General features: G+C 63.5%; 114 protein-coding genes, 3 tRNA genes and 1 pseudogene (1 of these 118 only partly in view). 55 read left to right on the top strand and 63 right to left on the bottom strand.

Annotated features, from left to right (window positions below):
• From FXV83_RS06745 to FXV83_RS06735, 3 genes are all read right to left on the bottom strand, one after another.
• Window positions 1-624 carry the start of an ArnT family glycosyltransferase gene (locus FXV83_RS06745; protein WP_148738420.1) on the bottom strand. 1,119 nt of this gene lie to the left of the window's left edge, so the window shows 624 of its 1,743 coding nt (coding positions 1-624); the start codon lies at window positions 622-624; its stop codon lies beyond the left edge, outside the window.
• 50 nt (window positions 625-674) lie between these two features.
• Entirely contained in the window at window positions 675-2,828 is a 2,154-nt protein-coding gene (gene pbpC, locus FXV83_RS06740) for a penicillin-binding protein 1C (protein WP_235939325.1), read from the bottom strand.
• A 79-nt stretch (window positions 2,829-2,907) separates the two neighbouring features.
• On the bottom strand, window positions 2,908-8,112 hold the full coding sequence (locus tag FXV83_RS06735) for an alpha-2-macroglobulin family protein (protein ID WP_148738419.1): 5,205 nt from the start codon (window positions 8,110-8,112) through the stop codon (window positions 2,908-2,910).
• Between the two features lie 389 nt (window positions 8,113-8,501).
• On the opposite strand from FXV83_RS06735, the gene FXV83_RS06730 reads away from it, so the two are divergent.
• Window positions 8,502-8,578 (top strand) — tRNA-Arg (locus FXV83_RS06730).
• A 76-nt stretch (window positions 8,579-8,654) separates the two neighbouring features.
• On the opposite strand, the gene FXV83_RS06725 is transcribed toward FXV83_RS06730, so the two are convergent.
• Complete coding sequence (locus FXV83_RS06725) at window positions 8,655-9,941, bottom strand: hypothetical protein (protein WP_148738503.1); 1,287 nt, start codon at window positions 9,939-9,941, stop codon at window positions 8,655-8,657.
• Between the two features lie 124 nt (window positions 9,942-10,065).
• On the opposite strand from FXV83_RS06725, the gene FXV83_RS06720 reads away from it, so the two are divergent.
• Window positions 10,066-10,293, top strand: coding sequence for a DUF2171 domain-containing protein (locus tag FXV83_RS06720; protein WP_148738418.1), 228 nt, complete (start codon window positions 10,066-10,068; stop codon window positions 10,291-10,293).
• Window positions 10,294-10,421: 128 nt separating this feature from the next.
• On the opposite strand, the gene FXV83_RS06715 is transcribed toward FXV83_RS06720, so the two are convergent.
• Window positions 10,422-10,640 (bottom strand): hypothetical protein, encoded by a 219-nt coding sequence (locus FXV83_RS06715; RefSeq protein WP_148738417.1) that lies wholly within the window; start codon window positions 10,638-10,640, stop codon window positions 10,422-10,424.
• Window positions 10,641-10,774: 134 nt separating this feature from the next.
• Between FXV83_RS06715 and FXV83_RS06710 the strand changes: the two genes are divergently transcribed.
• Together FXV83_RS06710 and FXV83_RS42485 are read left to right on the top strand one after the other, a co-directional pair.
• Window positions 10,775-10,999 carry a hypothetical protein gene (locus FXV83_RS06710; protein WP_148738416.1) on the top strand — a complete coding sequence of 75 codons (225 nt, stop codon included), beginning with the start codon at window positions 10,775-10,777 and terminating at the stop codon, window positions 10,997-10,999.
• 20 nt (window positions 11,000-11,019) lie between these two features.
• Entirely contained in the window at window positions 11,020-11,178 is a 159-nt protein-coding gene (locus tag FXV83_RS42485; RefSeq protein ID WP_187435714.1) for a hypothetical protein, read from the top strand.
• Window positions 11,179-11,423: 245 nt separating this feature from the next.
• Here FXV83_RS42485 and FXV83_RS42480 read toward each other — a convergent pair whose 3' ends face one another.
• Window positions 11,424-11,573 carry a hypothetical protein gene (locus FXV83_RS42480; RefSeq protein ID WP_187435713.1) on the bottom strand — a complete coding sequence of 50 codons (150 nt, stop codon included), beginning with the start codon at window positions 11,571-11,573 and terminating at the stop codon, window positions 11,424-11,426.
• A 236-nt stretch (window positions 11,574-11,809) separates the two neighbouring features.
• On the opposite strand from FXV83_RS42480, the gene FXV83_RS42475 reads away from it, so the two are divergent.
• On the top strand, window positions 11,810-11,971 hold the full coding sequence (locus tag FXV83_RS42475; protein WP_187435712.1) for a hypothetical protein: 162 nt from the start codon (window positions 11,810-11,812) through the stop codon (window positions 11,969-11,971).
• 373 nt (window positions 11,972-12,344) lie between these two features.
• Here FXV83_RS42475 and FXV83_RS06705 read toward each other — a convergent pair whose 3' ends face one another.
• The 3 genes from FXV83_RS06705 to FXV83_RS06695 form a co-directional block, all read right to left on the bottom strand.
• Complete coding sequence (locus FXV83_RS06705) at window positions 12,345-13,109, bottom strand: hypothetical protein (RefSeq protein ID WP_187435711.1); 765 nt, start codon at window positions 13,107-13,109, stop codon at window positions 12,345-12,347.
• 167 nt (window positions 13,110-13,276) lie between these two features.
• Window positions 13,277-13,501 (bottom strand): hypothetical protein, encoded by a 225-nt coding sequence (locus tag FXV83_RS06700; protein ID WP_148738414.1) that lies wholly within the window; start codon window positions 13,499-13,501, stop codon window positions 13,277-13,279.
• Window positions 13,502-13,591: 90 nt separating this feature from the next.
• A complete protein-coding gene (locus FXV83_RS06695; RefSeq protein ID WP_148738413.1) occupies window positions 13,592-13,828 on the bottom strand; it encodes a hypothetical protein in 237 nt (78 codons plus the stop codon).
• A 265-nt stretch (window positions 13,829-14,093) separates the two neighbouring features.
• Between FXV83_RS06695 and FXV83_RS06690 the strand changes: the two genes are divergently transcribed.
• The gene (locus tag FXV83_RS06690) at window positions 14,094-14,441 is read left to right on the top strand and encodes a DUF6481 family protein (RefSeq protein WP_148738412.1); all 348 of its coding nucleotides are present in this window, start codon (window positions 14,094-14,096) and stop codon (window positions 14,439-14,441) included.
• A gap of 149 nt (window positions 14,442-14,590) precedes the next feature.
• Here the strand turns inward: FXV83_RS06690 and FXV83_RS06685 are convergent, their stop codons facing one another.
• Window positions 14,591-14,836, bottom strand: a complete 246-nt coding sequence (locus FXV83_RS06685; RefSeq protein ID WP_148738411.1) for a pentapeptide MXKDX repeat protein — start codon at window positions 14,834-14,836, stop codon at window positions 14,591-14,593.
• Window positions 14,837-15,166: 330 nt separating this feature from the next.
• Between FXV83_RS06685 and FXV83_RS06680 the strand changes: the two genes are divergently transcribed.
• From FXV83_RS06680 to FXV83_RS06670, 3 genes are read left to right on the top strand one after another with little or no spacing between them, the layout of a single operon-like run.
• Window positions 15,167-16,189: a TRAP transporter substrate-binding protein gene (locus FXV83_RS06680; protein WP_148738410.1), complete on the top strand. Its 1,023-nt coding sequence runs from the start codon at window positions 15,167-15,169 to the stop codon at window positions 16,187-16,189.
• Window positions 16,186-16,740, top strand: a complete 555-nt coding sequence (locus FXV83_RS06675) for a TRAP transporter small permease (RefSeq protein ID WP_148738409.1) — start codon at window positions 16,186-16,188, stop codon at window positions 16,738-16,740. Before FXV83_RS06680 ends, FXV83_RS06675 begins: the two co-directional genes overlap by 4 nt.
• Window positions 16,737-18,095 carry a TRAP transporter large permease gene (locus FXV83_RS06670; RefSeq protein ID WP_148738408.1) on the top strand — a complete coding sequence of 453 codons (1,359 nt, stop codon included), beginning with the start codon at window positions 16,737-16,739 and terminating at the stop codon, window positions 18,093-18,095. Before FXV83_RS06675 ends, FXV83_RS06670 begins: the two co-directional genes overlap by 4 nt.
• 123 nt (window positions 18,096-18,218) lie before the next feature.
• Here the strand turns inward: FXV83_RS06670 and FXV83_RS06665 are convergent, their stop codons facing one another.
• A complete protein-coding gene (locus FXV83_RS06665; protein ID WP_148738407.1) occupies window positions 18,219-18,911 on the bottom strand; it encodes a GntR family transcriptional regulator in 693 nt (230 codons plus the stop codon).
• 195 nt (window positions 18,912-19,106) lie between these two features.
• Between FXV83_RS06665 and FXV83_RS06660 the strand changes: the two genes are divergently transcribed.
• The 4 genes from FXV83_RS06660 to FXV83_RS06645 all read left to right on the top strand — a co-directional run bounded on the left by FXV83_RS06660 (window position 19,107) and on the right by FXV83_RS06645 (window position 23,001).
• Window positions 19,107-19,730 carry a TRAP transporter small permease gene (locus FXV83_RS06660; RefSeq protein ID WP_187435710.1) on the top strand — a complete coding sequence of 208 codons (624 nt, stop codon included), beginning with the start codon at window positions 19,107-19,109 and terminating at the stop codon, window positions 19,728-19,730.
• Window positions 19,730-20,995: a TRAP transporter large permease gene (locus FXV83_RS06655; protein ID WP_148738406.1), complete on the top strand. Its 1,266-nt coding sequence runs from the start codon at window positions 19,730-19,732 to the stop codon at window positions 20,993-20,995. The genes FXV83_RS06660 and FXV83_RS06655 overlap by 1 nt, the downstream gene beginning before the upstream one ends.
• Window positions 20,996-21,017: 22 nt before the next feature.
• Window positions 21,018-22,001, top strand: a complete 984-nt coding sequence (locus tag FXV83_RS06650; RefSeq protein WP_148738405.1) for a TRAP transporter substrate-binding protein — start codon at window positions 21,018-21,020, stop codon at window positions 21,999-22,001.
• 73 nt (window positions 22,002-22,074) lie between these two features.
• Complete coding sequence (locus tag FXV83_RS06645) at window positions 22,075-23,001, top strand: dihydrodipicolinate synthase family protein (RefSeq protein ID WP_148738404.1); 927 nt, start codon at window positions 22,075-22,077, stop codon at window positions 22,999-23,001.
• A 126-nt stretch (window positions 23,002-23,127) separates the two neighbouring features.
• On the opposite strand, the gene FXV83_RS06640 is transcribed toward FXV83_RS06645, so the two are convergent.
• From FXV83_RS06640 to FXV83_RS06625, 4 genes are all read right to left on the bottom strand, one after another.
• The gene (locus tag FXV83_RS06640) at window positions 23,128-24,039 is read right to left on the bottom strand and encodes a hydroxymethylglutaryl-CoA lyase (protein WP_148738403.1); all 912 of its coding nucleotides are present in this window, start codon (window positions 24,037-24,039) and stop codon (window positions 23,128-23,130) included.
• A gap of 7 nt (window positions 24,040-24,046) precedes the next feature.
• The gene (locus FXV83_RS06635; RefSeq protein ID WP_187435709.1) at window positions 24,047-26,062 is read right to left on the bottom strand and encodes an acetyl/propionyl/methylcrotonyl-CoA carboxylase subunit alpha; all 2,016 of its coding nucleotides are present in this window, start codon (window positions 26,060-26,062) and stop codon (window positions 24,047-24,049) included.
• A gap of 4 nt (window positions 26,063-26,066) precedes the next feature.
• Window positions 26,067-27,671, bottom strand: coding sequence for a carboxyl transferase domain-containing protein (locus FXV83_RS06630; RefSeq protein ID WP_148738401.1), 1,605 nt, complete (start codon window positions 27,669-27,671; stop codon window positions 26,067-26,069).
• Window positions 27,672-27,753: 82 nt separating this feature from the next.
• Window positions 27,754-28,881, bottom strand: a complete 1,128-nt coding sequence (locus FXV83_RS06625) for an isovaleryl-CoA dehydrogenase (RefSeq protein ID WP_148738501.1) — start codon at window positions 28,879-28,881, stop codon at window positions 27,754-27,756.
• 146 nt (window positions 28,882-29,027) lie between these two features.
• Between FXV83_RS06625 and FXV83_RS06620 the strand changes: the two genes are divergently transcribed.
• Window positions 29,028-30,056, top strand: a complete 1,029-nt coding sequence (locus tag FXV83_RS06620; RefSeq protein WP_148738400.1) for an AraC family transcriptional regulator — start codon at window positions 29,028-29,030, stop codon at window positions 30,054-30,056.
• A 21-nt stretch (window positions 30,057-30,077) separates the two neighbouring features.
• On the opposite strand, the gene FXV83_RS06615 is transcribed toward FXV83_RS06620, so the two are convergent.
• Window positions 30,078-30,572: an Lrp/AsnC family transcriptional regulator gene (locus FXV83_RS06615; protein ID WP_148738399.1), complete on the bottom strand. Its 495-nt coding sequence runs from the start codon at window positions 30,570-30,572 to the stop codon at window positions 30,078-30,080.
• Window positions 30,573-30,680: 108 nt separating this feature from the next.
• Window positions 30,681-30,986 (bottom strand): ETC complex I subunit, encoded by a 306-nt coding sequence (locus FXV83_RS06610; protein ID WP_148738398.1) that lies wholly within the window; start codon window positions 30,984-30,986, stop codon window positions 30,681-30,683.
• A gap of 264 nt (window positions 30,987-31,250) precedes the next feature.
• Here FXV83_RS06610 and FXV83_RS06605 point away from each other — a divergent pair, with 264 nt between their 5' ends.
• Window positions 31,251-32,420, top strand: coding sequence for an OpgC domain-containing protein (locus FXV83_RS06605; RefSeq protein ID WP_148738397.1), 1,170 nt, complete (start codon window positions 31,251-31,253; stop codon window positions 32,418-32,420).
• A gap of 22 nt (window positions 32,421-32,442) precedes the next feature.
• On the opposite strand, the gene FXV83_RS06600 is transcribed toward FXV83_RS06605, so the two are convergent.
• Complete coding sequence (locus FXV83_RS06600; RefSeq protein ID WP_148738396.1) at window positions 32,443-32,637, bottom strand: hypothetical protein; 195 nt, start codon at window positions 32,635-32,637, stop codon at window positions 32,443-32,445.
• Between the two features lie 975 nt (window positions 32,638-33,612).
• Here FXV83_RS06600 and FXV83_RS06590 point away from each other — a divergent pair.
• On the top strand, window positions 33,613-34,347 hold the full coding sequence (locus FXV83_RS06590; protein WP_187435707.1) for a hypothetical protein: 735 nt from the start codon (window positions 33,613-33,615) through the stop codon (window positions 34,345-34,347).
• Between the two features lie 149 nt (window positions 34,348-34,496).
• On the opposite strand, the gene FXV83_RS06585 is transcribed toward FXV83_RS06590, so the two are convergent.
• From FXV83_RS06585 to FXV83_RS06570, 4 genes are all read right to left on the bottom strand, one after another.
• Window positions 34,497-34,573: transfer RNA gene (locus tag FXV83_RS06585), tRNA-Pro, on the bottom strand.
• Window positions 34,574-34,666: 93 nt separating this feature from the next.
• On the bottom strand, window positions 34,667-35,152 hold the full coding sequence (locus FXV83_RS06580; RefSeq protein WP_148738394.1) for a DUF192 domain-containing protein: 486 nt from the start codon (window positions 35,150-35,152) through the stop codon (window positions 34,667-34,669).
• A gap of 140 nt (window positions 35,153-35,292) precedes the next feature.
• Complete coding sequence (locus tag FXV83_RS06575; protein ID WP_187435706.1) at window positions 35,293-35,922, bottom strand: cold-shock protein; 630 nt, start codon at window positions 35,920-35,922, stop codon at window positions 35,293-35,295.
• A 198-nt stretch (window positions 35,923-36,120) separates the two neighbouring features.
• Window positions 36,121-36,882, bottom strand: coding sequence for an SIR2 family NAD-dependent protein deacylase (locus tag FXV83_RS06570; RefSeq protein ID WP_187435705.1), 762 nt, complete (start codon window positions 36,880-36,882; stop codon window positions 36,121-36,123).
• Window positions 36,883-37,305: 423 nt separating this feature from the next.
• Here FXV83_RS06570 and FXV83_RS42470 point away from each other — a divergent pair, with 423 nt between their 5' ends.
• A complete protein-coding gene (locus FXV83_RS42470; RefSeq protein WP_187435704.1) occupies window positions 37,306-37,470 on the top strand; it encodes a hypothetical protein in 165 nt (54 codons plus the stop codon).
• Window positions 37,471-37,556: 86 nt separating this feature from the next.
• Here FXV83_RS42470 and FXV83_RS06565 read toward each other — a convergent pair whose 3' ends face one another.
• Complete coding sequence (locus FXV83_RS06565; protein ID WP_148738499.1) at window positions 37,557-37,838, bottom strand: hypothetical protein; 282 nt, start codon at window positions 37,836-37,838, stop codon at window positions 37,557-37,559.
• A 313-nt stretch (window positions 37,839-38,151) separates the two neighbouring features.
• Here FXV83_RS06565 and FXV83_RS06560 point away from each other — a divergent pair, with 313 nt between their 5' ends.
• The gene (locus FXV83_RS06560; RefSeq protein WP_148738391.1) at window positions 38,152-38,382 is read left to right on the top strand and encodes a hypothetical protein; all 231 of its coding nucleotides are present in this window, start codon (window positions 38,152-38,154) and stop codon (window positions 38,380-38,382) included.
• Between the two features lie 87 nt (window positions 38,383-38,469).
• A complete protein-coding gene (locus FXV83_RS44860; protein ID WP_148738390.1) occupies window positions 38,470-38,595 on the top strand; it encodes a hypothetical protein in 126 nt (41 codons plus the stop codon).
• Here the strand turns inward: FXV83_RS44860 and FXV83_RS06550 are convergent.
• On the bottom strand, window positions 38,592-38,789 hold the full coding sequence (locus FXV83_RS06550; RefSeq protein WP_148738389.1) for a hypothetical protein: 198 nt from the start codon (window positions 38,787-38,789) through the stop codon (window positions 38,592-38,594). The two genes, FXV83_RS44860 and FXV83_RS06550, sit on opposite strands and share 4 nt — an antisense overlap.
• 266 nt (window positions 38,790-39,055) lie before the next feature.
• Here FXV83_RS06550 and FXV83_RS06545 point away from each other — a divergent pair, with 266 nt between their 5' ends.
• Window positions 39,056-39,520 (top strand): hypothetical protein, encoded by a 465-nt coding sequence (locus FXV83_RS06545; protein WP_148738388.1) that lies wholly within the window; start codon window positions 39,056-39,058, stop codon window positions 39,518-39,520.
• A gap of 173 nt (window positions 39,521-39,693) precedes the next feature.
• Here FXV83_RS06545 and FXV83_RS42465 read toward each other — a convergent pair whose 3' ends face one another.
• The 4 genes from FXV83_RS42465 to FXV83_RS06530 all read right to left on the bottom strand — a co-directional run bounded on the left by FXV83_RS42465 (window position 39,694) and on the right by FXV83_RS06530 (window position 41,264).
• Entirely contained in the window at window positions 39,694-39,834 is a 141-nt protein-coding gene (locus FXV83_RS42465; RefSeq protein WP_187435703.1) for a hypothetical protein, read from the bottom strand.
• Window positions 39,835-40,253: 419 nt separating this feature from the next.
• Complete coding sequence (locus FXV83_RS06540; protein ID WP_148738387.1) at window positions 40,254-40,550, bottom strand: HU family DNA-binding protein; 297 nt, start codon at window positions 40,548-40,550, stop codon at window positions 40,254-40,256.
• Between the two features lie 259 nt (window positions 40,551-40,809).
• Window positions 40,810-41,037, bottom strand: a complete 228-nt coding sequence (locus FXV83_RS06535; RefSeq protein WP_148738386.1) for a hypothetical protein — start codon at window positions 41,035-41,037, stop codon at window positions 40,810-40,812.
• Window positions 41,031-41,264 (bottom strand): hypothetical protein, encoded by a 234-nt coding sequence (locus tag FXV83_RS06530; RefSeq protein WP_148738385.1) that lies wholly within the window; start codon window positions 41,262-41,264, stop codon window positions 41,031-41,033. Before FXV83_RS06530 ends, FXV83_RS06535 begins: the two co-directional genes overlap by 7 nt.
• 327 nt (window positions 41,265-41,591) lie before the next feature.
• Here FXV83_RS06530 and FXV83_RS06525 point away from each other — a divergent pair, with 327 nt between their 5' ends.
• A complete protein-coding gene (locus FXV83_RS06525; RefSeq protein WP_148738384.1) occupies window positions 41,592-41,777 on the top strand; it encodes a hypothetical protein in 186 nt (61 codons plus the stop codon).
• 238 nt (window positions 41,778-42,015) lie between these two features.
• On the opposite strand, the gene FXV83_RS42460 is transcribed toward FXV83_RS06525, so the two are convergent.
• A complete protein-coding gene (locus FXV83_RS42460; RefSeq protein WP_187435702.1) occupies window positions 42,016-42,180 on the bottom strand; it encodes a hypothetical protein in 165 nt (54 codons plus the stop codon).
• Window positions 42,181-42,409: 229 nt separating this feature from the next.
• Here FXV83_RS42460 and FXV83_RS06520 point away from each other — a divergent pair, with 229 nt between their 5' ends.
• The 3 genes from FXV83_RS06520 to FXV83_RS06510 all read left to right on the top strand — a co-directional run bounded on the left by FXV83_RS06520 (window position 42,410) and on the right by FXV83_RS06510 (window position 44,082).
• On the top strand, window positions 42,410-42,712 hold the full coding sequence (locus tag FXV83_RS06520; protein WP_148738383.1) for a hypothetical protein: 303 nt from the start codon (window positions 42,410-42,412) through the stop codon (window positions 42,710-42,712).
• Window positions 42,713-42,887: 175 nt separating this feature from the next.
• Window positions 42,888-43,175, top strand: coding sequence for a DUF1330 domain-containing protein (locus FXV83_RS06515; RefSeq protein ID WP_187435701.1), 288 nt, complete (start codon window positions 42,888-42,890; stop codon window positions 43,173-43,175).
• A gap of 304 nt (window positions 43,176-43,479) precedes the next feature.
• Window positions 43,480-44,082, top strand: coding sequence for a hypothetical protein (locus FXV83_RS06510; protein ID WP_148738381.1), 603 nt, complete (start codon window positions 43,480-43,482; stop codon window positions 44,080-44,082).
• A 132-nt stretch (window positions 44,083-44,214) separates the two neighbouring features.
• Here the strand turns inward: FXV83_RS06510 and FXV83_RS06505 are convergent, their stop codons facing one another.
• Window positions 44,215-44,931, bottom strand: a complete 717-nt coding sequence (locus FXV83_RS06505) for a DUF4145 domain-containing protein (protein ID WP_210250723.1) — start codon at window positions 44,929-44,931, stop codon at window positions 44,215-44,217.
• Window positions 44,932-45,434: 503 nt separating this feature from the next.
• Between FXV83_RS06505 and FXV83_RS06500 the strand changes: the two genes are divergently transcribed.
• Window positions 45,435-45,887, top strand: a complete 453-nt coding sequence (locus FXV83_RS06500) for a VOC family protein (protein WP_148738380.1) — start codon at window positions 45,435-45,437, stop codon at window positions 45,885-45,887.
• Between the two features lie 381 nt (window positions 45,888-46,268).
• Window positions 46,269-46,907 (top strand): glutathione S-transferase family protein, encoded by a 639-nt coding sequence (locus FXV83_RS06490; RefSeq protein WP_148738378.1) that lies wholly within the window; start codon window positions 46,269-46,271, stop codon window positions 46,905-46,907.
• Window positions 46,908-47,026: 119 nt separating this feature from the next.
• Here FXV83_RS06490 and FXV83_RS06485 read toward each other — a convergent pair whose 3' ends face one another.
• The 3 genes from FXV83_RS06485 to FXV83_RS06475 are packed head-to-tail and all read right to left on the bottom strand — an operon-like array spanning window position 47,027 to window position 47,762.
• A complete protein-coding gene (locus FXV83_RS06485) occupies window positions 47,027-47,194 on the bottom strand; it encodes a hypothetical protein (protein WP_148738377.1) in 168 nt (55 codons plus the stop codon).
• A 5-nt stretch (window positions 47,195-47,199) separates the two neighbouring features.
• Window positions 47,200-47,448, bottom strand: a complete 249-nt coding sequence (locus FXV83_RS06480; protein ID WP_148738376.1) for a hypothetical protein — start codon at window positions 47,446-47,448, stop codon at window positions 47,200-47,202.
• 59 nt (window positions 47,449-47,507) lie between these two features.
• Window positions 47,508-47,762, bottom strand: a complete 255-nt coding sequence (locus FXV83_RS06475; protein WP_148738375.1) for a PilZ domain-containing protein — start codon at window positions 47,760-47,762, stop codon at window positions 47,508-47,510.
• Between the two features lie 226 nt (window positions 47,763-47,988).
• Between FXV83_RS06475 and FXV83_RS06470 the strand changes: the two genes are divergently transcribed.
• The 6 genes from FXV83_RS06470 (at window position 47,989) to FXV83_RS06445 (ending at window position 52,676) form a co-directional block, all read left to right on the top strand.
• A tRNA-Glu gene (locus FXV83_RS06470) sits at window positions 47,989-48,063 on the top strand.
• Between the two features lie 223 nt (window positions 48,064-48,286).
• A complete protein-coding gene (locus FXV83_RS06465; RefSeq protein ID WP_148738374.1) occupies window positions 48,287-48,913 on the top strand; it encodes a PilZ domain-containing protein in 627 nt (208 codons plus the stop codon).
• Between the two features lie 118 nt (window positions 48,914-49,031).
• Window positions 49,032-49,271 carry a hypothetical protein gene (locus FXV83_RS42455; RefSeq protein WP_187435700.1) on the top strand — a complete coding sequence of 80 codons (240 nt, stop codon included), beginning with the start codon at window positions 49,032-49,034 and terminating at the stop codon, window positions 49,269-49,271.
• Window positions 49,272-49,668: 397 nt separating this feature from the next.
• Window positions 49,669-50,706, top strand: a complete 1,038-nt coding sequence (locus tag FXV83_RS06455; RefSeq protein WP_148738373.1) for a PrsW family glutamic-type intramembrane protease — start codon at window positions 49,669-49,671, stop codon at window positions 50,704-50,706.
• Between the two features lie 67 nt (window positions 50,707-50,773).
• Entirely contained in the window at window positions 50,774-51,352 is a 579-nt protein-coding gene (locus FXV83_RS06450; protein WP_148738372.1) for an HdeD family acid-resistance protein, read from the top strand.
• A 238-nt stretch (window positions 51,353-51,590) separates the two neighbouring features.
• A complete protein-coding gene (locus FXV83_RS06445) occupies window positions 51,591-52,676 on the top strand; it encodes a 3-deoxy-7-phosphoheptulonate synthase (protein ID WP_148738371.1) in 1,086 nt (361 codons plus the stop codon).
• Between the two features lie 52 nt (window positions 52,677-52,728).
• On the opposite strand, the gene FXV83_RS06440 is transcribed toward FXV83_RS06445, so the two are convergent.
• From FXV83_RS06440 to epmA, 3 genes are read right to left on the bottom strand one after another with little or no spacing between them, the layout of a single operon-like run.
• Complete coding sequence (locus FXV83_RS06440; protein WP_148738370.1) at window positions 52,729-52,980, bottom strand: hypothetical protein; 252 nt, start codon at window positions 52,978-52,980, stop codon at window positions 52,729-52,731.
• 44 nt (window positions 52,981-53,024) lie between these two features.
• Window positions 53,025-54,119, bottom strand: coding sequence for a lysine-2,3-aminomutase-like protein (locus FXV83_RS06435; RefSeq protein ID WP_148738369.1), 1,095 nt, complete (start codon window positions 54,117-54,119; stop codon window positions 53,025-53,027).
• A complete protein-coding gene (epmA, locus tag FXV83_RS06430; protein WP_148738368.1) occupies window positions 54,116-55,180 on the bottom strand; it encodes an EF-P lysine aminoacylase EpmA in 1,065 nt (354 codons plus the stop codon). Before epmA ends, FXV83_RS06435 begins: the two co-directional genes overlap by 4 nt.
• Window positions 55,181-55,342: 162 nt before the next feature.
• Between epmA and efp the strand changes: the two genes are divergently transcribed.
• From efp to FXV83_RS06415, 3 genes are all read left to right on the top strand, one after another.
• Window positions 55,343-55,909, top strand: coding sequence for an elongation factor P (gene efp / locus FXV83_RS06425; protein WP_148738367.1), 567 nt, complete (start codon window positions 55,343-55,345; stop codon window positions 55,907-55,909).
• Between the two features lie 23 nt (window positions 55,910-55,932).
• Window positions 55,933-57,555: a M23 family peptidase gene (locus FXV83_RS06420; RefSeq protein ID WP_148738366.1), complete on the top strand. Its 1,623-nt coding sequence runs from the start codon at window positions 55,933-55,935 to the stop codon at window positions 57,553-57,555.
• A gap of 180 nt (window positions 57,556-57,735) precedes the next feature.
• Window positions 57,736-58,644, top strand: a complete 909-nt coding sequence (locus tag FXV83_RS06415; RefSeq protein ID WP_148738365.1) for an amino acid ABC transporter substrate-binding protein — start codon at window positions 57,736-57,738, stop codon at window positions 58,642-58,644.
• Window positions 58,645-58,659: 15 nt separating this feature from the next.
• Here the strand turns inward: FXV83_RS06415 and FXV83_RS06410 are convergent, their stop codons facing one another.
• The gene (locus FXV83_RS06410; protein WP_148738364.1) at window positions 58,660-59,163 is read right to left on the bottom strand and encodes a cupin domain-containing protein; all 504 of its coding nucleotides are present in this window, start codon (window positions 59,161-59,163) and stop codon (window positions 58,660-58,662) included.
• 21 nt (window positions 59,164-59,184) lie between these two features.
• Window positions 59,185-59,664, bottom strand: a complete 480-nt coding sequence (locus tag FXV83_RS06405) for a carboxymuconolactone decarboxylase family protein (protein ID WP_148738363.1) — start codon at window positions 59,662-59,664, stop codon at window positions 59,185-59,187.
• A 53-nt stretch (window positions 59,665-59,717) separates the two neighbouring features.
• Between FXV83_RS06405 and FXV83_RS06400 the strand changes: the two genes are divergently transcribed.
• Entirely contained in the window at window positions 59,718-60,266 is a 549-nt protein-coding gene (locus FXV83_RS06400) for a MarR family winged helix-turn-helix transcriptional regulator (RefSeq protein ID WP_148738362.1), read from the top strand.
• Window positions 60,267-60,296: 30 nt separating this feature from the next.
• On the opposite strand, the gene FXV83_RS42450 is transcribed toward FXV83_RS06400, so the two are convergent.
• Window positions 60,297-60,464, bottom strand: coding sequence for a hypothetical protein (locus tag FXV83_RS42450; RefSeq protein ID WP_187435699.1), 168 nt, complete (start codon window positions 60,462-60,464; stop codon window positions 60,297-60,299).
• Between the two features lie 84 nt (window positions 60,465-60,548).
• Window positions 60,549-60,800, bottom strand: a complete 252-nt coding sequence (locus tag FXV83_RS06395) for a hypothetical protein (RefSeq protein WP_148738361.1) — start codon at window positions 60,798-60,800, stop codon at window positions 60,549-60,551.
• A gap of 186 nt (window positions 60,801-60,986) precedes the next feature.
• On the opposite strand from FXV83_RS06395, the gene FXV83_RS06390 reads away from it, so the two are divergent.
• On the top strand, window positions 60,987-62,219 hold the full coding sequence (locus tag FXV83_RS06390) for a lytic murein transglycosylase (protein WP_148738360.1): 1,233 nt from the start codon (window positions 60,987-60,989) through the stop codon (window positions 62,217-62,219).
• Window positions 62,220-62,378: 159 nt separating this feature from the next.
• Here the strand turns inward: FXV83_RS06390 and FXV83_RS06385 are convergent, their stop codons facing one another.
• The 3 genes from FXV83_RS06385 to recJ form a co-directional block, all read right to left on the bottom strand.
• Complete coding sequence (locus tag FXV83_RS06385) at window positions 62,379-63,170, bottom strand: aldolase (RefSeq protein WP_148738359.1); 792 nt, start codon at window positions 63,168-63,170, stop codon at window positions 62,379-62,381.
• 96 nt (window positions 63,171-63,266) lie between these two features.
• On the bottom strand, window positions 63,267-64,076 hold the full coding sequence (locus FXV83_RS06380; protein ID WP_187435698.1) for an SDR family NAD(P)-dependent oxidoreductase: 810 nt from the start codon (window positions 64,074-64,076) through the stop codon (window positions 63,267-63,269).
• A 32-nt stretch (window positions 64,077-64,108) separates the two neighbouring features.
• A complete protein-coding gene (gene recJ, locus FXV83_RS06375) occupies window positions 64,109-65,950 on the bottom strand; it encodes a single-stranded-DNA-specific exonuclease RecJ (protein ID WP_148738357.1) in 1,842 nt (613 codons plus the stop codon).
• A gap of 287 nt (window positions 65,951-66,237) precedes the next feature.
• Here recJ and FXV83_RS06370 point away from each other — a divergent pair, with 287 nt between their 5' ends.
• Window positions 66,238-67,320: a methyl-accepting chemotaxis protein gene (locus FXV83_RS06370; protein ID WP_148738356.1), complete on the top strand. Its 1,083-nt coding sequence runs from the start codon at window positions 66,238-66,240 to the stop codon at window positions 67,318-67,320.
• A gap of 202 nt (window positions 67,321-67,522) precedes the next feature.
• On the opposite strand, the gene FXV83_RS06365 is transcribed toward FXV83_RS06370, so the two are convergent.
• Window positions 67,523-67,933 (bottom strand): ASCH domain-containing protein, encoded by a 411-nt coding sequence (locus tag FXV83_RS06365; protein ID WP_148738355.1) that lies wholly within the window; start codon window positions 67,931-67,933, stop codon window positions 67,523-67,525.
• 356 nt (window positions 67,934-68,289) lie between these two features.
• Between FXV83_RS06365 and FXV83_RS06360 the strand changes: the two genes are divergently transcribed.
• The 3 genes and pseudogenes from FXV83_RS06360 to FXV83_RS06350 all read left to right on the top strand — a co-directional run bounded on the left by FXV83_RS06360 (window position 68,290) and on the right by FXV83_RS06350 (window position 72,177).
• A complete protein-coding gene (locus FXV83_RS06360) occupies window positions 68,290-69,033 on the top strand; it encodes an SDR family oxidoreductase (protein WP_148738354.1) in 744 nt (247 codons plus the stop codon).
• Window positions 69,034-69,065: 32 nt separating this feature from the next.
• Window positions 69,066-69,377: pseudogene (locus FXV83_RS06355) on the top strand (methyl-accepting chemotaxis protein); the annotation flags it as partial.
• 343 nt (window positions 69,378-69,720) lie between these two features.
• Entirely contained in the window at window positions 69,721-72,177 is a 2,457-nt protein-coding gene (locus FXV83_RS06350; RefSeq protein WP_148738353.1) for a hypothetical protein, read from the top strand.
• Between the two features lie 83 nt (window positions 72,178-72,260).
• Here the strand turns inward: FXV83_RS06350 and FXV83_RS06345 are convergent, their stop codons facing one another.
• The 8 genes from FXV83_RS06345 to FXV83_RS06310 all read right to left on the bottom strand — a co-directional run bounded on the left by FXV83_RS06345 (window position 72,261) and on the right by FXV83_RS06310 (window position 81,810).
• Complete coding sequence (locus FXV83_RS06345; protein WP_148738352.1) at window positions 72,261-73,148, bottom strand: phosphatase PAP2 family protein; 888 nt, start codon at window positions 73,146-73,148, stop codon at window positions 72,261-72,263.
• A 76-nt stretch (window positions 73,149-73,224) separates the two neighbouring features.
• On the bottom strand, window positions 73,225-75,015 hold the full coding sequence (locus FXV83_RS06340; RefSeq protein ID WP_148738351.1) for an adenylate/guanylate cyclase domain-containing protein: 1,791 nt from the start codon (window positions 75,013-75,015) through the stop codon (window positions 73,225-73,227).
• 591 nt (window positions 75,016-75,606) lie between these two features.
• Window positions 75,607-76,611 carry a 4-hydroxythreonine-4-phosphate dehydrogenase PdxA gene (locus FXV83_RS06335; RefSeq protein WP_148738350.1) on the bottom strand — a complete coding sequence of 335 codons (1,005 nt, stop codon included), beginning with the start codon at window positions 76,609-76,611 and terminating at the stop codon, window positions 75,607-75,609.
• Entirely contained in the window at window positions 76,608-78,149 is a 1,542-nt protein-coding gene (locus FXV83_RS06330; protein WP_148738349.1) for a tripartite tricarboxylate transporter permease, read from the bottom strand. The genes FXV83_RS06335 and FXV83_RS06330 overlap by 4 nt, the downstream gene beginning before the upstream one ends.
• A gap of 11 nt (window positions 78,150-78,160) precedes the next feature.
• Entirely contained in the window at window positions 78,161-78,643 is a 483-nt protein-coding gene (locus tag FXV83_RS06325) for a tripartite tricarboxylate transporter TctB family protein (protein WP_148738348.1), read from the bottom strand.
• 57 nt (window positions 78,644-78,700) lie between these two features.
• The gene (locus tag FXV83_RS06320) at window positions 78,701-79,693 is read right to left on the bottom strand and encodes a Bug family tripartite tricarboxylate transporter substrate binding protein (RefSeq protein WP_148738347.1); all 993 of its coding nucleotides are present in this window, start codon (window positions 79,691-79,693) and stop codon (window positions 78,701-78,703) included.
• 50 nt (window positions 79,694-79,743) lie between these two features.
• Complete coding sequence (locus tag FXV83_RS06315; RefSeq protein ID WP_148738346.1) at window positions 79,744-81,003, bottom strand: CaiB/BaiF CoA transferase family protein; 1,260 nt, start codon at window positions 81,001-81,003, stop codon at window positions 79,744-79,746.
• Window positions 81,004-81,012: 9 nt separating this feature from the next.
• A complete protein-coding gene (locus tag FXV83_RS06310; RefSeq protein WP_148738345.1) occupies window positions 81,013-81,810 on the bottom strand; it encodes an enoyl-CoA hydratase/isomerase family protein in 798 nt (265 codons plus the stop codon).
• A 120-nt stretch (window positions 81,811-81,930) separates the two neighbouring features.
• Between FXV83_RS06310 and FXV83_RS06305 the strand changes: the two genes are divergently transcribed.
• Window positions 81,931-82,596 carry a GntR family transcriptional regulator gene (locus FXV83_RS06305; RefSeq protein ID WP_148738344.1) on the top strand — a complete coding sequence of 222 codons (666 nt, stop codon included), beginning with the start codon at window positions 81,931-81,933 and terminating at the stop codon, window positions 82,594-82,596.
• Window positions 82,597-82,663: 67 nt separating this feature from the next.
• Window positions 82,664-83,311, top strand: a complete 648-nt coding sequence (locus FXV83_RS06300) for a glutathione S-transferase family protein (protein WP_148738343.1) — start codon at window positions 82,664-82,666, stop codon at window positions 83,309-83,311.
• Between the two features lie 64 nt (window positions 83,312-83,375).
• Here FXV83_RS06300 and FXV83_RS06295 read toward each other — a convergent pair whose 3' ends face one another.
• Window positions 83,376-84,104: a haloacid dehalogenase type II gene (locus FXV83_RS06295; protein WP_148738342.1), complete on the bottom strand. Its 729-nt coding sequence runs from the start codon at window positions 84,102-84,104 to the stop codon at window positions 83,376-83,378.
• A gap of 165 nt (window positions 84,105-84,269) precedes the next feature.
• Here FXV83_RS06295 and FXV83_RS06290 point away from each other — a divergent pair, with 165 nt between their 5' ends.
• Window positions 84,270-85,463, top strand: a complete 1,194-nt coding sequence (locus FXV83_RS06290) for a hypothetical protein (RefSeq protein WP_148738341.1) — start codon at window positions 84,270-84,272, stop codon at window positions 85,461-85,463.
• A 74-nt stretch (window positions 85,464-85,537) separates the two neighbouring features.
• On the opposite strand, the gene glpX is transcribed toward FXV83_RS06290, so the two are convergent.
• The 4 genes from glpX to FXV83_RS06270 form a co-directional block, all read right to left on the bottom strand.
• Window positions 85,538-86,539, bottom strand: a complete 1,002-nt coding sequence (gene glpX / locus FXV83_RS06285) for a class II fructose-bisphosphatase (protein ID WP_148738340.1) — start codon at window positions 86,537-86,539, stop codon at window positions 85,538-85,540.
• An 81-nt stretch (window positions 86,540-86,620) separates the two neighbouring features.
• Window positions 86,621-87,937, bottom strand: coding sequence for a homoserine dehydrogenase (locus FXV83_RS06280; RefSeq protein WP_148738339.1), 1,317 nt, complete (start codon window positions 87,935-87,937; stop codon window positions 86,621-86,623).
• Between the two features lie 29 nt (window positions 87,938-87,966).
• Window positions 87,967-89,187 (bottom strand): LL-diaminopimelate aminotransferase, encoded by a 1,221-nt coding sequence (locus FXV83_RS06275; protein WP_148738338.1) that lies wholly within the window; start codon window positions 89,185-89,187, stop codon window positions 87,967-87,969.
• 245 nt (window positions 89,188-89,432) lie between these two features.
• The gene (locus tag FXV83_RS06270; RefSeq protein ID WP_148738337.1) at window positions 89,433-89,708 is read right to left on the bottom strand and encodes a hypothetical protein; all 276 of its coding nucleotides are present in this window, start codon (window positions 89,706-89,708) and stop codon (window positions 89,433-89,435) included.
• 254 nt (window positions 89,709-89,962) lie between these two features.
• On the opposite strand from FXV83_RS06270, the gene FXV83_RS06265 reads away from it, so the two are divergent.
• From FXV83_RS06265 to FXV83_RS06250, 4 genes are all read left to right on the top strand, one after another.
• Entirely contained in the window at window positions 89,963-91,771 is a 1,809-nt protein-coding gene (locus FXV83_RS06265; protein ID WP_187435697.1) for a PHA/PHB synthase family protein, read from the top strand.
• A gap of 66 nt (window positions 91,772-91,837) precedes the next feature.
• Window positions 91,838-92,236 carry an MAPEG family protein gene (locus FXV83_RS06260; protein WP_148738336.1) on the top strand — a complete coding sequence of 133 codons (399 nt, stop codon included), beginning with the start codon at window positions 91,838-91,840 and terminating at the stop codon, window positions 92,234-92,236.
• A 289-nt stretch (window positions 92,237-92,525) separates the two neighbouring features.
• Complete coding sequence (locus FXV83_RS06255) at window positions 92,526-93,293, top strand: outer membrane protein (RefSeq protein WP_148738335.1); 768 nt, start codon at window positions 92,526-92,528, stop codon at window positions 93,291-93,293.
• A gap of 97 nt (window positions 93,294-93,390) precedes the next feature.
• Window positions 93,391-94,257 carry an ornithine carbamoyltransferase gene (locus FXV83_RS06250; protein WP_148738334.1) on the top strand — a complete coding sequence of 289 codons (867 nt, stop codon included), beginning with the start codon at window positions 93,391-93,393 and terminating at the stop codon, window positions 94,255-94,257.
• Window positions 94,258-94,446: 189 nt separating this feature from the next.
• Here the strand turns inward: FXV83_RS06250 and argC are convergent, their stop codons facing one another.
• From argC to FXV83_RS06235, 3 genes are all read right to left on the bottom strand, one after another.
• Window positions 94,447-95,430: an N-acetyl-gamma-glutamyl-phosphate reductase gene (gene argC, locus FXV83_RS06245; protein WP_148738333.1), complete on the bottom strand. Its 984-nt coding sequence runs from the start codon at window positions 95,428-95,430 to the stop codon at window positions 94,447-94,449.
• A complete protein-coding gene (locus FXV83_RS06240) occupies window positions 95,427-96,095 on the bottom strand; it encodes an FMN-binding negative transcriptional regulator (protein ID WP_148738332.1) in 669 nt (222 codons plus the stop codon). Before FXV83_RS06240 ends, argC begins: the two co-directional genes overlap by 4 nt.
• A gap of 227 nt (window positions 96,096-96,322) precedes the next feature.
• Window positions 96,323-96,853 (bottom strand): DedA family protein, encoded by a 531-nt coding sequence (locus FXV83_RS06235; protein WP_148738331.1) that lies wholly within the window; start codon window positions 96,851-96,853, stop codon window positions 96,323-96,325.
• A gap of 272 nt (window positions 96,854-97,125) precedes the next feature.
• Here FXV83_RS06235 and parE point away from each other — a divergent pair, with 272 nt between their 5' ends.
• From parE to FXV83_RS06215, 4 genes are all read left to right on the top strand, one after another.
• Entirely contained in the window at window positions 97,126-99,168 is a 2,043-nt protein-coding gene (gene parE / locus FXV83_RS06230; RefSeq protein WP_148738330.1) for a DNA topoisomerase IV subunit B, read from the top strand.
• A gap of 441 nt (window positions 99,169-99,609) precedes the next feature.
• Window positions 99,610-100,392 (top strand): outer membrane protein, encoded by a 783-nt coding sequence (locus FXV83_RS06225; RefSeq protein WP_148738329.1) that lies wholly within the window; start codon window positions 99,610-99,612, stop codon window positions 100,390-100,392.
• A 314-nt stretch (window positions 100,393-100,706) separates the two neighbouring features.
• A complete protein-coding gene (locus FXV83_RS06220; RefSeq protein WP_007609848.1) occupies window positions 100,707-100,892 on the top strand; it encodes a hypothetical protein in 186 nt (61 codons plus the stop codon).
• A 22-nt stretch (window positions 100,893-100,914) separates the two neighbouring features.
• Window positions 100,915-101,685 carry an SDR family NAD(P)-dependent oxidoreductase gene (locus FXV83_RS06215; RefSeq protein WP_148738328.1) on the top strand — a complete coding sequence of 257 codons (771 nt, stop codon included), beginning with the start codon at window positions 100,915-100,917 and terminating at the stop codon, window positions 101,683-101,685.
• Window positions 101,686-101,782: 97 nt separating this feature from the next.
• On the opposite strand, the gene FXV83_RS06210 is transcribed toward FXV83_RS06215, so the two are convergent.
• The 3 genes from FXV83_RS06210 to FXV83_RS06200 form a co-directional block, all read right to left on the bottom strand.
• The gene (locus FXV83_RS06210) at window positions 101,783-102,553 is read right to left on the bottom strand and encodes an outer membrane protein (RefSeq protein WP_148738327.1); all 771 of its coding nucleotides are present in this window, start codon (window positions 102,551-102,553) and stop codon (window positions 101,783-101,785) included.
• A gap of 178 nt (window positions 102,554-102,731) precedes the next feature.
• The gene (locus tag FXV83_RS06205; RefSeq protein WP_148738326.1) at window positions 102,732-103,985 is read right to left on the bottom strand and encodes an FAD-dependent oxidoreductase; all 1,254 of its coding nucleotides are present in this window, start codon (window positions 103,983-103,985) and stop codon (window positions 102,732-102,734) included.
• Window positions 103,986-104,186: 201 nt separating this feature from the next.
• Window positions 104,187-105,701, bottom strand: coding sequence for a caspase family protein (locus FXV83_RS06200; RefSeq protein ID WP_148738325.1), 1,515 nt, complete (start codon window positions 105,699-105,701; stop codon window positions 104,187-104,189).
• A 607-nt stretch (window positions 105,702-106,308) separates the two neighbouring features.
• Here FXV83_RS06200 and FXV83_RS06190 point away from each other — a divergent pair.
• The 3 genes from FXV83_RS06190 to fabA all read left to right on the top strand — a co-directional run bounded on the left by FXV83_RS06190 (window position 106,309) and on the right by fabA (window position 109,809).
• The gene (locus tag FXV83_RS06190; protein ID WP_148738324.1) at window positions 106,309-107,838 is read left to right on the top strand and encodes a DEAD/DEAH box helicase; all 1,530 of its coding nucleotides are present in this window, start codon (window positions 106,309-106,311) and stop codon (window positions 107,836-107,838) included.
• 112 nt (window positions 107,839-107,950) lie between these two features.
• The gene (locus FXV83_RS06185; protein WP_148738323.1) at window positions 107,951-109,018 is read left to right on the top strand and encodes a GGDEF domain-containing protein; all 1,068 of its coding nucleotides are present in this window, start codon (window positions 107,951-107,953) and stop codon (window positions 109,016-109,018) included.
• A gap of 260 nt (window positions 109,019-109,278) precedes the next feature.
• Window positions 109,279-109,809 (top strand): bifunctional 3-hydroxydecanoyl-ACP dehydratase/trans-2-decenoyl-ACP isomerase, encoded by a 531-nt coding sequence (gene fabA, locus FXV83_RS06180; RefSeq protein ID WP_148738322.1) that lies wholly within the window; start codon window positions 109,279-109,281, stop codon window positions 109,807-109,809.
• The last annotated feature ends 84 nt before the right edge of the window (window positions 109,810-109,893 follow it).

Here is a 109,893-nt window from a genome sequence, read left to right as displayed (position 1 = left end):
CCAGGGTGGATGCGTCTCGTCCTCGGCGCGCTGCCAGGACAAATAGGCCCGCGCCATCGCGCCCATCGCCGCGACCACACAGAACAGCAGCATCGCATCGGTCTTGGCGAGCCGTGCCTCGACGCCGAGCAGCACGGAAGCAGACATCATCAGCGCCGCCAGCACCGCGGCGCGGCGCGTGACGAAGCCGAGCGCGGCCCAATAGGTCATGAGCACGGCGCCGGTCGCTCCGATCAGCGACGGCAGCCGATAGACCCAGATTCGCAATTCGGCCCGAGGCAGCCCCAGCGCTGAAGCGGTTTCGACGGCAGCCGATTGCAGCCAGTAGATGCCGACCGGCTTCTTGTAGCGGACGTCCTCCTGGAAGCGGATGTCGATATAGTCGCCGCTCTCGACCATCTGCTTGGTGGCCTGCGCAAAGCGCGCCTCGTCGCGGTCGATCGGCGGGATGGTGAAGAAGCCCGGCAAGAACAGCAGCAGCGCACAGAGCATCAGAAAGCCGACGGCGCGGGCTTGGCTGGCCGTGACGAAGTCGAGCATGAGCACGAGCCGGCTACCCGGATTCACGGGCGATTTCGGCTCTCGCGGCGCGCCAAAACGGGGGCTTGGGTAGGTCTCGACCATCGGTTCCGCTTACGCTGAAACCGCTATCGCCACAACCGCTTGAGAGAAGGTCATTGAATTCGAATGACGACTGTGTCCGCGGCGCCCGTGGCGTCGATCACGGTCAGGCGAGCAAAGCCGGGTCCGGGCGGATCGATCAAGCGCTGGCGGCGTCCGTCGATCTCGCCGAGCGACGTGCCGTTAACCAGAATGGTCATGGGCAAGACCCCGCCGGCGACCTTGACGGGCATGACGGCCGCCTCGGATCCGCTCGAGCGATCGACATCGATCCGGGAACCGTTGAGCGGGAACTGGATGTGCAGGACCTGCTCGCCCCCGGTCCTGACCAATTCGCCCACGGGACGGAACCGCTTCAGCGGCAACGGCAGCTTCGCATTGCTGGCGACCAGAGTGCCCTTCGGCGGCTTCGGCAGCGGCACGAGCGTTTTACCGGTCCGGGCAAAGGCATCGAACAGAATGGGCGCGGCGGCCACGCGGCCGATCAAGCCCGGAACCGGCGCACCGTCGGGCCGGCCGACCCAGACGCCGATGGTTATGCGGCCGTCGAACCCGACCGACCAGGCGTCGCGGTAGCCGTAGGAAGTACCGGTCTTGAAGGCGATGCGGTTATGCGCAGCGTTTTCCGGCGGCGGTGTGCCGAGCAGCACGCTGCCGACCTGCCAGGCCGCGACCGGGTCGAGCAGCCGCAGCGGCTCGCGCGCGTCTTTGTCCGCCATGACCTCGCGCAGCGGCTTCGTGCTGCCGAGCCGGGCGAAACCGGTATAGAGCTGAACCAGGTCCTGGAGGCTCACGCCGACGCCGCCGAGGCCCATGGCAAGCCCCGGCGCCTCGTCCTTCGGCAAGACCAGATTGCCGCCCGCCTGCCGCAGCCGCGACGCCAGCCGGCTCGCGCCGACGCGGTCGAGCAGCACGATCGCGGGCACGTTCAGCGACATCTGCAGCGCCTTCTTCACCGGCACGGTGCCCTGGAACGTCATGTCGAAATTTTCCGGCGCGTAGGAGCCGAAGCGGACCGGTCGGTCGTCGATCAGGCTTTCGGGGTGGACAAAGCCGTCCTCGAAGGCCAGCCCGTAGATAAAGGGCTTCAGGGTCGAACCCGGCGAGCGGATGGCGCGGGTCATGTCGACCTGTCCTGCCCGGTGCTCGTCGAAATAATCGGCCGAGCCGACGCGGGCGAGCACGTCGCCGCTCTCATTGTCGACGACGATGATGCCGACCGAGATGTTCGGCCCGAGCGCAATGGCGCGGTCGCGCGCCAGCGGCTCCAGCACCTTCTGCAAATTCGCATCCAGCGTCAGCTTGATGACCGGCGTGTCCTTGACCGTCGAAAGGGCGCTGTCAGAAGCATGCGGCGCCAGGATCGGCATCGGCTTGCGCAACTTCGGCACCGGAACGGCCTTGGCCTGCCTCGCGTCTTCAAGACTGACCTGATGCTCCTCGACCATGCGGTCGAGCACGCGGTCACGCGCCTTGCGCGCGGCGTCGGGATAACGATCGAGCCTGCGCGTCTCCGGCGATTGCGGCAGCGCGACCAGCAGCGCGGCCTCGGCCAGCGACAGCCGCTTCGGCTCCTTGCCGAGATAAGCGATCGAGGCGGCGCGGATGCCTTCGAGATTGCCGCCGTAAGGCGCGAGCGCAAGATAGAGGTTGAGGATCTGCTCCTTGCTCAGCTTTCGCTCGATCTCGATCGCACGCACAATCTGCCGCAGCTTTGCATAGAGCGAGCGCTGCTGCCGCGGCTCCATCAGCCGCGCAAGCTGCATGGTGATGGTCGAGCCGCCGGAGACGATATGGCCACGTGTTGTGAGCTGCAATGCGGCGCGGCCGAGCGCCAGCGGGTCGATGCCGTCATGGCTGTAGAAGTGCTGATCCTCATAGGCGAGCAGCAGCTTCAGATAGGTCGGATCGATGTTCGCCTTGGCATCGACCGGCAGCCGCCAGCGGCCGTCCGCCATGGCATAGGCGCGCAGCAGTTTTCCGTTGCGGTCGATGATGGTGGTGGAGACGACGCGGGCTTCGTCGAGCGGCAGCGGGCCGAGCGAGTAGACCCAGGCGACGAAGGCGGCGATCGCGAGAATGAATGTGAAAGCAGCAACTGAGACGAAGCGAAGAGCGCGTCGCCCTCTCCGCCCGTCATGGCCGGGCTTGTCCCGGCCATCCACGTTCTCGCTTGCGGCGCCACAGACCGTGGATGCCCGGGACATCTGCGCGAAGACGCGCTTCGCGCTTTTGCCCGGGCATGACGACGGAGCGTGTGGCGCGACTTCACTCATCTCATAGCACTCACTTCGCCGCCCGCACCTCGACGGTGCCCGTCCCGGTGCGGCCGTAGCGCGAAGGGTTGTACATGTCCTCGACATAGGCCTGCGGCAGCACATATTTGCCGGGCGAGACTGCACGCACGACATAGGCGACGGTGAACACCGACTTGGAGTCCGAGGCACGGTCGACCGCCGCGGTGAAGCGGTCGTCGCGGAATTCGGTATCCTCCGGCTCCTCGCCATCCTCGATCCAGTCCAGCGTACCGCTGTCCCCGGACGAGACCAGCTTTGGATTGTCGATCTCGAGGCCGGCCGGCAGATAATCGGACACCATGATGTGCCCGTACTCCGGCTTTGCCTCGGTGATCTTCAACACCACCGCAAAACGGTCGTTCTGCTTGACCTTGCTGATGTCGGCCGGCTTGCCACCGAGCGTGAAATAGCTGCGCTCAATCTTGAAGCCATTCGAGGCCGCCGGCTCCGGCGTGACCGGCGAGCCCGAGACCGAGACCACCGCCTGCACCGATGCATCACCGGTGTTGGTGATCTTCAGCGGTTTACCGTCCAGCGTTACCGCCTTGTAGCTGCGGTAGAGCGCGGTCTTGACCGGCTGGCCGTCGACCTCCATAGACAAGTTCTCCTTGGCAAGTGCGCGTGCGGCCAGCACCAGCCATGCATTCTCCTGCGTGGAGGTGTAGGGCGTCAGCCCGCGCGCGGTTTCCACCCGCGACACGGCCTGCGTCAGCGTTGCCCTCGGCGCATTGCCTTCGCTGGCGAGCGACACCAGCGCCGCAGCATCGCGGAGTTGCGAGCCGTAATCGGTGCGGCCGAACTCAAGCACCGGTTTTGGTGCGAGCGAGTCGAGGGCCGCACCATAGACGCGCTCCGCCCGGTTGCGGTCGCCGACCAGCGCGAGCGCCGCCGCGAGCTGCGATTTCGCGATCGGTGTTGCCAGGTTGCTCAGCTTGGTGTCGGCGAGATAGCGGAGATCGCCGATTGGCGCTGCGCCATTGCGGGCGAGCACGTAGAGGCCGTAGGCGAGATCGCGGCCGCCGTCTTTCTCCGGTTCGTTGCCGTTGACGACCGAGTTGCGGATGCGGTCGAGCGCGTTCTTGAACAGCACGTCCGGCACCACAAAGCCCTTTTCACGGGCGCGGGTCAAAAAGTCCGTGACGTAGGCATCCAGCCAGGCGTCGTCGCCGCCGGCCGACCACAGGCCGAACGAGCCGTTCGAACCCTGGCGCGCCAGGAGCCGCTCGATCGCGTCGCGGATGCGCTGGTCCACCTCGGTGTCCATGGCCAGATGCGCGCCGGCCGCAAGCTCGTTGACATAGAGCAACGGCATGGCGCGGCTGGTGATCTGCTCCGAGCAGCCATAGGGATAACGGTCGAGCGCTTTCAGGATCGTCGCGGCATCGAGCGCGGTCGAGAGGCTGGCCGAGACCGACACGCTGCCGGTACCCGGCACGAGATCAGAGAACATGTCCGAGGTCAGCGTCAGGCTCTCACCCTTTGCCAGCGTCCGGATCGAGCGCCGCGCCAGCACCTGCGTCGCCGCCTTGACGTCGAGCGCATAGTGCCGCGCGAGCGTAAGGCCGTTCGGTCCTTTGATGTCGACGTCGAGCGTCGCCTGTCCCGCCGCGGTCGCATCGATTGCGAGCGAGAACGAGTTGCGCTGCTTGGCGGCGAGCTTGACGGTGGTCGCGGGATTGCCGGTCATCTTCACCGGGCCGCCCGCCTTGACGTTGATAACGTAATCTCCGGCCTGGCCCTCGACATTGTCGATCTCGAGATTGACCGTGCCGCGGTCGCCGTTGAGCAGGAAGCGCGGCAAGGTCGTGGTCAGCACCACGGGGTCGCGGATCACCACGTCGGTGTTGGCACGGCCGAGCTTGGTGGCGGTCCAGGCCACCGCCATCACGCGCGCGGTGCCGGCAAACTCTGGAATATCGAAGCTCACCTCCGCGGCGCCGTCGGCGGCGACGGTGACGATGCCCGAATAGAGCGCTAGTGGCTTTTGCGCGGGCGGCGAGCCCTGCAATTCGCCGGCACCCGCATCGCCGCCGGACTTGATCTGGCCGCGCGTGCCAGACATGCCGTCGATGAGTTGCCCATAGAGATCGCGGATCTCAGCGCTGAGGCGGTGCTGGCCGAGATAATAGTCATCCGGCGCCGGCGGCTTGTAGTTGGTAAGGTTGAGGATGCCGACATCGACCGCGGCGATGACGATCTTGGCATCTTCGCCCGGATTGAGCCCGTCGATCTTGACCGGGATCTTGAGCATCGCGTTCGGCCGAACCAGCGCCGGCGGCGTCAGCTTCACGGCCAGCGTGCGGGTCTGCTTGTCGATGCCGAACCATTTCAGGCCGATCGCCCGGCCCGGCATGCGTTGCGCGGCGGCATCGAGCGGACGGCGCAGCGTCGCCACCACATAGGCGCCGGTGCCCCAGTCCTTGCCGACGGGGATCTTGACCTGCGCGGTGCCTTCCTTGACGTCGATGGTCTGCGTCGTCAGCAGACGATCGCCGAGCACGTTGACGGTGAGCTTGCCGGCACTGCGGACATTGACCGACACGGTCATGGTCTCGCCGGAGGCGTATTGTGGCTTGTCGATCGAGGTCTCCAGCAAGTCCGGCGTGTCGGCGCTGCCGTCGGAATACCAGCCGACGTCGAACTGCACCGAGGTCACCGGGCCGTCCGCATCGTTCGACCTCACATCGAGCCGATAGCGGCCGGGCCGCGGCGTCAGCGAGATGCGTGCCGGCTTGTCGGCGGCGACCGTGACGTCGCCGTCCGCGACGCGCGAAGTCGACTTGACCGGCTCGTACTCCCAGTAATTGTTCTGGCGATACCACTGGTAGCGCGACTCCATCTTCAGGAGCTCGTAGCGCAGGCCGTCGCGGGGAAGCGTCTTGCCCTCAGGGGAGACGAACAGGACGTCGAACTCCGCCTTGTCGCCTTCTGCAACGTTCTTGTCGCCGAATAACGGCTTGATGCCGATCATGGCGTTGGCGGGCGCGACCGGTAGCACCAGCTTGCGCTCGACGGCGCGGCCGCCCGTCTCCACCATGCGGACGAAGATCTGTGCCTCCTGCGGACGCGTCGAAGCCGGCTGCTTGTCCAGTGTCACCGGGAAGGTGGCGACGCCGTTGGCGTCCGCCTCGGGCAGGTTCTCCAGCGGCGTGCGCTCGTTCGAGGTGGTCTCCTCGTCGGCGACGCCGAACTGGTAGCCGGCAAAACCCGGCCGCTCGGTGGCGGGCGCGACCAGCATGTCGCCTTCGAGCTGAAGGCCGGAGGCCGGCGCGCCATAGAGGAAATGACCGTCCGCCTTGAGCTCCACTGGAGCATTAGCTTTGATCAGCTTGTCCTTGGCGGACAAGTCGAATTCGATCCGGTCGGGGACGTAATCCTCGACCATGAAAGTGGTCTCGCCGACCGAAGAGCCCTTCGGATCGGTGAAGGCGCGCACCCGCCACGTCCCGGTCGGGACTGCCGAGTTGAGCGGCACGGACAGCGTGCGGCCGCCGGCGCCCTGGTCGGCCAGCACGGCGCGGCGGAATTCGACGCCATCGGGACGTTCGATCACCAGCGTCAGCGGCCCGCCGGTGACGGCATTGCCCTGCCCGTCGCGGAGCAGCGCGGTGAGATAGACCGTCTCGCTGGAGCGGTAGACGCCGCGCTCGGCATAGACGAAGGCATCGGCGCCGGCTGGAACAGCACGACCCGCGACGCCGCGATCGGACAGATCGAAGGCAGAGGTCTTCAGGCTGAGGAAGGCGTAGTCGGCCTTTTCGCCCGTGACCGTCAGCAGCGCCGGCGACAGGCCGCCCTCGCCGCGCGCAAGGCCCGCCTCGAACAGGACGTGGCCGCTGTCGTCGGTCTTGCGGGTGGCCAAAATCTCGTTGTTGCGCGCGACCAGCCGCACTTCGGCCTTGCCGACCGGATCGGTCGAAGCCAGCGAATTGACGAAGACATGAATGCCGTCATTGCCGGAATAGGCCGACACGCCGAGGTCGGAGACGATGAACCATTGGGTCGCGAGCTGGTAGTCGTCGTCGGAGCCTGGCCCCTTGGCGGCCGCCGTCATCACGTAGACGCCGGGCTGAAGCTCGCCGAGCGCCTGGTCGACCGGGAATGCGGTGGTGACGTCCTGGTTGAGCGTCGTCGCGGTCGCAAGCTCGCCGGACCAGACTTTCACGCCGCGCTCGCCGCCGAGATCGGTGAGCTGGTAGCGCGACAACGTCTTCTGGAAATCGCTGTCGACCACCGTGTTGATAAGGTTACGGTCGCCGATCCGGAACACGTTGATGTTCACTGCCGGCGTGTTGACGCTGACCACGGGAATGCCGCGCTGACCGGTCCTGGGCAGCACATAGGCGCGGCTGGTGAAGCGCACGAACGGCTTGCGGTCGCGCACATAGATGTTGAACTCGGCCGATTTCGGCAGGCCTTCCTTGACCGTGGACGGCAGGCCGGCGCGCAGATTGACGTTGTAGCGTTCGCCGTGCTTCAGCCCGTCGACGCAGAGCTGCTTGCCTTCGGCCGATAGCGCCGGCTTGTCCTGGCCCGCCAGCGCCAGGAACGGCGCGAAGTCGGTGCGCTTGGCGAGTTCTTCCGAGAACTGGAAGCAGGCGCGCGGGCTGGCCGAGTCCGAATCCACGGTATAGTCGAGCAGCCGGAAGCCGTACTCGTCGCGCAGCTTCTCATATTGCCCGCGGATGTCGGCGACCTCGCGCATGTCGAGCGACAGGCGCAGCGCATCCAGCGCCGGCCGCCACAGCTTGCGTTCGGCGAGCGATTTTCCGAGCACGGCGAGCGCGTCGGCCTCCTCGCCCGGGTTACCGGCGCGCATGTAAGCGATGTAAGACGCGGTCGAGGCGCGCTCCAGCAGGAAGGTCTGCTCGCTCGAGTTCTTCGGCGTGATCTGGAAGATGACCTTGGCCAGCCGCAACCAGTTGCCGGCATCCTCGGGCGTCGTTGCGGCGATCTGGCCGAGGACCGACAGGCCGCTGCGGACATCGTTGCGGCGGAAAGCAGCATCGGCGTCGTTGCGCAGCGTCGCGTTGGTCTTGGCGACTGGCCCCGCCTCGCTCTTGATCTGCGCCTCCAGCTTGATCCCGGAATCCGCCAGGTCGTCGCGCTTGAAGGCCTTGTCCGCGCCTTGCGCGGCCGCAAGGCCGAACGCCAGCGTGGCGCAGAGTGTGAGGGCGCGGATCAGACCGATCATGATGGACTCCCGGGATCGCGGACGAGGGCCGCGGTGGCATGAAGTGCGCGGAAAGGTGACGGACTCAAGGCGATGGAACCAAAGGTGCAATTCGTCGCATTCGCCATGGCAAGGCAAGCCCAGAGCTGCCCCAGGACCGCCGCAAGGGACGCGGCGGCACCGGAAAAGACATACGGGCAAAGCACGTCCTGGACGCTACTCCGGGGCGCAACGCGGCTCGCCGCCGCGTCGCAGAGCCGGCCAACCGCACTCCGCCGCTCCGCTTTGTCGCTTTCGGGGTGAAAACGGTTCGGTTCAGGCTTGGCGGGATCGGGGATTTTTCATATGAGCCATGGTAGAAGCCCGCCAGGCCTCACAAGAGAAGCCTCGCCAGAGGCCGGCCTAGGAACGGTCCCGTAGCTCAACTGGATAGAGCATCAGATTTCTACTCTGAGGGTTGCAGGTTCGATTCCTGCCGGGATCGCCAGCTTTGCTGGCTCAGGGTTGAAATCATTCCCAAACGTGCAATTCGTCGCACCGCCTCTTGGAGACTGAAGACGCGTTCAACTGTGGCCGAAGTTGGCCTGACGCCTCCCCCACCACCGCGCAATCGCCGCGGTGAGATCCTCCCACATCTCTCTCGGGAGATCCGGCACCGCCACCCGGACGCTGTACTGATCCGTCGTCGCGTCGTGAAACCACTCGGTCGCGGCGAAATCAAAACCAAAGCTGCCGGCGTGGCGGATGGGGAGGCCTTCGCGGCTGAGATCGCGGCTCATGCCTTCGGCGGCCTGCCGCGCGGTCGCCTCAACGAGGGGCCGTCTGCCGCGGAGGGTGACGTAGAGGCCGTGGGTGAAATGCAGCTCGGCCGAGAGCGCCGCGAGCTCGGAGGCGAAATATCGCGCCGTGTGCCGGCCGTTGCGCAAGATCGCCGCGACACGTTTTTTCGTGAGCGCCCAATAGGCGTCTGAGCCAACGAACGGCGGAAAATGCGCCGGCAGGGCCGCGCCGCCGAGAAGCCGCACGGCGTTGCGGGTTTCCGCCGCCAGGGGTTCGGACATCAAACGGCATGCGTTGAGGTCCTTGCCCCTCCAGCGCACGAAGACCGCAGAGCCGAGCCGGCCGTATTCCACTCCGAGCGAATCCAGCTTGTTGTGACTGCGCACCATCACGACGGGAATTGTCCATCGCCCGGCCCATCTCAGCACACGCCGGATGCGGCCCGATCTGCCGGCGAAACAGGTCGTGTCGAAGATCAACAGATCGAGCGCCGCGCAGTCGCAGCGCAGCACCGCTTCGAACGCTGCCGCAGAGGCGCAGGAATCCAGCAGGAGAATTCGCGGCAGCCCGGCCGGAGCAGGCGCGTCGCCCAGCGGCAGTTCGGAGGTGACAAGCCGCAAATGAGGGACGAAGCGCTCGATCAGCTCCAGCGTCTCGCCGTAGGTGCCCGGCAGCACCAGAATGTCGGCCTTGTCGATGATTTCTGCTGAGGCGAGCAGCAGCGCTGAGATCGCGGCCATGCCGGATGCGGTATAGATCGTCTCGCTGGTGCTGCCGGTTGTGTGTTCATAGAACGAGGGACCGCTCACCTTCATATCCGCGCGCTGGTAGTCGTAGCTGAACGTGAACGGGCCGCTGGCGGGACACGCCGCGTGCGACCAGGCCGTCTCGGTCGCCTTCCAATCCTGCAGCGCATGCTCCGCGCGCAGCGCCGCGGCGATCTGGAATTTGGATTTGACGACCTCGTCGACGGATCGCGGACGCGGCAGATGCAACGGGCTTCTCAGGCAATCATTCAGCAGCCCGATTTCCCTCTGCTTTCGTTCCAGATAGGCCTGAATGGTCTCCATGCGGATCTTGGTCACTTCGCGTGCCGTTCAACGTTTGGCGCGTGAATTGGCTCCAAAAACCGGCTCCGGCCTGCCCTGCAACCAAGACCGGTTCGCGAAGTTGAGACAGCACAAGGAGGACCTCATGAGCGAAATCAGAGAGCACATGAAGATCATCGGCAAGGATGGCGTTCATGTCGGCACCGTCGATCGCATCGAGGGGCAGCTCATCAAGCTGACCAAGAAGGACAGCCCGGAAGGTCACAAGGACCATCACCACTACATCGACAGGAAGTATGTCGGTGCGGTCGAAGGCGATGTCGTCAAACTCTCGCTGAACGCGGACGCCGTCCCGAAAACGGAAGCTGCGTAACATCAAGCCCCTTCGAGGGGCTTTTTGTTTGTTCACGATCCGACTCCGCTTCGTTCCCGAAGCACGAATCGTGGTCGCGGAAATGGACCCTGCGGATGTCCTAAGACTTGGTTGCGACGGCGCATCAATTATGCGTCGACGGTCACCAGCATCGGCCGAAACCGGTAGGCATCGATCGCAGCGTTCGACAGCAGCAGCCTGCGCCGCTCGCCGCGCAGCATCATGCGGTCGATCCGGTTCAGGATGAACCGGGCTGAATCCCTGCGCTCGCCCGTGAGCAGGCTGGACTGGTCGAGATATTTCCAGGCAATTTCGAACGATTGCGCGCGCAACTCGGGATCTGTCATAGCCGCCCAACGTCGGCAAGCACCGGAAGTTCCGGTTGCCAACCCGGCCAAGGCAGGTGCGCCGAATTGGTCAAAATTCATGCTGAGCGGAACAACTCCCCGGCGCATAGGTAATCTGACAGAGGAAGATTGCCATGAAACAGATCATCGCCCTCGCCGCATTCGCCGCCATGTGCAGCTCCGCTTTCGCCCAAAACACGGGTCCTGCCCCGCAGACAGGTATGGAGAGGCCAGAGAACACCAACGGGGCCACGCCTAAGGGCGCGATGGACACCACCGGCATGAACGTGGATCGCGCCAACCAATCCGAGACCAAGGACAAGAAGGCTCCAGCCAGGCAGGATCCCAGGAGCAAATAGCGAGACCGATGCGAGGGCTCATGAAGCCGGCAAAGTCGCTCAAGCAGCAGGCGCGTGTGGCCGAGAAGGCTGCCCGGCAAGCCGCCGACGAGTTCGTCGCAGGCCAGATGAAGGCGCTGGCCTCCGCGTTCCGGGCCCAGGCAAAAATCCTCAAGAAGAAAAAGAAGAAGCCGTCGTAATGCGCATGCCTTGCGTGGCAATTTGGAGGTCACGAAAGGTTGGGCGATTTCCGATTGAAGAGTTGGGGGAACGAACGCGCGACCGGCGCGTTCAACATGGGAACTGAGTGCTGCCGACTTGCCAGCCCCGGTCGGCTCTGAAGAACCCCGCGCTTGCCCCCGAGCACGGGGTTTTCTCATGCGGCGGTCCGAAAAGTCCCAGCTTACCAAGTATCACAGATGCGGCCGCTGCCGGCCAGTCGGGATCAATCCGTCCGGTCGTCGCGCGGATCGCGCGCGAGCAGATGCCAGGCGACAGCCAGCTGGATGAGCTTTTGCCGATCGTCGCCCTCGGACGCCGCCGCCCGTTTCATTGCCGCCTCGGCCTCGCGCTGTGGATCGTAGTTGTTACTCATGCGCCCGACTCTAGCCGGCAGATCTGGACAAGGGCGTGGCAGTTTTGTCCGTATGATTCCGGTCTTGTCGCCGGCGAGCTGGCGCGGGCGGCGCCGCACGAAGCGGCGGGCCTAGCTAGCTTCAATTCAACGGAGCTGTGAACTGCGTCACAGTCCAAGCGCCGTGCCTCAGCTAAACGTCATGACAATCCGCGGCGCACGGCAAAGCCTGACACGATATGGGTGGTCTTTCCGTCATGACAGAAGAAGCAGCAGCAACGGCTGAGATCGCCACGCAACGACGAAGGCCCGACCTGCTCGGCATGACCTTTCTCGGGACCATCGCCATCGTCATGCTGGCCTGGATAGCCGCCCTGATCTGGGCCGCAACGGCCATACTGAATTGGCTTGTATCTTAGGACAGGTCACCCCGCCCCTGCTCAAGGCCGCGCGCGTTGCTGCTGCTCGTGCGCTAGAACAGGCAGGGCAGCACCTGCACCACCTTGATCCCGCCGCAAACGATCATGGCCCAAAGCGCCACGCTAATTTGGATTGCATCCAGCATGTCCCATCCCCGCGAATCGTGTCCCGAATTTTTCTTTTGAGAGTCGCGTGAAGCGGCAAGAAGTGCCAGCGCTAATTTGAGGCAATTGTTGTGCGTCGCCGCAAGGGGCGTCGCACAGGCCGAACCATGAGTGCATCGGGTCGATGATTGCATCGACGCCGCTTGTCCCCTCGCCAAAACACATGAGGCGGGCACCGGCCCGCCTCAGTCAGATATCGCCTACAGGCTCAGTAGCACGCGCGGGGATCGGCCTGCACATACTGGCCGTTCGGATAGCGGTAGTAGCAATTGCCCTGGGCCAGATAGTAGCCCGGCTGCGAAGCGGCCGTGGCGCCTGCGATCGCGCCGGTCGCGCCGCCGAGAACCGCGCCCGCGGCTGCACCGGTCGCATTGCCCGAGATCAGGCCACCCAGCACGCCGCCGACGATGGCGCCGCCAAGGGCGCTCGCGCCGGGATCGGCCGGCGGGGGTGGCGGAGGCGGCGCGTAGGCGACCGGAGGCGGCGCTGGCGCATAAGCCACCGGCGCGTCGTCGATATAATCTTCGGAGATGTAGGCGGGCGGGCCCTCCATCCGCTGCGGATAATAGTACCGGGCGCCGCCAACGTCCCACCACCAGCCGGAGCGGCCGTTGTAGACCCCATGGTGCCAACGCCCGCCATCCCAGGCGAGGTTGCCGCGATAGCTGTGTCCGCCCCAGTCGCGCGCCGGCGCGGGACCGCGTGCCATATAGCGATCGGGAGGCGGACCGCCCGCCCCGCGGGGACCAGCACCGGGACCTGGGCCAGCATGAGCCGGCCCGCCAGGCTGTGGCGCTGGCCGGACCGCCTGCTGCGGGGATCCGCCGCGCATGTTTTGCTGTGGCGCGCCCGGCCCTGGCGGCTGTGCGGAGTCCCTCGGCGGCCGGGCCTCCTGCGCTTGCGCGGACAGCGCGAGCAATGACATGGCCGAAACCAAGGGAATGATGATCTTCATGCGGCTGGACGCACTCATGCGTGCTTGACCCCTACTCTCTCGATGCCGTGGTGCGTGCGCGATAGCCGATTCGGCTCGCGCCCCGGTGATGCCGGCTGACATAACTGACCTGCGTGATCGGCCAAGTCCCGTTACAAATGTTTAAGATCACGGCAATTTTTCGTCCGGGGCCGGCTGGACCGCTTCTAGCGGGCGGGCTCGATCACGTTGCAGTTGCGGCGCCCCGACATCAGGCAGTCCTGCATCTTGCTGGCGGCGGTGAGGTCGCGAGTTAGCCACCAGCCGACCCCTAGGATGACGATGACGATGATCAGTCCGGCGATCGCGCCGCGGCGATTGTCGCCGGATTGAGGCTTGGCTTGAGGCTTGGATCGAGATTTGGGCTTCTCGCCGGAGTCGGACTTGGGCATAGCTACCTGGTGGCGCGGACGAGACCGGCTTTATCACCTCTGCGACGTCGCGTCACATCCCGATCGGCCGCTCCAATTCAGCCTCCTAGTTCAGCCTCGGGTCGGCCTGACCAGGTCCTTGCGCGAGGTCTCGGTTGTCGGGGTCGCCTGCTGCACCCGAGGCGCGCAGGTCGTCAGCACGAACGCCGTCTGGCTGCACTCCCAGCCGGCGCCCAGAACCGCACTTTCGATCGGTTGAGGACGAGCGAACAGCAGCCCGGCACCGGCCAGCGCCGCCACCGTGAATGTGATTGCGAGAGCTTTCAGGCTCAGCCGGAAGAAAGTCATGCCCGGGCTCCGTCTTATATCGGGGCGGACGCTAGGCGCCGCCTTCGTCGCCCCTTATGAGGGACATCACAATTCGGCAGTTTTTCCTGGCTACGAACGATCGGCTGGTCCAGCGATTTTTCGTCTACCTGGTCGGCTGCGATTATGGGTGGCTTTGCGACGCGCATGGATGTACACGCTGGCGTCACGGGGCACGCGTTTGATGCGGCCCGCGTACCCACGCGAATGATGTAAGGCTGAAAGCGAGGATGACAAGGCTCGTGCGATGAGTGGATTCAGAGAACCCGGCTTTGCGGACCGGCAAAAAGCGGCGCAGGACGCACGTAAAAATCTTTTGAACAAGTTCAAGTCCCAACCGGGGCCTGACGATCCCGCCGTCGCGGCGCGGCGCGCCGAGCGTGAGATCGCTGCGGCGAAGCGCGCCGAAGCGAAGGCTGCGCGCGAGGCCGAGAAGGCTGAGCAGCGGCGTCGCGAGGAAGAGGCTGCGGCGCTCGAGGCTGCGCGCATCGCCCGCGAAGCCGAAGAAGCGGCCGCCAAGGCGGCCGAGGCCGAAGCCGAGCAAAAAGCCCGGCGCGACGCTCGCTATGCCGCCCGCAAAGCCAAGCGGAAGTAACGCTCAATTGAAATTGAACTGAGGCGCGCCTCAGTTCACAATTGCCTACGGGAACGGTGTTACCGGGCGGCCCGATGACAGGCTCTGGATTCGAATTTGGAACGCCGGGCTCGCCTCGACGAGGCGCGCCCCGGCATGACGGCGCAAGATCAGTTCTTCTTCATCATCCCGTCATCTTTCTTCATCCCGTCCTTCGACATCGTGTCCTTCTTCATGCCGTCGTCCTTGGACATGGTGTCCTTCTTCATCATGCCGTCCTTGTGCATCGTATCCTTCTTCATCGTGCCGTCATCCTTGCCCATCTTGTCCTGAGCGAAGGCGGCCGGCGAGAGCGCGAGGCCAAGCGAGAGAGCGGCAGCCGAGACGCCGAGCGCGAGGCGGGTGCGAATGGTCATGACTAGTCTTCCCTTCGAGATGATGTTTGTCAGCGACGGATGCCGCTATCCAGTCTCGACGGATCGATGGCCGACCTTGTTACGCCGCCACTGACAAATTTCCCTAAACCGCCCCGCCGTCCATCTTTTCCCTCCATGCGTTGACCCTGATCACGGCCGCGCGAGCCGACTGCAAGTGTGCGGCGCAGCAAGACCAGGACTTGCCGCGACATTCGGTCTCGAACTATCAGATGAGAGAATATCGGGTGAAAGACCGGCTAGGATGGGCCCAAGCGTCGGTCTCAAAGACCCAAATCACGCCAAACAAGAACCGTCCAAGGGGATAAAACCATGCTCACACGTCGTCACTTGCTCGCGACCGCCGTCGCGGCACCCGCCATTCTCCGCTTCGGGACCGGCACCGCGCATGCCGCGACCACGCTCAAGATCTCGCATCAATTCCCGGGCGGCACCATCGACAAGGGCGATTTCCGCGACCGCCTGTGCCGCATGTTCGCCGCCGAAGTGGCCAAGCGCAGCAATGGCGACATCGCCGCGGAAATCTATCCGAACTCATCCCTGATCAAGACCAACGCGCAGTTCTCCGCGATGCGCAAGGGCGCGCTCGATATCAGCCTCTATCCGATGCCGTACGCCGGCGGCGAATTGCCGGAAACCAATATTGGCCTGATGCCCGGACTGGTCACGACCTACGACCAGGGCATACGCTGGAAGAAGGAGCCAGTCGGTAAGGCGCTGACCGATTTCCTCGCCGAAAAGGGCATCATCCTGCTCACCTGGGTGTGGCAGGCCGGCGGCGTTGCCAGCCGCTCCAAGCCGATCGTGGCACCGGAAGATGCCAAGGGCATGAAGGTGCGCGGCGGCTCGCGCGAGATGGACATGGTGCTCCAGACCGCCGGCGCCTCGGTGCTGTCGGTGCCGTCGAACGAAATCTACGCGGCGATGCAGACCGGCGCATGCGATGCCGGCATCACCTCCTCCACCAGCCTGATCTCGTTCCGGCTGGAAGAGGTCGCAAAATCGCTGACCTCGGGGGCAGGCGCTTCCTACTGGTTCATGCTCGAGCCGCTGATGATGTCCAAGGCGATCTTCGACAAGCTGCCGAAGAACCAGCAGGACGTCCTGCTCGCGGTCGGCACCGAGCTCGAAGCCTTCGGCCGCAAGGGCGCGCAGGATGACGACGTCGAGGTGGCCAAGGTCTACGAGAAGGCTGGCGCCAAGGTCTCGGTGCTCGACGCCGCGACCGTCGGCAAGTGGCGCGATATCGCCCGCGACACCGCGTGGAAGGACTACAGCGCCAAGACCGCGACTGCGGCCAACCTGCTCAAGCTCGCAACCGACGTCGCGGCATGATCCACGGTCCGCTGCCGGATCATGACGACCTGACCAGCGCGGCCGCGGGCACCAGCCCCGCGGCCGCGCTCGATCGCGGTCTCGCCATCCTCAACAACATCATCGTCGTGTTCGCGGCGATCGCGCTGGTCGCGGCCTGTGCGATCCTGAGCTACAGCGTGCTCAGCCGCGCGCTGTTCAAGGCCGCCAATTATTGGCAGGACGAGGCCGCCGTGTTCCTGCTGGTCGGCGCGACCTTCATGACGGCTGCCTATGTTCAGCAAAATCGCGGCCACATCGGCATCGAGGCCTTCGTCGGCCTGCTGTCGCCGCTGGCGAACAGGATCAGGCTCTGGCTCGTCGATGCCGTGACGCTTCTGTTCTGCGCCTTCTTCGCCTGGAAGTCCTGGACGCTTGCGCACGAGGCCTATGTAGACGGCCAGGTCTCGAACTCGATGTGGTCGCCGCCGCTCGCCGTCCCCTACTCGCTCATGGCGTTCGGCATGAGCCTGCTCTGCGTTCAGATCATCGTGCAGCTTGCGCTGCCCTTCGCTGGAGGCCGGCGCCCATGAGCGTCTTCGGTATCGGCCTCGCCTACGGGATTGCGACGCTGCTCGTGATGTTTTCGGGCATGCCCATTGCTTTTGCCCTCGGCGCCGTCGCGGTCGTGTTCATGGGCATCTACATGCCCGCCGCCTCGCTCGATACGGTGACGCAGAACGTCTATGAGGAAATGGCCTCGATCACGCTTCTGTCGATTCCGCTCTTCATCCTGAAGGGCGCCGCGATCGGGAAGTCGCGCGCCGGCCAGGATCTCTACTTGGCCCTGCATGCCTGGCTGCATCGCGTGCCCGGCGGGCTCGGCGTCGCCAACGTGTTTGCCTGCGCGCTGTTCGCGGCGATGGCCGGTTCCTCGCCTGCAACGTGCTCGGCGATCGGCTCGGCCGGCATCCCCGAGATGCGCAAGCGCGGCTATTCCGGCGGTTTCGCCGCCGGCATCATCGCCGCCGGCGGCACCCTCGGCATTCTGCTGCCGCCGTCGATCACCATGATCCTGTTTGCGGTGGCCGCCGAAAAATCGCTCGGACGGCTTTTCCTGGCCGGCATCGGCCCCGGCCTGTTGCTGGTCTCGCTGTTCGGCGCCTATGCCGTGATCCGCTTCCGCCAGGAATATGCCGCGGCCGCAGCGATCTACAAGAACGGCGGCCCCAAGGCGCCGATCCTGGCCCGCGACGAATACACGCTGGCGGAACGCTTCAGCGTGCTGCCGCGCGTGATCCCCTTCGTATTGCTGCTCACCGGCGTCATGATCGCGCTCTATGGCGGCTACGCCACGCCGTCGGAGACAGCCGGCCTCGGCGGCCTTCTGGCGCTGGCGCTGATCGCGGCGATCTACAGCGTGTGGCGGCCGAGCGACCTTGCGCCCATCATGAAATCGACGGTCCGGGAGTCGACCATGCTGATGATGATCATCGGCATGTCGCTGCTCTATTCCTACGTGATGAGCTATCTGCACATCTCGCAGTCCGCGGCCGAATCCGTCGTCGCGATGCATCTGCCCCGCTGGGGCCTGCTGTTCGCGATCCTCGTCATGGTCGTCGTGCTCGGCTTCTTCCTGCCGCCGGTCTCGATCATCCTGATGACGGCGCCGATCATCCTGCCGCCGCTTCGCGCCGCCAATTTCGACATCATCTGGTTCGGCGTGGTCATGACCATTGTGATGGAGATGGGGCTGATCCACCCGCCGGTCGGATTGAACATCTTCGTCATCCGCAACGTCGCGCCCGATATCCCCTTGAGCGAGGTGATCTGGGGCACGCTGCCGTTCGTGCTGCTGATGATGGCGGCCGTGCTGCTGCTGTGCTTAGTGCCGGGAATCTCGACCTGGCTGCCGGACCTGGTGATGGGGCCTGACGGGAGCCGGTGATGCTGCTGTAGGGTGGGTGAGCTTTGCGGCTGCGCGAAGCGCAGTCCGAAAGGCGTAACCCACCAAATTCGTCCCGGATTCGCTGAAGCATGGTGGGTTACGCTTCGCTAACCCACCCTGCGATTACGGCTTGCTCTTCCGCCGTGACTTCGGCCCGATCGTGCTGCTGCCCAGGACCTGCAGCAGATCCTTGCGCACGGCTTCGATGTGCCGCTCCAGGAACCGGCAGGCCTCTTCGACCTTCTGCGCGCGGCAGAGCGCGATGAGATTGGCGTGCTCCTTTTCTGCAATACCCATCGCCTTGGTGTTGGAGAGCTGCAGGCGCGTGTAGCGGTCGCTGGTCTGGAGCAGCGACAGCACGATGGCCCTGGTGCGCGGCTGCGGTGCGTGAACGTAGAGCGCCATGTGAAAATCGGCGTTGAGCTGCCCCCAGTCGCTGACATTGCGCGCCTTGATCGCCTTCTCGAAGTGCTTGTGGATGTCGTCGAGCCCCTCGAAATCCTCTTCCCTGAAGCGAGGCGCAGACTGCGCCAGCAGTCGCGGCTCCAGGATCCGGCGCAGGTCGAAGACGTCGTTGATCTCGTCCAGCGACAGCTCCGAGACGATGGCGCCCTTCTGCGGGACGATCCGCACCAGCCCTTCGGCCTCGAGCTGGAACAGCGCTTCGCGCACCGGGATGCGGCTGACGCCGTAGGCATCGCCGAGCGCATCCTGGCGCAACTGTGATCCCGCCGGATAGGTGCCGTCGAGGATCGCCTGCCGGAGCTGATCGACGATCGCAGCCGAGAGGGTGCGATGCTTCAAAGGCTGTTTCATCTGATCTTGTTCCCCCGACTCGTCCGAACGAAGCGGTCCCTCTCTTGCTTGTTGATGTGTCGAGCAAAAGCCGGGTGCCCAGTAAAAGCGCGTCCTGCCGCCGGAATGACCGCAATCTCCGTTTGACACGCAAAATGTATAAATTATACATTTGGCAATAGCACGACAAATCTCGCTTTGGCATTGGGGCCTTTCATGATCGAGCAGACGGTGCCGGATGTGCCGGCGTTCAGCGCCCGGCGGATTGTCGTGAATGCTTCCAGTGCCCTGCTCGCCTGCGAGCGGATCGCGCTGATGGGCCTGATGTATCTGCTCACCGGCCTGATTCTGGTGAACGTCGTGACCCGCTACTCGCATTTCCCGATTTATTGGATCGATGAATCCGCGGTCTATTGCGTGGTCTGGCTGACTTTCATCGGCGCTTCCGCAATGACACGGCTGCGGCTCGACTTCGCGGTCACGATGCTGACGGAACGTCTTTCGCTCCGCCACCAGAAGATCGCCAAGGTCATCTCGACCGGCCTCGTCGTCGTATTCGGCGTAGCTCTGATCATCACCTGCGTGCTCTGGATGGATCCAATCGGGCTCGCGCGAGCCGGTTTCGACGGGCGCAAGCTCGCCGCCGAAACCTTCAACTTCCTCTATACCGAGCACACCCAGACACTGAACTGGCCGACCTGGGTGCTCTACCTGACGCTGCCGATCTTCGCGGTGTCGATGACCGTTCATGGTCTGGCCAACCTGCTGGAAGATCTCGAGCTGGTCCCGCGCACGCCCCCGAAGGGTTTTGCGCTCTCCGAGCTCGACGGGGTCAACTGATGATCACCTCGGCGGCCTTCGTCGCGATCATGCTGGTCGGCGTGCCGATCGGCCTCTGCCTGTGCCTGGCGGGCCTCGTCTACATCGCCGCATCCGGCAATCCGGTGCTGTTCCAGTCCTATCCGCTGCAGCTGTTCGGCGGCGTCGACAGTTACGGGCTGATCGCCATTCCGCTCTTCATCCTGATCGGCGAGATCATGAACGGCGGCGGCATCACCCGGCGCATCGTCGACATGGCGATGGCCTTCGTCGGCTCGCTGAAGGGCGGGCTCGCCTACGTCAACATCCTCGCCAACATGTTCATCTCCTCGATCCTGGGATCGGCGACCGCGCAGGTCGCGATCATGGCTCAGATCATGGTGCCGGAAATGGAGAAGAAGGGCTACGACAAGACCTTTGCGGCGGGGCTGACCGCCTATGGCGGCATGCTCGGTCCGATTATTCCGCCGTCGGTGATGTTCGTGGTCTACAGCGTGCTGGCGCAGGTCTCGGTCAGCGACATGCTGATCGCCGGGATCGTGCCCGGCGTCATCCTCACCGTGATGTTCTGCCTCGTCATCGCGCTGATGGGATACGTCTACAACTATCCGCGCGCGGACTATCAGACGCCGCGCCAGCGCGTGGCGACGATCCTGCGGACCTCGCCCACTCTGCTGATCCCGATCGTCATCGTCGGCACCATTCTCGGCGGCCTCGCCAACGCAACGGAATCCGCGGCCGTCGGCGCGGTCGCCGCCGCGCTGGTCGGAAAATTCTGGACCAAGGAGTTCGAGTTCGGGCAACTGCCGCAGATGATGCTGCGCAGCGCCATCTACTCGGCGATCGTGTTGTTCCTGGTTGCTGCCGCGGCCGTGTTCTCCTGGGTCCTGATCTTCGGCAAGGTACCGCAGGAAACCGCCGGCTGGATCCAATCGGCCGCCAAGGATCCCGTCAGCTTCATGCTGATCTGCAACGTGATCCTCCTGGTGATCGGCACGGTGATCGACGGCATTCCCGGCCTGATCATGACGGTGCCGATCCTGCTGCCGGTCGCAACCGAGGTCTATCACATCGATCCCAGGCATTTCGGCGTCGTGATCGTGATCAACCTCGTGCTCGGCCTGTTGTCGCCACCGGTCGGGCTCTGCTTCTTCGTCGCGGCCGCCGTCACCGGCGCCAAGCCCGGCAAGATGTTCATGGTGACGCTGCCGTTCTTCGTCATCTCCTGCGTCCTTCTGGTGCTGCTCTCGCTCTATCCGTCGCTCTCGCTAATCCTCATCAAATAGGCCCGCTCAAAGGAGCCCGACCATGCCGATCTCACGTCGCCGTTTTCTCGCCGCCAGCGCAGCCGTGCCGCTGTTTGCCCCGTCGCTGGCGCTGGCCCAGGCCAAGGAATTTCGCCTCGGCCTGATCACGCCCAACGGCCATTCCTGGAATAAGGCCGCGCTCAAATTCGGCGACGATCTCAAGGCCGCCACCAGCGGCCGGCTGACCCTGACCGTGTTCCACTCCGGCCAGCTCGGCAACGAGCCCGCGATGATGCAGCAACTCCAGTCCGGCGCGCTCGACATGGGCTTTATCCAGGCCGCCGAGCTCGGCTCGCGCGTGCCGCACATCGCCGCGATCAACGCGCCTTACATTGTCCGCTCAACGCCGGCGGTTGCGAAATTCGTGCGGCATCCCGCCGCGATCAAGCTGTTCGACGTGCTGCCGCAGGAGACCGGCACGATCGGGCTCGGCTGGGGCATCACCGGCATGCGCGCGGTGTTCTCGTCGAAGGACCTGAATTCGCTCGCCGACATCAGGGGCATGAAGCTGCGCATCAATCCGACGCCGGTCTATCGCGATTTCTACTCCTCGCTCGGTGCCGCGCCAACGCCGATCCCGACGCCCCAGGTGTTCGACGCGATGGCCAACGGCCAGGTCGACGGCCTGGAGGCCGATCTCGAATTCTCCTGGAACCAGCGCTTCGACAAGGTCTCGAAGGTGATCCTGCAGATGAACGCGGTCTTCATGCCGATGGCGGCGGTCGTCTCGGGCCGGGTCTGGCAATCGCTCTCCGCAGCCGACCGCGAGCTGATCGCCAAGACGGTCAAATCGACGCTCGACGCGCAGATCGACGAGCTTGCCGGCAACGAGCCGACGCTGATCGAGAACTTCCGCAACGCGCCGATCCCGATCCGGCAGGTGCCGGCCGGCGATACCGAGGCGGTGATTGCCGAGTTCGACAAGATCTGGCTGCCCAAGGCGCCCGTCCTGGCCGAGCTGCGCAAGGTCGGCGCGACGCTCTGATCCGATTCCCCATCATTCTCACAACAGCCGGCGGAGGCAGCACTCCGCCGGCAAATCCACTTGGAGAAAAATCATGAGCCCCCGTGTTTCCTGGCAAGGCGTCTTCCCGGCCGTCACCACGCAATTCCACGACGATTTCTCGCTCGATATCGACGCGACGGCGAAGGTGATGGACGGGCTGATCCGCGACGGCGTCTCCGGCCTGATCGTCTGCGGCTCTGTCGGCGAGAACACCTCGCTGGAGCGCAAGGAGAAGGTCGCGATCATGGAGACGGCCAAGTCGGTCGCGGCCGGCCGCGTGCCCGTGCTGTGCGGCATCGCTGAGTTCACCACCGCCTTCGCGGTCGAAACGGCCAAGCAAGCCGCGCGCATCGGCATCGACGGCGTGATGGTGATGCCGGCGCTGGTCTATTCATCCAAGCCGCACGAGACCGCCGCGCATTTCCGCGCCGTCGCCACGGCGACCGACTTGCCGGTGATGCTCTACAACAATCCGCCGATCTACAAGAACGACGTCACGCCGGATATCCTGGCCACGCTTGCCGATGTCGAGACCGTCGTCTGCTTCAAGGATTCCTCGGGCGACACGCGGCGCTTTATCGACACCCGCAACATGGTCGGCGACCGCTTCGTGCTGTTCGCAGGGCTTGACGACGTCATCGTCGAGAGCGTCGCCATGGGGGCGGTGGGCTGGGTCTCCGGCATGTCCAACGCCTTCCCGCGCGAGGGCGAGACGCTGTTCCGCCTCGCCAGAGCGGAGCGCTTTGCCGAGGCGATGCCGCTCTACGAATGGTTCATGCCGCTGCTGCATCTCGACGCGCGAGCGGACCTCGTCCAGTGCATCAAGTTGTGCGAGCACATCATGGGCCGCGGCACGGCGCTGACCCGCCCGCCCCGCCTCGCGCTGCTGCCGCAGGAGAAGGCCGAGGTCGAGGCGATGATGGCGAAGGCGCTCAAGAACCGCCCGCGCCTGCCCGACGTCGGCTTGAAAGCGGCCTGACCGCATCGCGTAGGGTGGGCAAAGCGAAGCGTGCCCACCACCTACCAACGGGATCACGGAGAGACGGTGGGCACGGCGCTGCGCGCCTTTGCCCACCCTACCAAGTTTGAAGACGGCGCAGGCAATTTACGTCGCCGCGCGTTTCCGCTTGGCGTTCAGTGCAGATGCCACGCGGCTCGCGGGCGGCTTGCCCAGCACGCCGCTCATCTCGTTGGTCGCCGCCAGCAGCCTCTCCATGTCGACGCCGGTCCTGACGCCCATGCCTTCGAGCATGTAGACGACGTCCTCGGTCGCGACATTGCCGGTCGCGCCGGGGGCGTAGGGACAGCCGCCGAGACCGCCGGCGGCGGCATCGATGACGCGGACGCCCTCCTCCAGGCCGGCATAGAGATTGGCAAGCGCCTGGCCGTAGGTGTCGTGGAAATGCATCGCGAGATGGGCGGCGGGAACATTGGCGCTGACCGCGCGCAGCATCTCCTTCGCCTTGCTCGGTGTGCCGACGCCGATGGTGTCGCCGAGCGAGATTTGGTAGCAGCCGAGATCCCACAGCGTTTTCGCCAGATCCGCTACTGCCTTCGGCTTGATCTCGCCGTCGAACGGACAGCCCAGCACGCAAGAGATATAGCCGCGGACCCTGATGCCGTCGGTCTTGGCCCGCGCCAATACCGGCTTGAAGCGCTCAATGGACTCCGCGACCGTGCAATTGATGTTGGCCCGTGAGAAGCCTTCGGAGGCTGCCGCGAATACCGAGACGACTTGGGCACCCGCAGCGCGCGCGGCGTCATAGCCCTTCTCGTTCGGCACCAGCACGTGGAATTCGGCGCCCTTCACATGGCTCACGCCGCGCAGTACGGCATCCGAGCTCGCCATTTGCGGGATCGCCTTGGGTGAGACGAAGGCGCCGACTTCGACGGTGGTGAGGCCGGCCGCGACCAGCGCCTCGACAAAGGCGATGCGGGCCTCGACGCTGACGGGTGTCTTCTCGTTCTGGAGGCCGTCGCGCGGGCCCATTTCGATGATGCGGACCTGGTTGCTCATGTCACTCTCACTCGGCCAACGGTTCGACCACGGCGAGCTCGACGCCCTCCTGCACGATGTCGCCGACCTTGCACTTGATCGCCGTCAGGACGCCCGCGAACGGGGCGCGCAGCGTCTGCTCCATCTTCATCACCTCCAGGGTGAGGATCGGCGCGCCCTTCTCGAGCGTCGCCCCCGCTTCCGCCAGCACGGCGACGACGGTGCCCGGCAGCGGTGCCGTGATCTTGTCCTCGCCGACATGCTCATCGCTCTCGCCGCCGAACGGGTCGACCCAGTGCAGATCGAAGCGCCCATTGCGGGTACGCAAGTAAAGCTCATGGCCGTCGATCACGGCGGCAACCTGCGATTTGACGCCGTCCAGTGTTAGATCGAAGCCGCCATCCTTCGGCGTGACGGCAAACGCCAGCTCGCGTTCGCCGATCAGCAGCGTCGACGGGCCGCTGCCGTAGTTCAACGTCACATTCAGCTCAGGCCCATGACCAGCACCATGACCGACGCGGAAGGCAAAACTGCGCTGGCGGCGGCCGACCGGCATCCAGCCAAAGGTTTGCCAGGGCGATTCTGGTTCCGCCTGGGCGGCCTTGCGCTCATCGTCGATGACGGCGGCAACCGCGGCGCACAGCTCCAGCTCGCTGGGTGCCGGCGGCGCTGATGTCAAGATCGCCAGCTCACGCTCGATGAAGCCGGTGTCGATCGCGTTCGCGCGCACCTTCGGATGCGTGATCAGCGCCGAGAGGAACGGGATGTTGGTGACGATGCCGCGGACGTCGGAGTCCTCCAGCCCGCGGTTCAGCCGCTCGATCGCGACATCCCGCGTCGGCGCCCAGGCGATCATTTTGGCCAGCATCGCGTCATAGTAAGGCGAGACGCTGTCGCCCTCGCGATAGCCGGAATCAATGCGCAAGCCGCCGGTTTCCGCCGGCAGACGCCAAGTCGAGATCTTTCCAACCGACGGCATGAAGTTCCTGGTCGGATTTTCGGCGTAGACGCGCGCCTCGACGGCGTGGCCGTTGAGCCGGATCTCGTCCTGCTTCAGCGGCAATGCCTCGCCGAAAGCGACGCGCAACTGCCATTCCACGAGATCGATGCCGGTGATCAGTTCGGTCACGGGATGCTCGACCTGAAGGCGGGTGTTCATCTCGATGAAGAACACGTCCTTGCCGTCGGAGACAAACTCGATCGTGCCGGCGCCGACATAGTTGACCGCGCCCGCAGCCTTGCGCGCGGCGACGCAGACGGCCTCGCGTTGCGCAGGATTCAGCGTCGGCGACGGCGCCTCCTCGATCACCTTCTGGTGCCGGCGCTGCAAGGTGCATTCGCGTTCGAACAGCGACAAGAGATTGCCGTGGCTGTCGCCGATCACCTGCACCTCGATGTGGCGGGGATTGTCGACGTATTTCTCGATCAGCATACGATCGTCGCCGAACGCAGCCTTGGCCTCGCGCTTGGCGCTGATGATCGCGGGCTCAAGCTCGGCCGCCGAACGCACGATCCGCATGCCGCGGCCGCCACCGCCGGCCGAGGCCTTCACCAGAATGGGAAAGCCGATCTTTTCGGCCGCCTTCCACAGCGTCGCTTCGTCCTGGGCCTCGCCGTGATAGCCGGGCACCAGCGGCACGCCGGCCTTCTCCATCAGCGCTTTCGAGCCCGATTTCGAGCCCATCGCCGTCATCATCGCGGCGGTCGGGCCGACGAAGACCAGGCCGGCATCGAGGCAAGCCCGCGCAAAGTCCGCATTCTCGGACAGGAAGCCGTAGCCGGGGTGGACCGCCTCGGCGCCGGTCTTGCGCGCGGCCTCGATCAACCGCTCGACATTGAGATAGCTGTCGCGGGCACGCGCAGGTCCGAGCAGCACGGCCTCGTCGGCGAGCGCGACGTGCATTGCGTCGCGGTCGGCCTCGGAATAGACGGCGACCGTGCGCAGGCCCATGGCGCGTGCAGTGCGGATGACGCGGCAGGCGATCTCGCCGCGGTTGGCGATCAGAAGTGTGCGAAAACGCCGGTAGAGCATTGAGCGGTCCATCGCATCACATCCTGAACAGGCCGAATTTCGTCGGTTCGATCGGCGCATTCGATGCCGCCGAGAGGCCAAGGCCGAGCACCAGCCGCGTGTCGGCCGGGTCGATCACGCCGTCATCCCATAGTCGTGCGGTCGCATAATAGGGGTGCCCCTGGCTCTCATATTGCGCGCGGATCGGCTCGCGGAAATTATCTTCCTCTTCCTTGGACCAGCTATCGCCCTTGGCTTCGATATTGTCGCGCCGGACCTGGCTCAGCACCATCGAAGCCTGCTCGCCGCCCATCACCGAGATGCGCGCGTTCGGCCACATCCACAGGAAGCGTGGTGAGTAGGCGCGTCCGCACATCCCGTAATTGCCGGCGCCGTAGGAGCCGCCGATCACGACGGTGAATTTCGGAACCGAGGCGGTCGCAACTGCCGTCACCAGCTTGGCGCCGTCGCGCGCGATGCCGCCTGCCTCGTATTTCTTGCCGACCATGAAGCCGGTGATGTTCTGCAAGAACACCAGGGGAATGCCGCGCTGGCAGCACAGCTCGATGAAGTGAGCTCCCTTCAGCGAGCTCTCGCTGAACAGGATGCCGTTGTTGGCGATGATCCCGACCGGAAAACCCCAGAGATGGGCGAAGCCGCAGACCAGCGTCGTACCGTAGAGTTTCTTGAACTCGTCGAACTCCGAGCCGTCGACGATGCGGGCGATGATGTCGCGAACGTCAAATGGCTTGCGGCCGTCGACCGGCACGACGCCGTAAATCTCTTCGGCAGGAAACAGCGGTTCGCGCGGCGGATGCATGTTGAGGTTCGGACGCACCGACGGCTTCAGCGTGCCGATGATGCGGCGGGCGATCCCGATCGCATGGGCGTCGTTCTGAGCGTAGTGATCGGTCACGCCGGACTGGCGCGAATGCACGTCGGCGCCGCCGAGCTCCTCCGCACTCACGACTTCACCAGTCGCCGCCTTCACCAGCGGCGGGCCGCCGAGAAAGATGGTGCCTTGATTCCGCACGATAATGCTCTCGTCCGACATCGCCGGCACATAGGCGCCGCCGGCGGTGCAGGAGCCCATCACGATCGCAATTTGCGGAATGCCTTGCGAAGACATCTGCGCCTGATTGTAGAAGATGCGGCCAAAGTGCCGCTCGTCCGGAAAGATCTCGTCCTGGAGCGGAAGAAAGGCGCCGCCTGAATCGACCATGTAGACGCAAGGCAGGTTGTTCTGCCGCGCCACGTCCTGCGCGCGCAGATGCTTTTTCACGGTCATGGGGTAATAGGTGCCGCCCTTGATGGTGGCGTCGTTGGCCACGATCACGCATTCGCGCCCCGCGACGCGTCCCACCCCTGTGACGACGCTCGCCGAATGCACGTCTCCGCCATAGAGGCCATAGGCCGCAAGCGGCGACAGCTCCATGAACGCGGTGCCGGGATCGACCAGCAGGTCAACGCGCTGGCGTGCCAGCATCTTGCCGCGCGCGGTGTGGCGGTTGCGCGAGACCTCGCCGCCGGCGCCGGCGACCTGGCCGAGCTTCTCGCGCAAGTCCGCGACGAGCGCACGCATGGCGTCAGAATTGCGCGCAAAATCTGATGAGGACGGATCGATGCTGGAATGGAGCGGCATGCAAGTCCCGCGTTTCTGGTGACGTGGTGAGAGGCCGCGGGCAGGTTGGATCAGTTCCGCGGCAATTCCAATTTGTGAAGGCTTAAGCGGTTTCCGCCATCAGCTCGCGGCCGATCAGCATGCGGCGAACCTCCGAGGTGCCGGCGCCGATCTCGTAGAGTTTGGCGTCCCGCCACAGCCGCCCGACCGGAAACTCGCTGGTATAGCCGACGCCGCCGAGCGCCTGGATCGCCTCGCCCGCCATCCACGTCGCCTTCTCGGCGGAATAGAGGATCGCCGCGGCGGCATCCTTGCGCAGGCTGCGCGCGTGGTTGGCGCGGTCGCAGGCGCGCCCCACCGCATAGACATAGGCGCGCGTCGCCTGCCAGGTCGAATACATATCGGCGAGCTTGCCCTGCATCAGCTGGAAGTCGCCGATCGGCTGCCCGAACTGCTTGCGCTCGTGCATGTAGGGCACCACCGCATCCATGCACGCCGCCATGATGCCGAGCGGGCCGCCGGAGAGCACGGCGCGCTCATAGTCGAGGCCGGACATCAGCACCTTGACGCCCTCGCCCACGCCGCCGAGCACGTTCTCTTCCGGCACCTCGCAGTCGTCGAAGAAGAGCGGATAGGTGTTGGAGCCGCGCATGCCGAGCTTGTCGAGATGCTGGCCGTGGGTGAAGCCCTTAAAGCCCTTTTCGATCAGGAAGGCGGTCATGCCGCGCGGGCCGGCCTCAGGATCGGTCTTGGCATAGACCACGAGCACGTCGGCATCGCCGCCATTGGTGATCCACATCTTGGAGCCGTTGAGCACGTAGCGGTCGCCGCGCTTGTCCGCGCGCAGCTTCATCGAGACCACGTCCGATCCGGCGCCCGGCTCGGACATCGCGAGTGCGCCGACATAGTCGCCGGAGATCAGCTTTGGCAGGTAGCGCTGCCTCTGCGCGTCGTTGCCGTTGCGGCGGATCTGGTTGATGCAGAGGTTGGAGTGAGCGCCGTAGGACAGCCCCACCGCGGCCGAGCCGCGCGAAATCTCCTCCATGGCGACGATATGGGCGAGATAGCCCATGTTGGAGCCGCCATATTGCTCCGGCGCGGTCATGCCGAGCAGGCCGAGGTCGCCAAAGCGCTTCCAGAGGTCCGAGGGGAACAGATTGGCCTTCTCGATCTCGGCCGCGCGCGGCGCGATCTCCGCCTCCACGAAGGCGCGAAGCGTGTCGCGCAGCATGGCAATGTCTTCGCCCAGATCGAAATCGATGCTCGGGATGTTCAAGGCGAGTCCTCCGAAATCTTATCGGCCCGAACCTACCCCCGTGTCGGCGCCGCTTCGGTCGAAAAGGTTGCATTTTCCGCCAAGTTTGGCGAGGATTTTTCATGCCCTTCCAAGTCGCGACCGCCACGCCCCGCCGCGCCGTGACCCCCGCCGCCTTCGTCCGCGGCGTGGTCGCCGCCTATGCCCGCTACGGCCGGGATCCGGCCGAGGCGCTGGGAAAGGGACAGGTCACCGAAGAGCTCGCTCAATCGATGGATGGGCGGGTGACAGCGGCCCAGTTCGAGGCGCTGGCGGGCCATGCCATGCGCGAGCTCGACGACGAGGCGCTCGGCTGGTTCTCGCGCCGGCTGCCCTGGGGCACCTACGGCATGCTGTGCCGGGCCTCGATCACCGCGCCCAATCTCGAGATCGCGCTCAAGCGCTGGTGCCGGCATCACAGCCTGCTGACCGAGGACGTCCTGTTCGAGCTCGCTGTCAGCGAGGAGATGGCGACCATCTCCCTTCGCGAGCAGCGCGATCTCGGTGATCTCCGCGAGTTCTGCCTGGTCACCCTGCTCCGCTATGTGCTCGGCTTCTCATGCTGGGCCGTCGATTCCGCGATCGCGCTCCGCGCCGCGGAGTTTCCCTTTCCCGAGCCGCCCCATGTGTCCGTCTATCCGACGATCTTCTGCAGGAATGTTCGTTTCGACGCAGACGGCGCCCGCATCGTCTTCGACAAGCACTACCTGTCGCTGTCGCTCACCCGCAGTCCGGCCGATCTCGACAGCATGCTCAAGGGTGCGCTGCGGCTGACAGTATTGCCCTATCGGCGCGACCGGCTGCTGGTCGAGCGCGTCCGCCGCGTGCTTCGCAACGCGCGCGGCCGCATCCTTGGCGCGGAGGATGTTGCGAGTGAGCTCGCGCTTTCCACCCGCACCATGCATCGGCGCCTGCGCGAGGAAGCCACTTCGCTGCGCGACCTCAAGGAAGAAACCAAGTTCGACCTTGCCAAGCAGGAACTGATGCGCGGCCGCACGCCGATCAAGCGGATCGCGGAGATCGCGGGCTTCCGTAACGAAAAGAGCTTTTCTCGCGCCTTCCGCAGCTGGACCGGGGCCTCACCGCGCGAATTTCGCGACAGATACCGTTGATGTGTGGGTTGAGCGCAATCCCTAGCCCGCCGAAGCGGACGCGGCGAGCTCCTGCAACGGCAGCGGCACGTCCTTTGCCACGCCAAGCACCGGGAAGCTGCGGACGTTCTTGACGTTCGGCATCGCGGCGAAATGCAGCAGCTGCTGGCGCATGTTCTCCACGCTCGGCGCAACGCATTTGAGGAGATAATCGGTATCGCCCGAAATCCGCCAGCACTGCTGGATGCGCGGGATCGCGGCGATCGAGCTCTCGAAGGATTCCAGCACCGGCTGGGCCTGGCTGGCGAGTTGAATAGTGACGAACGACACCACCTCATAGCCGAGAAGCCGCTCGTCGATGACGGCGCGGATCGCCCGGATCACGCCGCGGCTGAACAGGGATTTCAGCCGCCTCACGCAGTTGGGCCCCGACACGCCGACGCGAAGCGCCAGCTCGTTGTTGCGGACCCGCCCGTCCTGCTGCAGCTCGGACAAGATCCGCAAATCGACGCCGTCGAGCTGGTCACGCCCGGCCATACCCCACCTCGTCATTCCGTCACGCCTCGCGCCAGCGAAGCACGGGGCGGAAGAGCTGCCAAGCGTCTCAGGGGAAGCCCGGCTCTCGCTGCCAGGCAGCGACAGCGCTCAGTGCGTCCAGGGCTCGCCGCGGCGGAAGGAGAAATTGTCGGCATAGGCGACCGGCCGACGCGCCGATTCCTTGGGCTCGATCACCTGGTAGGCGATGCCCTTGCGCTCGCAATAGGCGACCGCCTCTTCCTTGCTGTGGAAGCGCAGCGTGATCTGCTGCTTCATGTCCCCGGACGAGGTCCAGCCCATCAGCGGCTCCACTGCGCGCGGCTGCTCCGGCTCGTAATCGAGCTGCCATTCCCGGGTCGTGGACCGGCCGGATTGCATCGCGTTTTTGGCGGGCTTGAAAATGCGTGCGGTCATGGGGTGGTCCGGGCCTCTTTGCGTCTTTTCGTTCGATTTCGATGCGTCACGGTAGCAGTTGGTGGAAAACGCGGGGATAGCTAGTATAGAGACACCTTTCGGGAACTGATCGGTGATTCCGGGCCCCCCGGTAACCTAGCCGACGGGTATAGTCATTATGCTGCGCCGTGACAATTGCGTACCCGCCTTCCGCGCCGGGCTCCCGCCCGGCGGCTCTGCCTCGCCGACATCAGCCTATCTATTCCCTCCGAAAGCTCCCGTCGCATGGCCTTCCTGAACATCAACGCAACGCTCCCCGAAAAAGGCCGCGACCTCAGGCTCGACCTGTTTCGCGGCATCGCGAACTGGGCGATCTTCCTCGATCACATCCCCGACAATGTAGTGAACTGGATCACGACCCGCAATTACGGCTTTTCCGACGCCGCCGATCTCTTCGTCTTCATCTCCGGCTACACTGCATCCTTCGTCTATGCGCGGATGATGCTGGAGCGGGGTTTCCTCGTCGGCGCCACCCGGCTCACCAAGCGGGTCTGGCAGCTCTACGTCGCCCACATCATCCTGTTCGTGATCTACATCGCCTCGATCAGCTATCTGGCGCTGCGCTTCGGCGATTCCGAGATGATCAATGAGTTCAACGTTGCCGGCCTCGTCGACAATGCCACCGAGACGCTGCGGCAAGGCCTGTTCCTGCGCTTCAAGCCGCTCAATCTCGACGTGCTGCCGCTCTACATCGTGCTGATGGGGCTGTTTCCCCCGGTGCTGTGGTTCATGCTGCGCAAGCCCGACCTGACGATGGTGCTGTCGATCGTGCTGTGGCTGACCGCGCGTCACTTCGGCTGGAATCTGAACGCCTATCCGGCGGGACAATGGTACTTCAACCCGTATTGCTGGCAGGTGCTGTTCGTGTTCGGCGCCTGGTGCGCGATGGGCGGGGCGCGGCGCTCGATGAATGTGATCAACGCGCCGCTCACACTCTATCTGTGCCTCGGCTATCTCCTGTTCGCGCTGATCATGACCATGGCCGGCCGCTTCCCGACCCTCGGCGGCATGTTCCCGCAATGGCTGTTCTCGGCCTTCAACCCGAACGACAAGACCAATCTCGCGCCCTACCGCTTCATCCACTTCGTCGTGATCGTGATCCTGGTGATCCGCTTCGTGCCCAAGGAATGGCCGGGGCTGGAGTGGAAGGGGTTCGATCCGATCATCGTCTGCGGCCAGCAATCGCTCGCCGTGTTCTGCGTCGGCGTGTTCCTGTCCTTCGTCGGCCATTTCGAGCTGTCGATGAGCTCGGGCTCGCTGTTTGCGCAGATCTTCGTCAGCGTCGCCGGCATCGCGATCATGACGACGGTCGCCTACTACATCTCCTGGTCGAAGCGGCAGGACAAGCCGCTGAAGCCACCGCCGTCCAAGCCGGCGGCGGCGAAGGCGGGCTGATCCCGGCGGCAGCAGCGCCAGCTCAAGCCGCGTCGTTGCTGTCGTACTCGGTGAATTTCTTGTAGATCCAGTCGCGGCCGTCGTGGCGCCGCCAGACCTTACCGCAGACAAGCTGCCCGTTGATCGAGCGGCGCGGCACGATCACGGTCCAGAGGTGCCAGATATCGGCCCAGCTGGACTTTGTATTGACGGTCTGGACGTTGCGATCGAAAGACATGACCCAGAACTCACAAGATGCGAGCGCCGCGACGAACTGCGACTCTGTGTGAGCATAGATTCCAGGCAGCCCATCGCGCGCCGGAACCGAGGTGATAACACTCGCCAAGGCGGCCGCAACAACAGCTCTGCCTTAACCTAACCGGTCAACCTTACCTGTCGCGAGAGGGCAGTAAGACCGGTTGAAAGCCACCGCCAATTTTTCTACAATGGGCAACGTGATTTGAGAATGAGCGCGCCGTTTTGAGGACGCGTGGCAATTTTGAACTGCTCAATTTTGAAAAATGCTTACTGGCTGGGGCGACCACGATGAATTTGCAGTGTGCCTGTCTGCGGTTGGCGGTGCCATCGACGCCGCCTGCTCCGGCCGTCAAAACTTCCGTTCAAGAACTACCGAAAGCCTCGAACGACAACCATGGGATATGGCCGTTCCTGCCGTTTCCGCTCGGCTGGTACGCGACGAGCTGATTGCCCGCTCCGAAAAGCGCAACGCCGCGCAAGCGGAATATCATCGCTTGGCGGCGTCCGTTTAGACATTGGGCGCTGAAATTCCCAACACCCATATGTCTGTGGCGACGTCCAAAGGTTCGATGAACTTTGCTCAATTGGTCTGGACTGGTCAGGCGCTCCGGGACGCGTGTCCCGGCATGAGCGATCACTGGGCTCAGACGCTGGAAATGGTGCTGGACCTGCTCTGAGCGCCGTCGCCGAGTGGTGGCGGTCGATGGGGGACGTCGTCATCGCCGCAGCAGTCGCACTGATCGACATGATGACCTCGCCTTAAGGAGACTCCGGTGGGACGCCGATAGGGTCCCTCGCCTTCTCCCTTCAACGCGGAACGCGTCGAAATCAGGCGCTGAGAGCGTGGCCCGCCAAGGACTCGCCAAGTTCATGACGCGATTTGCGCGGGATGAACATTGCAAATTGTTTCTGAACGATATCTATGCTGTTTCAGCCATTCGACGGATTGGGAACCATGCGCGCCTTTCTTAAATCTATCCCGCAGCTTCGAAGGCTTCGCTACCGCCTGATGCAGCTCAAACACGGGACCAAGAGCGAAGCCGATGAAGTGGACATTTTAGCTGATCTTGCCGCGACCACAGCGGCGCCGAAGACATTTGTTGAGTTTGGCTTCCACCCCGTGAAATTCAACTGTGCGGCATTCGCCAACGAGCCCGAATGGAGGGGGCTCTTGATTGACGGCTCGGCCGAACAAGTCGAAGATGCAAAGGTGTTGCTTCCGACCTGGATCGATATTCGAAACAGCTTTCTCTCTCTCGACAATCTTGATTTCATTCGAACCAAATTCGAGCGCCTCGGCATTCTCTCCATCGACGTGGATGGCAACGACTACTGGTTTCTCGAAAAGCTGATCGGGATTGGTCCGTCGATCATTTCGATCGAGTACAATGCCAGTTTTGAGTCCGCCTCGGTCACCGTTCCTTATGACCCCACCTTTGTTCGCCACCAGAAGCATCCAACTGGCTGGTACCACGGCGCGTCGCTCGCGGCCCTTGCGAAGCTTTGCAGGGAGCACGGGTACGGGTTGGCGGCTGTATCGACCTACGGAGCGAACGCCTTCTTCACGAAGTCCGGCAATCTCGATCCGGCGGCCGCATGGAAGCCAAATCTCGAGCGCAACGCGTGGTCAGGTACGACTTCAACCCAGCAATGGGAAGCTATCAAGGAAATGCCTTTGGTCGCCGTATGAAGAGATCCAGTCGGGGTCGCGCGCTTGGCGCGCTTCCGCCGGCATTTGGCGAAGCAACGCGCCCTGCTCGCGCCTTCCTTATGAACTTTCCAATCACAATTTCTGCGACGGAAAGACCGACCTATTTTGCTTTAAGTGCTTGAAAACACTGGTCGGGGCAGCTGGATTCGAACCAACGACCTGCAGTACCCAAAACTGCCGCGCTACCAGGCTGCGCTATACCCCGAATGTCCGGTGAGCCCTGTCGATACACGCTTCCCAAGGCGCCAGCAAGCTTCCCAAGCCGCCCGCAAGGCGGCAATAATTCCGCCGATCGCCCCTATTTGCTGCCGAACAGCGGGTGGCCGACCCGATCGCCGGGACGGATGCCGTATTTCTGCGCCGTTCCCGCCGGCACCTCCAGGACGCCCTTGGCAAGACCATGTGACGAGATGATCTTGGTCGACATTGGCTCGGTATTTTCCGCGATGCGCAGGATGCGGCCGTCGGCGCGGATGAAGATCATGTCGAGCGAGATGTAGGTGTTCTTCATCCACATCGACACTTCCTGCTCGGGGCTGAAGTCGAACAGCATGCCCTTGCCGTCCGCCAGTTCCTTGCGGTGCATCAGGCCAGTCTGCTTCTCCTCTTCCGTGGTCGCCATCTCGACCGAGAATACCTGAACGCCGTTCTTGGTGACGATCTCCAGCGTCTGAAGGTTGGCGGCGCCGGCGGGCGCGCTCGCGACGGCATAGGTGGCGATGACCAGGATGGCGGCAAGCCAGCTCCGGCTGAGGAACCAGGCGGCCTTTCGATCAGAACTCATGGAGGGGCACTCGGACAGCAAGCATGGCCTGACGGCGTGGGACTGCGACAATCCTTACGCGGCGATCGCCGCAAAAGCCAGATGGCGCGCACGGCCCTGCCAGCGCGCCTCTGCTCACGATTGCGGGAACGGGCAAGGCCTTAGTGCGAAGAAACCGGCGACCCGGACTCGGGATGAATCTCGGCGGCCATCATGCCCTTGGAGCCGGGCCCAAAGCGGACCAGGACGTACTGGCCGGGCCGCAGCTCAGTCATGCCGAAGCGGCGCAGCGTCTCCATGTGCACGAAGATGTCGGGGGTGCCCTCGCCGCAGGTGAGGAAGCCGAAGCCGCGCAGCCGATTGAACCATTTGACCTGGGCCCGCTCGAGTCCGCTGGTCGGGGTGACCGTGACGTGGGTGCGCGGCGGCAGCATCTGCGCCGGATGGATCGCGGTCGACTCGTCCATCGAGACCACGCGGAACGCCTGGTAGCCCTTGGCGCGCTGGATGCACTCGACGACGATGCGGGCGCCCTCGTACGCGGTCTGGAAGCCGTCGCGCCTCAGCACGGTCACGTGCAGGAGCACGTCCGGCCAGCCATTGTCAGGAACGACGAAGCCATAGCCCTTGGAGGCGTCGAACCATTTGATGACGCCGTGCACCTCGACGAGGTTGGCGGCGGCCTCGCCCAGCCCGGTGAAGGGACTGAGCGCGCTCTCGCGCCCGGAGCCGTGTTCGCCCACCGCGGGAACTCCAACCTTCTTGGACTCAAATCCGTCCGACGACCCCATAACCCCGGACCCCACACTGCCATGCAACCCGCCTGAGTGGCGGCGCCGAATCACGCGTCTTTCGAGAATCATCTCAGCTGGACGCGACGCGAATCTTTCGAATCAAAAGATAACACTCTCGGTTGAGAGGCATAGACAAAAAAGAGATTCGCCGGAACCTATGAACAGCTTGCACAGGCGCGAATCAAAAACGACCGATCAATTGCCGACGAACGGCCCGAGCGTTTCGCCGATGTCATGGCGGATCACGAGGTCGGCGATGTCGTCCTGCTCGGTCGGCTCGCGATTGATGATGACCAAACGAGCACCGGCGTTCTTCGCCATCATCGGAAAGCCCGCTGCCGGCCATACAACGAGCGAGGAACCGATCGCGATGAAGAGGTCGCAACGCTGCGACAGCTCGGTTGCGCGCTGCATTTCGCCGTCCGGCATCGCCTGACCGAACGAAATGGTGGCGGTTTTCACCGGCTCATCGCAGGCGGTGCAGTCCGGAGCGGCGCCATCCTGATCGAACCGGCGCTTGACCCAGTCGAGCTGATAGGTCTGCCCGCATCCGATGCAGCGCGCATAGGTGGTGTTGCCGTGAAGCTCAATCACGTGCCCGGCGGCGAAGCCCGAGGCCTGATGCAGATTGTCGATGTTCTGGGTGATGACAGCGGGAACCTTGCCGGCGCGGTAGAGCGAGGCCAGCGCGCGATGGCCGCGGCCGGGCTTTGCCGCCGCAAAGGTCTCGTCCATCGCAAAGCGGCGGCGCCAGGACTCGTCCCGCGCGTCCTGGCTGGCGACGAATTCGTCGAACGGGATCGGACGGTTGCGAGTCCACAGCCCGCCCGGCGAGCGGAAATCCGGGATGCCGCATTCCGTCGAAATGCCGGCGCCGGTGAACGGCACGATGGCCTTGGCTTCGGCGATCATGTCGCCGAGCCGTTCGACGCCGCTGCGAAGATCCGATGCGATCATGGGCAAGCGATCATGGGCAAGTGATCCGTAGTCAAGTGATCCGTAGTCAAGTCATCCGTAGGCCCGAGCACCGCTCTATAGCATGCCAGCATGCCGCAGCCGGATGTTGCCGTCATCATCTCAATGGACGCCTTGTGCGTCACGCGCGCTGATTTGCTGCGATTTGCCTTTGGGGCTAGCCGCAACATGTGCAAGCGACAAGATTGTTGACGCTCTTATCCACCGTCTCACGAAACGCGAACGGCAATTTTTCCGCCGTTCGCTTATCACAATCGCTTATCACAATCCTGCAATGCCTCCTCCCCATTGACGCCCCAATCAGAAGCGCCAATGCATGTCTTCGACTGCGACTCAGGTGCGATGCGGCGGCGCTGCTTGAGTTCAGGTGTCAACGCAGTTCAAGTGCGAACAGAGGGGATGGACATGACCGAAGACGAAGAACGCAAAGCCCGCGAACGCGACGAGATCGCCGCACGTGTCGCCGCCTTCCGCGCCACCCAGGAAAAATTCAAGCGCGAGCGTGAGGAATATTGCGTCTCGACGCTTGAGAATGCCCGCAAGGTCGAACGGCCCTCGCTCTGGCCGTAGACCATCGCGCGTCAGATCATCGCGCAAGGAACTTTCATGAAAAAAGCCCGGGGCATCGCTCCGGGCTTTTCGCTTAGCCGTGGCTGTTACCAGTGACGGTAGTAGTAGTGGTGCCGGCGGTGGCCATAGTAGTATGGTCCGCCGCCGTAATAGGCGTAAGGGCCAGGTCCGTAATAATAAGCCGGGCCATCGTAATAGCCGTAGCCATACGGATGGGACGCAGCCAACGCGCCCGCGGTGATCGCGCCGGCGGCAAGACCGAATGCGAGGCCCGGACCGATGCCGCGACCACGCGCCTCCGCAGGAGCGGCGACTGCGGTTACGCCCACCGCCGCAACGGTGGCCAGAACTGCGAGTGTTTTCATCATCATGCATCTGCTCCTTGGTAGCTGGCGAAACAACGCCGGCTCTGTGCGATGGTTGCGCGCGCCATGGAGGAACCCCCGGGCACGAAAAAAATGGGCGCGAAAAAAATTGGGCGCGAGCGGAACGAAATCGGCTCTCATGGATTGAACTTGCGAGTGCAAGCCTCCGCTATCCGGTAGAGGCCGCGCACGAAGCCCCGTCAGTATCCATCGTGATGCTGACGGGGTTTTGTTTCAGGAACACAAATGGCAGCACAGCCAACCGGCTGCCAATGGGGCGGGTGATCGAGGGAGGAAAGATCGCGAGGAGGAAAGATTGCCGATATCCGCTCTGCTCGCCCGCATCCGCAGGCTCGTTCCGAAGGCACGTAATCAGCATTACGAGGAGATCGTTCGCGGCATCAGCGTCGGCAGCCTGCGCCCGCCCGCGACGCCGATGACCGACGGTGAGCTCGCACGCGCCATTGCCGAGTTCCTCAAGGAGCAGCCGTCCCCCAAATCCGTCGCGACGCTCGGCCGCCGGCTCGACCCCTCCTCCCCGCTCTGAACGGGAAATTTTTTGGAAATTTCCTGGCGAGCGCGGAACATCTCTTTCGCGCGCACGTTGTGTCGACTTCGCGCAAGAGAGGCCGACATGCCCGTGTGGCTCGAAGTCCTGCTCAACCTGGCCGGCTATGCCGGTTTCGTCGCGCTCGCGAGCAGCGGTGCGTCGTGCCGCCACGCGGGCCCCGACGACCAGATCTACCGCGACGAGCGCTAATTCGCGCGCGGCGCGTGGCCGGCGGTGCGCACCAGCCGGTCGGCCTTGACCGCGACGCGCGTGTCTTCGGCCTGCGGCCGCAGCGAAAAGCTGATCACCACGAAGGCGAGGCAAAACAGCGTGCCGACAACAGCGACGCGCCGGTAGGTGTGCCGGTCGCCTTGATAAAACGACGGTCCTGAAAAAGGTGTCATGACAAAGCGGTTCGTTGGCAAAGGTTCTTGGGCAAAGGTTCTTGGACAAACGTTCTTGGACAGAGCTTCTTGGGCGAAGTTTCTGGTTGTCGTTGCCAGACACTATCCCAATCCGCCGCAACTGCAACGCGACTTCGCTTTTAACCTAACCGATTAGCGTTATCGGCTTCGCCGCAAGTTTTCGTTAGCAGGTTTGCGGAAGCAGCTCAGACCTCCGCAGCGTCGCGCGAAGGCCCAGGCGGTTATGGCAGTGCCGCTGACCAGCTTTGTTCCAGCTTCGACTCCATTTCGTTCTCGAAGAACGAATCGGAATCCAAGAAATCGGCGCGGAGCAACTCCTAACAATTGGTGTGCATCACAATCGGTGTGCATCGCGTGATGCGCGGGCACGATCTCATGAAGCCATCAAAGCATCGCGCCGGGTGGCCGCGACAAGCGCGGGCCGCATCGGCATCGACGGGCGCAACTTGTTCTGCATCAGACTCCATTTCGTTCCCAAAGAACGAATCGGAATCGAGAAAACCAGCACTGCGCGTTTGCTAACGATCGATGAAAGTATGGTCTGTCATTTCGCCGGCGGCAGGAATTTCGAGACGACCGCAAACACGATGACGATCTCGCGGCACGGCTCGCACCAGAAAGTGTTGGTCGACTTCGCCGTCATCGGCTTGGCGCATCGCGGGCATGTCATGCACGGCGAACGTTCACTGCAAACGCTGGTTCCTAAATGACCGGAGGCAAAGGTCCGAAGCTGCCACGCCTCGCCAGAGGACTGGCTTCCAATGGCAACGTCGCTGTCACTCCTGCAAGCACGCCCCCTTGGGCGCACGAAAGCGAGTCGGGCCCGTTCTAATTCGAACGCGCGCCGGCGATGTCCGGCGCCCTCCTCGACCGGCGACGCTGCTCAAGCCGCCGAACGCTTGGCGCTGTCCTTCTCGGCGAAGCATTCGAGGATCTGGATGCGGAGTTCTTCTGCGGCCGGGCCCCGCACCTTCCTGAGCTGATTCCAGAGCCGGATCACTTCGCGCTGTTTCTCGATGGTCATGAATCACCTCCACGACCCAACTAGAACAAAATGGGAACAAATGTCCAGCGCGATGTGGAGCGGCTGAGGCGAGCGCGGGGCGCCACCCGAGCGATGTCCGCAAGCTTCGCGTTGAACCTTTTCTGCACTGCGAAGACCCATGGAAGCTGGGGATTTCAGCGCCCAGTCAATATGGCAGCGCCGCCTGACGAACATATTCCGTCATCGCGGCGCTGTTGCTTTTTGGATTTTCAATTTTAACTTAGAAATACGGCTGGCGGCCAGGCGCTGAAATCCCATTGCCGTCAGCTGGAGAGCCCCGCGCGAAAGCGCGGGGCTCTTCTTTTGCGGGGCTCGCCGGTTGCAACGTCTACGCCGGCGCCACGATCGAGTGCACGCTCGCCGCCGACCGCTCTCTATGTTCGGATCAGACAGCGTCCTCAGACAGCGTCCTTGGCAACCTTCAGCGGCGATGCCTTGACCGACTTGCTGGCCGGCTTGGCCGCGAACTGCATCGGCTCTTTCGTGAACGGATTGACGCCCATGCGGGCCTCGGTCGCCGGCTTGTTCACCACCGACATTTTCGCAAAGCCGGGAATGACGAACTCACCGGACTCGTTCAGCTCCTTGTAGCCGACCGTCGCCATGTACTCGATGACCGACTTCACGTCGCTCTTTGCGACCTGCGTGCCCTCAGCAATCGCATCGATCAATTGGTTCTTGGTCATCTTCGCCATGTTGTGGAATCCTTCGAATGTGGTGCGCGAGAGCCACAATGTGGCTCTGCCCGGGACGCGGTAAAACTACGCAGCAGGCTGCTGTTCATACCAACGGTCATGAAAGTCACCGGGCTTAGAACCCATTGAGGCCAAAAACGCAAGCAGCAGTTGGCCGTGAGTTCCGCACAATAACTCGGCCCGCATCCCCCGAAGTCACGAAAGCCCAAGCAAAAATCGACGCGTTCGAAACAATCGCCGCAGCACGGATTTCCACAACTCAGGGCACGCGATCGCTCTTGCGCGATTCACCAATTGAAACGGGCTTGTTCAGAAAATACTCTCGATTTCCGGTGGCAGCCTCCGCGTATTGATCGATCGCCACGATGATGGCCTGCACGTGCGCGTAGCACCACCCTTCCCGCGTGGCTTTGCGTCGAACGTCTTCCAGCGCTTTCAGGAAAGGCGAAAGCTCGGGCTCGTCGTCGAACCAGCGCAGCGCTACCACTTGCGGCCTCCCAGCGCCTTGCCCTGGTTGTGATGCGGCTGGCTCTTCTTCAGGGCATCCCGTTGCGCACAGAGATCGTCGATCCTGGCCTGCATCCGGCTCAGCAATGCTTCGGCCGAGGCCGTGCCGATGCCCGCCCGTTGCAGCCCGAGAATCTCCTTGCGCTGGCGTCCCACCTGAATGCGCATCTGTTCGATCTCCCCCCTGATGAAGTCGAGGTCCGGCATGTTCAGCTCCCGTTATAAAGAGACTAAAATAGAACAAAAAGAGAACAATGAGGCAAGCCGCTAGGCCTAGGCGGAACCCGGGCGCTGCGGACCAACTATGGATTCCAGCGACGGACCTAAGGGTCGTCATGCCCGGGCAGAAGCGCGAAGCGCGTCTTCGCGCTAGATGTCCCGGCCATCCACGTTCTTTTGCGCGGCTGGAGAAGGCGTGGATGGCCGGGACAAGCCCGGCCATGACGTTACCCATCGGACAAGAGGCGTGACCTCGAAGCTCGCGGGCCCGCCGCAAGGGGTTCTCTTTTGGCAGCATTCCCTGCATAGTGCGGCATGGCTAAAACAAAAGTGACTTTCAAAACCGTCCGGCTTTCAGACAGCGACTGGAAAATCCTCGCGGACTACCCGGACACCGAACAGCGCGAAATTACCGGCTTTGCCAGTAAGGCCGATGCCGACGACTGGATCAACGGCGACCGCAAGATCGCCTGGCTCCGCTCCCAGGGCTACGCCAAGTGACGGAGCAGTGACGCGCTGGTTTTGACGCGCTAGCTTTCGAGCGCATCGCGCTTCAGCCTCGCCCAGGCGGGCCTGGTCCCTGCTCCACTCCAAATCTTCTCATCATCGCCGGTGCTTTAGTAGGCCACGCTGCGCCGGGCTTTGACGTGGCCGGAACTGGTTGACGATCTCTGGCGTGCTCCATGACCCTGCCAGCACGCTGAGCAGCGTGATTGGATTCACGGCATTCCCACTGCTCTCAGGAGCCAAACCACCAGGCCGCGAAGCCGATCACGATAAAGCTCAGGCCGACAATGGCGGCCGCAAATTCGACGGCGTTTTCCAAACCGAAGAATTTGACGATGGCAGCGCCCGCGGCGCTGAGAAGCGTTTCCACGATCAGGCCAAGCAGGCTTTGAAGCATGGCGATTGGTCGTGCCCGCCTTCGCCGGGGTTCAACTGACGCACCAAGCTCACCTGCACTTTGCCTGGCGAAGGCAATCCCCCTCGCATATGACATCCCGATCGGTCTTTTTCCCGCAGAGGTGAGTCACCTCACCGTGAAACTTGTGGTCTGGCCTGCGTTGTTGAGACTTCAGTAACCCAACGCCTCCAAGCTTCTCTTTAGTATCGTTGCGTTGGAGTACCCCACAGTGCTGGATTTTGACGAGCTGCGCGAACTCGCAGCCGATGTTCGCGTGTTTGTCGACGTCGCCGAAGACAAGGCCGAGGCGCTCAGAGCCGTCATCGCGGCCTATGATGTGGTGCTGGCTATCTTCCCGTCTGACGAGGGAATGGGCCTCCACGTCATCAAAGGCCGCGAGATCCTGGACAAGATTACAAAATCACGGACCCATGCGATCTACAGCCACACGGCCATCGCGGTGCCCGACCTGCAACATGCACAAGCGCTCAAGCTCCTGACGGCGCCGGTTGAGCGACGGATTGCGGCCTAGGTGCGGACGGCGAACGGCTCGGCCTCTGCCGTAGTCTCTGACGTTGCCGAGTACATCCAATTGCCGCGGGACGACTCCCTAGCGGAGTTATTTTGGCCTAGCGAACCAAAGGAACTTGCTCTCGCACGACAGCTGCGGTTGGATGCCTCATTTATGATTTATGAGGGAGGCAATTTTGACCGCATACTTTGTCGTTCAGGCGACCATTGACGACCAAGCCCAGTACCAGAAATATCGCGAAGCCGTCGTTCCTCTGATGGGGAAGTTCGGCGGCAAAGTTGTCGCTCGCGGCGCCAAGGTTGACGTCCTTGAAGGCGAGCACGACACCAGGCCGGTTGTTATGTTCGAATTTCCGTCGATGGAGGCAATCAACGCGTTTTGGAATTCGCCGGAGTACATCCCTGTCAAAAAACTGCGCGAGGGCATCGCCACCCTCAACGCATGGGCATTTCCCGGCAACTGACGCTCGGGAAGCGGCTGCGCGCGGAACTGCGGTGACAGCGCATTGGACTCCAACTGGGCACGACGACACGCGCGAGGAGGGCCATGCCTCACCATGCTGCAGCCCGAACTGGGTCAATTGAGCGCACCGTAGTCCCGTATTCTCGTTATTTTGCAGGATTGGAATCGTCGGGGTGAGGACTTTGAGGCGATGGCTCAGTTCGCGTATCTGACGGCTGCCAACCTAACGTGGGAGGCTTTCTGCCGTCCTCTACCCATGCCCAATGGCTGTTCTATACTCTCGACTCCTTGCGACGGAGGAATCGGTGACAGTGGTCTTTGCTTGGATATGCGCTGGTGTGGCGGCAGTGGCCACTTTAGGGGCAGCCTATTTCTTCGACAGAAGTGCCGAAGAGGGCATAGAGAGGGCACGACACGAGGCAGCCGCAGCAAATGAGCGCGCCGCAGCGCTTGAGAGGGACGCCACTGCGGCTCGATTGCAGATCGCTCAGGCGCAGGCCCGTGCCCTTGAAGCTCAGGCCGAGCTTGCAAAATATAAGGCACCACGATCACTATCAGTCACACAACGCGATGAACTCGCTAAGGCGTTGGCGCCATTTCGCAAGCACATGAACGTTGGCGTAAGTTCTCAGGATCAGGAAGCGCTAGACTTCGCCGAGCAGATTGCAGGAGCCGCTATAGCTGCTGGTTGGACGATCCAGCGAACGGTTTGGGATGACCATCTGCGAGTTTCCGGCGTTGAAATTCATGCAATCACCGAAGGTATTACAGAAGAAGATAGGACCGCTGGCTTAGCAGTGGCCACGAGTTTGCAGAAGTCCGGATTTCGGGTCACGCAACGGGACAGGCAGGATATCGGTAACCCGACGTTCCACATTTACTTGATTGTCGGAAGAAAGCCGACGTGAACGTTCAATTTCGCGGATCGGCCTATTTTGCCAGCCGTTGCCCCCACGCAAACTTTTGGCATCGGGCGGCCTGACAGCATGGGTCCGAAGTTGTCTATTCGGGCAAATTGGAGATTTCAGACTAATCGGCCACTAGCCGTCTCTTTTTGCGATCGCTTCGCGAGCCCTCTCAGGGAGGCTTTGAAACATTTCATCAATGCGTTTCTTAGCCGCAATACGACGTTCGACAATAATGTTTATCAACGTCAGCAATGTCGTGGCGACGGCCTTATCGTCGGTCAGATCCAGCTCGCCGGGATGTACCGCGTTGTTACCGATGACGCGAACAACATCTAATGCCTTTTGAATCTCTGGCTCCAACCCTTTTGCGACCAACGATTTGATATCTTCGTTGATATTTTTTCCTGTCTCGCCAAGGTCGACCATCAATTTTTGCAGGCATAGTCGTAGCAGCGCAGCAGCGCCCCTGGGCGACAACTCCACAATGGAGGCGGCCTCCATGAAATCGTCTCGAATATTTGGCGGCATATCTTCATGAGGCTCAACTTGAGTCAGTTTCACAGGATGTATGAGCCGATCACCGATCCAAACTGCTATGCCCTTGCAGCTATAGCACTGGCTCATACTTGAATTACTAACCATGTGCGTGGCCTCGACCTTAATCTGCGCCATGCCGATCCGCGTAATGACGGTAGTTTCACCTGTCACCATATCCGCCGCTCTATTGACGGACGGCTTTGTTGCGGTTCTGCACGATATTGAAAACCATTCTTGGTGTGCCAACGCGCCACAATGGGGACATGAAAACGATTTCAACCCAACTTCCGGAGTCACTTCCTTGGCAGCCATTTCAGTTCGCCTCTGCGAAATCGGCATCACATTCAAGAATTGCTGCAATCACTTCGCACAACTAGCGTGTCCTCTGCAACCACTTCAAGGCGCTTCCGATGAAAGGCCGCAAGCCTGAAATAATCGCCCTACCCGGCGCATTAGACAATTCTCCCCCGGCGCCAACGTGGCTGCCGGAGCACGCGAAAGCCGGAATGGCGACGGGTTGTCCCGGCGCTCGTTAAGTATTTCGGTGACAGTGCACTAAATTCTCCATCGCGCGCCTCCCCGGGCAGCGTCAATTGAGTGCACTTTTGATTGCCTCATTCGCTTGACGCTGCTCCATTCGCCATCGCCACCTCTGCTGCCCTTGCGGCTTTGTCCATAGGCTGGGTTACTTCACTAGCCGCCTCACGCACACGTGCACCCGCCCCCTGCCCCTCCTCCCATTTTCCTGCTATTTCCTACTCCCGCCGTCCCCGGCCCAAACCAAAAACCCTCCACCGTTCCAGGGAGCAACAACTATGCGATACCTTCACACCATGCTGCGCGTGCGCAATCTCGATGTTGCGATGAGGTTTTACCGGGATGCGCTGGGACTGAAGGAGGTGCGGCGGATCGAGAACGACAAAGGGCGTTTTACGCTGGTGTTCCTGTGCTCGTCCGACGACCTCGAGGCGCTGAAAAAGCAGCCCTCGAGCCGCGGCGCGCCGCTGGTTGAGCTCACCTACAATTGGGACGAGGAGAAATACGGCGAGGACCGCTTCTTCGGCCATCTTGCCTATGAGGTCGACGACATCTACGCCACTTGCGAGAAGCTGATGAAGGCCGGCGTCACCATCAACCGGCCGCCGCGCGACGGCAACATGGCCTTCGTCCGCTCGCCCGATCTGCACTCGATCGAGCTGCTGCAGAAGGGCGAGCCGAAGCCGCCGCAGGAGCCGTGGTCGTCGATGCCCAACACCGGCCACTGGTAGCGCGCGCCGCGGGAACAAGCCATCGCACCTCGCGTTCTCTTGCCAATGAGCGATTGGAGGAGGACGCGATGGGACGCGGCATTTTGTTGTGGCTATTGGGCGTTCCGATCCCGGTGATCATTCTGCTGTGGCTGTTCTCCGGCCACTGATCATCGATATGCCTTGCATGAAGGCTCCGCCCATGGCGGAGCTTTTTGCATGATTGCCTCGCCGCAATCGACGTCGCTCCGCACAGCAAATTCCGCTATCACCCGCGCGTGACGGACTCGTAGCCCGGATGGAGCGCAGCGTAATCCGGGATCGTGCCACACGAAGACTTTCCCGGATTGCGCTGCGCTCCATCCGGGCTACGACATCGAAAAACGCCGCGGGAGGACAAAGATGCCGGACACGCAGCTGACGATCTGGGGCCGCGCCAACTCGGTCAACGTGCAGAAGGTGCTGTGGTGCCTCGCCGAGCTCGGCCTACCCTATCAGCGCATCGACGCCGGCATGAGTTACGGCAGGACTCGCCAGGCCGAGTATCTTGCGATGAATCCCAATGCGCGCATCCCCACCCTGGTCGAAGGCGACTTCGTGCTGTGGGAATCCAATTCGATTCTGCGCTATCTCTGCCTCGCGCATGGACGCGGCACTCCGATCTATCCGGATGCGCCGAAGCGCCGCGCCTCGGTCGACCGCTGGCTCGACTGGACGCTGTCGACGGTGCAGCCGGTCGACCGTCCGGTGTTCTGGGGCATCGTGCGCACGGCACCTGGCGAGCGCGACATGATCCAGGTGCAGCGCGATGCGGATGCGGCCGCCGAGGTCTGGGCGATCGCCGATCGGCTGCTCTCATCGCGCCGCTTCATGGAGGGCGACCAGTTCACGCTCGCCGATATCGCGGTCGGCGCCTATGCGCGGCGCTGGCTCGGGGTCGAAGGCATCCGCCGGCCGGCGCAGCCGCACCTGACGCGGTGGCTCGCCGAGCTCGGCCGCCGCGCCGGATTTGCGCAATACGTCGCACCGCCGATGTCGTGAGCTCTTGTGCGCTTTAAGCTGCGACGGGAGCGCGATGAATCCCGATATTGCCGCAAGCGTCCGGCACGCGGCGGCTACTGTGCATGGGGTTGTTTTTCACTTTTTTGTTGTGGCAGGTCCTAGAGCCAGCCGCGCTCGACCAGCAGCACGCAGATAACCAGCGCCAGCGTCACGACCGCGGTGGCCAGCCGCGCGGGCCAGCTCATGCCGCGGCCGACCCACCACAGCAGCGCGCAATACATCAGCACGGGGACGACGAGGTCGAGCCGCAACAGGTCCGGCGTCATGCCGCTCAGCGCCGGACCGCGGCGTCGGTGCTGATCGAGCCGCCGATCTCGACGCAGGTGCCGGTGCCCTCGACCATGACGAAGCGCGGGCCATAGGAGGCGCAGGCGCTCGCTCTTGTCCGGCCGCCGCTCGCGCCCTTCAGCGGCAAGGCCTTGCCGGCCTGCGGCCGCTCGGGCGGAGGAAGGCGCAGGCTCTCGGCCGCGGTGGCGGACGTCGTTGCCAGGCAAATGAGGATGAGGATGGTTGCGCGCATCGTTTGCGTTCTAGCCCGAGACGCGCGCCCCGCGCCATCCGGCGTCGCGCCGGCGGATCTCAAAGGAACTTGATGCCGGCCGATTTGCCGCGGCGCCAGACCACCTGGCAGCTCCGCCCGGTGCGCGCATCGCGCGAGAACGCCATCCGGATCACGCCGGGAAGCTGACTGGCGTCGTCGTCCATGGTGATCTTCGCGCCGGAGGCGGAGATGTCCTGCACCAGGCAACGCCGCGCGGCGAACCCGCCGTCGAGCGTGATCCAGGCATGCCGCGACAGCAATTTACGGTCGGCGCGCTTCTTGGGCAGTGGCATGGATGAAAAAGTCTCCCGTTCCAGCTAGCTCCGGGAACCCTAATAAACCGTTGAAATCGCCTCCCGAATGATCCCGGGACCGGAGCTGTCCACCGCCCGAAAAGACCGTTCCCGAACTGCTTGCCCACGGGCCCAAACGCCACTATACGTTCGCCCGCCGCGGCCGCCGGGCAAAGACTCGTGCGGCCCAAGGCCATGCCGCCAGAAGCGGCGGGGCTCTGCGTTTGCTCCCTTCGTCTATCGGTTAGGACGCCACCCTTTCACGGTGGAGAGAGCGGTTCGATTCCGCTAGGGAGCGCCAGCATCGCGGCTGCAGTGTTGCCGGTCTGGCTGTTCCCCCAACCTCATCGTTCTTGGCCAGCGAATGCGCCAGCACGAACCGGCTGTCCTGACCTGCCGCCGTTCTATGACCGGCCCGCGCATTAACCACAAATTTACCCCTGCTCCTGAGTGCGGGTATCATTTGCTTAGAGGTTGTCCGCTACCGTGGAAATACGGGAATAATCCGCAACACGATTGGCGCCATGTCCGTCTCAGAGTTCCTTAGGCAGCGTGCAGTGGACGTCAACGTGAGCGGCAGCTATTCGCTGCCGCGCTGGTACGATTGCGAGGGCAAGCTCAGGACGTTCGCCTGCCGCACCAAGCGAGTCTCGCCGTTCCGCATGATCGTTGACGTGCCGGTCGTCGGCAAGGTTGGCGAGCGCGTGACCTCCTATTTCCAGGACTTCGGCGAATTCGAGTGCACGATTACCGCGACGCTGAAGATGGGCTTCCTGATGGAGCTCGAGATGACCCGGGCGCGACGCGCCTGGATGTCGGAGAAACTGACCTGGCTCGAGAAGAAGCAGAAGGACGCCAGCGTCGAAGATCTGCGGCGTGACGCGCGGTTCGTGCCGCAGGTCTCGCATACATTCCTGGCGCTCGGCGACGGAAGCACCCACCCCTGCTTCATCATCGACGTCTCGACGGCCGGAGTTGCGATATCCTGCGAATACGACCCGCCGATCGGAACGCCGCTCGCAGTCGGCGCCTGCGTCGGGCGCGTCATCCGGAAATTCGCCAACGGCTTTGCAGTAAAATTCGCCGAAAAACAGCAGCGCGACGATCTCGTCCGCATGATCGTCCGCCCGGCGCTGAAGCAGTCCGCCTGAGGCCTCCGGCCGCTTCGCCTCCGCACTGCTGCCACGCCATGGCCCAATTGCCGGATCACTCTTTGGGGGTCCGTGCCTCGCGCGGCCATCATGTGCAGACTTGCGATCGGGGGACCGAATGGCAGTCGACAAGATCACCTGGGACAGGGTCGGCCGGGTCACCGAGCCCGGACGCTACATGTACACGTTCGGCTGGCTCACCATCACGGCCGCCGATCTCATGATCTGGAAGCAATACCCGCAGGCCGCGTTCACGCTGCTTGCGCAACACACCGAGCCAGATCAAGCAGGCAACGAATTCCATCTTGGCGCTTTCGACGTTGCGCCCGAGCCGGGGCCGCCCTTCACGACCCACTAAGGGCTGGGCTGGGACTGCCGATTCGAGCTACCACGCGGGCTTTTCCCGTAAGGACCGATTGGGCAAACCGCGGGGACCTCCCCGGTCGGGCGTTGCCTCGTGCAAACAATGCAACCGCTGGATTGGCCGCAAGGCCACCTGCATGTTGAATCTAAGAATTCTTCGTATTCCCTTGATCCAGCTAGCCAATTGCAATCCCATACCGGAGGCGCCATTGTTGCGATCGACAGCGAACACCTCCGGTCATGCAATTGATTGCGCTGGTATTCCCGCCTCGGTAAGCGCGCGGATGAACGGAAGCTGTCACGCGTGTTAAGCGACAGGACAGCAAGCGCATGACACATGGTCGCATCGGTGGAAGTAGATAAGCCGGTCAAGGGAACCTAATTTCGACGCGATGTACCTGATTGAAGCGCTGCCCACCGTCATCGGAACTGCCGCCATCGCGCCGGCGCTCCTGATGCTGTGGCTTGTCATTGCCGCGGAGGAACGCCCGGGCCCGCCGGCCCAGGTCTGGACCGCGTTCCTGCTCGGCGCAGCCAGCATCTCGCTGCTGGGCCTGGCCCGCGCGCCTTTCGCCAGGATGATCGCGGCCCCCGACGATCCCTGGGCGGCGCTCGCGATGCATTCAGTGTTCGGCGTTGCGCTGCCCGAGGAAGCCGTGAAGGTGATCGCGATCGTGCTGGTCTCCTCGGCCAAGCGGCGGACCTTCGCCAATCCGATGGACACCGTGGTCTATGGCGCCGCCGTCGGCCTCGGCTTTGCGGCCTATGAGAACCTCGCCTATCTCGTCCAGCATGCCGAGATGTGGCGCTCGCTTGCGGCCCTTCGCAGCGTACTGACGGTGCCGTTCCACGGCGCGCTCGGTATCATCGCGGGCGCCTATCTGACGATCGCGCGCGCCGGCACGGCGCTCGGTGCGAACCGCCATCATCGCGACTGGGCCCGCCTCTCCAGCCGCCTCTTGATGTTGGCGGGCCCGCTCGCGCTGCATTCGGCTTTCGACTTCCCGCTGCTCACGCTGCAGCGGATGCCGGATCTGGATCCGGCGCTTCGGATGTGGCTGGGCGCCGCCAGCCTCCTGATCGGCTTCAGCTCGATTGCCTTCGCCCTGCGCCTGGTCCGGCGTGTTGCCCGACATCATGCGCCGCGGACCGAGGTGGCGCGGGAGCGGCTCAGCCAGTTGCGCCGGATGTGGGCGCTGCTCCTGGCCGGCGGCGGCGTGGGCTTTCTCGGGCTCGCCTTCGTGCTGACCTCGATCCACCATTGGCTCATCAATCCCGAGCGCAACCTGACGCTGGCCCTAATCCCGATCGGGCTCACCTCGATCCTGCTCGGCATCGCGCTTCTGATCGTCACAAGTGCGATCTACATTCTCGGCCGCAACCGCATCCGCACCACCGCGGAAGGTTTTTCCTCGGCGCCCGGCGGCTGAGCTGCGGGATGGCAAGCGCGGCGGGCATAGACTAGATTGGGCTTCATCTGTTGCTGCGAGGGCCGCCATGACATCGCCTGAGGACTTTTCACGGCTGCAATCCTCCATGAGCCACGCGGTCAAGGCGCATTGGAGGGCATTCCTATTCGAAGGCATCCTGCTCGCTGTTCTCGGCGTTGCCGCGCTGATCCTGCCGCCGCTCGCAAGCCTCGCGATCGCGATCTTCCTCGGCTGGATGTTCCTGATCAGCGGCATCGGCGGGCTGATCGTCACCTACTGGGCCCGCAACACGCCGGGCTTCTGGTGGTCGCTGATCTCGGCCGCCCTTGCCGTGCTCGCCGGCATGTTGCTGCTGGCGCGGCCGATGCAAGCCGTGCTGACGCTGACCATCGTGCTCGGCGCCTATTTCCTGGCCGAGGGCGTCGCCACCATCATGTATGCGCTGGAGCATCGCCGCGAGCTCAGCAGCCGCTGGTCGTGGCTCCTGATCTCGGGCCTCGTCGACATCGCGATCTCGTTCATGGTGATCACGGGGCTGCCGAGCTCGGCGGAATGGGCCATCGGCGTCCTCGTCGGCATCAACCTCCTGTTCGGCGGCGCCACCCTGATCGGCATGGCGCTGGCGGCACGCAACAGCAACACCTGAGGCGCCTCGTCACGCACTGCGCCGTTTTAGGGGTGACAACCCGCCAACCGCGCGCTATATGGCGATCCATGATCACCCTCGTCACCAGCTATTTTTGGTACTTTAGCTACGACAGCTCGCTGGCGGCGGGAGGATCGCGCTCAATCTGACACATTGCAGCAAACGTCCGAACAAGCCGCCGCCAGACCTGGCGGCTTTTTTATTGGCCGGCAGGTTCTTCAAAAGACAGGAGCCCGCCGTGCTGAGCACGACCGACGATCTTCGTATCCGTGAACTGAAAGAGCTGAGCACGCCGGAAGAGGTGATGCGGGAAGTCCCGCGCACGCTCACCGCGACGCGTGTGGTGATGGCGTCGCGCAACGCCATCCACGCGATCCTCAATGGCCAGGACGACCGGCTTCTGGTCGTGGTCGGCCCCTGCTCGGTGCATGATTCAAGGGCCGCGCTCGACTATGCCGAGCGTCTCGCAGGCTTGCGCGAAGACCTCGCCGACCAGCTCGAGATCGTGATGCGGGTCTATTTCGAGAAGCCGCGCACCACGGTCGGCTGGAAGGGCCTGATCAACGATCCCGACCTCGACGGCAGCTTCGATATCAACAAGGGCCTGCGGCTGGCGCGAAACGTGCTGTCCGCGGTCAACAATCTCGGCCTGCCCGCGGGCACCGAATTCCTCGACATGACGACGCCGCAATACATCGCGGACCTCGTATCCTGGGCCGCGATCGGCGCGCGCACGACCGAGAGCCAGATCCATCGCGAGCTGGCCTCAGGCCTGTCCTGTCCGGTCGGATTCAAAAACGGCACCGATGGCAACGTCCGCATCGCGGCGGATGCCGTCAAGTCGGCCTCGCATCCGCATCATTTCATGGCGGTGACCAAGCGTGGCCGCTCGGCGATCGCCTCGACCGCAGGCAATGAGGACTGCCATATCATCCTGCGCGGCGGCAGCAAGCCGAACTACGATGCGGAAAGTGTTGCGGCAGCCTGCAACGAGCTGGCGAAATCGGGCGTCGCGCCGCAAGTGATGGTGGATGCGAGCCACGCCAATTCAAGCAAGAAGCCGGAGAACCAGCCACTGGTCACGGCCGACATCGCTCGCCAGATTTCGGGCGGGGAAAACCGCATCATGGGGGTGATGATCGAGAGCAATCTCGTTGCCGGCCGCCAGGACGTGGTGCCCGGTAAGCCACTCGTCTATGGCCAGAGCATCACTGATGGCTGCATTGACTGGGCGACGACTGCAACCGTGCTGGAGCAACTCGCCGACGCGGTCGAGATCCGGCGCAACACCCGGCGCGCGGGGCTGCACGAGCGCTCGGCCTAAGGCGCAAACGCGGGCGGGGCGATGCTGTCGCGCCCTGCCCGCCGTTGCACGCTTAGCAGCCGCGACAGATGCTCTTGATCTTCTTGTCCAGCGCCGCGTCTTCCTTGTTCACGGGGTTATTAGGATCGCTCAGATTCTTCTCGCTCGGCACGTCGCTGGCACGCGGCTGGCGATGACCGACCGGCGCCTGCGGCAGCGAGCCAGCCGTGGCGCCGCCCGACGTCGATCCCTTGGCGCCGGTCTGCGCAATCGCCGTGCCGCCAAGCAAGATCACGAGCGATGCTGCAACCACGATCTTCTTCATTCTATACCTCCGTTCCTCAAATCGGCTTCCCCGCACTCAACCGCTCACGTCTCGGGCGGATAGAGATGAACGTCGCCGCAATAGTCCACGATACGATAGCGCGTTTCCGATGCCGCATCACGCGCATCAGGTGCGGTATTTTGCATCGGCAACACATAATTCGGCCCCACCGGCGACTTGCCGGCGCCCCCTGGAATGTCGATGACATAGTCGGGCTGACACAATCCTGATACCCGTCCGCGCAACTGGCGCATCAGGTCCTGCCCTTCCGCCAGCGTGGTGCGCAGATGCGCGGTGCCCGGCGCGAGATCGCCGTGATGCAGGTAATAGGGCTTGATCCGGCATTCGACGAAAGCTCGCATCAAATCCGACAAAGCGGCGACATTGTCATTGACGCCGCGCAAGAGCACCGACTGGCTCACCAAAGGAATCCCGGCATCGACGAGCCGCGCGCAGGCCGCGCGCGCCGGGCCCGTCAGCTCCCGCGCATGATTGGCATGCACCGCGACCCAGGTGGTCGCACCCTCGACCCTCAGCGCAGCGACCATCTCGTCGCTGACGCGCGCAGGCTCGGCCACGGGCACGCGGGTGTGAAGGCGGATGATCTTGACGTGATCGATAGCGGCGAGATCGGCCATGATCTCGCTCATCCGCCGCGGCGACAGCATCAGCGGATCGCCGCCGGTCAGGATCACTTCCCAGATCTCGCCGTGCGCGCGGATGTAATCGATGGCGGCGCGGTAGGCGCTGTCCGACAGCGCATTCTCCTTGCCGGGACCGACCATCTCACGGCGGAAACAGAAGCGGCAATAGACCGCGCAGACGTGAACGAGTTTGAACAGCACGCGGTCGGGATAGCGATGCACGATGCCGGGCACCGGCGAATGCGGGTAGTCGCCGATCGGATCGGCATTCTCGCCCGGCTGCACCTCCAACTCCGCGGCGCTCGGAACAAATTGCCGCGCGATCGGATCATCGGGATCGGAATTGTCGATCAGCTCGACCAGCGCCGGCGTGATCGCGACCGCATAGCGTGCGGCGACGCGCTCGAGCACCGGCAGCGCTTCGGCCGGCGCAAGATGCTCGGCCACCAGCTCGGCCGGCTCGCGCAAGGTGCGTGCAAGGTTGGTCTTCATCATGTCTCACTTAACGTTTCATTTGCAGGCGGTGTCCACACGACCTGATCAACTCGTGCTGCGCCGCTCGCCAGCATCACCAGCCGGTCGAAGCCGAGCGCGACGCCGCTCGCCTCAGGCATCTCCGCGACCGCGGCCAGAAAATCCTCATCCAGCGGATAGGCCTCGCCGTAGCGGCGCTGCTTCTCCGCCATCTCTTCCGTGAAGCGCCGGCGCTGCTCGTCGGCGTCGGTCAATTCGCCAAAGCCGTTGGCGAGCTCGACGCCACAGGCATAGACCTCGAAGCGCTCGGCAACCCGCGGGTCACCGGCCTTCACACGTGCCAACGCCGCCTCTGGAGATGGGTATTCGAACAGGATGGTCAAACGTCCCTGCCCCAGCCGCGGCTCGACATGCTCGACCAGGATCTTGCTGAAGATATCCGACCAGGTGTCGTCCTCCGCCACGCGGACTTTGCCGGCGGCTGCGGCGGCGAGCGCGGCCCGGTCGCCCTTCCCGCCGGGGATGGTCGCGAGCAGGTCAATGCCGGCGAACCTCTCGAACGCGCCGCCGACCGTCAGAAGCTCCGGCTCGGCGAAGGGGTCGGCGGACCGGCCGCGGAAGGAGAAGGTCCCGATTCCGGTTGCCTGCGCCGCATGGGCGATCACGACGACGCAATCGGCCATGATGGCGTCGTAGGGCGCGCCGGCCCGGTACCACTCCAGCATGGTGAATTCGGGCAAATGCAGATCCCCACGCTCGCGATCGCGGAACACCCGGGCGAACTCGAAGATTCGGGACTCTCCGGCCGCCAGCAGCTTCTTGCAGGCAAATTCGGGCGAGGTCCGCAGGTAACGGGGGACGCGGCTGCCATCCGGCCGCATGATCTCGGTCCGCGGGGCATGCAGATGGGTCTCATTGCCCGGGGAGACCTGGAGGACGGAAGTTTCGACCTCGACGAAGCCCTGTTCGGCAAAAAAGCCTCGTGTTGCGCCGGTAATGGCCCCCCTCGCCCGGAGGAACGGCCGCCGGTCGAGGTGGCGCCCAGGCGACCAGAACGGCGAGATCGGCTTGTCCCCAGCCATTAACCGACCGCCCCGTGGCACAGCAAAATGCTGGCTTCCAACGGCAAAATCAGTATGTTGCGGCCCGAAACGGGCGCCGAGGTCTGATTTGAGGCCCCAGGTCCCCCATCAATTTGACCAAGTCCTGGCCGGTGCCGGGCCAAGCAGACAGGAAATATCGCTTTGAGAGTCATCGCCAGTTCTATTCGCAAGGGCAACGTGATCGAGCAAGACGGCAAGCTATATGTCGTCGTGACCGCCGAGAACATCCATCCCGGCAAGGGCACCCCGGTCAGCCAGATCGAAATGCGCCGAATCTCGGATGGGGTAAAGATCTCCGAGCGCTACAAGACCACCGACCAGGTCGAGAAGGCCACGATCGAAGAGCGCAACTACACCTTCCTGTACGAAGATGGCGATGGCTACCACTTCATGAACCCAGAGACCTATGACCAGGTCCAGGTCTCCAAGGACGTCATCGGCGACTCCGCGGCGTATCTCCAGGAGGGCATGACGGTCAAGCTCTCGCTGCACGGCGCCAACCCGGTGTCGATCGCGCTGCCGCAGCGCGTGACGCTGGAGGTGGTCGAGACCGAGCCTGTGACCAAGGGCCAGACCGCCTCGTCCTCCTACAAGCCCGCGGTGCTGTCCAACGGCGTGCGCACCACCGTGCCCCCGCACATCGCCGTCGGTACGCGTATCGTGGTGATGACCGAAGACGGCTCCTACTCCGAGCGCGCCAAAGACTAAGCGAGGATCGAGGATCAGAGCAGGTGCCGCCGGGGGGCGAGACAGTGGGTAGGAAGACTTTCCGCTTCGTCTCGCAAGCCCTAGCGGCGCTTTCGCTCCTCCTTGCAACTCCGGTCGCTGCGGACGAATTCCGCAGCCCCTCGCTCACAGCCCTGCGCGTCGATTGGCGCGCAGCGCTGGACCAGCTCCGCACCGAGATCAACAGCCGTCCACAGATTGCCGGCGATTTCATCTTCGTGCCCCGCCGCTCGGTGCCGCGCAACGATCCGCGCGCGACGCCGGCGCTGGTGCAGCTCAACGCGGTCTCCTCACAATTCTTCACCGGCATTGCGCGCAGCTCGGTTCCCGTGCTGCTGCCGTTCGACGCTGCCGCTTACCTTGACGCGCAGCGCAGCGGCGCGCCGGCGACACTCGCGCTGTCGCGCTACCAGGCGGATTTCAATCCCGTCGATATGTTCGACGCCGGCCCAGCAGGCTATAGCGCCAGCTTTTCGCTTGAGCCCGGCGCAGGCGACGGCATGCCGACACGGGTGTTTGCACGGCCGGTCGAGGTGCAGATTACGGGCTCGGCGCTGATCTACGACATCGCCGATCCCAGCGCCGGCAAAGGCGAGCCGGTCAAACCGCTCGCAGCAACCTATCCGGACCTGCGCAGGTTCATCCGCGAAGGCTATGTGCGTTACGCCTTCACCCGCTTCGGCGTCGCCTATGTGGTGTCGATCCAGTGTCTCGACAGCGTCGCCAAGCCGCGGCGTCTCGCCTGCAAGGAAGCCTATCCGGTTGCCGAGCGTTTCCTGAAGGCGCTGCACATCGCCGGCGGGCGGCGAATGCCGCCGCTGACGGACATTGCCTCCAACGTCATCGATCGTCCCGCAGCGCGTTCGCCGGAATTCAGCTACCGGCCAAGCGGCGACATCATCCCGAATACCGGCTACCGCAACAAGAGCGGCCATCCCGACGTGATGGCCTATGCGCAGATCCGTTTTCCGCTCGAAAAGGCGCCCGCGTTCGTACGCTCGCAATCCTATGCCAGGCGCGACAAGATAGAGAGCACGACCGCCTATCCCTGGCGCGACAATTTCTGCGAGTCCCGTAGTTTCGAGGTCTGGCAATGCGGCGGCGGCTACGGCCACCAGGGCGAGGATATCCGCGCGGCCGAGTGCCCGCCGCAGAGCGAGGGCGGCGAGCGCTGCGACCCCAAGCAACGTGGCGTAGTCGCTGTGCGCGACGCCATCGTGATCCGCGGCGTCAAGGACCAGGCCGCGACGCTTCAAGTCAACAGCCGCACCGAGCACATCCGCTTCCGCTACATGCACATGAATCCGCAGGCCTTGAACGCCGATGGCTTGCTCAACGGCCGCATCGTCAGCGAGGGCGAGAAGATCGGCGTGGTCTCGAACTATCTCGACCATCCCGCCGGCACCTCAATGCACCTGCATTTCGACGTGCAGGTCTTCACCCGCGACGGCTGGGTCTGGGTCAGCCCCTACGTCACGTTGGTCTCCGCCTATGAGCGCCTGATCCGCGCCCGCGGCCGCGAGGTCGGCCCGGAGATCGCAGGCAGCCCACAACCCGTGGCACATGCGCTGCCGGAGGATGTACTCAAGCCCGACCTGCGTGAGGGCTCGAGCGGAGAGGATAATTGAGACTGCTCGCCCTAAAGCGGGGGTCCTCAGCGCGAGGCCTTGGCTGACAAGGCCGTTTTCCCAGCGCGTTATGCGACCTAGCGCCTATCTGGCCTCAGAATTGCTTGGCCACCGGCAAGCCAAGCAAGGCGGAATCCAGCCTTCGCGGGCGTTGCGTCGAAACAGAATGAAGGGAAGCACATGCGTTTTCTCACCACGGCGGCCTTCCTGGCCGTCGCGTTCGTCGTGCCGGTTCATGCGCAGGAATTGAGCGGCACGTTGAAGAAAATCAAGGAGACCGGCGCGATCACACTCGGGATACGCGACAGTGCCGTGCCCTTCAGCTACATCGACGACAAGCAGAAGATCGTCGGCTACGCCATAGACATCTGCATGAAGATCGTCGACGAGATCAAGGCCGAACTCAAGCTGGATAAGCTCGAGGTCAACGAGAGCATCGTCACCTCGTCTAGCCGGATTCCGCTGATGGCGAACGGTACCGTCGATCTCGAATGCGGCTCGACGACCAACAACGCCGATCGCCAGAAGCAGGTGTCCTTCACCAACACGCATTTCCTTACGGCAAGCCGCTTCGTGTCCAAGAAGGCCCTGAAGCTCGACCAGGTTGACGACCTCAAGGGCAAGTCCGTCGTCTCCGTCTCGGGCTCGACCAACCTGACCCAGCTCAACAAGGCCAATGCTGCACGCTCGCTGGGCATCACCGTGATGAACGCCAAGGACGTCCCCGAGGCGTTCCTCATGGTCGAGACCGATCGCGCTCAAGCGTTCGTCATGGACGACATCCAGCTTGCCGCCATGATTGCCTCCTCAAAGGATCCGTCGCTGTACGCGATCAGCACCGGCGCATTTTCCGACCCGGAGCCCTATGGCATCATGCTGCGCAAGGACGACGCACCGTTCAAGGGTGTGGTCGATTGGGCGACCGCAAAACTCTACAAGAGCCCGGAGATCGAGAAAATCTACAACAAATGGTTCATGGAGCCAGTGCCGCCGCGCGGCTTGAACTTCCACGTGCCGATGCCGATGTCGATGAAGAAGTCTTTCGAGAACCCCTCCGACAATCCTGATCCAGCCTCCTACGGAGGCTGAGTCATGTACCAGCGACTATTCCAGATAGGTCGTGAGCTGCGCGCCCTCGTCCGCCACGAATACGGCGATCAGTTCGGCCGGCTCGGTGGTGCTGGCATTGGCCGAGACCAGATGCGTCGCGCCCGGCGGTTCGAAGAAGGACTGGCCGACCCCAAACGTCTCGACAGGGCCGCCGCCGAGTTGGGAACGGATCTCGCCCTTGGTGATGTAGGCGGTTACCGAGCCTGCGTGCCGGTGCGGCCGTGAAAACCCACCGGGACCGTAGAACACGCGCACGATCGTGACGCGCTTGCCCGGCACGTTCGGCAACGCATAGGAGCCGATCGGCTCGACCCTGTCGAGCGGCGAGCTCTCGGCGGCATTGGCGCACAGCGGCGCCAGCGCGCCGGAGACCGTGTCCATCGTCACCGGCAACGCCTTACCGATCGCAAGAGCGCAAACGAGCCCGCCAACAACAGCAAGCATCGTCGGGCGCGATGGCAGTTGCCGCGGCGCGGCGGCCAAACTCATTGCAGTCATGTTGATCTCCCCTTCATGCACTCAGGATGCTGCGGCACTCGCCGCGACTGGCCGCTTCGCCGGCGTCCAGCGATACGCCGCGCCAAAGCGGTTCCAGACGTTGATCGAGGCAACCGCGGATGTCAGGTACATCAGCTCGGCCTCGGAGAATTCGCAGGCAGCCTCCTCATGGACTTCATCGCTGACACCGTCGGGTAGAAAGGTCAGCGCCTCGGTCCACGCCAATGCCGCGCGCTCGCGCGCGGAAAAGACCGGCGCCTCGCGCCAGACTGCGACCAGATTGAGCTTGTCCACGGGCACACCGATCCGCTCCGAGAGCAGGATGTGATGCTGCAAACAGAACGCGCAGCCATTGATTTGCGACGCCCGCAGCTTGATGAGCTCGAGGAGCTGCTTATCGAGGCCGGCGTTAGCCGCGACCCGCCCCAACGCAAGCACCAGATCATATGCATCGGGCGCAATCCGCTTGAAATCCTCGTATTCGCCGCGGGCGTGTGACATCGCCGTTCACCTCGGTTATTGTAATAGTCCTTACATCTTATAAGAGCTCTCATATGCCCCGCAAGACGGCTGACATCACGAGATCGCCACCGAGGCGGAGCACGGCTTCCCGAAAGGGCGCTGACCGGCCAGGCGCCGACGGAACACCGCGCGTGCCGGGCCCTGGCGAAGGCAAGCGCGGCGAGCGGGGCTATCTCGGTTATCTGCTGCGCCAGGCCCACGCCGCGGTCCGGCTGAAGATGGAGCGAACCCTCGCCGATCTCGGCGTGACCTCGCCGCAATTCGCCGTGCTGACCATGCTCAATGCCTACCCCGGCCTGTCGGGCGCCGACGTCGCCCGCCTCACCTTCCTGACGCCGCAGACCGTCGGCGTGATCATCCGCAATCTCGAACGCGACGGCGCGATTCTGATGACGCCCCATCCCGTCCACGGCCGCATCCAGCAATGGACGCTGACGCCACGCGGCGCGACGCTGCTGAAGGCATGCCGGGAGCGTGTGCTCGAGCTGGAGAAACGCCTTGCCAAGGGCTTGGACGGCAAGGCGGAAATCACAATAAGGCGGTGGCTGGCCGGGATTGCAGCCGAATTGCAGGAAAGCTAGGCGGGTCCGTGCTGCTCGCCAGTACGAGGCCTAATCGCCGCCTCCGTCGCCCCCGTCGGCATCAGAGAATCCACCGCAATCGCCGCCGCCTTGAATGCCTCGGCCGAAATTCTCGGCGATGACCATCAGGATCACGACGAACAGCCCTGCGCCGAAAGGCCAGGGATTGGCACGGATGATGTCGAACAGCTCCCGCATGCGTACATCATGCGCAGACAGGAACGAATCGAGCGTAAAGCGGCAGGCCTAAAGTTGGGGGTATCGATATTGGGGAAAGGCGCCCTACCCGCCCTTCAACGCATTCTTAACCTCGCCGTCGGGCCAGGTGTCGTCCGCCCCGATCACGCGCACACGGCTTTGGTCCGCAGCGTTCACCAGCACATGCGAACTTACCCCGTCACGGCAGTGCTCCAGATGCAGATCCGTCTCCGGTTTCCAGCTTAGCGTCGTTGCAAGATCGCCCGGAAAGATCTGCCAGTTTGATCCGTCGTCGAGCTGGACGACATGGCTTTCCGAATGCGTGCGTATCTTCATTCAGCCCGAATTGTCCTTACATAAGGGTCCGCGTTGCGGAAAGTGCCTCGACGATTGATCGGAGCGCTCGTGCGGAGGGAATGCGTGAGCGCGAGCGTTTGTTCCGGGGAACGCCGGGGCGGTCGGCTGTTCCTGCGTTTCCAGGAACCGACTCACAGGGATCATGTTTCCCGCTACAATCACTCCATGAAACAAGCTGATTCTTCGGCCAACCAGACCCGCCGCGCCCTGCTGAACTCTGCGCTCGGCGTAGCCGCCCTGCTCGCATCACCCACTTGCGTCCTCGGCGCAACGCCTCCCGGCTTCGATGAATGGCGGGAAGGTTTTCGTGCACGTGCAATGGCAAAAGGGATCTCGGCTGCGACCTGGCAGCGCGCGATGGCGCGCGTGGAGCCCGACATGAGCGTGTTCAAGCAGATGCGCAACCAGCCGGAATTCCACGAGCAGGTCTGGCAATACATCAACCGCCGCGTCTCCGACTGGCGCATCATCAACGGCAAGATTGCGCTGAAGAACAACGAGGCGTTGCTTGCGCGCATCGAGCGCGACTTCGGTGTCGAGCGCGGCACTCTGCTGGCGCTGTGGGGCGTCGAGTCCGCCTACGGCGATCCCCTGGTGCAGCAGAACCACATGACGCCGGTGTTTCCCTCGCTCGCCGCGCTCGCCTGGAACGAGCCGCGGCGAAAGGCTTATTGGGAGACCGAGCTGATCAACGCGCTGCGGATCGTCGACAAGGGTTGGAGCACGCCGGACGAGATGCGCGGATCCTGGGCCGGTGCGATGGGGCATTCACAATGGATGCCGGAGGTCTGGCTCAATGTCGGCATCGATTATGACGGCGACGGCAAGGTCTCGCCGTTCGGCAAGCCCGACGATGCGCTGGGTTCGACCGCAAAGTATCTCGTCAATCGCGGCAAGTGGCGCCGCGGCGAGCATTGGGGCTACGAGGTGCGCGCCCCCGGCGACGTCAGCGGCAACCGCACTTATGCGGCCTGGGCATCAGCCGGCGTCACCCGCGCCGACGGACAGCCGTTTCCGCAACCGACTGCGTCTGCGCAGATGTGGACGCCGGTTGCGGGCGGACCGACGTTCCTGCTGGGCCCGAATTTCTACTCGGTGAAGAGCTACAATCCCTCGATGAACTATGCGCTGGCGATCTGCCATCTCGGCGACCGCTGCCTTGGCGCTCCGCCCTTCATCCAGCCGTTCCCCGGCTCCGAGCGCGCGCTGACGCTGGCCGAGGTGCAGGAGATGCAGACACGGTTGACGAAAGCCGGCTTCGATACCGGGGGCACCGACGGCCGCGTCGGCAACGACACCATGAGGGCGATCAAGGATTTTCAGCAGAAGGCCGGGATCACGCCGGCGGACGGCTATGGCGGGTTGAAGGTGCTGGCGAAGCTGCGGCAGGGGTCGTAAGCAAACTCTCTCACTTCGTCATTCCGGGGCGCGCCACTTGGCTTGGCGCGAGCCCGGAATCCATTTATCCGCCTTGCTTGCCGCTCGATGGATTCTCAGATGCGCAATTGCGCATCATAGTTCGCGCTACGCGCGCCCCGGAATGACGCCACCGAGAGTTCAATGCCGGTATTGCGGCTCCTCGGCATCGAGCTGGCGACGGATGGCGGCAAGATGCAGGCGCGCGGATTCGGAATCGCCCTCGCGCATCTGCTGGTAGGTTGCCGCCGCCATCGCGGGATCGACCGGCAGAACCTTTCGCCCCGTCGACATCGCCAGCACCTGCACCTCGGCGGCACGCTCGAGGTAGTAGAGATCGTCCCAGGCTTCCGCGATGGTGGGCGCCAGCACCATCACGCCGTGATGCTTCATGAAGACGATGTCGGCGTCGCCGACCGCCGACGCAATGCGCGCGCCTTCGCGGTTGTCGAGCGCGAGGCCGTTGTAGTCGCGGTCCACCGCCGTGCGCCCGTAGAATTTCAGCGCGGTCTGCCCGGCCCAGATCAGGGGATCGCCCTCGGTCATCGACAACGCGGTGGCGTAGGGCATGTGGGTGTGGAAGGCGACCTTGGCACGCGGCAGGCGCTTGTGCATTTCGGCATGAATGTAGAACGCAGTCGCCTCGGGTTCGCCGTCGCCATCGAGCACGTTGCCGTGGAAATCGCAGATCAGGAGCTTTGACGCCGTCAGCTCGCGGAACGCGTAGCCGTAGGGGTTGACCAGGAAGAGATCGTCATGACCCGGCACGACGGCCGAGAAGTGGTTGCATATCCCCTCCTCAAATCCGTTGCGCGCCGCCATGCGGAAGCAGGCGGCGAGATCCTCGCGTGCAGTGCGGATCGCGTCAGTGGCGAAGTCCGGCCGGTTCGAGTGGACAGCTGCTGGTGAGGAAGCGTGAAGGCCGTGCGCCATGGCGAAGGAAACCTCTGTCGATCCGAAGACGCTGGCGTTGTACAGGGGCAACGCCAGTGCGTCAGCCCCTGCGAGCGCCGCCCTGCCCTGCGCAACTCAGGCCCGCCGCGGCACGCCGCCAGCGTTCATGCCGCCGTCGATGACGAGCTCGGTGCCGGTGACGTAGCGCGAGGCATCGGAGGCCAGATACAGCACGCCGCTGGCGATCTCGGCGGCCTGTCCCGCGCGGCCGAGCGGCGTGACGACCCTGGCCCGCTCCTCGGGATCGATCGGCGCATTGCCCTGATTGCCGGTCGCACCCGTCGGGATCTTGCCCCAGATCGGCGTATCGATGATGCCAGGATGCACGGAGTTGACGCGAATGCCGTCGCCGGCCGCCGCGCACTCCATCGCGATCGATTTGGCGAACAGCCGCACGCCGCCCTTGGTCGCCGAATAGGCCGACAGCCCCGGCGAGCCGCGCAGGCCCGCCAGCGAGGACATCATGACGATGGAGCCGCCGCCGATCTTGCGCATCAGCGGCAGGCAATGTTTCACGGACAGAAAGACGCCGTCGAGATTGATCGCGTTCTGCCTGCGCCAATCACCGAGAGTCATGTCGACGATCGAAGGCACGGCAATGCCGATGCCGGCGTTGGAAACGAGCACGTCGAGCCGGCCGTAGCGCTTGGCGATCTCGGCTGCTATCTCCATCCAGCGCTCCTCGCTGGTGACGTCCTGCTCCAGAAAGATCGCCTTGCCGCCGGCCTTGGTGATGCGCCTGGCGAGCTCGGGGCCCCTCAACTCGTCGATGTCGGTGGCAATGACCGTGGCGCCCTCGCGCGCGAACAGCTCGACGACGGCTTCACCGATGCCCGATGCGCCGCCCGTCACCAGCGCGACCTTGTCTTCAACCTGCCCTGCCATGTTCACTCCCTTTTTTTGTTGTTTGCGGATTTTTATCTGATCAGGGAGGGTCCCTGATCGGGTAGCGCGACGTCAAGGACGCGAAACTGCACGCGTTCGGCGCCCTGGTAGCGGTCGACCGACAATGAGCCTGCCACGTGCAGCTGCTGGCCGCGGTTGGCCACAAGCGCATTGCCGAGCTTCTGGCCGACCGAACGGAACGCGATGCCGTTGACAATGGCGCCGTCGCCGGACTTGAAGCGCAGGCGCAGATGCGCCTGTCCGACCTCGTCGGCATAGACGAGCTGATGCGCCGGCAGCGCCAGCACGACGTCCGGATTGCCGCTGCCGAACGGACCGGCGCGGTTGAGTGTGGTCGCGAGCTCCGTCGTCACTGCGCGCGCGGACACCGCGCCGTCGATATAGAGCTCGTTGACATGGCGCGCCTCCGCGACGTCGCGCGCCAGCGTGCTTTCGAGATAGGCGCGGAATTCGGCGAGCTTTTCCTTGCGCAGCGTCACGCCAGCGGCCATCGCGTGGCCGCCGCCTTTCAGCAAGATGCCGTCGACCACTGCTTGCCGCACCGCCTTGCCGAGATCGACGCCGGCGATAGAGCGGCCCGAACCGGTGCCGATGCCGCCGGGCTCAAGTGCTATGGCAAAAGCGGGCCGCGCAAACTTCTCCTTCAGCCGGGAGGCAACGAGGCCGACCACGCCGGGATGCCAGCCTTCGGAAGCCGTGACGATGACGCCGAGTTTGTCCTCGAGCCCGATCGAGGCAAGCGCCTCGGCTTCGGCCTGCGCTTCCGCCGCCTGCTCGATGACGCGGCGCTCGCCGTTGAGTCGGTCGAGCTCGGCAGCGATGCGCGCGGCCTCGGTGGTGTCGCCCTCGAGCAGGAGCCGCACGCCGAGATCGGCGCGGCCGATACGGCCGCCGGCATTAATGCGCGGCCCGAGCATGAAGCCGAGATGCCAGGCCTCGGGCGGCCCGTTGAGGCGCGCCACATCCATCAGCGCGGTGTGGCCGACATGATCGCGCCGCCGCATCGCGATCAGGCCCTTGGCGACGAAGGCGCGGTTGAGGCCGATCAGCGGCGCCACGTCGGCCACCGTGCCGAGCGCAACGTGATGCAGCATGCCGAGCAGATCGGGCTCCGGCATCTCACCGCTCCAGAAGCCGCGCTGGCGCAGCTCGCGATTGACCGCAACCAGCGTCACCAGCACCAGCCCGACGGCCGCGAGATGGCCGAGGCCGGAAAGATCGTCGGGACGATTCGGATTGACCAGCGCGTCGACCTCGGGAAGGTCGATGCCGGATTGGTGGTGGTCGATCACGACCACGGACATGCCGAGGCGTTTCGCCTCGGCGAGCGGCTCGATGCTGGTGGTGCCGCAATCGACGGTGACGAGCAGCGTGGCGCCCTTTGCGGCCAGCGCGCGGACCGCTTCCGTGTTCGGGCCATAGCCCTCGAAAATCCGGTCGGGAATGTGGATCAGCGGATCGAGCCCGCAATGGCGCAGGTGCCAGGCAAGCAAGGCCGCCGAAGTGGCACCGTCGACGTCGTAGTCGCCGAAGATCGCGACCGTCTCGCCCCGCACCGCCGCGTCCGCGATCCGCTTTGCAGCAGCTTCCATTTCCGTGACCGTGAACGGGTCCGGGAGGAGCTTGCGGATGGTCGGATCGAGGAAGTCAGACACCGCATCGATGTCGACGCCGCGGCCGGCCAGCACTCGCGCCAGGAGTTCGGGCAATTGATGGCGCTGCACGATGGCGAGCGCCTTGGCCGCTCCGCGCGCGTCCAGCCGGTCGCGCCAGAGCTTGTCCGTGAACGAGCGTGCCACGCCCAGGAAGGCGTGGGGCGCTTCGACCGGCAAGGCGGTGGCGGGCGGCGTCATGATTCGAGAGACTGACTGTTGGGAACTCGGGGCCGGACTATCACGCAGGCGTCCGGTTGCTCACTTAAGGGATTGGCCGGCAATCCCTCGGGATTTGCAACGGCAGCCGGGCACAAAGCGGTGGATGGCCGCGCTGCAGGCAGGAGTGACTACCATTTAGGCATTCCGCCGAACAGCAAATTAATCGGGCGTTAGGCGGAATCCTCGAAAAAGACTCGTATTCGATCTGTAATTTGTTGTTCAGGGTTCTTTGCAGATCAGGCCTCATTGCCAGGGGAAGTTACCCGATGTCTGCAGCGCTGGGTCTGAAAGCCAAGCCGATCGCGAACGGAACCACCGCGCCCGACGATAATTCCGACATCTCCGCACTGATCAACCGCTTGACTGCAGAGGTCAACCAGATCGCGGTCGACAAGACCAAGTCGATCCAGCAGATCACCAACCAGATGAAGATGCTGGCGCTCAACGCGCTGATCGAAAGCTCGCGCGCCGGCGTGCAAGGCGCCGGCTTCGCGGTGGTTGCGCAGGAGGTGCGCGGCGTCGGCCAGCAGGTCGAGACCATCGCCCGCGAGTTAGAAACCCAGCTAACCAAGCGCACCGGCGACCTCGTTGCCTCGATCGAACGCATGAGCCAGCGTTCGCGCGGCGAGCGCATGGTCGATCTGTCCCTGAACGCGATCGAGCTGATCGACCGCAATCTCTATGAGCGCACCTGCGATGTGCGCTGGTGGGCGACCGACTCCGCCGTGGTCGATTGCGCGGCCTCCCCGGGCGCTGCGGCGGTCTCGCATGCGTCGGAGCGCCTGGGCGTGATCCTCGGCGCCTACACCGTCTATCTCGATCTGTGGCTCTGCGACTTCGACGGCAACGTCATCGCCAATAGCCGCGCCGACCGTTTTCGCGTCGTTGGCCAGAACGTCGCCCACACCAAATGGTTTCGCGAGGCCAAGAGCCTGCGCTCCGGCGACGACTATGTCGCCGGTGACGTCGAGAACCAGCCGCTGCTCGGCAACGCGCAGGTCGCGACCTATTGCGCCAACGTCCGCGCCGGCGGCCAGGCCAACGGCGCGCCGCTCGGTGTGCTCGCCATCCATTTCGACTGGGAGGCGCAGGCCCGCGCCATCGTGCAAGGCGTGCGCGTCGGCGACAGCGACAAGGCGCGCGTGCTGCTGGTCGACTCCAACTTTCGCGTGATCGCGGCCTCCGACGGCCAGGGCATTTTGAGCGAGCGCATCGCGCTGTCGCTGAACGGCCAGCGCTCCGGCTTCTATCAGGACCACTCGGGCACCCTGGTCGCGTTCCATGCAACGCCCGGCTACGAGACTTATCGCGGCCTCGGCTGGTACGGCGTGATCATCTGCGGGGCGTGAGGCGGCCCCGATGACGCTGACCGTCAACTCAAAATCTGAAAAACAACCCCATGCACAGTAGAATGGGCCTGACAACACAGGGCTTTTTGCCCCGCTCGATCGTTTGAACACTGGCAATCTGCAACGATTGCGTAATCTGTCGGTCTGGCAATTTACCTATCCCCGGTGGCAGCCGGTAGAGCCTTCGCTGCGCACGCAAATATCAGCTCTTCGGGCGATTGCCGAAGACCTCGATCAGGCGGAAGCGCTCGCACATCAGCATCATGTCCTCGCTGAACCGTCCCAGCCGGCCGAAATAGGTGCGATGGGCGCTGCGCCAATAGGCCAGGCTCCGATCGCCCTCTCCCTCGTCGAACGCAAAGTCGGCCTCGACTTCGTCGAAGCGTCGATAGGTCACCTCGGTGCTTTCGATGACACAGCGTGGTTCTGCGCGCCCGTCGAGCACCACCCAGCGCTCACCGGGCGCGGACGTGTTCGGCTCGTCTTCCGTGCTGCAAGTCGCAGTCTTGATGCCCTTGATGACAAGTTCGAGCAATTCATCCGCGAGCGCGGGACTGTCGCCGAACGCGAACGTTCGGAGGTGTCGATATTGTTCAGGGATCGGCTCGCCCATGGCTTTCACGCCTTGATGTCACATCTCAACGACGCAACGGCCGCACCGCTGCAGGCACAGAGCGACGTTGTCGAAATCTGCGATTGCGTGCAAGGGCCAGCCTGCCGTCGCCCTCCCTGCGCAAAAGAGACGCGACAATCTGCGGCAGGTGGGCGCGCGTTTGGGACATAAGGGCACGATCCCTGACGGATTGCCGCCGCAACGCGACGCAACGTCTTGAGCATTTTTCGGCAACGTAGGCCCGTTCCGGGCAAGAGCCTGCCCCATTGCTCCTGTAAAACGCGGCTCACGTCGGGAGCGTGAGTAACCTCCGCCCTTGGTCATCTCACGTTCGCAACATGCAGAGGAGACATGCCATGAAGATCGTCGTGATCGGCGGAACCGGGTTGATTGGATCCAAGCTCGTGGCGAAGCTCAAGCAGCAGGGCCACGAGGCCGTGCCAGCCTCGCCAAGCTCGGGCGTGAACGCCGTAACGGGCGAAGGCCTCGCTGCGGCGCTGGCGGGGGCGGACGTTGTCGTCGACGTGGCCAACGCACCGTCCTGGGAGCCTGCCGCCGTACTCGAATTCTTCGAGCGATCGAGCATCAACCTTGTCGCGGCGGAGGCCGCTGCCGGCGTCAAGCATCATGTGGCGCTGTCGATCGTGGGGACCGATCGCTCGCCCGACATCTCCTATTTTCGTGCCAAGCTCGCCCAGGAGACCATCGTCAAGGCGTCTTCGATCCCCTACTCGATCGTCCGCGCCACCCAGTTCTTTGAGTTCCTCGGCGCCATTGGTGAAGCGGGGGCAGTCGGAGGCAATATCATCGTTCCATCGGCGCTGTTTCAGCCGATCGCGGCCGACGATGTAGTCGATTGCCTCGTGGAGACCGCGACGGGGCGGCCGCTAAACGGCACGATCGATATCGCAGGCCCCGAGAAGGCTCCCTTCAATGAATTCGTCGCGCGACGCCTGAAGGCGTCCGGCGACAGTCGTCCAGTGGTCGGAGACCCAGGCGCGCAGTATTACGGCGCCGCCATTAACGACACCTCGCTGAACCCGCTCGGCGAGGCGCGGCTCGGAAAAACGCCGCTCGCAACATGGCTCGCGAAGCTGTGAGTATCCGCCCCTCCTGCAATCGCGACAGTCACGGCAATGGCGCGCCAGTCGGCGTCCTCGCGATCCAATTCGACTGGGAGGCGCAGGCCCGCGCCATCGTGCAAGGCGTGCGCGTCGGCGACCGCGACAAGGCGCGCGTGCTGCTGGTCGACTCCAATTTTCGCGTGATCGCGGCCTCCGACGGCCAGGGCATTTTGAGCGAGCGCATCGCGCTCTCGCTGAACGGCCAGCGCTCCGGCTTCTATCAGGACCACTCGGGCACCCTGGTCGCGTTCCATGCAACGCCCGGCTACGAGACTTATCGCGGCCTCGGCTGGTACGGCGTGATCATCTGCGGGGCGTGAGGCGGCGGAAGGGCCGATGCCGACGACGGAGGTCGGTGGATCGCAGGCCCGAACAAAATCACGAAAACAACCCCATGCAAAGTAGCCGCGATTGGACGCGTGATGCCTCGCTGGCTGCCCTAAACCCTTTGATATTTCGGGCAAAACGGACGATCGTCGCGCGATCGTGACGCGGCTCCGGTGCATTGCGCCGTTCCGCGCCCGGATAAGCGCTTGGGGTGCGTATCCCCTTCTTGCCGCTCCTGCACGACCTGGCCGAGAGAAGACGGGCGCTTGCCTCTCGCAACCACCAGGAGCATGCTCATGTTCGTCGTGCCGGAGATCGAGACCCGTGAGGTGAGCTGTGATTCTTCCGCAAGAACCAGATCTTTCGATTGAGAGGGATGCTCACGGGACCATTCGAGAGCTGCGCCACTTGCAGACGCCGGCCATCGCTGAGCCCGGCCAGTCGGCGAAGCGGGCAGCACTCGCTTATCTGAACGAGGCAGCGCTCGAACGAGGGTTGTTGCCGCTCGAACAGGGCGATTGGGACCACCTCAGTGATACGGTCGAGTCCGACGAACCGCGTCGTGCCGGCAAGTCGAGGTTTCGATGGGCGCCCGTTCGTGAACTGAAACGCAATTCAGAAATCGAGACGACGATCGTCTGGTGCCAACAGACAGCTCCGCTCGAGCAGAATGCCGAGTTCGTGCCCGATGCACTGGGCCACAGCATACGGCTCGTTATCCATCACAGGGGCCAAACCCCGCAGATCACCAGTGCACGATTAACGACGATCGAGCACGCTCATCTGTCGATCGCATCAGACCGAGTCGAGAGAGCGTTCGGTCGCCTGGATGGGAGGTGGGCGGACAATCTCCCCGCGGACATGGTCGTTGGCCTTTTGGCTCCGCTCCTGGGCCTTCCTGTTTCAACGGCCCGCATCGAGGATGCGACGCTCGTTGCGTACCTTCGAAACGAACGCAGCGCCGTCTATGGCGGCATACTAGGCCTGGCGATCAACGCTACGGTTTTCCTGCCCGTGGCGAGCGGCGACTCGATTCCACATCGGGTCCTGTTCGATCCTCTCGAGAACGAAATCGTGCGCAAGGCGCCGATCGCGTCAGCTTGCGCGGGATATGCTTTCGCCAGTGATCCCGACAGCAGGACGGGCGCTTTCGAGCTACGTCCCGACACCTGTGCCGACCTGCTTGATCACGAACGCGAGCCGGTTGGGTTGCTCGGCCTTGTTCACGTCCCCGGCGGGCGCCGCAAGCTCTCGGGACCACGCGTGCGGGTGCTCACGCCGGCGGCGCTGGGGAAAGACTACGATCCGCCGCAGCAGCGAGCTCCCTTCGCCTTCTCGTCCCGAACCAACGAGTTTGCCGCAGTGAGCGCCTACTATCATTGCGATTCAATGATGCAGCTGGTGGAGCAATTCGGATTTGTTCTTGCAGACTATTTCGGAAAGGTTGCGCTGCCTTTGACCGTCGAACATCGGGCCAAGATGTTGACAGGCTCGGGAGCACGCGATGGTCGGGGCATCAATGCGTATGTGACGCCGTTCCGGGCTGACCAACTGGCGCCAAGCTGGGACGTGAGGATGCTGTTCGGGCTGGCCGATTTTGCCGATACCTGGAAAAACCCGCTGGGCCTGGCCGCCGACGTCCGTTTCGTGTGGCACGAGTTCTGTCATGTTCTGATCCTTGCCGCGACTGGTTCAACTGAGTTTGACTTTGCTCACAGCGCTGGCGATGCGCTGGCGGCGATCAATGGCGATCCTTCCTCGAAACTTCCGGCTCCCTATCGCGGCGTAACGTTCCCCTTCATCCAGTTACCGCTGCGGCGCCACGACCGAAAGGTCGAGGACGGATGGGGTTGGAACGGCACACAGTATGAGAGACCAAATCCCACCTATGGGCTACGGGATCCCGCCGGCTACAATGCGGAGCAGATCCTGTCGAGCACGCTGTTCCGCCTTTATTGCGCCTTGGGCGGCGACGCGCTCAGCCGCAACGACACAGGTCAGTGCCAGCCTGATATCGAACGCCGCAGAGCAGCCGCCTATCACTGCACATACCTCATCCTGCGCGCGATCGCTTCGCTCGGATTGGTCGACACCGAGCCGACCAGCGAGGCCGGTCAGTTCGCAACCGCCCTGATGGAAGCGGACGTCGGCACGCCTGATCTCGACTATGAGGGGTCGAAACGGCGTGGCGGTATGTTGCACAAGGTCATCCGTTGGGCGTTCGAGCAACAGGGCCTATATCAGCTCGCGCCGGGCGGCTGCCGAAACGAACCGGGACGGCCGCCGGCAATTGATGTCTATGTCGACGACGGCCGCGCCGGATCATACGGCTACACTGACGGCTGGCATGCGCTTCCGCAGGTCCTGTGGGTCTGCAACGGCGCGGACTGCGGTGCGCCAGGCGAGCCGCCGCGATCGGGCTACGTCAATTATGTTTATGTCAAACTGGGCAATCGCGGCGACCAGCCGGCTATCGCAGCGTCAGTAGATATTTTCGCAGCGATTGGCGATGCGACCGAAACCTGGGACGTCGCGCGAGGCGGCTGGCAGAAGCTCCAGGGAAACTATCAGCCCCAGGACGTTCATCCCGGAGAAATGGTGAAGTTTGGACCTTTCGAGTGGACACCACAGGCAGGCGTCAGAAATGCGCTACTTGTTAGAGCGACCGTTGCCGGCGACCGCAGCAACATCGATGACGACTGCACCCTGCCGTGTGCCGTCGGCCCGATGCTGCTGGCGGAGCTGATCCGCACCGACAACAATCTGGGTTATCGGGACTGGACACTACAATAGGGCCGCAACCAGCTCCGGCGAGACGGGAACATTCAGTTCTGGCTGCTCTGCCTTTAACGCGCCGCTGCAGATCCGGATCTTGCCTAGGGTGGGAAGCCCGGGAACGGTTCGCTCGTCGGCGGGGTGGATGAAATTGAGAGATCCCACTCCGCTTTGGCCTCGCCAAACAGTTTGATGATGTCGGGACACTGGTTCGGAGTTTTGATCATGTTCCTGCACGCGCGGGCGATGAATTCGCCCGCAGCGGTGTCGCTCGGGTAGTGCACGCCCGCACGCTCGCGGTTGAATGCGACCCGTGTTGCAAGCCAATTCAGCTCATTGCTGTAGTCGGGCAGCACTTCTGCGAGAAACAGCGACAACAACCAGCTCTGGAGGGAATGAGCGCTCGGAAACGAGGCGTGAGCCGGCGGACCGAAAGCCGGCACAAGGCCCGGACACACGAACGACGGTCGCGGTCGCTTGTACTTCTTCTTGTAATAGGCCGCCACGATCTGGCCAATGCGCACCGCGAGGTTCATGACGACCAGTGTCTTGAAGTGCGCATGGCTGTTGATGCTCAGCATGCTCACCCAGTAGGCGGGCGCATTATCATGCTGGATCACGATCTCGGCCATGTAGCGCTCGCGGTCGGTTTGCATGAGCTGCTGGAGATGATGGATCTCGGCGTTCACGAATGCCGAATTGGCTGCGGATTGCCAACCGAGCAAGTCGGGCTGCTGTCCGGCGAGGTTGATAGCCTTCCAGCCGGGTCCACATTTTTCGATGAACTCGATGAGAAAGAGCAGCGAGAGGACATCGGGATCCCATGGCCCGATTCTGCCTTGCCACGCTCTCGTTGGCAGCGACTTGTCCGGAAAACTCGGGGCGGAGTTTGGACCAAGCTCGTATTGCAGCGTGAGAGGTCGGAAGCCGAGCTCGGGCGGCGTGGCGCCAAAAGCCATGCCCATGCCCATCCCCATACCCATTCCCATGTCGTCCTCCAGAGCTGTTCTGCGGGAACCTGTGTCTCAAAGGCAAGCAAGTGTTGCGAAGCTGTTCGTCTCGCCGTCAGCGAGGCAGCCCGGCTTTAATCAATCTTTCTGCAAGCAAGGCGCGTCGTTCCGGCTGTTTGATCGGGTACCAACTGCAATACTTTTCAACCGAGAACGACGGATCAATTCGCATGTGCGCGGCTCCAACTTCGCGCGCCTGCTCGAGAGAACCGGCCGCCACAAGGCTCGCAGCAAGGAGCCGCAAATTCGCGACAAACTGCGGAGCCGCGGCCATCACCTTCGAGCCCCAATGCACCGCCTCGTCGAAGGTCTCGTTGGTGTAGTGGGCGTTGGTGAGCGCCGATTGATAGAAGTAGGCGTAAGGGTCGAGCGGCGATAGAGACATCCCGTAAGATGCTCGGGCCACCGCGCGCGGTCCATCGCCAAGATAACAATATGTCGATGCGCTCAGAGACCAGGCAATTGCGGAATTTGGCGTTCCCCCGATTGCGCGATCAAATGCATCGATGGCCCGATCATACGCGGCGAACAGGAACGAATTGATGTGCCCAAAAATGGCAAGCGCCATCGGGTCCGACGGTTCGAACTCGAGCGCGCGTGCTGCAAGCCTGAGTGCCTCGCGGGAGTCGGCCTTGAAGTCAGTCGTGTGCCCTTCGCCGATATGCAGAATGTACCACTTGGCCATCAACGCATAGGCCGCGGCATAGTGGGGATCATGGTCCAGAGCCTGCTCGAACAGCGATCGTGCCACCAGCATGTCGTCGTGGCCGAGACGATACAGACGGTACATCCCCTGCAGCACCAAATCGTAGGCGTTCATGCTTTGCGGAATCTTGCGCTCGGCATGCTTCAGTTCCGATATGTGGATATGTGGCAGGAGCGCGTAAGCGATGCTTGTAGCGATCTTCTCTTGGACGTCGAACAATTGGGTAATCGATGCCTCGTACTGATTAGTCCACAGCATGGACCTGGTGTCGACGTCGATCAGTTCCACCCGCATCCTTAGCAGCTCGCCACTCCGCATGAGCGTTCCTGTGACCAGATATCGCACGCCCAGGCGATGGCAAACGGCACCGGGGTCGATGGTCGGACTGGTGAAACCAAGAGTGGACGTGCTGGAGACGACGAACAGCTCGCGGATACCCGCGAGCGATGCAACGATATCGTGGACAATCCCCTGCGCGAGATAAGCGTCCCCTGCTTCAAGACCGAGCATTTGTAACGGCAGCACGGCCACAGACGGTTTCAGCGCGTGAGCCACGGAGATTGTCGGAGCCCGCAGCTCATGGTGCGCAATCTTGAACGCCCGGATGCGCCGCTCGATGTTCTTGAGCGTGAGGAACCCCATGTCGGCGGCCTGATAGCGCAGATGCTCCTTCACCTGATCGTGGATGGCTCCCGAAACGACGACCCCGCCCGGCCCTGCAAACTCCTGAAGCCGGGCCGCAATATTGACCCCATCCCCATAGATGTCGTCATGCTCGGCGATGACCTCGCCGACATTTGCCGACATCCGCAGCTGGAGCGGATTACCGCCTTCAGAGGATGATTGGTCCAAATGCAGTTGCGTACCGAGCGCGAAGCTGATCGCATCAACCGGATTCCTGAATTCCAGAAGCAGGCCGTCGCCGGTGCTCTTGATCACTTCCCCGCCGTTAGACGCAACGCGCGGTTCGATCACATCTGCACGCATCGCCATCCATCGTCGGTGCGTGCCTTCCTCGTCACTTCCCATCAGCCGGGAATATCCGACGACATCGATGAAGACGGTGGCCGCCGAGCGCCGTTTCGGCCGGCTTTGATCGGAGCCGTCTTCCGGGTGCGTGTTGTCGACTCTGATCATCATCACAGACGCAACTGCTGGCGGCCACAACCATTGTGGGGCGAAGAGACTGTAGCAGACAGGGACTTGCGGGCAAATAATAAGGCCTGCACATCGACAGGGCACAACTCACAGTCGCGCCAATCACATCAGGACACGCCTGGCCAAGAAGCCTCGTTCAGTAACGGAATGCAAACACTAGCTTTTTGCCCAAAATGCGCGCGCTGCTCATCAGCGACGGGGGAGCCGTGGCAGAGTGGCGCCCCAGGATGCGCGCCAGTGCCAGGCGGCCGTGGGCCCCGAAATCGCCACCGGCTGTGCGCTTCGCGAAGTTCGCGTCAGATCAGGCTGTCTAGCGCGAATAGCTCACCCGTACGAACCTGGCGCTGGAAACGACAAGCCGTTTGTCGAACAGATCGACACCCGCGCCACGCGAGACCAACTCGGAATTTCGAGTTCCAAATGTTGGATTAGTTCCCAGCAGATCACCGCAAGGCGTCGCGCGCGTCGCCAGCGAAATGCCCTCCTCGTACCGACCGGCAACGAGACGAACGGGCTATTGCCGATCAACTGACTGCATCACTCTCGCAACTCAGCTTCTGGTCTTCACCCGATTCAGCCGCCGCGGCGCCCCGCCATGTCGGCCGCGAGCAGCACCGCGGCGCGGCTGGCGCCGGTGGACGCGATGCCTTGGCCGGCGATGTCATAGGCGGTGCCGTGCGCGGGCGTGCAGATCGGAAACGGGAAACCGCCGAGCATGGTCACGCCGCGATCGAAACCCATCAGCTTCATCGCGATCTGGCCCTGGTCGTGGTACATCGTCAGCACCGCATCGAAGACGCCACTCTTGGCGCGGAGAAATACCGTGTCGGCCGGGAACGGCCCCTCGGCGGCAATGCCCTCGCGCTGGCCGGCCGCGACCGCGGGGGCAATGACATCGATCTCCTCGCGGCCGAAATTGCCGCCGTCGCCAGCGTGCGGGTTGAGACCGGCCACGGCAATGCGTGGCCGCGCGAAACCAGCGTTGCGCATACAGGAATCGGTCAACTTGAGCGCGCGTTGGATGCGTTCGCTGGACAGTTTCGAGGCGACGTCCTTGAGCGGAATGTGCGAGGTGACACGCGCATTCCAGAGCTCGCCGAGCACGTTGAATTCGCTTGCCGCGGTCTTGAGCCCGACGACCTCTGCCGAGAACGCGATCTCGTCGTCATAGTCCGAACGGGCAAACCGCATCGCCTGCTTGTTGAACGGCGTGAAGCAGACCGCGTCAACGTGCCCGTCGCGCGCGAGCTCCAGCGCGTGACGGTAATTTGCCAGCGCGAACCTGCCGCCGGCAAGGCTCGCCGTGCCCTGTTCGACTTCCGCGGGATCAAGGTGGCCGAGATCGATGAACAGCGCATCGCCCGCGGTGGCGCGGACGTCGGCCCCCTGCTCGACCGCTTTGAGCTCCGGCCTGACGCCGGCGATGCGGACGCCTTGGTCGAAAATGCGGCGGTCGCCGATGACAACGAGCCGGCCACGGGCGCGAATATCATCCAGCGCGACCAGTTTCGCCGTCAGCTCCGGGCTGATGCCGGCGGGATCTCCCATCGCAAGTGCGATGAGCGGCTTTGAGGTCATATGATCACCTTTTCCTGACTTGTCGTCGGATCGCCGGGTAACGCGGGCTTGCGCAGCAACATGCGCGCCAGTTGCAATGCCAGCGGAAGCAGCAGGAGCACGATGCCGGCCACGACCAGGCACGTCACCAGGCGGTTCGCAAAGAAGATTCCAAGCGATCCCTTGGACATCAGCATCGATTGCCGGAACGCATCCTCCGCCTTGTCGCCGATGACGATCGCGAGCACCAAGGGCGCGAGGGGATAGAACAGCTTCTTGAAGAGATAACCGACGATGCCAAAGCCCATCATCATGACCACGTCGAGATAGGAGTTCGACACGGAATAAGCACCGACCACGCAGATGATTACGATCAGGGGCGCGATGACGACGAAGGGAATCCGCATCAGGGCGGCAAACACCGGAACCGTCAGTAATACCAGCGCGACCGCGACGATGTTGCCCACATACATCGAGGCGATCAGCCCCCAGACGAAATCCTTCTGATCGACGAACAACATCGGTCCGGGGTTGAGCCCCCAGATCATCAGGCCGCCCATCATCACTGCCGCCGTGGCAGAGCCGGGAATGCCGAGCGAGAGCATCGGCAGCAGCGCGCTGGTGCCGGCCGCATGATCGGCCGTCTCCGGCGAGATGATGCCTTCGACCTCGCCCGTGCCGAAGTAGCGTCCGCGCCTCGAGAAACGCCTGGCGATGCCGTAGCTCATGAACGATGCCGCCGTCGGGCCGCCCGGCGTGATGCCCATCCAGCATCCGATCGCCGCGCTGCGCAGCAGCGCAACGCTGTGCCTCGGCAGGCGGCCGACCGCGCGAAACACCTCGCGCCAGTCGATCTTCGAGGAGACCGCGCGGGCGTGAAACTCCTCTTCGACCGCCACCAGAAGTTCGCCGATGCCGAACAGCCCCATCACAGCGACGACAAAATTCACGCCTTTCACCAGCTCGTCGACGCCCATGGTGAGGCGCACGCTGCCGGAGACGGTGTCGATGCCGATGGCGGCAATCGCAAAGCCTATTCCCAGCGCAACGACGGTCTTGATCGGTGCTGCACCGCCCATGCCGACGAAGCTGGCGAAGGCGAGGAAATAGACCGCAAAATACTCCGGCGGCCCGAAGGCGAGCGCGACCTCGGCCACCCATGATGCGAGAAAGGTGATCAGGATGACCCCGACCAGCGCGCCAAATGCGGCCGAGCCGAACGCCGTGGCGAGCGCCGTCGTCGGTCGTCCGTCACGCGCCATCGGATAGCCGTCGAAGGTGGTCGCGACAGAGGACGGCTCGCCCGGAATGTTGAACAGGATCGAGGTCACGGAGCCGCCGAACAGCGCGCCCCAATACATGCTCGAGAGCAGGATGATGGCCGACACCGGCTGCATGCCGAAGGTCAGCGGCAGTAACAGCGACACGCCGTTCGGCGCGCCCAGCCCCGGCAGCACGCCGACGAGAATGCCGAGCAGCACGCCGATCACCATCAGCGCCAGATGCGACAGGGTGATCGCGATGCCGAAGCCGTGCAGGAGCTCCTGGAGATTGTCCATCGCCCGCTCCGTCAGAACCCGAACGCGGCGGCGAGCGCGCCGTGCGGAAGCGACACCTGGAACATGCGCTCGAACACCACGTAGAGGCCGAGCGCGGTTGCCGCCGCCATCATTGACGAACGCATCGGGGATTGATGCTTCGGAACTGCGAGCACCGCGAAGATGTAGAGGGCCGAGGCGAGGTAGATTCCGATCAGCGGCATGGCCGCAACGAAAATCGCCGCTGGCACGAACAGGCCTGCAAGCCGGCGCAGCTCGGTCGGTGTGATGGCGATTGGGACGCTCGCCAGCGTCAAGCCCGGCAGGGCCCCGCGCGCCAGATTGTACAGGCTGCCAAGGACGACGATGACGCCGGTCAGGAACGGGAAGGTACCGGACTCCACGCCCGCGCTCGACCAACCAATGCCGTTGTCGAGGCTGGAGACGACGACCGCCACACCGAAGCTGCCGGTGAGGACGGCGGTCGCCAGTTCAAGAGCGCGGCGCGATATCATCAACGACTCCTTGCAGGCTCGAGACGACAGGGTGGCATGGCACGGTGCATCACCGCCTTACTTGATGAGCCAGCCCTGCTCGCTCGCAACTTGCTTGAGGTGCTCGAGATCTTGCTTGATGAACTTGTCCAAGGCATCGCCTGTCAAAAACGTGTCGACCTGCGAGGTCTTCTCGATGTAGTCCTTCCATTCCGGCGTGGCCTGAACCTTCTTCATCAGGTCGACATAGAACGCAGCCTGCTCCGGCGTGACTTTGCCGGGCAGCCACACCGTCCGCGGCTGCTCATATTGCGCGATGTCTAGACCCTGTTCGACGCAGGTGGGGACGTCACTCCAGCCTTCGGTCGCAGTGATCTTGGCGCCCTGCGGCAAACGCTTCGGACTGAAGGCGCACAGCGGGCGCTGCGTGCCGCCGCGCCACTGGCCGAGGCTCTCGCTGGGATTGTTGATATGCGAGTCGATGTGCCCGCCAGCGAGCTGCACCGCGGCCTCGGCGCCGCTCTTGAACGGGATGTAGGTCAGCTTGACGTGACCGATCTTCTCGATCATGCGCGTCAACACCTCATCGGTGTCCTTTGATTGCGCGCCGCCCATCTTGAATTCGTTTGCGGCCGCGGCCTTCAAATAGTCGCCTGCCGTCTTGTAGGGCGCGTCCTGCTTGACCCAGAGCAGGAACTCGTCCTGGGCCATGGCCGCGATCGGGGTGAGGTCGGTGTAGTTGAAGGCGACCTTGGACACGAGCGGCTGCTGCCAGGCGTTCGAGGTGCCGAAGATGACCTTATAGGGATCGCCCGCGGACGCCTTGCCGTACACATAGCCTTCGGCGCCGCTGCCGCCGCCCTTGTTGACGACGACAATCGGCTGGTCCGTCAGCTTGTACTTCGTGATGATGTTCTGCACCGCGCGGGCCAGATTGTCCGTGCCGCCGCCCGGCCCTGCGGTCGCCACGAACTCGATCGGCTTCTGCGGCTGCCAGGCTGCGCTGGCGGGAGCCATGCCGGCGAGCACAATAGCGGCCGCAGACAGCAGATAGGTCGACGTATTGCGCATGTTTTTCCTCCACCCGATTTTTGATCTTGTTTATTGGTAGCGACGTCAGGTCAGGCGACTCGTTCCTCCTGCCTGCTCGACCCCAAGACAATCGCGCCTTCTTTTTCGAGCGATTCGATCTGCTGCTGGTCGAACCCGTACTCCGCCAGCACCTCGCCTGTATGTTCGCCATACACAGGTGCACCGGAACGCACCTTGCCAGGCGTCTTTGAGAATTTGACCGGAAGCCCGATCGTCTTGACCGGGCCGAGCGTCGAATGCTCGACTTCGACGACCATCTCGCGCGCGAGCGTTTGCGGATCGTTCAACGCCTCCAGCATGTCGTGGACAGGACCACACGGCACGCCCTTCTCGTCAAGCGCCGCCAGCCAATGCGATCGCGACCTCATCCGGAAACGCTCGCTCAACACCACTTCGAGCTCCTTCAGATGTGCCATGCGGTTGGCTCCGGTGACGAAGCGCGGATCGGCCGCAAGCTCGGTCGCATCGAGCGCCTCCAGCATCAGGAGCCAATGCTTCTTGTTGGCGCCGCCGACCACGAGCCAGCCGTCGGAAGCTTCGAAAGCCTGATATGGCGCGTTGAGCGGATGCGCCGAGCCCATCGCGCGCGGCGCCGTGCCCGCGGCAAGGGCGATGGTCGATTGCCAATAGGTCTGCACCAACGCGGCTTCATAGAGCGACGTCTCGACCCATTGTCCATCGCCGGTTTTCAGACGATGCGCATAGGCAGCCAGGATGCCCATGCTCGCAAGCAGGCCGGCGGTGATGTCGGACAGCGGCGGTCCGCACTTCACCGGCGGACCGTCGGGACGCTCGCCCGTAAAACTCATGATCCCGCTCATCGCCTGCGCGACCAGATCGAATCCCCGGCGGTGCTTGTAGGGGCCGGTGCGGCCGAACCCCGACAGCGAGCAGTAGATCAGCGCCGGGAACTCCTTGTGCAGGTCCTCGTAGCCGAAGCCCAGGCGCTCCATGGCGCCGGGTGCAAAATTCTCGACCAGCACGTCGGCGCTTGCGATCAGCCGCCGCAGGACGCGCTTGCCGCCATCTGTTTTCAGATCCAGCACGATGCCGCGCTTGTTGCGATTCATCATCAGGAACGAGGCTGCCTCGTCGCCGATTTTCGGCGGCACCGAGTGGCGGGTATCGTCGCCATTGGGTGACTTCTCAATCTTGATGACGTCGGCGCCCATGTCGGCAAGCATCAAGGTGCAGGTCGGCCCCGCCATGACGTGGGTGAGATCAACGACCTTGAGGCCGGCGAGCGGTCCGGAGCGATGAGAAGCGGATTGCGATGGATCCTTTTGCATCGGACTGCCCTATTGGCCGCGCCACTGCGGCGCGCGCTTGGTGAGAAATGCGTCGAGGCCCTCGCGAAAATCCTCGCTGGTGTAACACATCAGGATCAGGTCCTCGCCCTCCTCCCGCGTCAGCCGCCGTTGCAGGCGGGCGACCGCCTGCTTGGTCGCGTTGAGCGTCAGGGGCGCATGACCGGCAAGGAGCCGGGCGACATCGTCGGCACGCCGGTCGAGCGCCGCAATGTCCTCGACGACTTCCGTGAGTAGCCCGACGCTTGCAGCCTCGGCGGCTTCGACGAGGCGCGCCGTGAAGATCAGATCCTTGACCCGTGCAGCACCGATCAGCGCCGTGAGGCGGCTGACATTGGACATCGACAGGCAATTGCCGAGCGTCCTGGCGATGGGAAATCCGATTTTCGTGCTGCGGGTACCGATGCGCAGATCGCAGGCCGCGGCGATGCCTGCCCCGCCCCCGGTGCAGAACCCGTTGATCGCCGCGATGGTGGGAACCCGGCACTGCTCGAGCACGGTAAGGACCCGATCGATCCGGTTCTCGTAGTCGAGCGCGTCCTGCGGTGTCTTGAATTCACGGAACTGATTGATGTCGGTTCCCGAGGCGAAGGCCTTGTCGCCGGCGCCGCGGAGCACCAGCACCTTGATGGAATGATCCTCATTGGCCCGCCGGCAAATGTCCGCCAGCCGCTCGTACATGGCGAAGGTGAAGGCATTGCGCGCCTGTGGGCGGTTGAAGACGATCCGCCCAATATCGCCATCGCGTTCAAAAACGAGGTCTTCCGTCGCCGCGACCTGTTGGTCCATCTCCCAAGTCCTCTTTATGTTTTTTACATTTTTGAATGCAAAATGTGATATTTTCAAGCTAAATCTAGCATCGTATCGGTCTATACTCGAATTTTGCATGCAAAAATAGGGCTCTACTCCATGCTTCATGAGGAGGTCGTCGGGCGCATTCGCGCCATTCTGCTCGACGGCGAAATCCCGCCCGGCGCCCGCATTCCCGAGCGCGAGCTGTGCGACCGGCTGCAGATTTCGCGCACGCCGCTGCGCGAAGCGCTCAAGGTCCTCGCCGCCGAGGGCCTGGTGCACCTGCTGCCCCATCGCGGCTCGCGCGCGGCGAAGCTGACCGACAAGGACATGCGCGACCTGTTCGAGGTCTGCCAGGGCCTCGAGGCACTCGCCGGCGAGCTCGCCTGCGAGCGCATCACCGACGGCGAGATCGACGAGATTGCCACCGCGCACGCGTCGATGGTGCAGCACTATCGCGAGGGCGATTTAATCCAGTACTATCGCGGCAACCGCGCCATCCACGAGGCGATCGTCGCCGCCGCCGGAAATCCCGTGCTCTCGGGACTCTATGCCTCCGTGACCGCGCGCATTCGCCGCGCGCGCTACGTCACGCCGATGAGCCCGCAACGCTGGGCGTTCGCGGTCAGCGAGCACGAAGCGATTCTGAACGCGCTGCAGAGGCGCGATGGCGTTGGCCTTTCCCACATCTTGCGCGCGCATCTCCGGCACAAGCGCGAAGAGGTCCTGCAGGCCGGATTTGCGGAGACGGACGGGAGCGAACTCGCGCTGAAGATCGCGTGAGGGAGAGGTCACAACGGCTTGTAAACTTGCCAGTGTCTGGCAATCCTGGAGACCAGGAGCACGCCGCATGGCGATTGAGCTGCACGGCTACCAGTACAGCGTCTATTCCTGGATCGCCCGCCTGGCTCTCCATGAAAAGGGCGTGGCGTACGATTGGGTCGAGGTCAATCCGTTCGCGCAGAATATCCCTGCAAGCTACCTTGCAATGCATCCCTTCAAGCGCGTTCCCGTGCTGGTTCACGATGGCTTCGTCGTCTACGAAACGGGCGCCATCACGCGCTATGTGGATGAAGCGTTCGAAGGACCCGAGCTTCAATCCACGGAGCCAAGAACGCGGGCGCGTTGCAATCAGATCATGTCGATCGTGGACAGCTACGCTTACTGGCCTCTGGTGAGGCAAGTCTTCTCCCACGGGGTTTTCAAGCCGCTCATGGGATTGCCGGCGGACGAGAACGAATTTCGAAAAGGCCTCGAAGCTGCGCCGAGGATCCTGTCAGCATTGGAGAAAGCCCTCGTCGAGGGACCATATCTCTGCGGGAATCAACTATCGCTCGCGGACATTCATCTCGCGCCGATGATCGGCTATTTTGTATTGGCCCCTGAAGGAAAAGCGCTGCTTCAGGGGCACCTCAGGCTGCGTGACTGGTGGGCAGATTTTTCCAAGCGAACGGCTTTCGTGGCCACAACGCCGCGATTGCCGTCGGCGTCGCTGTGAGAGCTGCTCTCGGCCCAAGGAACCCCTGGGTATTCGTCAACACATCGCGCTGCGCAAAGCGGGTCTAGCAGCTCAGCCTGTCGGCGAGCCCGCCAAAATCCCTGGCGACGATGTCCCAGTTGCCGGTGGCTTCGAAATCGACCTTCTGCAACGGACCGTACTCCGTCGGCCGCGCCACGAACGCGGTCTTCAGGCCGTTCTTCTGCGCGGCGGCGAGGTCGCCGTTGTGGGCGGCGACCATCATCACCTGCGCTGGCTTGAGGCCGAGCAGGCGCGCGGCGCCGAGATAGGTTTCGGGATCCGGCTTGTAATGCTCGAACAGTTCGGCGGACATGATCAGGTCCCAGGGCAGGCCCGCGAACTTCGCCATGTTGGTGAGCAGCGCGACGTTGCCGTTGGACAGCGGCGAGATCACGAATTTCGATTTCAACCGCGTCAGGCCGGCGACGCTGTCGGGCCAGGGATGCAGGCGGTGCCAGCCTTTGGTGAGATAATCGAGGTCCGCGTCAGTGAGGCCCTTGATCGCAAACTGCTCGACCAGCTTTTCCAGCGAGCGGCGGTGCAAATCGTCGAGCATCACATAGCCGCGCTCCGGATGCTTACGCACGTCGTCCATGGAGGCCATGTACATGCCGCGCCAGCCGTCGACCAGCGCGGTCCAGTCGGCGCTGATGCCGCGCTCCCTGCCCCACCACGTGAAATCCGTGATCAGGCTGGTGCGCCAGTCGACGACCGTGCCGAACACGTCGAACACCAAGGCTTTGACGGCGGAAAGATCGGACGTCGTGGTCATGCTTTGCTCCGCTGATTTCCCGTGCCCCGGGGCGGCTTCGGATCTGATCGAGGGCTTTAAAGCATGATCCCTTCCATGCAACAATAGCGCTAGTCCGGCACATCAAGCACGTCCAAGACGAGCGAGGTGATCGGCTTCAACCACTCGGGGTGTAACGCATCTGCCATGACCAACGCTGTTGCATATGCATTGCTTGAGGACGCCCGCCTCCCAAATGTGGGACTCCTGATCGAGACGCTCCGCGTCCGTCATCCCGGCCTGCGCTGGGAAAGCAGCGAAGTCACAACAAGTGAAAACGCCGACAAGGCGACGTTCATCCGCGCCGGCGATCATCTCATGGCCATCCTCTTGATGCCTGCGCCCCTGCCCTTCGATCAGCAGCTGTGGCAGCGGGCTTCCTGGGTATGGCCGGAGGCTTTCCAAGCAGTTGGGCGGCACCGCGCGCACCTCATCGTCTCGACCATGGGCTCCGCCGAGAACAAGGCAGAGACGCCAAAGCTTGGGTCCGTTGAGAGTACTCGCCTCACAACGGCCGTTGTCGGCGGCGTACTCGAAGCGCTGCCGGGTTGTCTTGGCGTCGTCTGGAGTGGAAAAGTTGGCTGCTCCCCCGAGATGTGGCTAGAGCAATCACGCCGCTCGTTCGAGCCGTTTCCAGATCACCCCTACAGTTTATGGGTAGAGATCGTTCCTTACCTTTGCGGTGAGACTGTCGGGGCCTATACGGTCGGTTTGTCCGCACTCACAGGACGCGAGATCGAATTTGAGGTGGACGGGCTCGAGGAACGCGCCGTCACCGTGCGCGTTGCCCAGCTTTCGTCATACCTGATCGCAAACGGCCTCGACGCCGGAATTAAGAGCGGCGCGGTTTTCGGGGCCGACTCCGAAATTGATCATCGCGTTGCCGTGCTTCACCGCAATTCGCGCTTCAACATCGGGCCGGTCATTTCATTCTCATCTGTTTCGGATCGATTTGGAAGACTCAAGACCTACGAGATCATTCCAGCCTCGATCGCCCGGAATCATCCTCTGCTGGTGATGTTGAGCAAGGTCGGACTTTTCGATCCGGCAAAGACCGAAAATCAAATCAAACTCCGGCCTGATCACTACGTCTCGGAAGTCCGATTGGAGAGCTACGATGGCGCCATATCAGGCGCGCTGTCCAACTTGCTCGCTACCGATGCCTATATTGAGGCCGACGCAAAGGCTCGACGCGCGCTTGCGAGCGGGGATGTCCAATCGGCGAAGCTGCTTCTCCGGCCGTTTGCAGAAGAAGTCGATGTGCTTCAGTCGGCTTTGAAGTTAGGCCTGACTTTGCGTGATGCCTTCATGTTTTTGCCAGCACCGCCTCGCAGTCCGTAGCCCTGACGGAGGTGCCTATCGGCGACCAACGTCCGGCGTTAGTTAGCCGAACGTTGCGTGCGATCGTCGCAGCCTCAATCGAGGTGGAACTTCGCCAGCTCGCGGTGCTCGGCCTTGATGTAGCGCACCGTGCCGGTGACCGAGCGCATCACCACCGTCTCGGTCTCGATCACGCCGTCCTTGCGGAATTTCACGCCCGAGAGCAGCGAGCCCGTGGTGACGCCGGTGGCGGCGAACAGGCAGTCGCCCCTGGCCATGTCCTCGATGCCGTAGATCATCTTGGGATCGTTGACGCCCATCTCGGCGGCGCGCTCGCGCTTCTCGTCGGAATCCAGGATCAGGCGGCACTGCATCTGGCCGCCGATGCAGCGCAGCGCCACGGCGGCGAGCACGCCTTCCGGCGCGCCGCCGGTGCCGAGATACATGTCGACGCCGGTGTTGTCGGGGTCGGCGCAGTGGATCACGCCGGCAACGTCGCCGTCAGTGATGAGGCGCACGGCCGCGCCCGTCGAGCGCACGCTCTCGATGATGCTGGCGTGGCGCGGACGGTCGAGCACGAGCACGGTGATCCCCTCCGCCGGCACGCCCTTGGCCTTGGCGAGACGGCGGACGTTTTCGGCCGGCGTGGCGTCGAGCTCGACGACGCCCTTGGCGTAGCCGGGACCGATCGCGAGCTTCTGCATGTAGACGTCAGGGGCGTGCAGCAGCGTGCCGCCGTCGGCCATCGCCATGGTGGCGATCGAGCCCGGCATGTTCTTGGCGCACAGCGTGGTGCCTTCGAGCGGGTCGACCGCGATGTCGACCTGCGGGCCGGCGTTCATGCCCACCTTCTCGCCGATGAAAAGCATCGGCGCCTCATCGCGTTCGCCCTCGCCGATCACGATGGTGCCTTCGATCGGCAGCTTGTTGAGCTCGCGCCGCATCGCGTCCACGGCGGCCTGGTCGGCCGCCTTCTCATTGCCGTGCCCGCGCAACCGCGCCGAAGACACCGCCGCCCGCTCCGTCACCCGCACGATCTCCAGCGTGAGAATGCGCTCGAGCAACGCGTGCGGCGGGACTGAAATATGGGTCGACATCGGCTCACTCCTTCGAAACAGGTTTGGACGGAAATCTCCGCCCGCATCAACTCATAACACCCACAGTTCGTTCGAACCGTGTCAGTTCTTCTCGATCCTTATGACCTGCGGCCGTCCGCTGATCACCTTGTCGCGCTGCACGGCCGCGAGTGCGCGGCGCACGGCGTCCTCATGCGTTGCGTAGGTGATCAGGATGACGGGCACAGGCACCGCCTTGCCATTTGCCGGCGCAGCGCCGCCATTGGGATGCCGCTGCACGATCGACTCGATCGAAATCTTCTGCTCCGCGAGCCGGGTCGCGATCGCGGCCGCGGTGCCCGGGAAATCGCGCGCCAACAGGCGGATGTAGTAGCCGCCCTCGTGCCGCTCCATCGGCGCCTTCTTGGTGTCGCGCAGATGCAAGATCGGCCGGCCGAACGGATTGGCGCGGATACCGCGCGCGACGTCGGCGATGTCGGCAACGACCGCGGATGCGGTGGCAGCTCCCCCGGCACCCGGGCCGACCAGCGTGATCGGCGGAATGCCCTCGCCATCGATCGTGACCGCATTGGTGACACCCATCACCTGCGCGATCGAGGAGGATTTTGGAACCATGGTCGGATGCACGCGCTGCTCGATGCCCATGGCGGTGCGCACGGCGACGCCGAGCAGCTTGACGCGGTAACCGAGATCAGCGGCGGCGCGTAAGTCTTCCGGCGCAATGGAGGAGATACCTTCGACATACACCGCGCTTTGAGCAACTTTCGTGCCGAAGGCGAGGCTGGCGAGAATGGCGAGCTTTTGTGCGGTGTCGTGACCGTCGACGTCGAAGGACGGATCGGCCTCGGCATAGCCGAGCCGCTGCGCATCCTTCAGACATTCGCCAAAGGATAAGCCTTCCTGCTCCATCCGCGTCAGGATGTAATTGCAGGTGCCGTTGAGGATGCCGTAGACGCGGTTGATGCCGGTTCCCGCAAGACCCTCGCGTAACGTTTTGATGACGGGGATTGCGGCGCCGACCGCTGCCTCGAAATTCAGCGCCCCGCCGTGCTTTTCAGCGGCCTTTGCCAGTTTGAGGCCGTGCTTGGCGAGCAGCGCCTTGTTGGCGGTGACGACGGATTTGCCGGCGTTGAGCGCGGCTTCGACCGCGGAGAGCGCAGGATCGCCGGCACCGCCGATCAGTTCGACGAAACAGTCGATGCCGGGATGCGTGGCCAGCGCCATCGGATCCCTGGCCCATTCGACATCGCGCAGATCGAGGCTACGCTTCTTTGCCTTCGAGCGCGCGGTGACGGCGACGACACGAATGCCGCGTCCGCTGCGGCCTGCGAGCACGCGGGCTTGCGTTTCGATCAAACGGACAACTTCGGCGCCCACGGTGCCGAGCCCCGCTATGCCCACTTTCAGGGGTGCGACCATGATGCTTTTAGAAAACCTGTCGAAGAGAATTAACGCCGGTTGGCGAGCGGAACGACGTTGTGCAACGTTTCGATGCCGCTTTCAAGGAAGCGGCGAACGCCGCGCGCGGCCTGCCTGATCCGTTGCTCGTTTTCCACCATGGCGATGCGGACATATCCTTCGCCATGTTCGCCGAAGCCGACGCCGGGCGAGACCACGACGCCGGATTTCTCCACCATCAGGGTCGCAAACTGCATGCTGCCGACGCTGCGGAAGGCTTCCGGCAACGGCGCCCAGGCGAACATCGAGGCCTCCGGCGGCGGAATCTCCCAGCCGGCGCGACCGAACGACTCCACCAGCGCGTCGCGGCGCTTGCGGTAGGTATCGCGCATCTCCTTGATGCAATCGTCAGGGCCGTTCAGCGCGGCGGTCGCCGCGACCTGGATCGGCGTGAAGGCGCCGTAGTCCAGATAGGATTTGACGCGCCCGAGGGCTGCAATGACGCGCTCGTTGCCGACCGCAAAGCCCATGCGCCAGCCGGCCATCGAATAGGTCTTCGACATTGAGGTGAACTCGACGGCGACGTCGATCGCGCCCGGCACCTGGAGCAACGAGGGCGGCGGGTTGTTCTCGTCGAAATAGACTTCGGCGTAAGCGAGATCGGACAGGATCAGGATCTCGTGCTTCTTCGCGAACGCCACGAGGTCCTTGTAGAAGTCGAGGCTCGCGACATAGGCGGTCGGGTTCGAGGGGTAGCACACCACCAGCGCCAGCGGCTTCGGGATCGAATGCACGATCGCCCGCTCCACCGCCTCGAAGAACTGCGGCGTCGGCTCCGACGGGACCGAGCGGATCACGCCGCCCGCCATCAAAAAGCCGAAGGCGTGAATCGGGTAGCTCGGGTTCGGACAGAGGATGACGTCGCCTGGCGCGGTGATCGCCTGCGCCACGTTGGCAAAGCCCTCCTTGGAGCCGAGCGTCGCCACCACCTGGGTGTCCGGGTTGAGCTTCACGCCGAAGCGGCGGGCATAATAGCCGGCCTGGGCCCGGCGCAGTCCGGGGATGCCGCGGGAGGCCGAGTAGCGGTCGGTGCGCGGCTTGCCGAGGGTCTCCTTGAGCTTCTCCAGCACGTGCGCCGGCGCCGGCAGGTCCGGATTGCCCATGCCGAGATCGATGATGTCGGCGCCGGCATTCCGTGCGGCGGCCTTGGCCCGGTTGACCTGCTCGAACACGTAAGGCGGAAGGCGGCGGATGCGGTAAAATTCTTCCATGGCTCTCTGGGCTCCGGGCAACCGGTCAGGACAGAATCAAAGGGCCGTGACGGCCCTTTGAAAGGCACCCGGCTCCTGGGCGAAAACACCTCTACATCAAAAGCCTAGAGCCATTTTCGGCGACAAGGGCTGAACTCCTTCGCCCCAACTCTCGGCTGAACTCAGGTCTTTTTAGCACGGTGTGGCGGGGGCGCCAGCGATTACCTTGCCGCGCCCCAACTGGCGTCTTTACCTGGCGCCTTCGGTTACTTGGCGTCCTTGGCGGCAGTGGCCTGGCGGTCGCGCGCCGCGGCAAGCTCGGCTTCGATCTTGGCGCGCTGATCCGGCGGGATGACTGCTTGATCACGGTCCGGCGGCAGATCGTGCACCGGCAAATAGGAGCCGGGCTCCCTGGGGTGCGCCTGCGCATCCGCAGGCGCAAGGTCGGCAAGCTGACTCGAACAACCGCCCAGCGCCGCCGCCGCGATCAGCAGTGCGCAGCAGGCAAGCCGCGTCTTTTGCAGGTCCTTCAACGCCAACACTTGGGAAATCCCCACCTCGTCCCAACGCAAGGCTGCCGGACCTTAACCCGACAACCCGTCCAAGCTCAAACCATTGTGCCCAAAAATGGTGCGAGCGAGAAAACCATCCGGCGTCCATCAACCCGGTCGGTGCGGCTTGATTGTGACGGAACCAAGAAAATTTGTCGCAGTGCAGCACATCTTCGAGAGTGTTTAACGCCAAACGTGCGAGCTTCGCGGTGACGAATACGGAATGAATCGTTACTGTTCTGCCCATGAGTATCGCCACCACCGACACGCCCAAGTCAGAGACGAAGTTCAATGCGGAAGCCTTCGCGATGAATGTCGCGCGGGCGATGGAGAGCGGAGGCAAGGCGCTCGCCGCGTACCTGAAGCCGCGCGAGAGCGGCGAGGTGCAGGATCGCCCGCCGGCCGAGCTCACCGAGGTCATCAAGACCTTCACGTCGGTCGCCGAATACTGGCTGTCGGACAGTACGCGCTCGTCCGATCTCCAGACCAAGCTCGCCAAGGACTATCTCGACCTCTGGGGCTCGGCGGCGCGGCGCATGGCCGGCGAGGACGCTCCGCCCGCGATCGCGCCCTCGCCGCGCGACAAGCGCTTCGCCGATCCGGAATGGAAGTCGAACCAGTTCTTCGATTTCGTGATGCAGCTCTATCTGCTCACGACCAAATGGGCGCAGGAGCTGGTCCGCGACGCCGAGGGGCTCGATCCGAAGACCCGACGCAAGGCGGAGTTCTACATCCAGCAGGTCACCAACGCGCTGTCACCGTCGAATTTCGTTATGACCAATCCGGAAGTGCTGCGCGAGACGGTTGCAACGTCCGGCGACAATCTCGCGCGCGGCCTGAAGATGCTTGCCGAGGACATCGCTGCCGGCAAGGGCATGCTGAAGATCCGCCAGTCCAATCCGGACAACCTCGTCGTCGGCGTCAACATGGCGACGACGCCAGGCAAGGTGATCTACCAGAACGAGATGATGCAGCTGATCCAGTATGCGCCGACGACGGAGAAGGTGCTGCGCACGCCGCTGCTGATCGTGCCGCCCTGGATCAACAAATTCTACATCCTCGATCTCAAGCCGGAGAAATCCTACATCAAGTGGTGCGTCGACCAGGGCATCACCGTGTTCATGATCTCATGGGTCAATCCCGACAAGGGGCTCGGCAGCAAAAGCTGGGAAGACTACATGAAGGAAGGCGTGCTCACAGCGATGGACGTGATCGAGAAGGTCACCGGCGAACTGAAGGTGCACACCGCCGGCTATTGCGTCGGCGGCACGATGCTCGCGACCACGCTAGCCTGGCTCGCCGAGAAGCGCCGCCAGCGCGTCAGCTCTGCGACGTTCTTTGCCGCACAAGTGGACTTCACCCACGCCGGCGACCTCCTCGTCTTCGTCGACGAGGATCAGATCGCAGCCCTCGAGCAGGACATGAAGGCGGCCGGCGTGCTCGAAGGCTCCAAGATGGCGATGGCCTTCAACATGCTGCGCTCCAACGACCTGATCTGGTCCTACGTCGTCAGCAATTACCTCAAGGGCCAGCAGCCGAGCGCATTCGACCTGCTGCACTGGAATTCGGACGCAACGCGCATGACCGCGGCGAACCATTCCTATTACTTGCGCAACTGCTATCTGGAGAACCGGCTATCCACCGGCTCGATGGTGCTCGACAACACCCTGCTCGATCTGTCCAAAGTCATGGTGCCCGTCTACAACCTCGCCACCCGCGAAGACCACATCGCGCCGGCCGAGTCGGTGCTTTATGGCTCGCAGTTCTTCGGCGGTCCGGTGAAATATGTGCTGTCCGGCTCGGGCCACATCGCCGGCGTGGTCAATCCGCCCGCATCGAACAAATACCAGTACTGGACCAACGACAACGTCAAGGACGTCACCGTCGCCGAGTGGATGAAGGGCGCCGTCGAGCACAAGGGATCATGGTGGCCGGACTGGCGCGAATGGCTGGGCGGAATCGATCCGGAGGAAGTCCCGGCACGCAGCGTCGGCAGCGAGGCGCTGCCCCCGATCGAGGACGCCCCCGGCAGCTATGTCAGGGTTCGCGCATAGCGGAATCTTCCGCAGCTTCGTATAAGCTCCACTCTTGCGACGGCGATTAAACGAGGGGACCGGGTTATGACGCGTGAATTGTTCTGGCTGACCTTGACGGTGATCCTGACCGGAATCCTCTGGATTCCCTACACCATCAACCGCTGCCAGGTCCGAGGTCTCAGTGGCGCGCTGGCCAATCCCTCGCGCGGCGACAAGCCGCAATCGGACTGGGCGAATCGCCTGATGTTCGCGCATGACAACGCGGTCGAGAACCTCGTGCTGTTCGCGCCGCTGGTGCTGATCTTGAATGCGATCGACTACTCTTCGAAATGGACTGTGCTCGCCTGCGCGGTCTACTTCTGGTCACGCCTCGCGCATCTGATCGTCTATACGCTGGGGATCCCGGTTTTCCGCACCCTGGCCTTCACCGTCGGCTTCCTGGCGCAAGCCGTGCTGGCGCTAGCGATTTTCAAGCTGGTTTGATCCCGTGTCCCTGACAAGACGCAGCCCGATCGTGATGCGCCGCTGAGCCGGGATCCGAGGCTACAGATGCCGGAGGCATGGGCTCCGGCTCTCGAGCGCATCGCTCACAAGTGCTGCGCTGCGCCCGGGGCACGGAAGACCGCCCTTTTCGTTGCGGCTGCGGATGCCGGCGGTGTTGCCGGAAGATAACAGTGCCGAAAAAACCACCATTGCGGCCGCTTGCATCTACAAATTGTCACCCATCCACAGGTATATTTTGGGCATCGCAATTGATTGATTCGGTGCAGACATGAATTGGAAGATTGCTTCCGCGCTCGGCGCGATCTCGTTCGCAACCGTCGCGACCCAGGCCAACGCAGCCGATCTGGCCGCCCGCCCATATACCAAGGCACCGCCGATGATCGCCGCCCTCTATGATTGGAGCGGCTTCTACATTGGCGCCAACGGCGGCTACGGTTCATCGCGCAAGTGCTGGGACCAGACCGTCGGGTTCGCCCCCGGCGTTGCCGAAGGCTGCCACGACGCGACGGGCGCCGTCGCCGGCGGCCAGATCGGTTATCGCTGGCAGACGAGCGCCTTCGTGTTCGGCCTCGAGGCCCAGGGCGACTGGGCCGATCTCTCCGGCCAGAATGCCAGCACCGTGTTGGGGGTCGCGAACCGCACCCGCGTCGATGCCTTCGGCCTCTTCACCGGCCAGGTCGGCTACGCCTGGAACAATGCGCTGCTTTACGTGAAGGGCGGCGGCGCCGTCACCCGCGATCGTTACCGCGGCATCGGTACGGGCGGTCTGGCCGGGGCTGAGTTCGATGGTGCCGACGAGACCCGATGGGGCGGCACGGTCGGTGTCGGCTTCGAATACGGTTTTGCCCCGAACTGGTCGGTCGGCCTCGAATACGACCATCTGTTCATGGGGAACCGCGATGTCACCCTCACGTCCAACGGCGCGCTGGCGCCTGTCGGCACGTTCTCGCGCACCGACCGCATCGGTCAGGACGTCGATCTGATCACGGCCCGCATCAACTACAGGTTTGGCGGCCCGGTCGTCGCCAAATACTGAGCGACGCGGCAAATCCCCAACGGCCGCCGGCGTCCTTCGGGACGCCCGCGGCAGCGTTTCGTCCGGGCACGCTTGCCGATCAAACACCGGGACCTGGATGCGTAGCGAGTCCGACAGGGATTTTCTCGAATTCCACGACCTGCAATCGGACACCATCCTGTCGATCGTCGGCCGTGCGCAGGTCCTGGCAGGGGCATGGAACGATCGTGACATGCCCCAGAGCCTGGCCGGCAAGCGCGTCGGCATCGTCGTTGATGACGGTGGATGGAGGAATACGTCCGTCTTTGATCTTGGCGTCCAGGCGATGGGCGGCATCAGCGTACAACTGCCGATCAGGTTCAACGTCCATGAAACGACGGCGGATCTGGCAGGATATCTCGACAACTGGTTCGACATCCTGGTGGTGCGCACCCAGGAATTATCGACCTTGCGCGGGCTCGCATCGAGCGCCAGAGCGCCCGTCGTCAACGCCAGGACGCGATCAAATCATCCCTGCGAAACGCTCGGCGATCTCGCTTATCTCGGAAGCAGGCGCGGAACGCTCGAGGGCCTGAAGGTCGTCGGCGTTGCTCCGGACGCCAATATCTTGCGATCCTGGGTCGAAGCCTCCATTTCGCTGCCGATCCATGTGACGCAAGTCTATCCGGCGGATTGGCATGTCGAGGACATCGCAAGTCCGAGGTTCACCGCCAGCGCCGATCTGGACGCGTTGTTCGATGCCGACGTGATCATCACAGACTGCTGGCCCGACGGTGCGCACGACGATCAACTCGCGACATACCGGATATCGGTGTCGCTCCTCGACAAATGCCGCCCTGACGCAATTTTCCTCCCCTGCCCGCCGGTGACCCGGGGTCAGGAAGTCACGGCCGATGCAATGAGCCACCCTGCCTGCCAAAGCACGGTCGCGAAGGCTTACCTTCTCCACGCGCAGAATGCGCTGCTGGAATGGATCGTCGCCTAAAGCGCGACGAGATGGGGATGAATCGTGATCGCGCTTTAGGTGTCGTTTGAGTAAGATCTTTTCGGAAGACCGCTTCGCATTTTTCCGGATCATGCTCCAATTGGCGATGTTCGACGTGGTTCGCTCTCGTGCCCCGGCTCTGCAGCGCACCGCTGAAGACGCGCTGCGCTGCGTCCGGGGCACAGAGTTCTACTCCTCCGGCAATCCCAGCATCAGCTTCATGTTCTGGACGGCCGCACCGGAAGCACCCTTGCCGAGATTGTCGAGCCGGGCGACCAGCACCGCCTGGTGATATTTGTCGCTGGCGAAGACGTAGAGCTCGAGCTGATTGGTCTCGTTCAGCGCCTCCGGCTCGAGCTTGCCGCCCTTGATCGCTTCGTTTTGAAGCGGCATCACCGAAACGTATCTTGAGCCGGCATAGCGCTTGGCCAGTGCGGCCTGCAGATCAGCGCCGCTGGGCTTGCCGGGCAGCGTGTCGAGCTGGAGCGGCACAGAGACCAGCATGCCCTGCCGGTAGTTGCCGACGGAGGGAATGAAGATCGGCCGCCGCGTCAGGTTGGAATAGAGCTGCATCTCCGGCAGATGCTTGTGCTCGAAGCCGAGGCCGTAGAGCTCGAAGGACGGCGCGCTGCCGTCTTCAAAGCTCGCGATCATCGACTTGCCGCCGCCGGAATAGCCGCTCACCGCATTGACGGTGACGGGATAGTCCTGCGGCAGCAGGCCGGCATCGACGATCGGCCGCAGCAGCGCGATCGCGCCGGTCGGATAGCAGCCGGGATTGGAGACCTTTTTCGCGGCCTTGATCTTGCCGGCCTGGTCCGGCGTCAACTCCGGAAAGCCGTAGGCCCAATCCGGCGCGATCCGGTACGCGGTCGAGGCGTCCAGCACCTTCGGGCCCGACGGCCCCATGCTGTCGATGAGCGCGACCGTTTCCTTGGCAGCGTCATCCGGGAGGCAGAGGATGACGAGATCCACCTCCTCCATCAGCGCCTTCTTGGCCGCGGGGTCCTTGCGCTTGTCGTCGGCAATCGTCTTCACCGCGACGTCACCCTGGAGCTTGAGCCGCTCGTTGATGCCGAGCCCGGTGGTGCCGGAGCCGCCGTCGACGAAGACGGTAGCGGGCTTCGTTTTAGCGCCGCTGGTCGGTGCTTGCTTGGTATCAGCGATGCTCATGGCACGCTCCTTTCGAGCTTGTTGCTTTCGTCCGCGAAGGCTTCCGGCCTCACGTCCTGCATCAGTTGCGCGATCTCCCTGGCGTCGGCATGGGCTTGCGCACCGAGCGCATTGGCGATCGCCGTATAGTCGGCATCGGATTTATGCTGGTTGAGCTTGAAGCTGCCTTCGACCTCTTCAACCGTCATGACCAGACCCACGATCGCCTTCTTCATCGCCTCGAGCCGGCCCGCCGTCATCTTTGCCGACGTCCACGGCTTCTTGGGCAGCAGCCAGGTCTCGAACTTGTCGCTGAGCACCTCGACCTGCACCGAAAGCTCCTCGTCCGACAGAGGCCGCACCGGTCCGCCCAGGTGAACCGACTGGTAGAGCCAGGTCGGCACCTGATCCGGCGAGACGTACCAGTCCGGCGATACATAGGCATCCGGGCCGTTGACCGCGAGCAGCCAGGCGGTCGCGCCGTCCGCAAGCTTTAGCAGCGGATTGTGACGGGCGAGATGAAAGGCGGCCTGCGGCGTGCCGTCGGCGGCATAGGTCAGGTAGAACGGCAACAGCGAGGCGACCGGCTTGTGGCCGTCGAAGGCGCACATGGTGCCGAACCCGCGCTCATTGGCGAATTTCAGGCTCGCGGCGCGGTCCTGCTTGAAAAAAGGTGGTGTGTACATCGTGGTCTCCTGCTGGGCCTCCCTGGGGGGCCGCCGGATCAGATCGCGCTGACAGGAGAGAGAGAATGCCGCGGATCAGATCCAGCGGCAAAGACGATGATCTCAAACGCGATCGACCGCCCAAACCGCTAAGCTGCGGCGGCGGCGACGGGCGAACAGGATGGTCGCGGCGTTGATCATGACGCGCGGCTATAAGGCCAAGCGCGGTTCCCGTCAAGGTTCAGGCCTCACACCATGCGCCAGATCCATTCCATGACCTTGGCGATCACGTCGCCGAACAGCAAGAGCGCGGCCGACCAGACCAGGGCCGAGACGAAATTCGCCGCTTGAAAACTCCAATAGGGCATCTCGAAGATGCCTGCGGCAAGCGGCACCGAGGCGCGCAAGGGCCCGAAGAAGCGGCCGATAAAGATACTGGGCACACCCCAGCTTCGCACGAAGGCCTCGCCCTTGGGGAGAAGTTCCGGATAGCGCGACAGCGGCCACATCTGCGCGACATTCTCCTTGTAGCGGTAACCGAACCAATAGGAGACCCAGTCACCGAGCGCTGCGCCGATGCCGCCGGCAATCCAGACCGGATAGAAGCTGATGCCGCTGGCTCCGATCAGGGCGCCAATCGCCACCAGCGCACCCCAGGCCGGGATCAGCAGCGAGATGAAGGCCAGCGACTCCCCGAAGGCGAGCACGAACACGATCGGAGCTGCCCAGGCCTGGTGAGCGCGCACGAAGTCGGCCAGCGCGTGCGCATACTGCTCCATTCCAGAATAGCCTTCCCAACCCCGACAGGACCCAGATAATCAAAATGACTGGTAAGCCAAGGACTTGTGTGACATCAAGTCACAAAGACCGGGTGAGCCTGGACCTGGACGTCAAATTGCCGGGAACTGGAGGGCCTGCGGCGTAAAATTGCCGGTATCGGCTTCCACCCACACCAGCCGGGCCGTCCTGTGGTGACCTTTTCAAGCCAGAAGTGGCATAGTCACGCCAGCCGATTCGGCGCCTGCGCGCCCCTCAAAACGCATCAAGATACATGTCCAAGCAGTTGAAAACCAAAGCAAAAGACGACCTGTTCGGCGGCAACGAGCCGAAACCCCGCGCGCCCAAGGCGGCCACGCGCGCTGGCGGCGCCGAAGCCGACTACACCGCGGCCGACATCGAGGTGCTGGAGGGCTTGGAACCGGTCCGGCGCCGGCCTGGCATGTATATCGGCGGCACCGACGAAAAGGCGTTGCATCACCTCTTTGCGGAAGTCATCGACAACTCGATGGACGAGGCGCTCGCCGGGCACGCGACCTTCATTGAGGTCGACTTAAGCGCCGACGGTTTTCTGACTGTCACCGACAACGGCCGCGGCATCCCCGTCGATCCGCATCCAAAATTTCCGAAGAAGTCGGCGCTCGAAGTCATCATGTGCACGCTGCATTCGGGCGGCAAGTTCGATTCGAAGGTCTACGAGACCTCGGGCGGCCTGCACGGCGTGGGCATCTCCGTGGTCAACGCCCTCTCCTCGCGCCTCGAGGTCGAGGTCGCGCGCGGCCAGAAACTCTACCGCATGAATTTCGAGCGCGGCCATCCCAAGGGCAAGCTCGAGGATCTCGGCAAGATCAACAACCGCCGCGGCACGCGCGTGCGCTTCAAGCCGGACACCGACATCTTCGGCGCCAAGGCCGCGTTCAAGCCGCAGCGCCTGTTCAAGATGACACGGTCCAAGGCCTACCTGTTTGGCGGCGTCGAGATCCGCTGGAATTGCGCGCCCGAACTCTTAAAGGGCATCGACGACGTGCCGCCGGAGGCAACGTTCCACTTCCCCGGCGGCCTCAAGGATTATCTCGGCGCGGCGATCCACGCTGACACGCTGGTGCACCCCGACATCTTCTCCGGCAAGTCGGGGCGCAACGGCGCGCACGGCGCCTGCGAATGGGCGGTTGCCTGGACCGCGGATGCCGATGGCTTTCTCTCGTCCTACACCAACACGGTGCCGACGCCCGACGGCGGCACGCATGAATCGGGCCTGCGCAGCGCGCTGCTGCGCGGCCTGAAGGATCATGCCGAGCGCGCCGGCCAAGGCAAGCGCGCGGCGTCCATCACGTCGGAGGACGTGATGGTTGGCGCGGCCGTGATGCTCTCGGTGTTCGTGCGCGAGCCGGAATTCCAGGGCCAGACCAAGGATCGTCTCGCCACTGCCGAGGCCCAGCGCATCGTCGAACAGGCAATCAAGGATCCGTTCGACCACTGGCTCTCGGGCAACCCGAACCAGGCCAACAGGCTGCTCGACTTCGTGATCGACCGCGCCGAGGAGCGGCTGCGTCGCCGCCAGGAAAAGGAGACCGCGCGCAAGACCGCCGGCAAGAAGCTGCGCCTGCCAGGCAAGCTCGCCGACTGCACCGATGCCGGCACCGAAGGCTCCGAGCTCTTCATCGTCGAGGGCGACTCGGCAGGCGGCAGCGCCAAGCAGGCGCGCGACCGCAAGACCCAGGCCGTGTTGCCGCTGCGCGGCAAGATCCTCAACGTCGCCTCTGCCGGCAAGGACAAGCTGACGGCGAACGCCCAGCTCTCGGATCTCGTGCAGGCGATCGGCTGCGGCACGCTCGCGCACTATCGCGAAGAGGATCTGCGCTATCAGCGCATCATCATCATGACCGACGCCGACGTCGACGGCGCCCACATCGCTTCGCTCCTCATCACTTTCTTCTACCGGCAGATGCCGCGGCTGATCGACGAGGGCCACCTCTTCCTGGCGGTGCCGCCGCTCTACAAGCTGACCAGCGGAACCAAATCGGTCTACGCCCGCGACGACGCGCACAAGGAGGCGCTGATCAAGAGCGCGTTCAACGCCAACGCCAAGGTCGAGGTGAACCGCTTCAAAGGCCTCGGCGAGATGATGCCGGCGCAGCTCAAAGAGACCACCATGGATCCGGCCAAGCGGACCATGCTGAAGGTGGTGCTGCTCGCCGACGACCGCGACACCACGGCGGATTCGGTGGAGCGCCTGATGGGCACCAGGGCTGAAGCGCGCTTCGCGTTCATTTCGGACAAGGCCGAGTTTGCGAGCGATGAGCTGCTCGACGTCTGAGGCTGCGATCATCCTTCAAAAGCCCCGGCTCAAGTCCGGGGCTTTTTCGTTTGCGGCTGCGATGCCGCCTTTTCCTGACGATTTACGCCGGGCAATCGACCGGCTGTCCTTCCGGGCAGATCGCGCGTAACGAGCGATTCGGCCAACGACTCACGGGCGCCAAAGCCGAGGCAGGATTGCCTCCATTTCGAACAATGCCGTCTTCCTGACGAGAAGCTACCGGAGATTGAAACCAAGCGCTCCACGCAACATGCTGAAATCATGTTGGTTTTCTCGACTCTGGCGACGGCGGCGCGAATCCCTTTCGGCAGGCGTTTTCCAGCGACTGTGCCTGCCGGGCAACAGCATTCCGGCGGGAAACGTCTATAGTCAGGGCATCAGACGAAACGAACTTCAGTGCGCTCGCGCCTGCCGGACAGACCAAGGGTTGGGGATTTTAACATGAAGAAGATTTTGCTCGCTCTGACCGCGATTGCGGCAGTGACCGGTTCGGCCTCGGCGGCCGACCTTGGGGCCCGCCCCTACGTGAAGGCCCCGATGCCGGCGCCCGTCGCGAACTGGACCGGCTTCTACGTCTTCGGCGGTGGCGGCGGCGGCCTCTCGAATGCTGACCAGAGCGTTGTGGATACGGCCACCGGCACGCCGTTGACGATCACGCAGCGCCAGGGTGGTTCGGGCTGGTTCGGCACGGTCGGCGCCGGTTACGATTGGCAGTTCAGCGGCACCTGGGTCGCCGGTGTATTCGCTGACGGTCAGTTCGGCAGCATCCGCGCCACCATCCAAGATCCGATCTTTCAGATCACCGGAAGCCAGAAGCTGGAAACCTCCTGGGCCGCGGGCGTGCGCCTCGGCTGGCTGGTCGCTCCGAACGTTCTCTCCTACGTCAACGGCGGTTACTCCGGCGCCCACTTCGGCCAGACCAACTTCACTGACCTCGCTGGCGTCCCGGTCGGTGTCCACCTCAACAGCTACAACCGCAACGGCTGGTTCGTCGGCGGCGGCGTCGAGAACAGCCTGAACATCTTCGGCATCCAGTCGCCCGGCTGGTTCATGAAGACCGAATACCGTTCGGCCTTCTACAATGCCAAAACACAGGACGAACTGTTCGACGTCGGCAACGTTCCGGTCGGCAACAGCATCCGTGCCAACAGCTGGAACCAGACGATCTCGACCTCGCTGGTGTATCGCTTCAACTGGACCGGCCCGGTCGTCGCGAAGTACTGATCCAGTCTCACGATCAAACGTCAAAGCCCCGGCATCGTCCGGGGCTTTTTCGTTGTGGGGCCCTCAACGGCTGACGCTCGTCTTGTCGCTCTGAATACGCTTGCGGCGCTGCCCTTCGATTACTGACAATCGGAATGAGGGATCGCCGCACCCCGGCCACGATGCCCAGCACGGCCCTGCGCACGGACATGCGCCGCCCTGCATCCGTAGCCATTGTATCCGAGCTGAAGCCGGCTAGTCTGGCCCCAAGCTTTCGCGGCTGTGGCGCTTGACGCCGCGCGCCACGACAGAAGCGGACCAACGGGGAGGAATGCATGCGCAGATTTTTGCTGATCGCAGGCTTGTTTGCTCTCGCCGTCGGGCTGCTCTGGATCGGACAGGGCACGGGCACCGTTGCGTGGCCGCGATCGAGCTTCATGGTCAACCAGCTGCAATGGGCGGGCTATGGCGCAGCCATGGCCGGCTTCGGGCTGGTGCTGATCTGGCAGAGCAACCAATAGAAGAAACCAAGGAATAAAGAACATGACATCCAGCCGGTTCGATCTCCGCGGCAAGGTCGCGATTGTCACGGGAGGCAATGGCGGCATCGGGCTCGGCATGGCCCACGGCCTCGCCGACGCCGGCGCCGACATCGCCGTGGTCGGGCGCAACGAAGCGAAATCCGCAGCCGCTGTGGCAGATCTCAAGCAGCGCGGCGCGAAGGCGATTGCCGTCACCACCGATGTCACCGACAAGACGGCCGTCGCCGCGATGATCGAGCGCGTCGTCACGGATCTTGGCCGCATCGACATCCTCGTCAACAATGCCGGCATGAGCATCCGCAAGCCGCCGCACGAGCTCGAGCTCGACGAGTGGAACAAGGTGATCGAAACCAACCTCACCAGCGCCTTCCTGTGCTCAAAGGCGGCCTATCCCGCGCTGAAGGCGTCCGGCAACGGCAAGGTGATCAACATCGGCTCGATGATGTCGATCTTCGGCGCGAGCTTCGCGACCGCCTATGCGGCGAGCAAGGGCGGCATCGTGCAGTATACGCGCGCCTGCGCCAACGCCTGGGCGCCGGACAACATCCAGGTCAATGCCATCCTGCCCGGCTGGATCGACACCGATCTCACCCGCGGCGCGCGGCAGCAAGTCACAGGCCTGCATGAGCGTGTGCTGGCGCGCACGCCCGCAGGGCGCTGGGGCGATATCGACGACTTCGCGGGCATCGCGGTGTTCCTAGCCTCGCCGGCATCGGTCTTCGTGACCGGCACCGCAATTCCCGTCGACGGCGGCTTCTCGGTCATGGCCTGAGGCTGTCCCGCACGCAAAAAAAGCCCCGGACGAAGCCGGGGCTTTAAATTGGTGGTGGTGATTTTCTTTTTAGATGATCGATCGTTCGTTGACGTGCTCAGTAGCGCCCGATCACCGGCGCGTCGAACTTGTAGCTGGCGCGCACGACGGCCCACTGGATGTCGCGCGGCTTGGCATCGAACGTGTAATTGCCCGAGGTGCCGCCGAGCTGATAGGTCTGGCTGCCGAAGGCCGCGTAATTGTACTCGAGGCCGACGATCCAGTTGCGGGTGATGCCGTATTCCCAGCCGGCGCCGACGGTCCAGCCGTTGGCCCAGTGGGTCTGACCGCCCGAGCCCGTGGCCACTCCGACGGTGTCGGTGACCGACAGACGGTTGTTCACGCCGGCATAGCCGCCCTTGATGTAGAACAGGTTGTTCTGCACGGCGAAGCCGGCGCGACCAACGACCGTCGCGAGCACATTGGCGCGCCACGAGAACACGTCGTCACCTGCACCGAACGCGGTGTTGACGACCGTGCCCTTGTTGTCGAGGCCCGAGATCGTGCCTTCCATGCCGAACACGTAATTGTTGGCCTGCCAGTTGTAGCCGATCTGGGCGCCGCCCATGATGCCCGATTTGCGCTGACGGTAGCCCTGGCCGGGGACAAGATCGCCGAACGGCGCGCCGGTCCCGTTGTTGATGAACTGCTCGTTGGTCCAGGCGCCGCCGATGTGGCCGCCGATATAAAAGCCGGTCCAGTTGAACAGCGGCTCGATATAGGCCGGCGCCTTGGTGTAGGGCCGCGCGCCGAGATCGGCAGCGGAAGCAGCGCCGGTCGAAACCAGAGCGGTCGTGCAGGCGAAGGCAGCTATCAACTTGGAACGCATCGTACACCCCTTGTCCTCGATGGGTGCACGCTCACAGACGGCCCTTACTAAAATTGAAATCAACACGGTTAATGCGCCAGACGCGCACGCGCTGAACGGCGAATCCGTTTGCGCTGTTGCACGGGCGCAACGCGCCGCGCGTGATTTAACGCAGCGTTATCCCTACCGGAATCTTGCGCTACGATTCCGGAGCAGCGCTCGAATGCACGTGCTCGGGCCGCACCCCGAGCGCAAGCAGGCGCGCCGGAATGCCCTGGAGCCACGGCAGCGCGGTGATCAGGCGCACGATCAGCGGCACCTTCAGCGGCCGATCGCCCGGCTGCAAGGCGCCGCTGATGATGTTGTTCTGCACGACGACCTGCATCCGCTGTGTCATCTTCACCGGAAACTCGCGGCGGCGGCGCACCGCATCGAGTTCAGTCTCGGACGGACAACCCTGCTGCATCTTGTCCGCTAGCAGGTTTGCGGTCGCGACCGCATCCTGCACGGCGAGATTGACGCCGACGCCGCCGACCGGCGACATCGCATGCGCGGCATCGCCGATGCAGAGCAGGCCCGGCCGCGTCCAGCGCGTCAGGCGGTTGATCGCAACGGTGAGAAGCTTGATGTCGTCAAAACTGTCCACGTCGGCAACGCCGTTCTTGAGGATCGGCGCCATGCGCACGACATCGTCGAGCAGCGCCTGCAATCCCCTCGCCTTCACCGCGTCGTATTGGCCCTTGGCGATAACGTAGGCGCACTGCCAGTAGTCGCCGCGGTCGAAGGTGACCATCATCTTGCCGGGCTCGACACGGGCGAACACGTTTTCCGTCTCGTCCGCGTTGCGGCCGGCGCGGAACCACAGCACGTCCATCGGCGCACCGATCTCCTCGACCTCGAGGCCCGCGCGCTCGCGCACGATCGAATGCCGGCCGTCGCAGGCGATGGTGAGATCGGCTTCGATGTCGATGGCGCCGTCCGGCGTCGTCGCGCGCACGCCGGCGATGGTCTCGCCGCGGCGGATCAGATCGACGGCCTCCGTGTCCATCATCACCTTCAGCGAAGCGAAGCGCTGGCCGGCCTCGCGCAGGAAATTCAGAAAGTCCCATTGCGGCATGAAGGCGATGAACGGGTACTTCGTGCGGAGCCGGCTCAGATCGGCGATCCGCACCGGCGTGCCGCCGAACAGGCCGTCCATCGTCTGCAAGCGCTGATGCGGCAGCTTCAGGAAGCCGTCGATCAGGCCGAGCTCATCCATGACCTGAAGGGTCGAGGGATGCACGGTGTCACCGCGAAAGTCGCGGAAGAAGTCCGCATGCTTCTCCAGCACCACGACATCGATGCCGGCGCGCCCCAGGAGATAACCGAGCATCATGCCGGCAGGTCCGCCGCCGACAATGCAGCAGCGGACTTCGAGGGAGGTCGCAGGCTGTCGTTCCAGCGTTGTGCTCATATTCAGGGTCTCACTGGCAAGGTCAATTCTGCGAGAATTGTAGCTGCAGCCGACGGGGCGCACAGGCCCAATTTGATCCGCCCGCCGTCATGCCCCGCGCAGGCGGGGCATCCAGTACGCCGCGGCCCAACGTTTCTATCGCGAACATCTCGGATTACTGGATCGCCCGGTCAAGCCGGGCGATGACGGTCAGTGGTGACGCTAATTGTTGCTGCGGTTCGCGGTGCGGAAACTCTTGATCTCCGACACGCTGCCGTCGCGATAGGTCAGCTCTACCGAGATGAACTGCGTTGCCGGTGCGAGCTTCATGTAGAGCGGCATCCCCGCGCTGATGGCACTGGGGTCGCGCATGTCGCAGCCCGGCATCTTCAAGAGCTGGTTGGGAACGGCGGTGTCGATGCCGATGCGCACCTCGCGGATGGCGCACCGGTACGATACCAAGTGCGTGTAGTAGACCAGCAGCCCATTGAACTCGCGGAACGACAGCCAGCTCGTCGCGGTCATGTCGAGAATCTTGCGCTGGTCGCGGACCAGCGCGGCCTCGGGATCGAACCTGATCGGGAACGGGCCCTGCATGTCGCCGGATTGATCGACATAGCGAACCTCGATGGTGCCGGCCGCAGCGTCGGGCGGCAGTTCGATCGACGGGTTCGGCATCCGCTTGCGGGTGCGCGGATCGAGCGTATCGATGAAGCCGGTCTCGCGGAAATCACCATTGCCCGCCATGCGCCAGGAAATTCCAAGCGTTGGGTCGGCGAAGGAGAACACCACGCTCCAGCCGCCGTTGTGGCGCGAGAAGCTCGCGATTGGCGCATTCGTGGTCTCCTCCTTCGGCACGCGCGGCACCGAGACCGGTGGCAGCGCCGCGACCTTCTGCGGCGGCGGATCGGCCGGTCGTGTCGCAGCGTCCTTTGCGATGCCGCTGAGGAAGACGTCATCGACCATCTGGTCGAAATAGACCGGCACCTGCCTGTGCTTGACCGTGTCGGCCATTTCGCTGACGAGACGACGGGTGCGTTGTGCCACCTGCACCAGGTTCTCACCGGGCTGCAACAGCTCCTTGGCGAAGGTGCGCGTGAACACCGAATTGGGATTGGCGTCGTCATTGGAGAGGCGATCGAGCGCGGTCTGGCGCGGACCTGCCGAGAACACCGAGAACACGCCTTCGGGCAACTGCACCATCGGGGCAAGCCCGCCCCCGCCGGCCACCGCGCGGGTGCCCTTGCGCTCGAACGGATTGTTGCGGCAGGCGTCGAACACCAGGATCGAGGTCCGGGCCTTCTTGTTCTGGAGCCGCTCGACGATACGGTCGGCCAATACGGACGCATCGCGCACCAGCTCTTCCTGGCCTTCCGTCGCCGCCGGCACGTCGGTCGGCAGCAGATAGTTTTGTCCGGCGATCTCGAAACCGTGGCCGGCATAGAAGAAGAAGGCAGTGTCGCCGGGCTCGATTGCCCGGTCGAAGGCGAGCAGCGCTTCGGAGAACTGCTGCCGCGTCTGGTTCTCCGCGACCATCACCGAGAAGCCGAGCTGCTTCAGCGTATCGCCCATGGTGCGGGCATCGTTCACGGCCTTGAGCAGCTTCGGAACGTTCTTGTAGTCGTTGTTGCCGACGACCAGAGCGACGCGCTTTTCGGCATAGGCGGGAGCCGCGAAACCGGTCAGGCCCACCGCAAGGCCAAGGGCGGCCAGTATTCTGAAAAGCCGACGCGTCATCGAAAAAATCCCGTTGCAGAACGGCTTCCTTGCCGGCGCCCTCGAACCCATTGGCAAGCTTCGGCCGCTGTTGTCATAGTCGGTCCAGACATAGCGGCGGTTCAACCGGCCGTGGCGGCCGGTGAATCCCGAAGATTCCCGTAAGCAGCCTGTCATCGCACGACAAGCGCATTGGCGAGCTCGAACCCAAGACATTCAACGACCACGCCCTGGCGCCCCTGCTCGGTGCCCGCTTTCCGCTCTCGGTGAGGCCGCGAGCATCGCCTACGGCATAGCCCCCGGTGATTTCCGGGGCCCAGGCTGCGGAAGCGGGTTAGCGGCGCCCCCGGGCCGGACGGCCGGCCAGCCGGAAAAGCCAATCCGAGCCCGCAATTTGGGCAAAAACCTCAGGGCTTTTAGGGCCTTCCCGCAGTTGCTCCATTGACTTTGGCCGATTCCCGCCTATGTTCCGGGTCGACGCGGCTCAGATCGAAGAGCGATTCCTGAGCCTGGCGCTTTGTTCGCGTGAGTCAGCACCCCCAGCTTCTTTGAGAGCGCGCCGTTTTGGGGTGGAACGCGACAGCCTTATTACCCTCGATTCCGAACGGCGGTTTCGACCAGAGGCTCAATGTCTTTTACCCATCTCGGACTATCCGAAAAAGTCCTCGCCGCAGTGGCGGCCACAGGTTACACCACCCCAACCCCCATTCAGGAACAGGCGATCCCCCACGTCCTTGCGCGCAAGGATGTGCTCGGCATCGCCCAGACCGGCACCGGCAAAACTGCAGCCTTCGTGCTGCCGATGCTCACCATTCTCGAAAAGGGCAGAGCCCGGGCGCGCATGCCGCGGACCCTGATCCTGGAGCCGACCCGCGAGCTCGCGGCGCAGGTCAAGGAGAACTTCGACCGCTACGGCGCCGGCCAGAAGCTCAACGTCGCGCTGCTGATCGGCGGCGTTTCGTTCGGTGACCAGGACGCCAAGCTGACGCGCGGCGTCGACGTGCTGATCGCAACCCCCGGCCGGCTGCTCGACCATACCGAGCGCGGCGGTCTGCTGCTCACCGGCGTCGAACTGCTCGTCATCGACGAAGCCGACCGCATGCTGGACATGGGCTTCATTCCCGATATCGAGCGCGTCTGCAAGCTCGTCCCGTTCACGCGGCAGACTCTGTTCTTCACCGCGACCATGCCGCCGGAAATCCGGCGCATCACCGAGACCTTCCTGCACAATCCGCAGAAGGTGGAAGTTTCCAAGCCCGCCACCACCGCCGTCACAGTCACGCAGTGCCAAGTCCCTGCCGGGCGCGAGGCGCATGAGAAGCGCGAATTGCTGCGACGCCTGCTGCGCGAGGCCAAGGATCTCAAGAACGCGATCATCTTCTGCAATCGCAAGCGCGAAGTCGCCGTCGTTCACAAATCGCTCCAGAAGCACGGCTTCAGCGTCGGCGCCCTGCACGGCGACATGGACCAGTCGGCCCGCACGGCGGCGCTCGAACAGTTCCGCAAGGGCGAGCTGCCGCTGTTGGTGGCCTCCGACGTCGCCGCCCGCGGCCTCGACATCCCTGCGGTCAGCCACGTCTTCAATTTCGACGTCCCCCACCATCCCGACGACTATGTTCACCGCGTCGGCCGCACCGGCCGCGCAGGCCGTACCGGTGTCGCGATTTCGCTCGTGACGCCGCTCGACCAGAAATCGATGGTGGCGATCGAAAAGCTGATCGGCCAGAGCATTCCGCGCGCCGAAGGCGACTTCGAGGTGCATGCCGGCACGTCCGAACAGAGCGAGCGTCCGCGCGAGTCGCGTGGGCGGGAACGCGATCGCTCCCGCGGCGGACGCGGCAAATCGCGTCGCGGCCACGAGCCGCGTGGCGACGCACCACAGCCCACCGAGGCAAGACCCTCGGTCGACGCCAGGCCCTCGTCCGACACAAGGCCTGCGGCCGAAGCGCGGCCCGCGCGCGAGGCACGACCGCCCCGTGAAGCTCGGCCATCATCCGAGCCGCGCGGCGGCTCGCGCCAACAAGCCACTCCATCCCACGTGCCGTCAATCGGCCGTCCCGAGCCGCGCCGCCAGCGCGAAGCCGATTCGGAGCCTGGCGATCACTCGCATCTTCCGGCATTCCTGCTGCGGCCGGTTCGCTCGCCGGCAGGCGCCTGAACGCTCCAGCGAGCGGCCGTTTACCGGCCGTTCACGATCGTCCGTTAGCCTACGAACATAATTTAAGCATTGCAGCGATCGGCGGCGCACCGGTCGTCGTGGGGAATGTTCAGTGGTCAACGTGCTCGATGAACACGAACGCACGATGGCGTTCGCAGAAGTGTCGCTCGGTCAAATCCGCTCGCTCCGGCAAACCGCAATCCCCCGCAATTACGAAATCTGGTACGTCTACGCCACCGGCTACAACGCCCCGCTCAACAAGATCATCAACGAGACGTTGGCGCGCAGCGGCAAGCTGACCGAAGCCGATCTCGAGCAGATCTACGAGACCTATCTCTCCCACATCAAGACCACCGATCGCATCGACAAGGTGGGCGCGCGCGTCATCGGCGAGATCGACGACGTGATGAGGGTGCTGAGCGACGCGCTCGGCATGACCGGCTCCTACGACGCCAGCTTGTCGGGCGCGACCGAGAAATTGTCGTCGGCCAAGAGCCGCGAGCAGATCAAGGCGGTCGTCGAGAGCCTGGTGCGCTCGACCAGCGAGATGCGCGAGACCAACAAGGCGCTGGAAGACCGGCTGACACTATCGAAGAGCGAGATCAGCAATCTCCAGCAGAGCCTCGAGGCAATCCGGGCCGAAAGCCTGACCGATCCGCTCACGGGCCTGGGCAATCGCAAATACTTCGATCGCATGATCGGCATGGCCGTGCAGAGCGCGCTCGCGAGCGGTGAGCCGCTGTCTCTGCTGCTGTTCGACATCGATCACTTCAAGTCGTTCAACGATTCCTATGGCCATCTCACCGGCGACCAGGTGCTGCGCCTGGTCGGCCTGTCCATGAAGCAAACCATCAAGGGCCAGGACGTTACCGCGCGTTATGGCGGCGAGGAGTTCGCCGTTCTGCTGCCCAACACCGCGCTACGCCAAGCCCTCACGGTCGCCGATCACATCCGCCGCGCGGTGATGGCGAAGGAACTGAAGAAGAAATCGACCGGCGAGATCCTCGGTCGCGTCACCATCTCCGTCGGCGTCTCCATGCTCAAGCAGGGCGACGACACCGACGCGCTGATCGAGCGCGCGGATGCCTGCCTCTACGCCGCCAAGCGCAACGGCCGCAATCGCGTGATCTGCGAAGCCGATCCGGAATACGCGATCGAGACGCACAACCGGGTGGCGTGACGTTTCCTGCACAAGCGCATGACCCTCATGGTGAGGAGCCGCAAAGCGGCGTCTCGAACCATGCAGGCCCCGCTCCCACCCACGGCCATCCTTCGAGACGCGCGCAAGAGCGCGCTCCTCAGGATGAGGTCGTCATATGCTGCGACATCCCATTCCTGAAAGTTGGCCTCGGTTCTTGACATTCTCGGGGACGACCGACATCTGGATCTGCGTCGCCACCGTACTGCGCCTGACCACAAGCATGTAGAGGTCCTGTCGCCTTGGCCAACCCACACGATTTTCATGTGCCGCAACCGTCCTACACCAAGGACGAACTGCTGAGATCGAGCGAAGGCGGCTATTTCGGTCCGGACAACGCGCAATTGCCGGCACCGCCCATGCTCATGATGGACCGCATCACAGAGATCAGCCTGGACGGCGGCGAATTCGGCAAGGGTCACATCGTTGGCGAACTGGACATCGTCCCTAGCCACTGGTTCTTCGATTGCCACTTTCGCGGCGACGCCGTGATGCCGGCCTCTCTGGGGCTGGACGCCATGTGGCAGATGATCGGCTATTGGCTCGGCTGGTCGGGCTCGCCGAGCAAGGGCCGCGCCATCGGCGTCGGCGAGGTGGAGTTCACAGGCGAGATCACGCCGGACACGCGATGCGTACGTTATGAGGTCGCTATGCGCCAGGTGAGGCGCGGCAAGCTGGTCCTGGGATTTGCAGACGGCCGCGTGCTTGCCGACGGCGTCTGCGTCTACGTCGCCAAAGATATGAGGGTTGGCCTGACCAAGGCCGTGGACTGAGGTCGCGTAGGTGGGCAAAGGCGCATCGCGCCGTGCCCACCATCTCGCCACACCGGCACCTTAACGGTGGGCACGCTTCGCTTT

The sequence above is a fragment of the Bradyrhizobium hipponense genome (assembly GCF_008123965.1).
GTDB classification, from domain to species: Bacteria; Pseudomonadota; Alphaproteobacteria; order Rhizobiales; family Xanthobacteraceae; genus Bradyrhizobium; species Bradyrhizobium hipponense.
This window is presented reverse-complemented; position numbering and strand designations above follow the sequence as displayed.

What these genes read in the sequence shown, in the direction of transcription:
- FXV83_RS06580 (WP_148738394.1), bottom strand. Translation starts at nt 35,152, where the DNA reads ATGAGTTCTGATCGAAAGGCCGCCTGGTTCCTCAGCCGGAGCTGGCTT.
- FXV83_RS06645 (WP_148738404.1), top strand. Translation starts at nt 22,075, where the DNA reads ATGAGCCCCCGTGTTTCCTGGCAAGGCGTCTTCCCGGCCGTCACCACG.
- FXV83_RS06570 (WP_187435705.1), bottom strand. Translation starts at nt 36,882, where the DNA reads ATGATCGCATCGGATCTTCGCAGCGGCGTCGAACGGCTCGGCGACATG.
- FXV83_RS06575 (WP_187435706.1), bottom strand. Translation starts at nt 35,922, where the DNA reads ATGGGGTCGTCGGACGGATTTGAGTCCAAGAAGGTTGGAGTTCCCGCG.
- FXV83_RS06485 (WP_148738377.1), bottom strand. Translation starts at nt 47,194, where the DNA reads ATGACGCCGGACCTGTTGCGGCTCGACCTCGTCGTCCCCGTGCTGATG.
- FXV83_RS06525 (WP_148738384.1), top strand. Translation starts at nt 41,592, where the DNA reads ATGGCTAAAACAAAAGTGACTTTCAAAACCGTCCGGCTTTCAGACAGC.
- argC (WP_148738333.1), bottom strand. Translation starts at nt 95,430, where the DNA reads ATGAGCATCGCTGATACCAAGCAAGCACCGACCAGCGGCGCTAAAACG.
- FXV83_RS06690 (WP_148738412.1), top strand. Translation starts at nt 14,094, where the DNA reads ATGAGTGGATTCAGAGAACCCGGCTTTGCGGACCGGCAAAAAGCGGCG.
- FXV83_RS06380 (WP_187435698.1), bottom strand. Translation starts at nt 64,076, where the DNA reads ATGGCAGGGCAGGTTGAAGACAAGGTCGCGCTGGTGACGGGCGGCGCA.
- FXV83_RS06405 (WP_148738363.1), bottom strand. Translation starts at nt 59,664, where the DNA reads ATGTCACACGCCCGCGGCGAATACGAGGATTTCAAGCGGATTGCGCCC.
- FXV83_RS06465 (WP_148738374.1), top strand. Translation starts at nt 48,287, where the DNA reads ATGTCCGTCTCAGAGTTCCTTAGGCAGCGTGCAGTGGACGTCAACGTG.
- FXV83_RS06280 (WP_148738339.1), bottom strand. Translation starts at nt 87,937, where the DNA reads ATGGTCGCACCCCTGAAAGTGGGCATAGCGGGGCTCGGCACCGTGGGC.
- FXV83_RS06720 (WP_148738418.1), top strand. Translation starts at nt 10,066, where the DNA reads ATGAGCGAAATCAGAGAGCACATGAAGATCATCGGCAAGGATGGCGTT.
- FXV83_RS42475 (WP_187435712.1), top strand. Translation starts at nt 11,810, where the DNA reads ATGACAGAAGAAGCAGCAGCAACGGCTGAGATCGCCACGCAACGACGA.
- FXV83_RS06615 (WP_148738399.1), bottom strand. Translation starts at nt 30,572, where the DNA reads ATGGCCGGGCGTGACCAGCTCGACGGCGTCGATTTGCGGATCTTGTCC.
- FXV83_RS06440 (WP_148738370.1), bottom strand. Translation starts at nt 52,980, where the DNA reads ATGAAGAAGATCGTGGTTGCAGCATCGCTCGTGATCTTGCTTGGCGGC.
- FXV83_RS42460 (WP_187435702.1), bottom strand. Translation starts at nt 42,180, where the DNA reads ATGCTTCAAAGCCTGCTTGGCCTGATCGTGGAAACGCTTCTCAGCGCC.
- FXV83_RS06225 (WP_148738329.1), top strand. Translation starts at nt 99,610, where the DNA reads ATGAAGAAGATTTTGCTCGCTCTGACCGCGATTGCGGCAGTGACCGGT.
- FXV83_RS06505 (WP_210250723.1), bottom strand. Translation starts at nt 44,931, where the DNA reads ATGGCTGCCAAGGAAGTGACTCCGGAAGTTGGGTTGAAATCGTTTTCA.
- FXV83_RS06210 (WP_148738327.1), bottom strand. Translation starts at nt 102,553, where the DNA reads ATGCGTTCCAAGTTGATAGCTGCCTTCGCCTGCACGACCGCTCTGGTT.
- FXV83_RS06450 (WP_148738372.1), top strand. Translation starts at nt 50,774, where the DNA reads ATGACATCGCCTGAGGACTTTTCACGGCTGCAATCCTCCATGAGCCAC.
- FXV83_RS06660 (WP_187435710.1), top strand. Translation starts at nt 19,107, where the DNA reads ATGATCGAGCAGACGGTGCCGGATGTGCCGGCGTTCAGCGCCCGGCGG.
- FXV83_RS06455 (WP_148738373.1), top strand. Translation starts at nt 49,669, where the DNA reads ATGTACCTGATTGAAGCGCTGCCCACCGTCATCGGAACTGCCGCCATC.
- FXV83_RS06345 (WP_148738352.1), bottom strand. Translation starts at nt 73,148, where the DNA reads ATGGGAATGGGTATGGGGATGGGCATGGGCATGGCTTTTGGCGCCACG.
- FXV83_RS06540 (WP_148738387.1), bottom strand. Translation starts at nt 40,550, where the DNA reads ATGGCGAAGATGACCAAGAACCAATTGATCGATGCGATTGCTGAGGGC.
- FXV83_RS06325 (WP_148738348.1), bottom strand. Translation starts at nt 78,643, where the DNA reads ATGATATCGCGCCGCGCTCTTGAACTGGCGACCGCCGTCCTCACCGGC.
- FXV83_RS06715 (WP_148738417.1), bottom strand. Translation starts at nt 10,640, where the DNA reads ATGACAGATCCCGAGTTGCGCGCGCAATCGTTCGAAATTGCCTGGAAA.
- FXV83_RS06500 (WP_148738380.1), top strand. Translation starts at nt 45,435, where the DNA reads ATGCGATACCTTCACACCATGCTGCGCGTGCGCAATCTCGATGTTGCG.
- pbpC (WP_235939325.1), bottom strand. Translation starts at nt 2,828, where the DNA reads ATGTCCCGGGCATCCACGGTCTGTGGCGCCGCAAGCGAGAACGTGGAT.
- FXV83_RS06240 (WP_148738332.1), bottom strand. Translation starts at nt 96,095, where the DNA reads ATGTACACACCACCTTTTTTCAAGCAGGACCGCGCCGCGAGCCTGAAA.
- FXV83_RS06710 (WP_148738416.1), top strand. Translation starts at nt 10,775, where the DNA reads ATGAAACAGATCATCGCCCTCGCCGCATTCGCCGCCATGTGCAGCTCC.
- FXV83_RS06200 (WP_148738325.1), bottom strand. Translation starts at nt 105,701, where the DNA reads ATGACGCGTCGGCTTTTCAGAATACTGGCCGCCCTTGGCCTTGCGGTG.
- parE (WP_148738330.1), top strand. Translation starts at nt 97,126, where the DNA reads ATGTCCAAGCAGTTGAAAACCAAAGCAAAAGACGACCTGTTCGGCGGC.
- FXV83_RS42470 (WP_187435704.1), top strand. Translation starts at nt 37,306, where the DNA reads ATGACCGAAGACGAAGAACGCAAAGCCCGCGAACGCGACGAGATCGCC.
- FXV83_RS44860 (WP_148738390.1), top strand. Translation starts at nt 38,470, where the DNA reads ATGCCCGTGTGGCTCGAAGTCCTGCTCAACCTGGCCGGCTATGCCGGT.
- FXV83_RS06255 (WP_148738335.1), top strand. Translation starts at nt 92,526, where the DNA reads ATGAATTGGAAGATTGCTTCCGCGCTCGGCGCGATCTCGTTCGCAACC.
- FXV83_RS06205 (WP_148738326.1), bottom strand. Translation starts at nt 103,985, where the DNA reads ATGAGCACAACGCTGGAACGACAGCCTGCGACCTCCCTCGAAGTCCGC.
- FXV83_RS06700 (WP_148738414.1), bottom strand. Translation starts at nt 13,501, where the DNA reads ATGCCCAAGTCCGACTCCGGCGAGAAGCCCAAATCTCGATCCAAGCCT.
- FXV83_RS06220 (WP_007609848.1), top strand. Translation starts at nt 100,707, where the DNA reads ATGCGCAGATTTTTGCTGATCGCAGGCTTGTTTGCTCTCGCCGTCGGG.
- FXV83_RS06235 (WP_148738331.1), bottom strand. Translation starts at nt 96,853, where the DNA reads ATGGAGCAGTATGCGCACGCGCTGGCCGACTTCGTGCGCGCTCACCAG.
- FXV83_RS06435 (WP_148738369.1), bottom strand. Translation starts at nt 54,119, where the DNA reads ATGATGAAGACCAACCTTGCACGCACCTTGCGCGAGCCGGCCGAGCTG.
- FXV83_RS06300 (WP_148738343.1), top strand. Translation starts at nt 82,664, where the DNA reads ATGGCGATTGAGCTGCACGGCTACCAGTACAGCGTCTATTCCTGGATC.
- FXV83_RS06415 (WP_148738365.1), top strand. Translation starts at nt 57,736, where the DNA reads ATGCGTTTTCTCACCACGGCGGCCTTCCTGGCCGTCGCGTTCGTCGTG.
- FXV83_RS06250 (WP_148738334.1), top strand. Translation starts at nt 93,391, where the DNA reads ATGCGTAGCGAGTCCGACAGGGATTTTCTCGAATTCCACGACCTGCAA.
- FXV83_RS42455 (WP_187435700.1), top strand. Translation starts at nt 49,032, where the DNA reads ATGGCAGTCGACAAGATCACCTGGGACAGGGTCGGCCGGGTCACCGAG.
- FXV83_RS06610 (WP_148738398.1), bottom strand. Translation starts at nt 30,986, where the DNA reads ATGACCGCACGCATTTTCAAGCCCGCCAAAAACGCGATGCAATCCGGC.
- FXV83_RS06260 (WP_148738336.1), top strand. Translation starts at nt 91,838, where the DNA reads ATGACGCGTGAATTGTTCTGGCTGACCTTGACGGTGATCCTGACCGGA.
- FXV83_RS06490 (WP_148738378.1), top strand. Translation starts at nt 46,269, where the DNA reads ATGCCGGACACGCAGCTGACGATCTGGGGCCGCGCCAACTCGGTCAAC.
- FXV83_RS06320 (WP_148738347.1), bottom strand. Translation starts at nt 79,693, where the DNA reads ATGCGCAATACGTCGACCTATCTGCTGTCTGCGGCCGCTATTGTGCTC.
- FXV83_RS06480 (WP_148738376.1), bottom strand. Translation starts at nt 47,448, where the DNA reads ATGCGCGCAACCATCCTCATCCTCATTTGCCTGGCAACGACGTCCGCC.
- FXV83_RS42465 (WP_187435703.1), bottom strand. Translation starts at nt 39,834, where the DNA reads ATGACCATCGAGAAACAGCGCGAAGTGATCCGGCTCTGGAATCAGCTC.
- FXV83_RS06705 (WP_187435711.1), bottom strand. Translation starts at nt 13,109, where the DNA reads ATGAGTGCGTCCAGCCGCATGAAGATCATCATTCCCTTGGTTTCGGCC.
- FXV83_RS06600 (WP_148738396.1), bottom strand. Translation starts at nt 32,637, where the DNA reads ATGTCTTTCGATCGCAACGTCCAGACCGTCAATACAAAGTCCAGCTGG.
- FXV83_RS06315 (WP_148738346.1), bottom strand. Translation starts at nt 81,003, where the DNA reads ATGCAAAAGGATCCATCGCAATCCGCTTCTCATCGCTCCGGACCGCTC.
- FXV83_RS06530 (WP_148738385.1), bottom strand. Translation starts at nt 41,264, where the DNA reads ATGCCGGACCTCGACTTCATCAGGGGGGAGATCGAACAGATGCGCATT.
- FXV83_RS06190 (WP_148738324.1), top strand. Translation starts at nt 106,309, where the DNA reads ATGTCTTTTACCCATCTCGGACTATCCGAAAAAGTCCTCGCCGCAGTG.
- recJ (WP_148738357.1), bottom strand. Translation starts at nt 65,950, where the DNA reads ATGACGCCGCCCGCCACCGCCTTGCCGGTCGAAGCGCCCCACGCCTTC.
- FXV83_RS06475 (WP_148738375.1), bottom strand. Translation starts at nt 47,762, where the DNA reads ATGCCACTGCCCAAGAAGCGCGCCGACCGTAAATTGCTGTCGCGGCAT.
- epmA (WP_148738368.1), bottom strand. Translation starts at nt 55,180, where the DNA reads ATGGCTGGGGACAAGCCGATCTCGCCGTTCTGGTCGCCTGGGCGCCAC.
- FXV83_RS06655 (WP_148738406.1), top strand. Translation starts at nt 19,730, where the DNA reads ATGATCACCTCGGCGGCCTTCGTCGCGATCATGCTGGTCGGCGTGCCG.
- FXV83_RS42450 (WP_187435699.1), bottom strand. Translation starts at nt 60,464, where the DNA reads ATGCGGGAGCTGTTCGACATCATCCGTGCCAATCCCTGGCCTTTCGGC.
- FXV83_RS06625 (WP_148738501.1), bottom strand. Translation starts at nt 28,881, where the DNA reads ATGCTGCGCGACACGCTTCGCGCCTTCGTGGAGGCGGAGATCGCGCCG.
- FXV83_RS06605 (WP_148738397.1), top strand. Translation starts at nt 31,251, where the DNA reads ATGGCCTTCCTGAACATCAACGCAACGCTCCCCGAAAAAGGCCGCGAC.
- FXV83_RS06310 (WP_148738345.1), bottom strand. Translation starts at nt 81,810, where the DNA reads ATGGACCAACAGGTCGCGGCGACGGAAGACCTCGTTTTTGAACGCGAT.
- FXV83_RS06215 (WP_148738328.1), top strand. Translation starts at nt 100,915, where the DNA reads ATGACATCCAGCCGGTTCGATCTCCGCGGCAAGGTCGCGATTGTCACG.
- FXV83_RS06590 (WP_187435707.1), top strand. Translation starts at nt 33,613, where the DNA reads ATGCGCGCCTTTCTTAAATCTATCCCGCAGCTTCGAAGGCTTCGCTAC.
- FXV83_RS06340 (WP_148738351.1), bottom strand. Translation starts at nt 75,015, where the DNA reads ATGATGATCAGAGTCGACAACACGCACCCGGAAGACGGCTCCGATCAA.
- FXV83_RS06635 (WP_187435709.1), bottom strand. Translation starts at nt 26,062, where the DNA reads ATGGACCGCTCAATGCTCTACCGGCGTTTTCGCACACTTCTGATCGCC.
- FXV83_RS06295 (WP_148738342.1), bottom strand. Translation starts at nt 84,104, where the DNA reads ATGACCACGACGTCCGATCTTTCCGCCGTCAAAGCCTTGGTGTTCGAC.
- FXV83_RS06640 (WP_148738403.1), bottom strand. Translation starts at nt 24,039, where the DNA reads ATGAGCAACCAGGTCCGCATCATCGAAATGGGCCCGCGCGACGGCCTC.
- FXV83_RS06675 (WP_148738409.1), top strand. Translation starts at nt 16,186, where the DNA reads ATGATCCACGGTCCGCTGCCGGATCATGACGACCTGACCAGCGCGGCC.
- FXV83_RS06335 (WP_148738350.1), bottom strand. Translation starts at nt 76,611, where the DNA reads ATGACCTCAAAGCCGCTCATCGCACTTGCGATGGGAGATCCCGCCGGC.
- FXV83_RS06410 (WP_148738364.1), bottom strand. Translation starts at nt 59,163, where the DNA reads ATGACTGCAATGAGTTTGGCCGCCGCGCCGCGGCAACTGCCATCGCGC.
- glpX (WP_148738340.1), bottom strand. Translation starts at nt 86,539, where the DNA reads ATGTCGACCCATATTTCAGTCCCGCCGCACGCGTTGCTCGAGCGCATT.
- FXV83_RS06400 (WP_148738362.1), top strand. Translation starts at nt 59,718, where the DNA reads ATGCCCCGCAAGACGGCTGACATCACGAGATCGCCACCGAGGCGGAGC.
- FXV83_RS06390 (WP_148738360.1), top strand. Translation starts at nt 60,987, where the DNA reads ATGAAACAAGCTGATTCTTCGGCCAACCAGACCCGCCGCGCCCTGCTG.
- FXV83_RS06685 (WP_148738411.1), bottom strand. Translation starts at nt 14,836, where the DNA reads ATGACCATTCGCACCCGCCTCGCGCTCGGCGTCTCGGCTGCCGCTCTC.
- FXV83_RS06725 (WP_148738503.1), bottom strand. Translation starts at nt 9,941, where the DNA reads ATGGAGACCATTCAGGCCTATCTGGAACGAAAGCAGAGGGAAATCGGG.
- FXV83_RS06620 (WP_148738400.1), top strand. Translation starts at nt 29,028, where the DNA reads ATGCCCTTCCAAGTCGCGACCGCCACGCCCCGCCGCGCCGTGACCCCC.
- FXV83_RS06670 (WP_148738408.1), top strand. Translation starts at nt 16,737, where the DNA reads ATGAGCGTCTTCGGTATCGGCCTCGCCTACGGGATTGCGACGCTGCTC.
- FXV83_RS06735 (WP_148738419.1), bottom strand. Translation starts at nt 8,112, where the DNA reads ATGATCGGTCTGATCCGCGCCCTCACACTCTGCGCCACGCTGGCGTTC.
- FXV83_RS06565 (WP_148738499.1), bottom strand. Translation starts at nt 37,838, where the DNA reads ATGATGAAAACACTCGCAGTTCTGGCCACCGTTGCGGCGGTGGGCGTA.
- FXV83_RS06395 (WP_148738361.1), bottom strand. Translation starts at nt 60,800, where the DNA reads ATGAAGATACGCACGCATTCGGAAAGCCATGTCGTCCAGCTCGACGAC.
- FXV83_RS42480 (WP_187435713.1), bottom strand. Translation starts at nt 11,573, where the DNA reads ATGAGTAACAACTACGATCCACAGCGCGAGGCCGAGGCGGCAATGAAA.
- FXV83_RS06665 (WP_148738407.1), bottom strand. Translation starts at nt 18,911, where the DNA reads ATGAAACAGCCTTTGAAGCATCGCACCCTCTCGGCTGCGATCGTCGAT.
- FXV83_RS06630 (WP_148738401.1), bottom strand. Translation starts at nt 27,671, where the DNA reads ATGCCGCTCCATTCCAGCATCGATCCGTCCTCATCAGATTTTGCGCGC.
- FXV83_RS06290 (WP_148738341.1), top strand. Translation starts at nt 84,270, where the DNA reads ATGACCAACGCTGTTGCATATGCATTGCTTGAGGACGCCCGCCTCCCA.
- FXV83_RS42485 (WP_187435714.1), top strand. Translation starts at nt 11,020, where the DNA reads ATGAAGCCGGCAAAGTCGCTCAAGCAGCAGGCGCGTGTGGCCGAGAAG.
- FXV83_RS06650 (WP_148738405.1), top strand. Translation starts at nt 21,018, where the DNA reads ATGCCGATCTCACGTCGCCGTTTTCTCGCCGCCAGCGCAGCCGTGCCG.
- FXV83_RS06265 (WP_187435697.1), top strand. Translation starts at nt 89,963, where the DNA reads ATGAGTATCGCCACCACCGACACGCCCAAGTCAGAGACGAAGTTCAAT.
- FXV83_RS06385 (WP_148738359.1), bottom strand. Translation starts at nt 63,170, where the DNA reads ATGGCGCACGGCCTTCACGCTTCCTCACCAGCAGCTGTCCACTCGAAC.
- FXV83_RS06330 (WP_148738349.1), bottom strand. Translation starts at nt 78,149, where the DNA reads ATGGACAATCTCCAGGAGCTCCTGCACGGCTTCGGCATCGCGATCACC.
- FXV83_RS06695 (WP_148738413.1), bottom strand. Translation starts at nt 13,828, where the DNA reads ATGACTTTCTTCCGGCTGAGCCTGAAAGCTCTCGCAATCACATTCACG.
- FXV83_RS06370 (WP_148738356.1), top strand. Translation starts at nt 66,238, where the DNA reads ATGTCTGCAGCGCTGGGTCTGAAAGCCAAGCCGATCGCGAACGGAACC.
- FXV83_RS06275 (WP_148738338.1), bottom strand. Translation starts at nt 89,187, where the DNA reads ATGGAAGAATTTTACCGCATCCGCCGCCTTCCGCCTTACGTGTTCGAG.
- FXV83_RS06360 (WP_148738354.1), top strand. Translation starts at nt 68,290, where the DNA reads ATGAAGATCGTCGTGATCGGCGGAACCGGGTTGATTGGATCCAAGCTC.
- FXV83_RS06365 (WP_148738355.1), bottom strand. Translation starts at nt 67,933, where the DNA reads ATGGGCGAGCCGATCCCTGAACAATATCGACACCTCCGAACGTTCGCG.
- FXV83_RS06550 (WP_148738389.1), bottom strand. Translation starts at nt 38,789, where the DNA reads ATGACACCTTTTTCAGGACCGTCGTTTTATCAAGGCGACCGGCACACC.
- FXV83_RS06305 (WP_148738344.1), top strand. Translation starts at nt 81,931, where the DNA reads ATGCTTCATGAGGAGGTCGTCGGGCGCATTCGCGCCATTCTGCTCGAC.
- FXV83_RS06680 (WP_148738410.1), top strand. Translation starts at nt 15,167, where the DNA reads ATGCTCACACGTCGTCACTTGCTCGCGACCGCCGTCGCGGCACCCGCC.